This window comes from Coleofasciculus sp. FACHB-542, from assembly GCF_014695825.1.
Taxonomy (GTDB): Bacteria; Cyanobacteriota; Cyanobacteriia; order Cyanobacteriales; family FACHB-T130; genus FACHB-T130.
In genome coordinates this window covers 57,672-173,014 of sequence record NZ_JACJPB010000042.1, presented here as the reverse complement: position 1 = coordinate 173,014, position 115,343 = coordinate 57,672, and the positions used below count along the sequence as shown (strand labels likewise).

Annotated in this window: 102 protein-coding genes, 1 tRNA gene and 1 other RNA gene (2 of these 104 cut by a window edge); 49 read left to right on the top strand and 55 right to left on the bottom strand. The window is 47.7% G+C overall.

From position 1 onward, the window contains the following. The 3 genes from H6F52_RS16490 to cobJ all read left to right on the top strand — a co-directional run. Positions 1 to 962, top strand: partial view of an NAD(P)H-quinone oxidoreductase subunit N gene (locus H6F52_RS16490; RefSeq protein WP_190536102.1) — the 3' portion only. The gene continues 655 nt to the left of window position 1, outside the view; the window shows 962 of its 1,617 coding nt (coding positions 656-1,617); its start codon lies off the left edge, out of view; its stop codon occupies positions 960 to 962. Between the two features lie 273 nt (positions 963 to 1,235). Then, complete coding sequence (locus H6F52_RS16485) at positions 1,236 to 2,549, top strand: C1 family peptidase (protein WP_190536101.1); 1,314 nt, start codon at positions 1,236 to 1,238, stop codon at positions 2,547 to 2,549. 89 nt (positions 2,550 to 2,638) lie between these two features. Next, positions 2,639 to 4,591 (top strand): precorrin-3B C(17)-methyltransferase, encoded by a 1,953-nt coding sequence (cobJ, locus tag H6F52_RS16480; protein ID WP_190536100.1) that lies wholly within the window; start codon positions 2,639 to 2,641, stop codon positions 4,589 to 4,591. Position 4,592: 1 nt separating this feature from the next. Here cobJ and H6F52_RS16475 read toward each other — a convergent pair whose 3' ends face one another. Beyond that, positions 4,593 to 4,943 carry a phage holin family protein gene (locus H6F52_RS16475; protein ID WP_190412944.1) on the bottom strand — a complete coding sequence of 117 codons (351 nt, stop codon included), beginning with the start codon at positions 4,941 to 4,943 and terminating at the stop codon, positions 4,593 to 4,595. A gap of 121 nt (positions 4,944 to 5,064) precedes the next feature. Here H6F52_RS16475 and H6F52_RS16470 point away from each other — a divergent pair, with 121 nt between their 5' ends. From H6F52_RS16470 to H6F52_RS16440, 7 genes are all read left to right on the top strand, one after another. After that, positions 5,065 to 5,556, top strand: a complete 492-nt coding sequence (locus tag H6F52_RS16470; RefSeq protein ID WP_190412943.1) for a pentapeptide repeat-containing protein — start codon at positions 5,065 to 5,067, stop codon at positions 5,554 to 5,556. Then, positions 5,553 to 6,725 carry a 5-(carboxyamino)imidazole ribonucleotide synthase gene (locus H6F52_RS16465; RefSeq protein WP_190536099.1) on the top strand — a complete coding sequence of 391 codons (1,173 nt, stop codon included), beginning with the start codon at positions 5,553 to 5,555 and terminating at the stop codon, positions 6,723 to 6,725. The genes H6F52_RS16470 and H6F52_RS16465 overlap by 4 nt, the downstream gene beginning before the upstream one ends. A 207-nt stretch (positions 6,726 to 6,932) precedes the next feature. After that, a non-coding RNA gene (gene ssrS, locus H6F52_RS16460) (6S RNA) lies at positions 6,933 to 7,114 on the top strand. Positions 7,115 to 7,310: 196 nt separating this feature from the next. Next, complete coding sequence (locus H6F52_RS16455) at positions 7,311 to 8,579, top strand: pitrilysin family protein (RefSeq protein WP_190536098.1); 1,269 nt, start codon at positions 7,311 to 7,313, stop codon at positions 8,577 to 8,579. Between the two features lie 112 nt (positions 8,580 to 8,691). Next, entirely contained in the window at positions 8,692 to 9,972 is a 1,281-nt protein-coding gene (locus H6F52_RS16450) for a pitrilysin family protein (RefSeq protein WP_190536097.1), read from the top strand. A 150-nt stretch (positions 9,973 to 10,122) separates the two neighbouring features. Next, positions 10,123 to 10,944 (top strand): peptidoglycan-binding domain-containing protein, encoded by an 822-nt coding sequence (locus tag H6F52_RS16445; RefSeq protein WP_190536096.1) that lies wholly within the window; start codon positions 10,123 to 10,125, stop codon positions 10,942 to 10,944. A gap of 866 nt (positions 10,945 to 11,810) precedes the next feature. Continuing rightward, complete coding sequence (locus H6F52_RS16440; RefSeq protein WP_190536095.1) at positions 11,811 to 12,833, top strand: hypothetical protein; 1,023 nt, start codon at positions 11,811 to 11,813, stop codon at positions 12,831 to 12,833. 580 nt (positions 12,834 to 13,413) lie between these two features. On the opposite strand, the gene H6F52_RS16435 is transcribed toward H6F52_RS16440, so the two are convergent. The 4 genes from H6F52_RS16435 to H6F52_RS16420 form a co-directional block, all read right to left on the bottom strand. Next, positions 13,414 to 14,034, bottom strand: a complete 621-nt coding sequence (locus tag H6F52_RS16435; protein WP_190536094.1) for a YqiA/YcfP family alpha/beta fold hydrolase — start codon at positions 14,032 to 14,034, stop codon at positions 13,414 to 13,416. Positions 14,035 to 14,067: 33 nt separating this feature from the next. Further along, positions 14,068 to 14,580 carry a Spy/CpxP family protein refolding chaperone gene (locus H6F52_RS16430; RefSeq protein ID WP_190414573.1) on the bottom strand — a complete coding sequence of 171 codons (513 nt, stop codon included), beginning with the start codon at positions 14,578 to 14,580 and terminating at the stop codon, positions 14,068 to 14,070. Positions 14,581 to 14,709: 129 nt separating this feature from the next. Beyond that, entirely contained in the window at positions 14,710 to 15,069 is a 360-nt protein-coding gene (locus H6F52_RS16425; protein WP_190536093.1) for a hypothetical protein, read from the bottom strand. Continuing rightward, positions 15,066 to 15,647: a sigma-70 family RNA polymerase sigma factor gene (locus H6F52_RS16420; protein ID WP_190536119.1), complete on the bottom strand. Its 582-nt coding sequence runs from the start codon at positions 15,645 to 15,647 to the stop codon at positions 15,066 to 15,068. Before H6F52_RS16420 ends, H6F52_RS16425 begins: the two co-directional genes overlap by 4 nt. 228 nt (positions 15,648 to 15,875) lie before the next feature. On the opposite strand from H6F52_RS16420, the gene H6F52_RS16415 reads away from it, so the two are divergent. Then, entirely contained in the window at positions 15,876 to 17,870 is a 1,995-nt protein-coding gene (locus H6F52_RS16415) for a WD40 repeat domain-containing protein (RefSeq protein ID WP_190536092.1), read from the top strand. A 95-nt stretch (positions 17,871 to 17,965) separates the two neighbouring features. Here H6F52_RS16415 and gor read toward each other — a convergent pair whose 3' ends face one another. Beyond that, the gene (gene gor, locus H6F52_RS16410) at positions 17,966 to 19,366 is read right to left on the bottom strand and encodes a glutathione-disulfide reductase (RefSeq protein ID WP_190536091.1); all 1,401 of its coding nucleotides are present in this window, start codon (positions 19,364 to 19,366) and stop codon (positions 17,966 to 17,968) included. Between the two features lie 121 nt (positions 19,367 to 19,487). Here gor and cysC point away from each other — a divergent pair, with 121 nt between their 5' ends. Next, a complete protein-coding gene (gene cysC / locus H6F52_RS16405; protein ID WP_190414576.1) occupies positions 19,488 to 20,021 on the top strand; it encodes an adenylyl-sulfate kinase in 534 nt (177 codons plus the stop codon). A gap of 197 nt (positions 20,022 to 20,218) precedes the next feature. On the opposite strand, the gene H6F52_RS16400 is transcribed toward cysC, so the two are convergent. The 3 genes from H6F52_RS16400 to H6F52_RS16390 all read right to left on the bottom strand — a co-directional run bounded on the left by H6F52_RS16400 (position 20,219) and on the right by H6F52_RS16390 (position 21,635). After that, positions 20,219 to 20,929, bottom strand: coding sequence for a DivIVA domain-containing protein (locus H6F52_RS16400; protein ID WP_242033968.1), 711 nt, complete (start codon positions 20,927 to 20,929; stop codon positions 20,219 to 20,221). After that, a complete protein-coding gene (gene coaD, locus H6F52_RS16395; protein WP_190536090.1) occupies positions 20,839 to 21,390 on the bottom strand; it encodes a pantetheine-phosphate adenylyltransferase in 552 nt (183 codons plus the stop codon). The genes H6F52_RS16400 and coaD overlap by 91 nt, the downstream gene beginning before the upstream one ends. A 101-nt stretch (positions 21,391 to 21,491) precedes the next feature. Then, positions 21,492 to 21,635, bottom strand: coding sequence for a hypothetical protein (locus tag H6F52_RS16390; RefSeq protein ID WP_190536089.1), 144 nt, complete (start codon positions 21,633 to 21,635; stop codon positions 21,492 to 21,494). Between the two features lie 41 nt (positions 21,636 to 21,676). Here H6F52_RS16390 and H6F52_RS16385 point away from each other — a divergent pair, with 41 nt between their 5' ends. Together H6F52_RS16385 and H6F52_RS16380 are read left to right on the top strand one after the other, a co-directional pair. Continuing rightward, entirely contained in the window at positions 21,677 to 22,633 is a 957-nt protein-coding gene (locus H6F52_RS16385) for a type II secretion system F family protein (protein WP_190536088.1), read from the top strand. 110 nt (positions 22,634 to 22,743) lie between these two features. Continuing rightward, positions 22,744 to 23,559 (top strand): pentapeptide repeat-containing protein, encoded by an 816-nt coding sequence (locus tag H6F52_RS16380; RefSeq protein ID WP_190536087.1) that lies wholly within the window; start codon positions 22,744 to 22,746, stop codon positions 23,557 to 23,559. Between the two features lie 214 nt (positions 23,560 to 23,773). On the opposite strand, the gene H6F52_RS16375 is transcribed toward H6F52_RS16380, so the two are convergent. The 3 genes from H6F52_RS16375 to H6F52_RS16365 all read right to left on the bottom strand — a co-directional run bounded on the left by H6F52_RS16375 (position 23,774) and on the right by H6F52_RS16365 (position 25,935). Continuing rightward, positions 23,774 to 24,127, bottom strand: a complete 354-nt coding sequence (locus H6F52_RS16375; RefSeq protein WP_190435216.1) for a phenylpyruvate tautomerase MIF-related protein — start codon at positions 24,125 to 24,127, stop codon at positions 23,774 to 23,776. Between the two features lie 116 nt (positions 24,128 to 24,243). Beyond that, positions 24,244 to 24,726, bottom strand: coding sequence for a flavin reductase family protein (locus H6F52_RS16370; protein ID WP_190414581.1), 483 nt, complete (start codon positions 24,724 to 24,726; stop codon positions 24,244 to 24,246). Between the two features lie 372 nt (positions 24,727 to 25,098). Beyond that, on the bottom strand, positions 25,099 to 25,935 hold the full coding sequence (locus H6F52_RS16365) for a dienelactone hydrolase family protein (RefSeq protein ID WP_190536118.1): 837 nt from the start codon (positions 25,933 to 25,935) through the stop codon (positions 25,099 to 25,101). 363 nt (positions 25,936 to 26,298) lie between these two features. On the opposite strand from H6F52_RS16365, the gene H6F52_RS16360 reads away from it, so the two are divergent. After that, positions 26,299 to 28,635, top strand: coding sequence for a glycoside hydrolase family 31 protein (locus H6F52_RS16360; protein WP_190536117.1), 2,337 nt, complete (start codon positions 26,299 to 26,301; stop codon positions 28,633 to 28,635). A 692-nt stretch (positions 28,636 to 29,327) separates the two neighbouring features. Next, positions 29,328 to 29,510: a replication restart DNA helicase PriA gene (locus tag H6F52_RS16355; protein ID WP_190414604.1), complete on the top strand. Its 183-nt coding sequence runs from the start codon at positions 29,328 to 29,330 to the stop codon at positions 29,508 to 29,510. 31 nt (positions 29,511 to 29,541) lie between these two features. Here H6F52_RS16355 and rlmN read toward each other — a convergent pair whose 3' ends face one another. Further along, entirely contained in the window at positions 29,542 to 30,669 is a 1,128-nt protein-coding gene (gene rlmN, locus H6F52_RS16350) for a 23S rRNA (adenine(2503)-C(2))-methyltransferase RlmN (protein WP_190414583.1), read from the bottom strand. Between the two features lie 28 nt (positions 30,670 to 30,697). Then, on the bottom strand, positions 30,698 to 33,607 hold the full coding sequence (locus H6F52_RS16345; RefSeq protein ID WP_190536086.1) for an ATP-binding protein: 2,910 nt from the start codon (positions 33,605 to 33,607) through the stop codon (positions 30,698 to 30,700). 402 nt (positions 33,608 to 34,009) lie between these two features. On the opposite strand from H6F52_RS16345, the gene lgt reads away from it, so the two are divergent. The 3 genes from lgt to H6F52_RS16330 all read left to right on the top strand — a co-directional run bounded on the left by lgt (position 34,010) and on the right by H6F52_RS16330 (position 36,913). Continuing rightward, entirely contained in the window at positions 34,010 to 34,894 is an 885-nt protein-coding gene (gene lgt / locus H6F52_RS16340) for a prolipoprotein diacylglyceryl transferase (RefSeq protein WP_190536085.1), read from the top strand. Positions 34,895 to 35,280: 386 nt separating this feature from the next. Continuing rightward, on the top strand, positions 35,281 to 36,135 hold the full coding sequence (gene cobM / locus H6F52_RS16335; RefSeq protein ID WP_242033967.1) for a precorrin-4 C(11)-methyltransferase: 855 nt from the start codon (positions 35,281 to 35,283) through the stop codon (positions 36,133 to 36,135). 166 nt (positions 36,136 to 36,301) lie between these two features. Beyond that, positions 36,302 to 36,913: a hypothetical protein gene (locus H6F52_RS16330; protein ID WP_190536084.1), complete on the top strand. Its 612-nt coding sequence runs from the start codon at positions 36,302 to 36,304 to the stop codon at positions 36,911 to 36,913. A 13-nt stretch (positions 36,914 to 36,926) separates the two neighbouring features. On the opposite strand, the gene H6F52_RS16325 is transcribed toward H6F52_RS16330, so the two are convergent. Continuing rightward, the gene (locus H6F52_RS16325; protein WP_190536083.1) at positions 36,927 to 37,934 is read right to left on the bottom strand and encodes a zinc-dependent alcohol dehydrogenase family protein; all 1,008 of its coding nucleotides are present in this window, start codon (positions 37,932 to 37,934) and stop codon (positions 36,927 to 36,929) included. Positions 37,935 to 38,120: 186 nt separating this feature from the next. Between H6F52_RS16325 and H6F52_RS16320 the strand changes: the two genes are divergently transcribed. Then, entirely contained in the window at positions 38,121 to 39,473 is a 1,353-nt protein-coding gene (locus H6F52_RS16320; protein ID WP_190536082.1) for an efflux RND transporter periplasmic adaptor subunit, read from the top strand. A gap of 78 nt (positions 39,474 to 39,551) precedes the next feature. Further along, the gene (locus H6F52_RS16315; RefSeq protein WP_190536081.1) at positions 39,552 to 42,734 is read left to right on the top strand and encodes an efflux RND transporter permease subunit; all 3,183 of its coding nucleotides are present in this window, start codon (positions 39,552 to 39,554) and stop codon (positions 42,732 to 42,734) included. Positions 42,735 to 42,929: 195 nt separating this feature from the next. Here the strand turns inward: H6F52_RS16315 and H6F52_RS16310 are convergent, their stop codons facing one another. Together H6F52_RS16310 and H6F52_RS16305 are read right to left on the bottom strand one after the other, a co-directional pair. Then, on the bottom strand, positions 42,930 to 44,642 hold the full coding sequence (locus H6F52_RS16310; RefSeq protein ID WP_190536080.1) for a DUF262 domain-containing protein: 1,713 nt from the start codon (positions 44,640 to 44,642) through the stop codon (positions 42,930 to 42,932). Positions 44,643 to 44,903: 261 nt separating this feature from the next. Next, the gene (locus tag H6F52_RS16305) at positions 44,904 to 45,143 is read right to left on the bottom strand and encodes a helix-turn-helix transcriptional regulator (RefSeq protein ID WP_190414591.1); all 240 of its coding nucleotides are present in this window, start codon (positions 45,141 to 45,143) and stop codon (positions 44,904 to 44,906) included. Positions 45,144 to 45,420: 277 nt separating this feature from the next. Between H6F52_RS16305 and H6F52_RS16300 the strand changes: the two genes are divergently transcribed. Together H6F52_RS16300 and H6F52_RS16295 are read left to right on the top strand one after the other, a co-directional pair. Next, positions 45,421 to 45,630 (top strand): hypothetical protein, encoded by a 210-nt coding sequence (locus H6F52_RS16300; RefSeq protein WP_190536079.1) that lies wholly within the window; start codon positions 45,421 to 45,423, stop codon positions 45,628 to 45,630. 2 nt (positions 45,631 to 45,632) lie between these two features. Continuing rightward, positions 45,633 to 46,010 (top strand): hypothetical protein, encoded by a 378-nt coding sequence (locus H6F52_RS16295; RefSeq protein WP_199300591.1) that lies wholly within the window; start codon positions 45,633 to 45,635, stop codon positions 46,008 to 46,010. Positions 46,011 to 46,082: 72 nt separating this feature from the next. Here H6F52_RS16295 and H6F52_RS16290 read toward each other — a convergent pair whose 3' ends face one another. Beyond that, positions 46,083 to 47,765 (bottom strand): GspE/PulE family protein, encoded by a 1,683-nt coding sequence (locus H6F52_RS16290; RefSeq protein WP_190536078.1) that lies wholly within the window; start codon positions 47,763 to 47,765, stop codon positions 46,083 to 46,085. A 292-nt stretch (positions 47,766 to 48,057) separates the two neighbouring features. On the opposite strand from H6F52_RS16290, the gene H6F52_RS16285 reads away from it, so the two are divergent. Next, a complete protein-coding gene (locus tag H6F52_RS16285; RefSeq protein WP_347276221.1) occupies positions 48,058 to 48,549 on the top strand; it encodes a Uma2 family endonuclease in 492 nt (163 codons plus the stop codon). A gap of 75 nt (positions 48,550 to 48,624) precedes the next feature. Here the strand turns inward: H6F52_RS16285 and H6F52_RS16280 are convergent, their stop codons facing one another. Then, complete coding sequence (locus H6F52_RS16280; RefSeq protein ID WP_190536076.1) at positions 48,625 to 49,962, bottom strand: dihydrolipoamide acetyltransferase family protein; 1,338 nt, start codon at positions 49,960 to 49,962, stop codon at positions 48,625 to 48,627. Positions 49,963 to 50,160: 198 nt separating this feature from the next. Here H6F52_RS16280 and H6F52_RS16275 point away from each other — a divergent pair, with 198 nt between their 5' ends. Next, positions 50,161 to 50,676, top strand: coding sequence for a hypothetical protein (locus tag H6F52_RS16275; protein ID WP_190527695.1), 516 nt, complete (start codon positions 50,161 to 50,163; stop codon positions 50,674 to 50,676). 74 nt (positions 50,677 to 50,750) lie between these two features. Here H6F52_RS16275 and H6F52_RS16270 read toward each other — a convergent pair whose 3' ends face one another. From H6F52_RS16270 to recQ, 9 genes are all read right to left on the bottom strand, one after another. Next, the gene (locus H6F52_RS16270) at positions 50,751 to 51,200 is read right to left on the bottom strand and encodes a YlqD family protein (RefSeq protein ID WP_190414598.1); all 450 of its coding nucleotides are present in this window, start codon (positions 51,198 to 51,200) and stop codon (positions 50,751 to 50,753) included. A gap of 137 nt (positions 51,201 to 51,337) precedes the next feature. After that, a complete protein-coding gene (locus H6F52_RS16265; protein ID WP_199300590.1) occupies positions 51,338 to 53,317 on the bottom strand; it encodes a long-chain fatty acid--CoA ligase in 1,980 nt (659 codons plus the stop codon). 378 nt (positions 53,318 to 53,695) lie between these two features. Beyond that, the gene (locus H6F52_RS16260; protein ID WP_190536075.1) at positions 53,696 to 53,953 is read right to left on the bottom strand and encodes a hypothetical protein; all 258 of its coding nucleotides are present in this window, start codon (positions 53,951 to 53,953) and stop codon (positions 53,696 to 53,698) included. Further along, on the bottom strand, positions 53,931 to 54,152 hold the full coding sequence (locus tag H6F52_RS16255) for a hypothetical protein (protein ID WP_190441495.1): 222 nt from the start codon (positions 54,150 to 54,152) through the stop codon (positions 53,931 to 53,933). The genes H6F52_RS16260 and H6F52_RS16255 overlap by 23 nt, the downstream gene beginning before the upstream one ends. Before the next feature lie 274 nt (positions 54,153 to 54,426). After that, positions 54,427 to 54,951, bottom strand: a complete 525-nt coding sequence (locus H6F52_RS16250) for a hypothetical protein (protein WP_190536074.1) — start codon at positions 54,949 to 54,951, stop codon at positions 54,427 to 54,429. Positions 54,952 to 55,328: 377 nt separating this feature from the next. Continuing rightward, positions 55,329 to 55,511 (bottom strand): hypothetical protein, encoded by a 183-nt coding sequence (locus H6F52_RS16245; protein ID WP_190536073.1) that lies wholly within the window; start codon positions 55,509 to 55,511, stop codon positions 55,329 to 55,331. Positions 55,512 to 55,586: 75 nt separating this feature from the next. After that, positions 55,587 to 56,399 carry a hypothetical protein gene (locus tag H6F52_RS16240; RefSeq protein WP_190536072.1) on the bottom strand — a complete coding sequence of 271 codons (813 nt, stop codon included), beginning with the start codon at positions 56,397 to 56,399 and terminating at the stop codon, positions 55,587 to 55,589. Positions 56,400 to 56,589: 190 nt separating this feature from the next. After that, the gene (locus tag H6F52_RS16235; protein WP_190536071.1) at positions 56,590 to 56,730 is read right to left on the bottom strand and encodes a hypothetical protein; all 141 of its coding nucleotides are present in this window, start codon (positions 56,728 to 56,730) and stop codon (positions 56,590 to 56,592) included. 242 nt (positions 56,731 to 56,972) lie between these two features. After that, on the bottom strand, positions 56,973 to 59,126 hold the full coding sequence (gene recQ, locus H6F52_RS16230) for a DNA helicase RecQ (protein WP_190536070.1): 2,154 nt from the start codon (positions 59,124 to 59,126) through the stop codon (positions 56,973 to 56,975). Positions 59,127 to 59,326: 200 nt separating this feature from the next. Here recQ and H6F52_RS16225 point away from each other — a divergent pair, with 200 nt between their 5' ends. The 3 genes from H6F52_RS16225 (at position 59,327) to H6F52_RS16215 (ending at position 60,724) form a co-directional block, all read left to right on the top strand. Beyond that, positions 59,327 to 59,611, top strand: coding sequence for a DUF427 domain-containing protein (locus tag H6F52_RS16225; RefSeq protein WP_190429832.1), 285 nt, complete (start codon positions 59,327 to 59,329; stop codon positions 59,609 to 59,611). Positions 59,612 to 59,765: 154 nt separating this feature from the next. Further along, the gene (locus H6F52_RS16220; protein ID WP_190536069.1) at positions 59,766 to 60,548 is read left to right on the top strand and encodes an SDR family NAD(P)-dependent oxidoreductase; all 783 of its coding nucleotides are present in this window, start codon (positions 59,766 to 59,768) and stop codon (positions 60,546 to 60,548) included. A 94-nt stretch (positions 60,549 to 60,642) separates the two neighbouring features. After that, positions 60,643 to 60,724: transfer RNA gene (locus tag H6F52_RS16215), tRNA-Leu, on the top strand. Between the two features lie 143 nt (positions 60,725 to 60,867). Here H6F52_RS16215 and H6F52_RS16210 read toward each other — a convergent pair. The 3 genes from H6F52_RS16210 to hetZ all read right to left on the bottom strand — a co-directional run bounded on the left by H6F52_RS16210 (position 60,868) and on the right by hetZ (position 65,396). Continuing rightward, positions 60,868 to 63,168 (bottom strand): DUF3488 and DUF4129 domain-containing transglutaminase family protein, encoded by a 2,301-nt coding sequence (locus H6F52_RS16210; RefSeq protein ID WP_199300589.1) that lies wholly within the window; start codon positions 63,166 to 63,168, stop codon positions 60,868 to 60,870. Between the two features lie 73 nt (positions 63,169 to 63,241). Beyond that, positions 63,242 to 64,261, bottom strand: a complete 1,020-nt coding sequence (locus H6F52_RS16205; RefSeq protein ID WP_190536068.1) for a hypothetical protein — start codon at positions 64,259 to 64,261, stop codon at positions 63,242 to 63,244. Further along, entirely contained in the window at positions 64,254 to 65,396 is a 1,143-nt protein-coding gene (gene hetZ, locus H6F52_RS16200) for a heterocyst differentiation protein HetZ (protein ID WP_190410286.1), read from the bottom strand. The genes H6F52_RS16205 and hetZ overlap by 8 nt, the downstream gene beginning before the upstream one ends. 98 nt (positions 65,397 to 65,494) lie before the next feature. Between hetZ and H6F52_RS16195 the strand changes: the two genes are divergently transcribed. Further along, complete coding sequence (locus H6F52_RS16195; RefSeq protein ID WP_190536067.1) at positions 65,495 to 65,980, top strand: hypothetical protein; 486 nt, start codon at positions 65,495 to 65,497, stop codon at positions 65,978 to 65,980. A gap of 132 nt (positions 65,981 to 66,112) precedes the next feature. Here the strand turns inward: H6F52_RS16195 and H6F52_RS16190 are convergent, their stop codons facing one another. From H6F52_RS16190 to H6F52_RS16175, 4 genes are all read right to left on the bottom strand, one after another. Then, positions 66,113 to 66,538 carry a hypothetical protein gene (locus tag H6F52_RS16190; protein WP_190429611.1) on the bottom strand — a complete coding sequence of 142 codons (426 nt, stop codon included), beginning with the start codon at positions 66,536 to 66,538 and terminating at the stop codon, positions 66,113 to 66,115. A 26-nt stretch (positions 66,539 to 66,564) separates the two neighbouring features. Then, the gene (locus H6F52_RS16185) at positions 66,565 to 66,873 is read right to left on the bottom strand and encodes a hypothetical protein (protein ID WP_190410289.1); all 309 of its coding nucleotides are present in this window, start codon (positions 66,871 to 66,873) and stop codon (positions 66,565 to 66,567) included. Positions 66,874 to 67,072: 199 nt separating this feature from the next. Next, positions 67,073 to 69,082, bottom strand: a complete 2,010-nt coding sequence (locus tag H6F52_RS16180) for an FHA domain-containing protein (RefSeq protein ID WP_199300587.1) — start codon at positions 69,080 to 69,082, stop codon at positions 67,073 to 67,075. A gap of 6 nt (positions 69,083 to 69,088) precedes the next feature. Then, positions 69,089 to 69,640: an FHA domain-containing protein gene (locus H6F52_RS16175; protein ID WP_190410290.1), complete on the bottom strand. Its 552-nt coding sequence runs from the start codon at positions 69,638 to 69,640 to the stop codon at positions 69,089 to 69,091. 585 nt (positions 69,641 to 70,225) lie between these two features. Here H6F52_RS16175 and H6F52_RS16170 point away from each other — a divergent pair. Continuing rightward, the gene (locus H6F52_RS16170; RefSeq protein ID WP_190536066.1) at positions 70,226 to 70,846 is read left to right on the top strand and encodes a serine acetyltransferase; all 621 of its coding nucleotides are present in this window, start codon (positions 70,226 to 70,228) and stop codon (positions 70,844 to 70,846) included. Between the two features lie 98 nt (positions 70,847 to 70,944). On the opposite strand, the gene nfi is transcribed toward H6F52_RS16170, so the two are convergent. Then, positions 70,945 to 71,607 carry a deoxyribonuclease V gene (nfi, locus tag H6F52_RS16165; protein WP_190410292.1) on the bottom strand — a complete coding sequence of 221 codons (663 nt, stop codon included), beginning with the start codon at positions 71,605 to 71,607 and terminating at the stop codon, positions 70,945 to 70,947. Beyond that, entirely contained in the window at positions 71,604 to 72,584 is a 981-nt protein-coding gene (locus tag H6F52_RS16160; protein WP_242033966.1) for a glycosyltransferase, read from the bottom strand. The genes nfi and H6F52_RS16160 overlap by 4 nt, the downstream gene beginning before the upstream one ends. A gap of 490 nt (positions 72,585 to 73,074) precedes the next feature. Here H6F52_RS16160 and H6F52_RS16155 point away from each other — a divergent pair, with 490 nt between their 5' ends. Both H6F52_RS16155 and H6F52_RS16150 read left to right on the top strand, forming a co-directional pair. Continuing rightward, positions 73,075 to 73,869 carry a glycoside hydrolase family 16 protein gene (locus H6F52_RS16155; protein WP_190410294.1) on the top strand — a complete coding sequence of 265 codons (795 nt, stop codon included), beginning with the start codon at positions 73,075 to 73,077 and terminating at the stop codon, positions 73,867 to 73,869. Between the two features lie 314 nt (positions 73,870 to 74,183). Then, positions 74,184 to 74,627 (top strand): hypothetical protein, encoded by a 444-nt coding sequence (locus H6F52_RS16150; protein ID WP_190536064.1) that lies wholly within the window; start codon positions 74,184 to 74,186, stop codon positions 74,625 to 74,627. 2 nt (positions 74,628 to 74,629) lie between these two features. Here H6F52_RS16150 and ispD read toward each other — a convergent pair whose 3' ends face one another. Beyond that, entirely contained in the window at positions 74,630 to 75,316 is a 687-nt protein-coding gene (gene ispD / locus H6F52_RS16145; RefSeq protein WP_190435307.1) for a 2-C-methyl-D-erythritol 4-phosphate cytidylyltransferase, read from the bottom strand. Between the two features lie 95 nt (positions 75,317 to 75,411). Here ispD and H6F52_RS16140 point away from each other — a divergent pair, with 95 nt between their 5' ends. Both H6F52_RS16140 and H6F52_RS16135 read left to right on the top strand, forming a co-directional pair. Beyond that, the gene (locus H6F52_RS16140; protein WP_190410297.1) at positions 75,412 to 76,371 is read left to right on the top strand and encodes a glycosyltransferase family 9 protein; all 960 of its coding nucleotides are present in this window, start codon (positions 75,412 to 75,414) and stop codon (positions 76,369 to 76,371) included. Positions 76,372 to 76,462: 91 nt separating this feature from the next. After that, complete coding sequence (locus tag H6F52_RS16135) at positions 76,463 to 77,056, top strand: HAD family hydrolase (protein ID WP_190536063.1); 594 nt, start codon at positions 76,463 to 76,465, stop codon at positions 77,054 to 77,056. 21 nt (positions 77,057 to 77,077) lie between these two features. Here H6F52_RS16135 and H6F52_RS16130 read toward each other — a convergent pair whose 3' ends face one another. After that, positions 77,078 to 77,983, bottom strand: a complete 906-nt coding sequence (locus tag H6F52_RS16130) for an ABC transporter permease subunit (protein ID WP_190536062.1) — start codon at positions 77,981 to 77,983, stop codon at positions 77,078 to 77,080. Between the two features lie 196 nt (positions 77,984 to 78,179). Between H6F52_RS16130 and H6F52_RS16125 the strand changes: the two genes are divergently transcribed. Both H6F52_RS16125 and H6F52_RS16120 read left to right on the top strand, forming a co-directional pair. After that, positions 78,180 to 80,720: a PAS domain-containing protein gene (locus H6F52_RS16125; RefSeq protein ID WP_190536061.1), complete on the top strand. Its 2,541-nt coding sequence runs from the start codon at positions 78,180 to 78,182 to the stop codon at positions 80,718 to 80,720. A gap of 397 nt (positions 80,721 to 81,117) precedes the next feature. Beyond that, positions 81,118 to 83,787, top strand: coding sequence for an EAL domain-containing protein (locus H6F52_RS16120; protein WP_190536060.1), 2,670 nt, complete (start codon positions 81,118 to 81,120; stop codon positions 83,785 to 83,787). Positions 83,788 to 83,889: 102 nt separating this feature from the next. On the opposite strand, the gene murQ is transcribed toward H6F52_RS16120, so the two are convergent. The 9 genes from murQ to yidD all read right to left on the bottom strand — a co-directional run bounded on the left by murQ (position 83,890) and on the right by yidD (position 91,996). Next, complete coding sequence (gene murQ / locus H6F52_RS16115) at positions 83,890 to 84,819, bottom strand: N-acetylmuramic acid 6-phosphate etherase (protein WP_190410302.1); 930 nt, start codon at positions 84,817 to 84,819, stop codon at positions 83,890 to 83,892. Between the two features lie 84 nt (positions 84,820 to 84,903). Beyond that, a complete protein-coding gene (locus H6F52_RS16110) occupies positions 84,904 to 85,296 on the bottom strand; it encodes a DUF3110 domain-containing protein (protein ID WP_190410303.1) in 393 nt (130 codons plus the stop codon). A 228-nt stretch (positions 85,297 to 85,524) separates the two neighbouring features. Further along, positions 85,525 to 86,232 (bottom strand): M15 family metallopeptidase, encoded by a 708-nt coding sequence (locus H6F52_RS16105; RefSeq protein WP_190536059.1) that lies wholly within the window; start codon positions 86,230 to 86,232, stop codon positions 85,525 to 85,527. Between the two features lie 344 nt (positions 86,233 to 86,576). Then, positions 86,577 to 86,912, bottom strand: coding sequence for a DUF6176 family protein (locus H6F52_RS16100; protein ID WP_190536058.1), 336 nt, complete (start codon positions 86,910 to 86,912; stop codon positions 86,577 to 86,579). Positions 86,913 to 86,947: 35 nt separating this feature from the next. Further along, a complete protein-coding gene (locus tag H6F52_RS16095) occupies positions 86,948 to 87,193 on the bottom strand; it encodes a hypothetical protein (RefSeq protein WP_190435322.1) in 246 nt (81 codons plus the stop codon). A gap of 353 nt (positions 87,194 to 87,546) precedes the next feature. Then, positions 87,547 to 88,065 carry a GNAT family N-acetyltransferase gene (locus H6F52_RS16090; RefSeq protein ID WP_190536057.1) on the bottom strand — a complete coding sequence of 173 codons (519 nt, stop codon included), beginning with the start codon at positions 88,063 to 88,065 and terminating at the stop codon, positions 87,547 to 87,549. A 147-nt stretch (positions 88,066 to 88,212) separates the two neighbouring features. Further along, positions 88,213 to 89,448 (bottom strand): serine hydrolase domain-containing protein, encoded by a 1,236-nt coding sequence (locus H6F52_RS16085; RefSeq protein WP_190536056.1) that lies wholly within the window; start codon positions 89,446 to 89,448, stop codon positions 88,213 to 88,215. Between the two features lie 178 nt (positions 89,449 to 89,626). After that, positions 89,627 to 91,750 carry an ATP-binding protein gene (locus H6F52_RS16080; protein WP_190536055.1) on the bottom strand — a complete coding sequence of 708 codons (2,124 nt, stop codon included), beginning with the start codon at positions 91,748 to 91,750 and terminating at the stop codon, positions 89,627 to 89,629. Continuing rightward, positions 91,751 to 91,996: a membrane protein insertion efficiency factor YidD gene (gene yidD / locus H6F52_RS16075; RefSeq protein ID WP_190536054.1), complete on the bottom strand. Its 246-nt coding sequence runs from the start codon at positions 91,994 to 91,996 to the stop codon at positions 91,751 to 91,753. Positions 91,997 to 92,053: 57 nt separating this feature from the next. Here yidD and H6F52_RS16070 point away from each other — a divergent pair, with 57 nt between their 5' ends. After that, a complete protein-coding gene (locus H6F52_RS16070) occupies positions 92,054 to 92,761 on the top strand; it encodes a diacylglycerol/polyprenol kinase family protein (protein WP_190536053.1) in 708 nt (235 codons plus the stop codon). Between the two features lie 149 nt (positions 92,762 to 92,910). Continuing rightward, positions 92,911 to 93,603 carry a hypothetical protein gene (locus H6F52_RS16065; RefSeq protein WP_190410312.1) on the top strand — a complete coding sequence of 231 codons (693 nt, stop codon included), beginning with the start codon at positions 92,911 to 92,913 and terminating at the stop codon, positions 93,601 to 93,603. Between the two features lie 61 nt (positions 93,604 to 93,664). Here H6F52_RS16065 and H6F52_RS26165 read toward each other — a convergent pair whose 3' ends face one another. Continuing rightward, positions 93,665 to 93,799, bottom strand: a complete 135-nt coding sequence (locus tag H6F52_RS26165; RefSeq protein ID WP_277877453.1) for a hypothetical protein — start codon at positions 93,797 to 93,799, stop codon at positions 93,665 to 93,667. 301 nt (positions 93,800 to 94,100) lie between these two features. Further along, positions 94,101 to 94,253 (bottom strand): hypothetical protein, encoded by a 153-nt coding sequence (locus H6F52_RS16060; RefSeq protein ID WP_190536052.1) that lies wholly within the window; start codon positions 94,251 to 94,253, stop codon positions 94,101 to 94,103. A gap of 489 nt (positions 94,254 to 94,742) precedes the next feature. Here H6F52_RS16060 and H6F52_RS16055 point away from each other — a divergent pair, with 489 nt between their 5' ends. The 5 genes from H6F52_RS16055 (at position 94,743) to H6F52_RS16035 (ending at position 99,763) form a co-directional block, all read left to right on the top strand. Beyond that, positions 94,743 to 96,152 (top strand): nicotinate phosphoribosyltransferase, encoded by a 1,410-nt coding sequence (locus tag H6F52_RS16055; protein WP_190536112.1) that lies wholly within the window; start codon positions 94,743 to 94,745, stop codon positions 96,150 to 96,152. A gap of 95 nt (positions 96,153 to 96,247) precedes the next feature. Continuing rightward, on the top strand, positions 96,248 to 96,835 hold the full coding sequence (locus tag H6F52_RS16050; RefSeq protein WP_190437826.1) for a nicotinate-nucleotide adenylyltransferase: 588 nt from the start codon (positions 96,248 to 96,250) through the stop codon (positions 96,833 to 96,835). Next, positions 96,808 to 97,554, top strand: coding sequence for an NUDIX domain-containing protein (locus tag H6F52_RS16045; protein ID WP_190437823.1), 747 nt, complete (start codon positions 96,808 to 96,810; stop codon positions 97,552 to 97,554). Before H6F52_RS16050 ends, H6F52_RS16045 begins: the two co-directional genes overlap by 28 nt. Positions 97,555 to 97,717: 163 nt before the next feature. After that, entirely contained in the window at positions 97,718 to 98,014 is a 297-nt protein-coding gene (locus tag H6F52_RS16040; protein ID WP_190536051.1) for an isochorismate lyase, read from the top strand. A 57-nt stretch (positions 98,015 to 98,071) separates the two neighbouring features. Next, positions 98,072 to 99,763, top strand: coding sequence for an NAD+ synthase (locus H6F52_RS16035; RefSeq protein WP_190536050.1), 1,692 nt, complete (start codon positions 98,072 to 98,074; stop codon positions 99,761 to 99,763). Positions 99,764 to 99,802: 39 nt separating this feature from the next. On the opposite strand, the gene H6F52_RS16030 is transcribed toward H6F52_RS16035, so the two are convergent. After that, positions 99,803 to 101,029: a WG repeat-containing protein gene (locus tag H6F52_RS16030; RefSeq protein WP_190536049.1), complete on the bottom strand. Its 1,227-nt coding sequence runs from the start codon at positions 101,027 to 101,029 to the stop codon at positions 99,803 to 99,805. 259 nt (positions 101,030 to 101,288) lie between these two features. On the opposite strand from H6F52_RS16030, the gene H6F52_RS16025 reads away from it, so the two are divergent. Together H6F52_RS16025 and H6F52_RS16020 are read left to right on the top strand one after the other, a co-directional pair. Next, positions 101,289 to 102,815, top strand: a complete 1,527-nt coding sequence (locus tag H6F52_RS16025; protein ID WP_190430633.1) for a site-2 protease family protein — start codon at positions 101,289 to 101,291, stop codon at positions 102,813 to 102,815. 244 nt (positions 102,816 to 103,059) lie between these two features. Next, positions 103,060 to 103,272 (top strand): hypothetical protein, encoded by a 213-nt coding sequence (locus tag H6F52_RS16020; protein WP_190410320.1) that lies wholly within the window; start codon positions 103,060 to 103,062, stop codon positions 103,270 to 103,272. A 218-nt stretch (positions 103,273 to 103,490) separates the two neighbouring features. On the opposite strand, the gene H6F52_RS16015 is transcribed toward H6F52_RS16020, so the two are convergent. Further along, complete coding sequence (locus tag H6F52_RS16015) at positions 103,491 to 104,630, bottom strand: GDSL-type esterase/lipase family protein (protein ID WP_190536048.1); 1,140 nt, start codon at positions 104,628 to 104,630, stop codon at positions 103,491 to 103,493. A 1-nt stretch (position 104,631) separates the two neighbouring features. Between H6F52_RS16015 and H6F52_RS26160 the strand changes: the two genes are divergently transcribed. Then, complete coding sequence (locus H6F52_RS26160) at positions 104,632 to 104,763, top strand: hypothetical protein (protein WP_277877454.1); 132 nt, start codon at positions 104,632 to 104,634, stop codon at positions 104,761 to 104,763. Between the two features lie 146 nt (positions 104,764 to 104,909). Here H6F52_RS26160 and H6F52_RS16010 read toward each other — a convergent pair whose 3' ends face one another. Continuing rightward, positions 104,910 to 106,097, bottom strand: a complete 1,188-nt coding sequence (locus tag H6F52_RS16010; protein WP_190536047.1) for an acyl-CoA dehydrogenase family protein — start codon at positions 106,095 to 106,097, stop codon at positions 104,910 to 104,912. 316 nt (positions 106,098 to 106,413) lie between these two features. Beyond that, on the bottom strand, positions 106,414 to 107,487 hold the full coding sequence (locus H6F52_RS16005) for a class I SAM-dependent methyltransferase (protein WP_190536046.1): 1,074 nt from the start codon (positions 107,485 to 107,487) through the stop codon (positions 106,414 to 106,416). 710 nt (positions 107,488 to 108,197) lie between these two features. Between H6F52_RS16005 and H6F52_RS16000 the strand changes: the two genes are divergently transcribed. After that, the gene (locus H6F52_RS16000; protein ID WP_190536045.1) at positions 108,198 to 108,719 is read left to right on the top strand and encodes a hypothetical protein; all 522 of its coding nucleotides are present in this window, start codon (positions 108,198 to 108,200) and stop codon (positions 108,717 to 108,719) included. A 438-nt stretch (positions 108,720 to 109,157) separates the two neighbouring features. After that, positions 109,158 to 109,610 carry an FxLYD domain-containing protein gene (locus H6F52_RS15995; protein WP_190410326.1) on the top strand — a complete coding sequence of 151 codons (453 nt, stop codon included), beginning with the start codon at positions 109,158 to 109,160 and terminating at the stop codon, positions 109,608 to 109,610. Between the two features lie 664 nt (positions 109,611 to 110,274). Here H6F52_RS15995 and H6F52_RS15990 read toward each other — a convergent pair. Beyond that, positions 110,275 to 110,451: a hypothetical protein gene (locus H6F52_RS15990; RefSeq protein WP_190536044.1), complete on the bottom strand. Its 177-nt coding sequence runs from the start codon at positions 110,449 to 110,451 to the stop codon at positions 110,275 to 110,277. Here H6F52_RS15990 and H6F52_RS15985 point away from each other — a divergent pair. After that, positions 110,450 to 115,343: the 5' portion of an AAA family ATPase gene (locus H6F52_RS15985; protein ID WP_190536043.1), read on the top strand. The gene runs 2,591 nt beyond the window's last position; only the first 4,894 of its 7,485 coding nucleotides appear in the window; its start codon is at positions 110,450 to 110,452; the stop codon falls past the right edge of the window. The genes H6F52_RS15990 and H6F52_RS15985 overlap by 2 nt on opposite strands.

The following is a 115,343-nucleotide window of genomic DNA, read 5'->3' as shown; positions in this document are numbered from 1 at the left end:
CGATCGCCGGGATTGGCTTCAAAATTGCCGCCGTTCCCTTCCACCAATGGACACCCGACGTTTACGAAGGTTCGCCAACACCTGTTGTAGCCTTCCTCTCCGTCGGTTCAAAAGCCGCTGGATTTGCCCTCGCCATCCGCCTAATGGTGACAGCTTTCCCCCTCGTCACTCAAGAGTGGCATTTTGTCTTCACCGCCCTCGCAGTCTTGAGCATGATACTGGGTAACGTCGTTGCTCTTACCCAAACCAGCATGAAACGTCTGCTGGCTTACTCTTCCATTGCCCAAGCTGGATTCGTCATGATCGGTTTGATTACCGGCACCGAAGAAGGTTATGCCAGCATGGTGTTTTATATGCTGGTTTACCTGTTCATGAACTTGGGAGGCTTCGCCTGCGTGATTCTGTTCACCCTGCGAACGGGTACGGATCAAATTAGCGAATACGCGGGGCTGTATCAAAAAGACCCGCTTCTGACCTTGTGCTTGAGTATTTGTCTGCTGTCCTTGGGAGGGATTCCGCCCTTGGCTGGCTTCTTCGGAAAAATCTACCTGTTCTGGGCAGGTTGGCAGGCGGGTGTTTACGGCTTAGTCTTACTAGGGTTGCTCACGAGCGTCGTCTCGATTTACTACTACATCCGTGTCGTCAAGATGATGGTGGTAAAAGAACCTCAAGAAATGTCTGACGCCGTGAAGAATTATCCAGAAATTCGCTGGAATATATCGGGAATGCGTCCTTTGCAAGTGACTTTAGTGGTGTCGTTAGTGGTGACATCCTTGGCAGGGATTTTGTCTAACCCGTTGTTTACCCTGGCGAATAATTCAATTATCCGCACGCCAATGCTGCAAGCATCGGTGCATAACACAGTAGCGACGCAAGACCTTGCTCCCTTAGAATCTATGCTTCCTGCGGCTGACTCGGTTAGTCAAATTCAACCTCAGATTGATTTCAGCGCCAAGATTTAACATCCTGGCGTCAAGGTTAGGACAAGGGATAAGCAGGACTCCTCTCGCCTAAAAAACGTAAAAAGTCCTTTCTTAGGAAAACCCGGCTTCTTGAAGAAGCCGGGTTTCGACTATTTGGGCGAAATGTAGCGTGTATTTCGGCTTTCGAGCGATCGCATCCACTGGCGCTTCCCATCCCTGGACGCTCATCAGGCGGACAGTTAGAATGAGCGCATAAATCTATCCCTAGATAGATGAGCAGATAAAACGATAGCTGACCCAAGAGGTTGTTTTATGTCGAATCTTCGCTATTCGCCCAAACTTGCTTACGTCCAGCATTCGACCGGCAAAAAGTTGAAATTAGGCGGCTATCGACCCGACACAAAGGATGCGAACGATAAGAAATACTCGGCGCATCGATTTCAAGCCGAAAAGCTGCCGCCAAGAGTCGATTTGCGTCACTACCTGACTCCGGTAGAAGATCAGGGGGACGTAGGAAGTTGCACGGGGAATGCGATGGCGGGAGCTTACGAGTACCTGGCAATGCGCCAACTCGGTACCGCCGGGGATGTAAGCCGGTTGTTTATTTATTACAATGCGCGATCGCTCGCCGGAGAAATCGATGAAGACGCCGGGGCAACACTTCGCAATTGCATTCAGGTGTTGCGAAAGATGGGCGCTTGTTCTGAGTTAACCTGGCCCTATCATCCAGAGCGGTTGTTTCACCGTCCCCACGACCAAGCTTATGAGGAAGCAACCCAATTCTTGATCGACGATGCTGAGCGAATTGACGTGGATTTGTACGCCATGAAGCATTGTCTAGCCGAGGGTTATCCGTTTGCCTTTGGGTTACAGCTTTTCGATTCGTTCATGAGGGAGGGAAATAAGGGGATTCCTATGCCTAACCCGGAGCGAGAGGAGTCTCAAGGCGGTCACGCGATGTTGTGCGTCGGCTACTCGGACAAGGATCGGGTGTTTGTGGTTCGCAATTCTTGGGGCACAAATTGGGGAGACAAGGGATACTGTTACATTCCCTACGACTACATGACCAATCCCGAATATTGCGATGACTGCTGGACGATTCGCAGCGTCACTGACCTCGACTATAGCCGAGGCGTTTGGAGCGATGATGACGCCTCCTTTTTGGATGAGATTATCCCGCTGATTGGCGATGCTCTCGATATTTCAGACGGTGACATCGGCAGTGACGAGGAAGAGTACGAAGAAGCCGTCGCCGAAGACGAAGAATATGTCGAAGAGGAAGATGAAGAATACGTCGAAGACGAAGAAGACATAGAAGCTGTCGCCGAAGACGAAGAATACGTCGAAGATGAAGAATACGTCGAAGACGAAGAGGATATAGAAGCCGTCGCCGAAGACGAAGACGAAGAATCTGAAGGCGAGGAATACGACGAAGATGAAGAAGCTGTAGAGGAAGACGAAGAATACGTCGAAGATGAAGAGGATATAGAAGCCGTCGCCGAAGACGAAGACGAAGAATACGAAGACGAGGAATACGGCGAAGACGAAGAAGCTGTAGAGGAATACGGTGAAGATGTCGAGGAGCTAGACGAAGAGTACGACTCAGAAACCCTCGAAGAAGAGTAAAATCCGGAGAGCGAGTAGTGCCATAGCCCTTTGGACATACGCTTTGCGATCGCGCAAAATAATCGTCACAAAACAACTCAAGACAATCGATGGTATTACTGTTAGGTGATTTTCAACCATTAGCCGCGATCGCGACTACTCCCACGGGTGCCCAAAAACTACAGCCGCTTTGTCAATCCACGGGTGCTACTCTTTGGGTTCCAGAGTCTCTAAGCGATGTTGTAGAGACAAGGGCGATCGCATCAGCCAAAGTTTATCGCGGTTCCCTCAAAGACCACCTAGCGACCTTGTGGAATACACATCGGGGCTTTGTTTTCTGCTTGGCATCTGGAGCCGTGGTGCGTTTGATTGCACCCTTATTGCAAGATAAATCCAGCGATCCAGCCGTGGTCGTGGTGGATGAAAATAGCCAGTTTGTGATTAGTCTATGTAGCGGTCATCAGGGAGGGGCGGATCGGTTGGCACAAGCGATCGCGCTTACGATTGGGGCAACACCAGTCTTGACGGGTGCCTCCGCTGGGTTAGGACTACCCGCAGTGGATATGCTGGGCGTTCCCTTTGGCTGGAACCGAGGCGAGGGAGACTGGACGGGCGTGAGTGCAGCGATGGCGAGAGGGGAACGGGTACAAGTCATTCAGGAAGCGGGTTCTCCTTTATGGCAAGGTCATCTTCCTGAAAATAATCCATTCGATTTTGGGTTTCCAGAATATCTCGCCAGTCAATCAGAGATGGTTGAATCTAACCAGGAACCGGATAATCTAAACGCATCCCAGGCTAGGATTTGGATTAGCCCCACCCAGCGACGATTCTCCTCAGAATCAAAGCTGCCGAAAGTTCAGTGGCATCCTAGAGTCTTGTGGGTGGGAATCGGCTGCGAACGAGGAACCTCGAAAGCGTTGATAGAAACAGCGATTGGGCAGGTGTTTGAGAAAAATCACCTAGCCCAAGAAGCGATCGCAGGGATTGCCACCATCGATATTAAAGCCGATGAAGTTGGGTTAGTGGAATTATGCCGCGATCGCCATTTGCCTTTGCGAACTTTCCCGGCTGATATTCTGCGTTCTGTTAGTGTCCCCACGCCCTCAGCGGTTGTGGAAGCAGAAGTCGGAACGCCTAGTGTTGCTGAAGCAGCAGCGATTCATGCGGCTTCTGTAGGGGCAGAAGGCATTGCTCCGCTGAAAGTGGTAAAACAAGTTTTCAAATTAGAAGGGCAACCAGGGGCGGTAACGGTCGCGATCGCTCAATCCGAACAAGAATATACGGGTCGCACGGGCTGTTTATTGCTGGTTGGTACGGGACCGGGAAAATTAGACCAAATGACTCCAGCGGCTCAAACTGCTGTATCCGGCGCTGACGCCATCATTGGTTACTCTCTGTATATCGATCTGATTTCTCCTTTGCTGCGTCCCGGACAGATTGTAGAAGCGTTACCGATTACCCAAGAACGTCAACGGGCAGAACGAGCAATAGAATTAGCGAATTGGGGATTAACTGTAGCAGTTGTTTCTTCTGGAGATTGCGGCATCTACGGCATGGCTGGGTTAGTCATGGAAGAACTCCAAGTCAAAGGCTGGGATGGCAAAACGCCAGGAGTGCAGGTGTTTCCGGGAATTACCGCCCTACAAGCTGCTGCCTCGCGAGTGGGTGCGCCTTTGATGCACGACTTCTGTGCGATTAGTTTGAGCGACTTGCTGACCCCCTGGGAGGTGATTGAAAAGCGCCTGACAGCCGCCGCCCAAGCAGATTTTGTGACCGCACTTTATAATCCGCGATCGCAAACTCGCACCCAACAAATCGCGATCGCCCAAACTATCTTTCTGCAATATCGCGATCGCCACACGCCGGTAGCGATCGTGAAATCAGCTTATCGAGAAGACGAACAAATTACTCTGATTACACTTGAGAAATTACTCGATACTCCGATTGATATGCTGACAACGGTACTCATTGGCAATAGCAGCACTCGCACTCACGCTGATTGGATGATTACCCCCCGCGGCTACTTGGGTTTTGACGCCGGTTTTGACGCCAAAATCCGTTAATTTATTCGGCTTCTCTGTTGAACAAAAAGTTTAGCCCACTAGCCACTAGACTCAGAACAATTGAACCTATCAAAGCCTGCCCGAAACCAGCGATACTAAAACCGGGAGTAATCGCCCCAGCAATCAAAATTGTGATGGCGTTAATCACAAACAGAAACAACCCTAGGGTCACGAGCGTCAGCGGCAATGTCAAAATTACCAAAAGGGGTTTGACAATTGCATTCACTAAGCCCAAAACAATCGCAGCAACCAGCGCAGCCAGAAAATTTGTGACTGTAAAGCCGGGGACAATGTATGCAGTAATCATTAGCGCGATCGCTGTAAGTAGCCAAGTCACTAAAAAGTATGGCATAAGCTTTCCTTAAACCTCGCTTACTCACAATTTTAAGGGTCTGGTTCACATCCTGAAGGATTTCAGAATACACTAACTTGAAAGATAGCCAACTCTATAGCGTGTTTTGAAGCGCTTTTCTATGACCTTTCGGCAACTCGCTGCGTTCCTACTAACAATCGTTCTTTTCATCTGGGCATTCCCAGCCCAAGCAGGATACTACCCGCCTCCCTTGTCCTATAGCAATGCCGAACTGAAAGCCAAGGATTTCTCCGGTCAAATTTTGCAAGTGGCTGAGTTTTCCAACGCCAACATGGAACTCGCTAACTTTGAGGGTGCGGACTTAAAAGGGGCGATTTTTAGTGCATCGGTGATGACGAATGCCAATTTACACGGCGCAGATTTAACCAATGCAATGGTCGATCAGGTAAAACTCAACGGCGCAGATTTAAGCGATGCCGTTTTGGTAGAAAGTATCCTATTGCGTACTATATTTGACGGTGTAAATATCGCTGGTGCGGACTTCACCGATGCAATTTTAGATGGGGCGCAAATAAAAGAACTCTGTATTAAAGCATCTGGTGTAAATTCTAAAACTGGTATCGCAACTCGTGAGTCTTTGGGGTGTCGATGAAGCGTGTAGGAGTAATTGGGGGCGGACAGCTAGCCTGGATGATGGCAGGCGCAGCGGAGGCGTTAGGGATTGAATTGGTGGTACAGACGCCCAATCAAAGCGATCCAGCAGTTGCGATCGCATCTTCCACCATTTTTGCCCCCATTGATGATGCTGCCGCTACAGCCGAGTTAGCATCTCGCTGCGATGTCATTACTTTTGAAAACGAATTTATTAACCTGAACGCTTTAGATTCTCTTGTCCAGAAAGGCGTCTGCTTTCGCCCTAGGCTGGAAGTATTAGCGCCGCTGTTAGATAAATACGATCAGCGCTGCTATTTAGAAGATATCGGCTTGCCAACTCCCAGTTTTATGACGCTTGAGGGAGAAGTTGGGAATCATGAAGTAAATCTTCCCAAATCCTTCACTCACCCCTTGAACCTCAAAGACCTGGATTTTCCCGTCGTTCTAAAAGCCCGACGCGGCGGCTACGATGGTCAAGGCACCTTCATTATTAAAGATAGTCACGCCTTAGAGTCAACTTGGCAGCGACTGAAATATGCGCCAGTGTTGTTAGAAGAATTTGTGCCTTTTGAGCGAGAATTAGCGATTATTGCCGCTCGTTCAGCCGCAGGTGAGGTGGTGACTTACCCAGTCGTAGAAACACAGCAGGTCGATCAAGTGTGTCGGCGCGTTTTGGTGCCAGCGGCAATTACGCCAACGGTGGAACAAGAGGTAAAAGCGATCGCACATAAGCTTCTCGATAGCCTGCAAGCGGTTGGCGTCTTTGGCATTGAGCTATTTTTAACCGCATCGGGGAAAGTGTTGGTGAATGAAATTGCTCCCCGCACTCACAACTCCGGACACTTTACCCTTGATGCCTGCGAAACGTCCCAATTTGAACAGCAACTTAGAGCCGTCAGCGGTCTCCCTTTAGGCAATCCCGATCTCAAAAGTGCGGGTGCTGTCATGGTGAATTTACTCGGTTACGAGCATTCTCAGAGCGATTATCTTGCCAAACGGCAACAGCTAGCTCAGTTGTCTCACACTCACGTCCACTGGTACGGCAAAACCGAATCTCGTCCCGGTCGAAAACTCGGTCACGTCACCGTTTTGCTAGAAACAGCCGACCGTTCTGAGGCAGAAGCAATCGCTCAAACCATTGAATCTATCTGGTATTCAGAGGAATGAGGGAAGAGGACTGAGGACTGAAGACTGAGGACTGAGGGCTGAAGAGTTAGGAGTTAGCACTGAGGACTGAGGACTGAGGGCTGAGGAGTTAGGAGTTAGGAGTTAGAGGTTGGGAGGTAGGGGTTAGGAGTGAACACAGGAGGGGGGAACTAAATGAGATTCTTCTACTCCCCCACGGCCTAGCTCCTTTGCTATAATAATTTTTAGGTTAGGCTGCGGCGTTGGTGACTGCCAATAACGTTTTTTGATCTTGCCTTGTTCTAACGGGAACCAAAAAGCTTTGACAGCAGTAGACCGGGCAAGTACCCGGAAACTTTAAGTCAGACATTAGGTGCCCACCTGGTTTATCCAGGTCATAAACTGAGGTAAAACGGCGTTGCGGTGAACCTCATAGAATTAAAATCCCCTTGTCCAAGAGATAAGGGGATTTTTGTATCTTACTTGGCTGAAAGTTTTAAATTTTGATTGTATTTCTTAAATAATGGATGCAAAGCTGCCAACTTTGGATCGACAAATGATAATTATTTAGCGTTAGGCGCTAGGATAATTGAATTCGTATCTAACTACAGTTAGAAAATAAAAAGTTTGTTGCAACTCTTAAATACTACTTCAAAATTTCCAGCTGAGGTATTCAAGCTGGACAACGGCTTAACAGTGATTTATCAACACATCCCAGCGACACCAGTGGTTGTGGTAGATGTTTGGGTGCGGGCGGGAGCGATCGCTGAGACAGAAGAGTGGTCGGGAATGGCTCACTTTCTGGAACACATGATTTTCAAAGGTACCGACCGACTGCCGCCCGGTGTATTTGACCAAGTGATTGAAAATACCGGCGGCATGACGAACGCGGCGACCAGCCACGACTACGCCCATTTCTTTATTGTTACAGCCGCTCAGTATTTAGAAAATACCTTGCCTGCTCTGGCAGACATTCTCTTAAACGCGGCGATCCCAGAAGAAGAATTTATTCGGGAACGCGATGTAGTTTTGGAGGAAATCCGCCAGAGTTATGACGATCCTGATTTTATTGGATTCCAAGCACTGACAGAAAGTATTTACCAACGCCATCCTTACGGGCGTCCCATCTTAGGAACAGAAGCCCATCTGATGGAGCGATCGCCCTTAGAGATGCGTCGCTTCCATCGCTCCCACTACCAGCCGGAAAACATGACCGTCGTCATTGTTGGGGGAGTTGAGAAAGAACCTGCACTAGAACTGGTAAATCGCTCGTTCCAGCACTTCGCCCCGCCCCTGTATTGTCCCCTGGCTGAAGCCGAAGCCGAACCTCCAATGATAGAAATTCGGCGTCAGGAAATCCACTTACCTAGGCTAGAACAAGCTCGTCTGATGATGGCATGGGTGGGGCCGGGTGTAGAGCAGTTGCGAAATGCCTACGGCTTAGACTTGATCTCGGTACTGTTGGCAGAAGGGCGGTCTTCCCGACTGATCAGGAACTTGCGAGAACAGCAGCAATTAGTCCAGAACATTAGTAGTAGTTTCTCCCTACAACGGGATTCCAGTTTGTTTACAATTAGTGCCTGCCTCGCTCCAGAGAATCTCGATCGAGTAGAGGCAATCATTGGCGATGCGATTTCCGAGTTGCAAAACGCTCCCGTTTCAGAGGGAGAACTTTCTCGCTGTAAACGCCTGCTGTCGAATGACTATGCTTTTTCTACAGAAGCACCTAGCCAACTAGCGGGTTTGTATGGGTATTACAACACCATTGCAGCGGCTGAAGTCGCCACGACTTACCCCGAAAAAATACAGTCTTTTGAGAACACAGAACTTCAGCAGCTGGCGCAGCAGTATCTCTCCCCGTACCGCTATGCGGTCACAATCCTCAAACCTTGTTAGCTTGAGGAGAGGAGTGATGAGTCATTCGTCAATTAGTGAGTCGTAAGTTGTTCCTACCACTCACGATCGATGACTCATCGCCGACGATCAATGACTAAGGACTCTACAACGAATGACTCAAAGTGTGACGCGATCGCTCGCCAACCCAACTATCCACCGCAGTGTTTTGGACAACGGCATCGTATTAATTACGGTGGAAAATCCAGCGGCTGATATTATTGCTGGTCGAATTTTTGCACGGGTTGGAGGTCGGTGGGAGCCACGAGAAAAAGCTGGACTTTCTCACCTGCTATCCACGGTACTCACCAAAGGAACCGATCGCCTTTCTTCCCTAGAAATTGCCGAGCAAGTAGAGTCAGTGGGAGCCAGTCTCGGTGCTGATGCGGCTGCGGATTATTTCTTGCTGAGTCTCAAAACAGTATCCGCAGATTTTCCGGAGATGTTGCAACTGGCAGGGGAATTATTGCGATCGCCTAGCTTTCCAGAAGCCGAGGTGGAACTGGAACGGCGTCTCGCTTTGCAGGATATTCGCTCCCAGCAGGAACAGCCGTTCACCATCGCCTTCGACCAGCTGCGGCAAGCCATGTACCAGAATCATCCCTACGGATTCTCCAGCCTGGGAACCGAAGCCACTGTCTCTGGTTTAAGCCGCGCCGACCTCCAGCACTACCATCAGACGTATTTCCGTCCCGATAACCTAGTTATCAGTATTGCCGGTCGCCTGACTCCTCAAGACGCCACTGATTTGGTTAATCAAGTGTTTGGAGATTGGCAGAGTGGAACCACCCCTCTACCTACCCTCAGTCTGCCCCAAATCACCCCTGAACCCATTTCTTGCGCTACCCCACAAGATACGCAGCAATCCATCGTGATGCTGGGCTACGTCGCGCCATCCGTGCAAGAAACCGACTACGCCTGCCTGAAACTGCTCAATACTTACTTGGGCAACGGTCTTTCTAGCCGCTTGTTTGTGGAACTGCGCGAGAAGCGGGGATTGGCTTACGATGTCTCAGCTTTTTATCCGACTCGGCTAGAAACCTCTCAGTTTGTGGTATATATGGGCACGGCACCGGAAAACACCGCGATCGCCTATGAAGGCTTGCGAACTGAAGTGGAACGCCTTTGCACCACTCAACTGAGCGATCGGGAGCTACAAGCTGCCAAAAACAAGCTGCTTGGTCAATACGCTCTCGGCAAACAAACTAATGCTCAGCTGGCTCAAGTTTTCGGCTGGTACGAAATTTTGGGTCTGGGAATTGAGTTTGATACCGAGTTTCAAGAAAAAGTTACCAGCGTCACTCCAGAGTTCATCCAAAAAGTGGCTTCCCGGTATTTCACCGAACCTTATGTCTCTCTCGTTGGCCCAGCCGAAAAATTAGACATTAAAAATTAAAAAAGGAAAAAAGTAAAAAGACAAAGTAAAAATGAAAGATTTTTTCTTGAACCTTTTCGCTTTTTCCAATCGCGTTGTAAAGTCAAGAGGAAAAAGCGATGAAAAAAACATCCTTTTGCCTTTTTGTAAACTCAAGAGGAAAAAGTAAAAATGAAAAAAAACATTCTTTTGCCTTTTGCCTTTTTACTTTTACCTTTTATGGCGATCCCCAGTGATGCCAAAGAAATCGCGCAAACATTTCCATCCGCAACCGTTACTCGGCAAACGTTACGACCTGGTAGCCAAGGGACTGAAGTAGCGGAACTCCAGGCAGCTCTTAAACTATTGGGTTACTATAATGGCGACGTAAATGGCGTGTACGGGGAAAATACCGCGATCGCAGTTTCCCGTTTTCAGCAAGCCGCTGGTTTAGCACCGGATGGAATCGTGGGTGCAGAAACCTGGAAGCGTTTATTTCCAGTCGCCCCACCATCGGAATCTACAGCAGCCGCGACGCCACTAGTTATCCCGTCTCCTTCAGCTTCAACAATTTCTACCACCGGGGCAGCATCTTTTCCCGTCCCAACTACGACAAACACCGCTGCCAATCCCAGACCCGCGGCAACTTCCCGTCCCAGTGTGAATGTTCCAGCCTCCAACAGTCCGGCAACGACTGCCAGAACCCCCAACCGTCCGGCAATCGCTGCCAGAACCACCGCTAACCGTTCCACAACCGCTGCTCCTAGCTCTCAGACACGGACGAACCCGCAGCAGCCCAGACAGCTCGATTTTCCAGTTCTGAGGCTGGGAACGCAAGGCCCAGCCGTTACCAGTTTGCAACAGCGCCTGCGAACCCTTGGCTTTTTCAAAGGAACGGTGAATGGTGTCTTTGATGCAACGACTCAAACTGCGGTAAAAGCTGCTCAACAAAGATTTAAGCTAGACGCCGACGGTGTAGTGGGTCCAGCGACTTGGAACGTTTTGCTGCGTTAATTAAATAGCAATTATAAAAAAATAAAATGACACAAATCCGTTTTCTTGATGAAAACGGTTTTTTTAAGCTTTTTTGAACAACTGCGTGCTGTTTTCACGGACTTCTTCCTTTCGATTTTTCGATCTCAATCCTTGGATGGAGGAGACAATCCATTCTCAGATAGAGAGATTCAGGCAAGACTAACGGATATCGTATTGCTTATAAGGACAAGACAGCTGAGTATTAACTTCCTTAGCTTGTAGTTGCCAATCAATCTAAAAAAAATCAGGGTCTTCTCGGTTTCCTGATTGACACAAAGAGTTCGATCAACACTCATGTACAACCACCCTAAAACCGATAACAATCAAAGGCCTAAATCGGTCTATCAGGGTAGAGGCAATTCTGAACGGGTTTCCTACCAGAATGAGTACCTTAAAGGTCGCAATTCTGAACGTCGTTTTCAGGAACAGAGCTATCTCGTTGATGAGAATACCAATGCCTTGACTAATTTGCTGATGAATCTTGCTTTCACATCGATTGTAAGTTTCCTCGTTGGAACTCTGTTCTTCGTTGCTCAGCGAAATGAATCTTCTCTACCCTCTGTGCCTGTTCCCAATGACAGTCCCTCTCAAAGCATCGAGAAAAAGACAACCATCTTTGAAAGAACTGTAGATAAATATTCAGGAAATTCAGGAACTCGTTCCAGCACCTCAATAACAAGCAGGACAGGGGACATTGAAAACAATGTTTCTAACTCTGCGCGAGGTAGGCTCCTAACCTTGCTAGCTAGGCTTGGTTGAGACAGCGTTGCTCAAATCTACTGACCATAAACAGTTTTAAACATCCTTTTCTGCCTTTAAACCATTCAGGAGTTGTAGTAATACTCATGTCTAACCTACAAAATCGCAACAACGATAACCGTGAAGTTCCCCAGAACCCAAATCAGCCGGTTTCTCCCCATAATCCGGTTGGCCCAACTAACACGGTTCACGGGAATGGCACTGTAGACCCAGGCAAAGTGACCTCCTATCGAGATGGTTATGTCCACGGTCGCGTTTCCGAGCGCCGCGTCAACGAGGAAGGACAAGAAATCCGCGATAATAATAATGCCGCCAGAGGCTTGTTGATAGGGATTGCCCTCACCTCTCTGCTAGGGTTGACCCTCGGTGCCCTCTACTTCCTCAACCAACGAAATCAGCAGGTAGAAGAGTACACTGCGCCTGCGCCTGTGGTGGTTCCCGTACCTTCCCCTTCACCTTCAGCTTCTGTTGCACCGAACTCAACTGCACCAGATACGTCTTCATCGGGCGCTTCTCAACAGCCTACACAAGAGAGAATTATCGAAAGAACCACAGTTGAGAAGGCTCCTACGGTGATTCAGGTTCCTCAGACACAAAACGCACCGCCTGCTCAAAGAGCGCCAAATGTAAACATTACAGTTCCTCCGAGTTCCGGGCAACAACCGACTCGAAATCAGACAAATATTAACGTAACGCCTTCTCAACCGTCGAACTCAACTCGAACGAATACTTCTGGGACTACTCAATCAAGTCCTAGTACAACTCTAACCGCGCCTTCAGTGCGTCAGAACTCAACTCGAACGAATACTTCTGGCACCACCACAGGCACCCAAAATCCAACTGGCACCACACCGAATAGCGGTGCTACCACCAATGGAACCACCGGCACCACATCGGGGAGCAGTTCGACCACCAATGGAACCACCGGCACCACACCGAATAGCGGTGCTACCACCAACGGAACCACCGGCACTACACCGGGAAGCAGTTCGACAACTGGTGGAACCACCGGCACCACACCGGGAAGCAGTTCGACCACCAACGGAACCACCGGCACCACACCGGGAAGCAGTTCGACAACTGGTGGGTCAAGCAGTACAGGTCAATAACGACTAAAACTTTGCAATCTAGCCCCCTCCTAATATTGGAGGGGGCTTTGTTATCGGTGTATCGCAAATCTTTCATTTTTGAACTAGCATTTTTAAAGATTTCGACACATAAAGGGATATGAATTTAATTTAACGAACGAGTGAGGTTGGAGAATCAAGTGCTAATTTAAATATAGGCACAACGAAGTAAGAACCTTCGACACCAAGTTTTCGGATTCGAGCCTGTGTCTCCCGCTCTTATCCAACGCAACACCGAATCTCGGTTGTATTTCTCTAATAAATGTAGCGATCGCGCTGAAGTTCATTCGCTTCTTTTTGATTTGAACTGTTAAGTTGCGGATCTAGATCATTGCCTGAATCGGCGTAGGGAATGCAAGATAGTTAGAAAAGGTTTGTTGCGAATTAAGTCCACCCTAGTAGAGTTAGTTTTTGGTTTCGTCAACTTTCCTAGAATTTTTCCTCTTTCGTTTGAGTAACCTGACCATTTATAGCTCGTTCACGAACCCGCCGGTATCTTAGGCGGGTTTTAGTTTTTTATATGGCAGCGGAACGCCTAAAGGGGCGGCGAAACAAACAGGTATTAATAGCAGAACGCTTCGATCAATTCCCAAATTTCAGGTAAGACGTTTCCTAAACTGTGATCGTCCTCTAGTTCGATGAATTTAACCCAAGGGCGTGAGGCGGCGTAGTTGCGGCTAGCAGCAATCGGAATCACTTCATCGTGACGCCCATGCAGAAGCAGAGTAGGAATGGGGCGCTGTAGCTGTTCGTCTTGATATTGGGCGGCGTCGGTGACGAACTGGTAATGCAGAGGAAGCGATCGCTTCTCGCCATAGTGATATACCGGCAAATATTGCTCTGTCTGCCACTGTTGCAGCTGTTCTTCCCCCAGTCGGAGCAACCAGTGAGTCAGAAACTCAAAAGCGGGAGCTAGCAACACTAACCGCTGAACCTGCGGGTATTTTTCTCCCACCCAAGCCGCTGTTAAACCCCCCAAGCTGGAGCCAATGACAGTAACAGGCATTGAGTTTGGGGGAAATTCAGCGGCGACTTGCTTTATTTGCCGAGTTATTGTCAGATGGGAAAAATCGCCTTGGTTGAGATCGGGGATTTTCAGGGAAGATAAGCGATCGCGCAGATAGATCGCCTTCGTTGACTGGGGACTAGAGGCAAATCCATGCAGATAAAGATAATCAAGCATTCAATTGGGCAGTAGTTTCCGGCGTATCAACCGCTAAAAATTTCGCTCCAGCGAACCTGGAAATCCTTGTCCTCTATTTTTCCCCGCCCGTTGCCCCTTTTGTTGTCGTCGCTGTTGCATCAGTTGGACAAACTTGGCGCGTTGCTCTGGAGTCATAACTTCTCGCATTTCTAACATACTTTCAAACCGCAACTTTTGTAGCTGCTGCTGCAACTCTTCAACTTGCTGATTTTTAGAGCGAATTTGGCTGGCGGAAGCTGTACTATTCATCAGTGTCGCTAGCTCTTGCCGAGCTTGACGTAGAGTTTGCTGGCGCGGCGCTATCTGGGTTCTATACTTCTGCCGAATCGCCTGCATTTGCTGCATTTGCTGTGGGGTAAGATTGAGTTGCTGAAGGAGTCCATCCTTGTTGCCTCTTTGAGGACGGGCACCCGGCGAATTTTGGGCAATTGTTTGAGAAGATTGGGGATTCGGATCGGCAAGAGCAACCGCACTCCCTATAGATAGTATGAGAACCGCTAACAGAGAAATACGATTTAGGGACATGAAAACAATCTCCGTCGTTAGTAGTAATTAGTAATTAGTAATTCGTTAAGACGCAATTAGCCATTCTTGATGAGGTAGTCGCAATGAGCTGATTAAAGATAACTGACCATTACCGATTCCCTAAAAAAGCTAATTTTCTGAGAGCAACCAATCAGCTTCTGCATCTTGGCTGCTCGACGACGCGGGCGTTTCACCCGCGACAACACTATCCCAGTTCGTCGCCAGAAATGCTTCCAGTTCGGCGGTGTTTGTGGATGCAGTCGATGCAGTGTTAGGCACTAGCACGCGATATCCTGCCCAGGTAACTAGCAGACTAGCAACAAGGGCAGAGGGTAAAATCCACCTCTGTCGCCATTGCGGCTGTGGCGGCGCAGAGGCTACGGCTTGCATAATCTGGCTCTCTAAATCGGGTGCAGATGGGGGAACATGACCCCGGTGTTGGCGCAGAAACTCTACCAGGGGTTTGTCATCATCGGGGAACTGAGTCATAGGTGGACTCCTTGCTTCTGGAGAAATTGCCTCATGGAGGTTCTAGCATGAAAGAGCCGCGATTTTACTGTGCCAACTGGAATCGACAAGATATTTGCAATCTCTTTTTGCGGAACGTCCTCTAAGTCGTGCAGAACCAGTACAGCGCGATGCTCGAAACTTAGCTGTTGCAGTCCGCGCTGCACTAAATCTTCATAATGTAGATGCATCAGATCGGGAGATGCTTGCTGACTTGGGAAGGCATTGGTAGCGCTTTGCTGTAAAGACGCAAAATTTCGGGTTTCTACAGCAAATTGCCGCCGCCGATCGGAAGCGACATTCCAGCTAATGCGATAAAGCCAAGTCGAAAAATGGGCGGTTTCCCGCAATTTTGGTAATCCCTTCCAAGCGCGTAAGAATACTTCTTGCACCAAATCATCTAAGCATGAGGTACCGCAGAGTTGGTAAAGAGTCGATCTGACGCGCTGCTGATGGCGCTGGTAGAGTTGCCGAAAGCTCTGCTTGTTGCCTTCTTGACACCGCTTTACCAGGTAAGCATCGGTATCGAGATCGGGTTTTTCTTTGGGTTGATCGCCCATTAGCGCATTGATTGGTACAGCTGACACCGATTGGCTCTCTCTTACCACTGTTGGATTTCTAATGCTTTAGACTGGGCATTTGGGGAAAAGGTTCAACGGCAAGCAGCGCATCTATCCCACAATCTTCTCAACCAGTGACTCCCACCTAGGGCTGGGCTACACTTGAGCAAATCAAGCTAAATAAGCCGGATTTAACGATAACTAGAAATTTTCTCAGATTTAAATTTTATGCCATTCAATATTGTTGGTGCTGTCGTCGGGTTTGTTGCTAGCGCTGCTGGTAGAATTGCTTCAACATTTTTTAAAAATGTTGTCGATGAGACATCTACCCTTCCTACTAAAGTTCAGGAAGTTAGATTAGATCAGCGATCGCGTCAGGCAGAAATTGACTACTATCGGCGCAGAGAGGTAAGAGAGCAGAAGTTACTAGAACTTCAAGACCTCCGCTTGAAAGCAGACCTTCAGATTGAATCGGCAAGCGCTGAACGAGATGAACGTACTCTTAAGCTTAGAGAACGAGAACTGCAACTTAAGGCAGAGGAATTGGCAGACAAGCGTCAGATGAGTTCTTTGTATCTAGAACTGATGCGGGAGAAGACTGCAAAAGAAATTGAACTCAAGCAAAAGGAAATTCAAGCTATTTTCGATCAGCAAAAATGGCCTGGAGTTTTGAGTCGTGATGAAGTAGAACGAATTTTTGGGGACGAGCAAAAGAAACCTCGATTACTGATGTTGGTTCCACCACCAGATATCAGCGATGATTTTCCGCTATCATTCCGCGACAGCCTCAAAAAAGAGGTTCGCAATCAATTAAAAGGATTTCTGGAACGTCATTATTCCCTAGAGGACGAATTCTGCCCTGTTGAGTTTTATGGTAAGTATTTTGAACGTTCTATTTTTGATGCAGAAGTCAAACAGTTGGAAACCATTTTGGCTGCTGTCCCAACGGCAATTATTTACAGCGACATTACCGATCATGAAGTTTACTTTAATGTTCGGTTCTGGGGACTGCAAGACACAGTTTCCTTGTCGTTTGAGCCTTGGAACTGGGAAGATGCAAAAAAGCAACTACAGGAAGCCGGAAATGATGAGATTCAAAGTCTTCGCATCATTCGGCAGACAATTGTCACCCTTCACAAGCTATTAGCAACATTTTTAGCAGATTGGTACTACCTCAACATCGACCCAAATTATGAACCTCAGCTATTTAATTTAGACTCAGAGATTCCGAACGCCTGGTCAAAAACAATTACTGATAAGCTTAAGCTGACTCAGCAACAGTATCAAAAAGCCTATAATACTGACTTAAAATTGCTGGCAGATTGGGAAACTAGCAAAACTAAGCCCTGGCAATGTGTAGATACTCTCTCTGGGCATTCAAATCATGTTTATGCTGTCGCTATTAGCGCTGATGGTCAAATTGCTAGTGGCAGTGCAGACAACACCATCAAAATTTGGGATTTGACTACTGGAGATTCTATTTGCACCTTCACCGGCCATTCAGGTAGTGTTTCTTCACTTGCTTTTAGCCCTGATGGGCAAACTCTCGCTAGTGGTAGTGCCGATAATACGATTAAACTGTGGTATTCACGTACAGGGGTAACATTTACTGGACATTCAGACGAGCTTCATTCTATTGCTTTTAGCCCCAATGGGAAAATTGTCGCTAGCGGCAGTAAGGACAAAACTATCAAAGTATGGGATTTTAACACTGGTAAGGAAATTTGTACTCTTACGGGTCATGAAGAGCGTGTTTCTTCTATTATATTTAGTGCCAATGGACAAAACTTAATTAGTGGAAGTAGCGACAAAACTATCAAAATATGGGATTTAAGCACTGGAAAAGCAATCCGAACCCTTACTGAACATTTAAATTATGTTTGGTCAGTCGCCATAAGTCCTGATGGCAAGACTTTGGCTAGTGGCAGTGCGGACACCACCATCAAAATTTGGAGTTTTCCCAGTGGCAGCCTACTCCACACATTCTCTGACCATACAAGCATAAGCATTGTTCGCAGTATTGCCTTCAGTCCTGATGGGCAAATTCTTGCTAGTGTCGGTAACGACAAAACAATTAAATTATGGCATCTGGGGACAAGAGAATTGATTCATACACTTTCGGGACATTTAGAAAGTATTGGGTCAGTTGTCTTTAGTCCTGATGGTAAAACAATTGTCAGTGGTAGCAATGACAAAACTATCAAGATTTGGCAGTATGATTGAGGCGGTAGGTTAGATAAGAGAAAATATCGCTCATCTCAACAAGTCAAATGCAGACATTTGTAGGGGCAATTGATAATATTGCCCCTAGCCGTAATTTATCGCAGAGTGACGAACTCTTCGGCGGTGGAAGGATGAATGCCAACGGTGGCGTCGAAGTCTTTTTTGGTGGCTCCCATATTGACTGCGATCGCGATTCCTTGAATCACCTCAGCTGAATACTCGCCTACCATGTGAGCGCCCAGCACGCGATCAGTATTTTTGTCAATGACTAACTTGACCATGACTTTCTCATCCGCGCCGGTGAGACTGTGGAACAGAGGACGGAATCGGGCGCGATAAATTTGCACGTTGTCATCGCCCAACTTTTTCCGCGCATCGGCTTCGCTGATTCCCACCGTAGCGGCTTCTGGCTGAGTGAATACGGCGGAAGCAACATTTTCGTGATTAAACACCCGGCGGTTATTGCCAAACTCAGTATCGGCAAAAGCGCGACCTTCGCCAATGGCGACAGGCGTTAAATTGATCCGGTTGGTGCAATCGCCTACAGCGAAAATATTCGGCTGGTTGGTGCGGCTGTACTCATCGACTTCGATGGCACAGTTGACGCTGTACCCGTGCAACCTGGGTAAATCTTCGTCTTCACAATTAACAACCTTAACGCCCGCATTCTCCAAACCAAGTTTTCCTAACAAAGGTGCGCGACCAATGGCGACTAGAACTTGGTCTGCGGTGAGGGTTGTATCCGCGTCTTTGCCTTTTTCGGTAAAGGCGACCTTTAGACCCTCTGGGGTTTGCTCAATGCCTTTCCCGGTAACATTGGTGATAATGTTGATGCCGTGATGGGACATGGCATCTTGAATGCTAGTACGAATATCGTCATCAAAACCTTTGAGAATGCGATCGCCTCGAAGCAACAAACTGACTTTCGATCCCAGTCCGTGCATGATACAGGCGAATTCCACGGCAATATAGCCAGCGCCAATAATGACAATGTGCTTCGGCTGTTCCTTGAGGAGAAATATCTCGCGGGAAGTGATGGTGTGTTCCATCCCTGGTAAATTCGGCTTGATGGCTTCCCCACCGACGGCGATTAAAATCTTGTCAGCCGTGACTTTGCGCCCATCCACTTCCACCGTATGCGGATCTAATAAAGTGGCGCGGCTCTTGATTAACTCCACCCCAGCTTTTTCCAAAAACCCAATATGCAACTGGCTGAGACGGTGGACTTCCTTATCGACAGTCGTTATCAGATGTTCCCAGTTTAAACTTCTCTCGCCCACAGTCCAGCCATAGCCTGCGGCATCCTCAAACAAATGGGAAAATTTGGAGGCGTAAACCATCAATTTTTTGGGAATACAGCCCCGAATGACGCAGGTACCACCCACTAAATCGCCTTCTGCGATCGCTACCTTTGCTCCGTAGCTAGCCGCACGTTTGGAAGCCGCCAATCCTCCCGAACCCGCCCCAATGACAAACAAATCGTAATCAAATGCCATGACTGGAAGTCCTCTCTTTCTTCATTTAGTTTAAAAGATGTAACGATGATGCTCCTGCTTTCCCATTTTCCGCAGATCGCTTAAAGTCGGATGAGAATACCGTCAGTTTTAGCGAAGAACAATGGATCGAGAGCATCGTGGTGTCACCGTGTGGTTTACAGGTTTAAGCGGTGCGGGAAAAACCACCATTAGCCAGGAAGTGGCGCAAGAATTGCAGAAACGTGGATACAAGGTGGAAATCCTCGACGGAGACGTGGTGCGCCAAAATCTGACCAAAGGTTTGGGGTTTAGTAAAGAAGACCGGGATGAGAATATCCGGCGCATTGGTTTTGTGGCTCACCTCCTGACTCGGAACGGTGTGGTCGTACTGATTTCGGCAATTTCGCCTTATCGGGAAATTCGAGAAGAAGTGCGATCGCGTATTGGAGATTTTGTCGAGGTTTATGTGAATGCACCGTTAGCGGTTTGCGAACAGCGAGATGTGAAGGGGTTGTATAAGAAAGCGCGGTCTGGGGAAATCAAAAACTTCACTGGGATTGATGACCCCTATGAATCGCCCCTGCATCCTCAAATCGAATGCCACACAGACCAAGAAACGATAGAGGAAAGCACAGAAAAAGTTTTGAGAAAGCTGGAAGAACTGGGCTACCTCTAGTAAGGATAAACCGCAATTAAGCGGAACCCCTCCCCGCCCTCACCTGCGGCTCCGGCTCCGGCTCCGGCTCCCCTCTCCGCTTGCGGGGAGGGGCTGGGGGTGGGGTTCTTTTATTATGGATAATTACACAAATCTAATAGGAAGGTTTGAGAGCTAAAGCACAAAAGTATCGTGGATGGGCACCACCCACCCAACACCTACTTCTTCTTATCTGCGCCTCTACCTCTTTCTCCCTCTACTTCTCTAACTGTAGGGGTTCGCGACGGCGGTGGAGGCGGAGCGTCATTTTGTAACTGTTGCCGACCGTTGCGGATGACCTTGAGCATATCGTTGAGCTGCTGCTCGATATTCGTGAGAACTTGGTCGGCGTAGTCATCCGCTCCGTTTTGAATGTCCTCGCATTCTTGGATAGCAAGCGATCGCATCTGCTCTAGCTCTTGTTGTGCTTGTAGGCGCATCCGTTCTAGTTCTGCGATCGTTTGTTCTTGGATGGCGTCGCACTCCTGCTGCACCGCCTGCCGGATCGCTTGCGCTTCCCGTTCTGCTTGCCGAATCAAGCCCATTTCATCCAATATCTGATCGGCTCGGCGTTCTGCTGTCTCAATAATCTGCTGTGCATAATCCTCCGCTTGCAGGAGAATTTCTTCCTTCTGCCGAACAATTTCTTCGGCTTCCTGAAAAGCTGGTGGCAGATTGATCCGCACCAAATCCAGCTGATCGAGTAACGGATTCTCATCGACTAAGCGCAGGCTAGTCAAGGGAATGCGCGTACTATCGAGAATCATTTCTTCGATGCGGTCGAGTTCCCGCTGAATATCTACACTTCCCGATCCACTGTCGGGTAATTCACCTTCGGGGAAGCGTCCACTACTATCGGGTTCGAGGCGGGAAGAGTCTTGGCGTAACATCGGTAGATATCTAAGGCGACGTGCTGGGGAACAAGATGATCGACAGAGCCGCCGAATCTGGCAATCTCTTTCACTAAGCTACTACTTAAGAAACTGTACTCGTTAGAGGTTGCTAGAAAAACCGTCTCAATCCGGTCGTCCAGAGTTTTATTTGTATGAGCCATCTGTAGCTCGTGTTCAAAGTCAGAAAGCACCCGCAAACCGCGCAGCAGCACGCCCGCTTCTCGGATTCTGGCATAGTTGACTGTCAAACCGTCAAAACTGTCAACTTCTACATTCGGCAGCGATCGCGTCGATAGACGAATCTGCTCGATGCGCTCCTGTACTGTAAACAGGGGGGTTTTGTTGGGGTTCCGCAACACCGCAACAATCACCCCATCAAAAAGCCGACAACCGCGCTTAATGATGTCGAGGTGCCCCAGAGTAATTGGATCGAAGCTGCCAGGATAGATTGCAATCACGGAAGAGGTGTGTGAGCTAGCTTAAGGAAATTGTACTCATACAGTACCCCTAAAACTACGAATTGTTAAAAGTCTCCGGTTTTGGCGAGAAGCACCGACCACTAAACGAGAGCGATCGCAACCAGATTAGGATTCATCAGCGTCAGCAGCCTCTTTTCACGGCATACACGAGCCAGCAATCGCCCTCTGCTGCGATCGCTGAGAGTCTCTAGATTAATCCAACCAGCGCCATTCTTAACTTTCAAGAGGTTCTCTCTAAAAATCAGCAAAAGCTAAAATCCGATTAGTGAATCTACACATTAAGTTGAAAAACCAGGAAAAGGCTCAATTTTTTCAGCAGTTCGCCACTTTGCTGAATTCTGGCATTTCAGTACAGCAAAGCTTAAATTTGGTGAATCGCGATCGTAATTCTCCCTTCGGGCGCTATCTGCAAACCGTCAGTGCAGCGGTGGATTCTGGGCAAGATTTGGCTTCAGCTTTGACACCAGACGCTCGATATTTTGATGGCTGGACGATTAGCCTAATTCGGTTAGCAGAATACAGCGGATCGCTAGCAGAGACTTTTGGGAGATTGGCAACGGCGGCGGAAGCCAAAGCCAAACGCGAACGCCTGTATCGTTCGGTGGGAATCGCCGCGATCGCGCTGATTTGGAGTCTGCTGGTACTCGCCGCCGCACTTTTCAAGCGAAATCCTCAAAAGCTTACCCATCCTGGTTTCTGGCTGTGCAGCTTTGGATTGGCAGTGCTTTTGGTTGGAGTAACTGTGCTGAATTCTCGCTTTCCCGGACGCGGTTTACAGCGGTTGGCGGCGCAACTTCCCGGTTTGGATAAAGTCATGCAAGCGCGATCGCTCCTTTACTTTACCGAGTTGTCCTTGCCTTTAAGTTGCGGGGTGCCAATTCTCGCCGCACTGGAATTGTTGCGCGATCGCATCCCCGATCCTCAGATGGCAACCCACGTAGCAAAAGCTGCTCGGCAAATTCGTCTCGGTAGAAGCCTCACCGAGAGTCTGCAAACTAAGTTACCGCCACTTGCAATCCAATATATTCGCAGTGGCGAAGAAACTGGCAATCTAGATGCGGCGCTGCGAAAATTGGAGCAATATTACGAAAGCGACTTAGAGAAACGTTTGAGGCAGTTGGAGGGAATCTTGCGTCCTTTGAGTCTATTAGCGATTGGAGGTTTAGTGCTTTTAGTCGCAATTCGAGCAATTAATTCGCTGATAAACTCTCTGCCAGGATAATCTTTATGCGTGATGAAATAGAGGGATTAAAAAACCGGCTTATAAGTTTGGTAGTTTTTTTTGCTTTGATAGTATTGATAGTTTGCTATGTTTCATTGAATAGCGAGGTTTTGAAAAATCCGGTTATACCAACCATTATTGAAGTTTTAAAAGTTGTTGCAACAACTTTTGGAGGAGCCGCAATCCTCTTTAACGTTTTCTATGCGGCGAAGCGAGCAAAAGCGATGGATGATAGCGCGATCGCTGCCAATAAGAGCGCTGAAGCAGCTCTATATAACGCTAAGGCTGCCCTAAAAAATGCAAAAGCAGCACAAGATAAGCAAATCACAGAACGCTTTACTAAAGCTATTGAACTTCTTGATTCTGAGAAGATTTCTAGCCGTTTAGGTGGAATTTACGCCCTAAAACGAATTGCTGAGGATTCCAAAAAAGACCACTGGACAATTATGGAAGTGTTGACTGCTTTTGTGCGAGAGAAGGCTCCTTTGAAGAAAGAAGAGATACAGCAGGAGCAATCACCAAAAATTCCTACGGATATTCAAGCAGCACTTACAGTTATCGGACGGCGCAACGTGAAAAGAGATCCAAACAATCAGAGACTTAATTTACAAAATACAAACCTTGGGGGAGCAGACCTGCGAGAAGCCGATTTGCAAAGAGCAAAGCTCAGTGGAACCAAGTTGCAAAGTGTAGACCTTGGTGAAGCCAACTTGCAAGGAGCAAGCCTCTATAAAGCCAACCTCTTAGGAGCTATTCTTGATGATGCCAAGCTGCATGGTGCCACCTTCAGGCAAGTCCAAAACCTTGAACAAGCGCAAATTGAAACAGCATTGGGAGATAGCGCAACTGTATTGCCGAACAATCTGGAAAAACCTGCACATTGGACGCAAGCTGGGGGAGAGATAAATGCGATCGCCCCAATATAGTGTTTGTCATTTGAATCAAATACAGAACCTAACCCCCTACCCTAAAAGGCAATCAGAAAAACCCCTCTCCTTGTAGGAGAGGGGTTGGGGAGAGGTCAAAATGTATTGCACCCAATTACAAACCCCAATATTTCCAATTTCTTAGCCCACGCAGGCGGGCTTTATTTGTGTAGCCCCAGCCTTCAAGGTGCGGGCATTATCAAGTAGGATTTAATCAACCAAATGTTGACCCATCCCAACCCCACATTGAACCCTTTGCATCAGCAAACTCAATGTAAATTCGGTTTGTAGATACACCAAGTTTCTCATTAATTTGCTGGCAAAAATCTTGGCTCATTGCCTTTGTTTGCGACGGACTCATGCTACCGACACTTTTAATTTCGACGTAACAGACGGGATCGAGAGTCCCCCCAAATGTCATCGCTACACTCGGCTCAAAAGCCGTCATCACATAAGATTCCGGTTTGCCTGTATGCTTCGCTAATTTAGCAGAAAGACTTTTCAGCAGACCCTCAACAGCACCCCGATCGGGAGAATCAACAGAAGTTTGAACTTTGATTAGCGGCATAATCTTTTACTCTAATTCCTTTCAAAAGGCATTAGGTAATGGGTAATCGTTATTAGTCATTCGTTATTAGTCCTTTGCTACTAACCAATTACCAATTACCGATTACCAATTACCAATTACCCACCATATTGCCAAGGAGTATTTTCGAGTAAAAGCGGTTTACCCTCGCGGTGGACGCCAGCAGCGATCGCTTCCCCGACATAAACAGTATGATCGCCGTGTTCCACAGCACCGACAACCTTACACTCCACATAACCGAGGGAGTCGGAGATGATGGGACAGCCGGTTTCTTGTCCTAGATAAAATTCCACCTCTTCAAATTTATTCCCGACGCGGCGCTGCGGCTTGAAGAATTTTTCCGCTAAGTCTTGCTGTCCCTCATCCAGGAAACTAAGCGCAAAAACGCCACTGGCTTTGATCATGGCGTGGGATTTAGAATCCTGCTTAACGCAATTCACAACCAGCGGTGGCTTAAACGAGCCTTGCATCACCCAGCTGGATGTGAAGCCGTTAACTTCTTCGCCATCTTTGACACCGCAGATATAGAGTCCGTGAGGAATCTTACGCAGAATAGTTTTTTTGGCTTGTTCGTCTAGCAAAGTTTTACCTGACAGCTACTGATACATCGCTTAGTTTATCAATGTCTTGGGAAGAAACATCAATCTGGAGATAGTTCCGTAGGGGCATGACATTGCACATGAGTATCAAATTAAGATTTGGCGGTTGAAACCGCAGCTATACAGACAAAACCTGCCTTCACAGGTTCAAAGACTTCACGCTTGGCGGTTGAAACCGCAGCTATACAGACAAAACCTGCCTAGCCTTCGGAACGCTTCGCTAACGCAGGTTTAAAGCTTCTGATTTTTTCTTAGTCCGCGCAAGGCGGACTTCGTTTGTATAGCCGCGATTTCCAATCGCTAGGGCTTAAGTAGACTTAAAAGCAACCGAATCGCAAAATGAGCGATCGCTTCTTAAGCAACCCCGTACTTCTTAAACCAAGCTTGCAGGCGTTTCCAGCCGTCTTCTGCTTCCTCTTTGCGGTAGCTGGGGCGGTAGTCGGCAAAAAAGCCGTGGGGAGTGTCCGGATAAAGGATAATTTCCGAAGCATTGTCTGCTGCTTTCAGTGCCTCCTGCATCTTCTCGACAGTTTCGTTCGGAATGCCGGTATCGCTGCCGCCATAGAGTCCCAGTACGGGCGCTTTCAGCTCATCAACTAGGTCGAGAGGATATTTGGGAATGAGGGGCAAAGACTCGCCTACTAGGCGTCCGTACCAGGCAACGCCAGCATTTAGCGTGGGATTGTGAGCCGCATACAGCCAAACGATTCGCCCACCCCAGCAAAAGCCTGTAATTCCCAGTTTATCGGTGTTTCCCTTACTGGACTTGGCTGCCCAAGCAACCGTTGCATCCAAATCTGACATAACTTGAGCATCGGGGACTTTAGAAACTACTTTGGTGATAATTTCTTGAATATCGCTCATCCGGGAAACATCGCCTTGACGCGCATAGAGTTCCGGCGCGATCGCTAAATAACCCAGTTTCGCAAAGCGACGACAGATATCTTGCAAATGTTCGTGGACGCCAAAGATTTCCTGCACAACTAGCACCACGGGGAAATTCTTACCCCTTGCAGGCATCGCCCGATAAGCGGGGATGGCTCCATCTTCTACGGGTATCTTCACTTCACCTGCCACCAAGCCTTTCTTATCGGTCGTGATGACTTGGGCAGAAATGGGGCGAACTGCTAGGGCAAACCCTGCCGCCAGCGTAGAGGCCATGATAAATTCGCGGCGCGTGAATTTCATCAGCAGTTTTCTCCAAAAATCTAGATTGTGCATCAGTTGGGCGCGAATAACCACTCCCTACTGATGGCTAAACACCGAAACCACGCTAACAAAGTTCACATAAAATCCGCTGTCATAGTGGGGAATTTGCTTGCTATCTCCCAAAGAGTCATCCTCCTTAAATGGATGCTGACACCGTTGTTATACGGACTTCTTCCACCCCAGCATCACCGAAGCAAAACCTTCCCCCTGGAAGAAGCCGCAGCCGATCAACTGTTACAAGCTGGATCGAGGCGAGTAAAAGCATTTTGCTCATTAGCGATCGCTAGCGGTAGAGGCAATTTATCAATCGCTTCTACTCAAATTCACAGTTTACCGGGAGGGGTGATGCCGCAATATTTTGGAAAACTGCCTACAACAGGGACATCTTGGTCAACAATTGGAACGCTAAAAACCATAGAACGCCACGATCGAGGAATCTACGGCGATTGTGAGAATTCGCGCCTTGCGATTAGCATCCTGGCACCGAACTTAGTCCGAGTCCGCTGGGCACCCAGTGGCGAATTGATGCCGCGTCGTTCGTGGGCAGTGACGTTGGATGATGCAGAATGGTCAATCGTCTCCTTCCAAGTTCGGGAAACTGACGCAGCGGTAGAAATTGAAACCGAGCAAATGCGGGTGTACATTCACCGCCAAGGGTGTCGGATCGAGTGTTTTGATAAAACCGGGCGACCTTTCGCGCATGATACCGGAATGGGAATGGCTGGACGCATGGGCGCGATCGCTGCCTGGAAACGCATCGAAGCTGATGAACATTTCTACGGTTTTGGCGAACGCACCAAGCTACTCGATAAACTCAGCGAAGTCCAAACAAACTGGACAGTTGACGCCCTGGATTACAGTTCATTTACCGATGAAATGTACCAGGCGATTCCATTTTTCATAGCGCTACGTCCAGAACTCGCCTACGGTATCTTCTTTAACACTACTTTTTGGAGCCAGTTCGATATTGGTGCAGAACAACCGGGCGTCTATCGGATGGAAACGCGGGGCGATGAGCTGGATTATTACATCATTTATGGCCCGGAACCGGCGCAAATTCTTAGCACCTACACGCAGCTAACAGGTCGGATGCAACTTCCACCGAAATGGTCCCTTGGTTATCACCAATGCCGTTGGAGTTACGAATCTGAAGAGGTGGTGCGAGAACTTGCCCAGGAATTCCGCAACCGTCGCATCCCTTGCGATGTGATTCATCTCGATATCGACTACATGAAGGGCTACCGGGTGTTTACCTGGAGTCCCAAACGGTTCCCCGATCCTGCCCAATTGGTCAATGACTTGGCGCAGGATGGCTTCAAGACGGTGACAATTATCGATCCAGGCGTCAAGTACGAGCCGGAAGCCGATTACCACGTCTTCGACCAAGGGATAGAAAATGACTATTTTATCCGTAAGACAGAGGGTGAGCTATTCCACGGCTACGTTTGGCCCGACAAAGCAGTATTTCCCGATTTTCTGCGTCCGGAAGTGCGCCAGTGGTGGGGCGACTTGCACAAAAGCCTAACTGAAGTCGGCGTTGCGGGTATCTGGAACGATATGAACGAACCGGCGATAGACGATCGCCCGTTTGGAGATCCGGGGAATAAAATATCCTTTCCCTTAGATGCCCCCCAAGGTTCGCCGGAAGAACGCACTACCCATACCGAAACTCACAACCTGTATGGGCAATCAATGGCTCAATCGGCTTGCGAAGGGCTGAAGCGGCTGCGTTCTACAGAGCGATCGTTTGTGCTGACACGCTCCGGTTTTGCCGGAATTCAGCGTTGGTCGTCGGTGTGGATGGGCGATAATCAATCGCTGTGGGAGTATCTGGAAATGTCCCTGCCGATGCTCTGCAATATGGGACTATCCGGTGTGGCGTTTGTCGGTTCCGATATTGGCGGTTTTGCTGGCAACGCCACGGCGGAATTATTTGCTCGGTGGATGCAAGTGGGAATGCTTTACCCGTTGATGCGCGGTCACTCGGCAATGAGTACGGCAAGACACGAACCTTGGGTTTTTGGCGATCGCGTCGAAGCTATCTGCCGCGAATATATTAATCTCCGCTACCAGCTATTGCCCTATATCTACACGCTTTTTTGGGAAGCTGCAACTACTGGCGCACTGATTTTACGTCCCTTACTCTATCATTTCCCCAACGACCCGAAAACCTATAAACTCTACGACCAAGTATTGCTCGGTTCTTCCCTCATGGCTGCACCCATCTATCGACCAGGGGTAGAATACCGTGCCGTGTATCTTCCCGAAGGCACTTGGTACGACTGGTGGACAGGAGAACGTTACGAAGGCGCGACGCATATCTTAGCTCATGCACCGTTAGAGCGAATGCCGCTATATGTGCGTGCGGGAGCGATTATCCCCATGCAGCCGGTGATGCAATACATGGATGAGCGTCCCCTTGACGAACTGACTCTCCGCATCTGGCCTGGAGAGGGCAAGTTTAGGCTCTATGAAGATGATGGGCATACGTTTGAATATCAAACGGGTGCCTTTGCAACCACAACCTACCGCGTTGATTCCCAAGGGCAACAAACGAGGGTTGAAATTGCCGCCCGTGAAGGCAATTGGACGCCACCCAGCCGCGAAACTATCGTGCAGCTAGTGGGCGTTGGCGAACAGCGTTTCGTTGACGATAGTACGGCGCGTCAACTGACTTTTTAAATTGGCTTGATAGAACCTCACCCCCAGACCCTCGACCTTCACGGAGAGGGGAGCCGGAGTGAGGAGGTGCTTCTAATGGGAGGCGCGATTAACCGGATTTAATCTCAATCCTTAACGGTCAGCGATTTGCTCTTGAGGGTGAATCGCTTTTTTTGGCATCCTTTACGTTCCATCAGAGCGATCGCTGATGCCCCTATCTGCAATCTTCTCGCTCAACCCTATTTTGTAAAAAAGAAATATCTCTATAGACAGATGCCAGAATTTTATTAAACCTTAAATCCACATAAAGTTTAACCAGAGAATTTTATTTTAGCTGTAAATTTAATTCTGATAGATGTTGAGAACTTCTATAAATTATTACTAAAGAACTGCCCAACTTTACAAAATCAACACGTCAGAAATGTCTAAACGATGTTAAATGCCTGTGCAAACCTCCCGCATTTGCATAAGTTCACAATGGGGATCAAAGCTAGATAGACTCATATTCCTAAAGAATGATTCATATAAATCATTCAATTGATTATGGATAATTATCAAAAAGGTTGCCATAATAGTCTAGAAAGGTAAATTGATTTTTCACTCATTGCATGTAGCTAAATTGTTACTTTAGCTACACTTTTACCGGATGGTATCGGGGTCAAATCTAGCAATTCTCTTGTTTTAAAAAACTTACTGACATGAAAACTTTAACAATGCAGCTCGTCCAAGCAATTCGCTGTCCTAACTGTGGCAGTCCGGGTGAACGGCATTATATTTCTAGCAGCCAGCTAACGCGGACACAATGCCGTACTTGTGACTACTTGATGGTGACTTGTTCTCGAACCGGGAGAGTAATCGAAGCATACGCACCCGGTCTTGATGCAAGTCGTCTGTAGAAGCAATCCTCAAAGAATTGCTTTTACTGAATTATTTAGAAGCTCGAAGTTGTCCGCAAGCAGCATTGGCTTCTAAACCACGAGAGTAGCGAACGCTAACAGCAATATGCTGTTTTTTCAGAGCTGCTACAAAAGCTTGAATCCGAGTAGAATCCGGACGCTGATAGTCAGCATCGTGGATAGGATTGTAGGGAATTAAATTGACGTGAGTTTGGAATCCCCGCAGGCGGGATGCAAGTTCATTCGCGTGTTGGGGAAGATCGTTCACACCCGCAAGCAGGACGTATTCAAATGTCAATCTGCGACCTGTTAATTGAACATATTCCCGACATTCTGCTAACAAATCTTCCAGGGGATATCGCTGAGCCGTAGGGATAAGTTTTTCCCGAAGTGCCTGATTGGGTGCGTGGAGGCTAACTGCAAGGGTGATTTGCAAGTGATGTTGCGCTAAATCGAGGATGCGATCGCGTACTCCCACGGTGGAGAGTGTCATCGAACGCTGTCCGATTCCCACATCTTTATTTAGTATCTCTAGCGCTCCCAGAACATTTACCGTATTCAGTAAAGGTTCGCCCATCCCCATAAATACAATATGGCTGACTCGTCGCTTGAAGTCTTCCTGAACCGTTAACACCTGATCGACGATTTCATGACGTGCGAGATTGCGGGTAAAACCACCCTTCCCAGTAGCGCAGAAGTCGCAAGCCATCGGACAACCCACTTGTGAAGACACGCACACCGTGAGGCGCTTTTCTGTGGGAATACCGACTGTTTCGATAATTTGACCATCTGCCAACCGTAGCAGATACTTCACCGTGTCATCTGGAGCAACAGAACGATGATGTATCGTAGAGCGTCCAATCGGGACATCTGCTACTTGGTCGCGCCACTGCTTAGAAAATACAGTAATTTCAGAAAGCGATCGCGCTCCTTTTTCATAAATCCACTGATGCAGTTGCTGTCCCCGGTAAGCCGGTTGTCCTTGAGCAAGCACCCATTGGGTTAATTCAGCTAAATTTGCCCCTAAAAGGGGAGGAATCGTTCTGGCTGGGTTTTTATTCGTTACCCCCTGTTTAGCAACGGGAGCAGTTTCATCAAACTGATTTTGATGCTGACTGTCTGTAGAAGACTGAACCTGAGAGCGGGACGTAGCAGACATAAATAATCAAAAGTTTTCGCTAGGATCTCTATCCTAGAACCTCTCGATCGACGCTGGGGTTCACTTTATAAGTTTGCCCGATCGGAATCTCAATTTGAAACTCTGCACCTTCCCCAGGTCGAGATAGACACTTCATCTTTCCGCCATGCTTTTCTACAACAATTTGATAGCTAATCGATAAACCCAGTCCAGTGCCTTGACCGACTGGTTTTGTTGTAAAGAACGGGTCAAACAGTTGCCCTAGGACACTTGCACTCATCCCCGGCCCATTATCTTTAATCCCGATTCTCACCCAATTCTTGTCTAAAAGTTGGGTAGAAATTGTTAAAGTGCTGGGTTTCTTTTTAATTTCTTCTGAGCTTCGCGCTTTATCTTGCTCCTGCAAAGCATCAATCGAATTATTCAAGATATTCATAAATACCTGATTCATTTGTCCGGCATAACATTCCACCAGCGGCAAGTTGCCATATTGCTTGATAACCTGAATAGCCGGAAACTCTGGTTTATGCTTGAGGCGATTGTGCAAAATCACGAGGGTACTATCGATTCCCTCATGAATGTTGACAGGTTTCATCTCGGCTTCATCTAACCGAGAAAAGTTACGCAAAGTCAGAACAATCTCCCGAATGCGGTTTGCCCCTACTTTCATCGAAGACAAAGTTTTCGGCAAATCCTCAATTAGAAAATCAAGATCGATCTCTTCAACCAAGCCTTGAATGTTGGGGTCAGTGTAGGAATAACCCTGCTGGTAAAAGTTAACTAAACCGAGAAGATCCTGAGTGTAGTTACCCACATGGGTCAGATTTCCGTAGATGAAGTTGACAGGGTTATTAATCTCATGGGCAACACCCGCAACGAGTTGACCGAGGCTAGACATTTTCTCAGTTTGAATTAGTTGAGCTTGGGTTTGCCGCAGGTCTCGCAGAGTTTTTTCTAGAGCGATCGCTTGCTTTCTAGCAGTCTCTTCCGATTGCTGCAATGTTTCTTCTGAGAGCTTGCGCTCCGTGATGTCGCGTAGGATGACAATATATTCTTGAAGTTGGCGATTTGAGCGGTGGGAAAGCGTCACCTCGATCGTGCGTAAGCTTGTTTCATCCTGCCGGAATGTCTGTTCGCTGCGACTTTGCCAAATCTCAGGCGACCCAGCTAACCCAGGGAGGAAATCGTTGAGGCGACGCCCAATCAGCTGATGAGCGTCCATCTCGAAAAGGGCAACAGCGGCTGGGTTGGCTTGACGAATCGCGCCGCTCTCATCCAAAACGAGAATGGTATCCGGAACCGTGTCTAGGGCAGTGATAAAAAGATTTTCCGCGTGTTCCCGTGCTTCAGCGATCGCAGCCACTTGAGGCAAGCTAGTCCAGCAGGCAACTGCGATCGCTACAAAAGCGAGCGTCATCAGCAAAATGACTAAAAGATTGTTACTGGCATTCCCAGAAATCTGCCCAATCCCGTTCCGAAGCACCCAGGCGATCGCCGTCGCACTACAAACCAATAGAATCAGGACGATCACCTGAAAGGCAACAAAATCTTTGGCCTGAAAGCTTTTCACCCGGTAACGCTCAATCCACCAGGCTGGGTGGAAAGGCTCAAATGCGATCCGACGAATCGCTGCATCACAAGCCAAAACAGCGATCGGAGACAGCAGCCCAACTAGCACATCTTGCCAGCTCCAACTTAAACCCCCCACTACCAGAACAACCGCCTCGACAGCAAAGAAGCCCAGCGACCACCAAGACCAGCGTACTTCGGGTTTACCTCTGTGCAACCACAGTCCCAGATGAATTGACATCATGGCGACCAGATAGCCAGTACCCGTTACTACCACAATCCGAGAAATGTCTCCCCAAACCAGATAGATCAAGCTGGTGCAAAGGGAAAATATCAGGGCAGGTTGCAGAACGCCTTGTCGGGAGACGGTAGCGAAGACAGGGGAAAGGTGCCCGTCTAGGGCAAGCTGGTACAGAATGCGGGGAGCATTAGAAACCGCAGTCGCGCAAGCCAGAAGACAGCTCGAGACAATCAGGAGGGTCACGATTAAGGAAGCTGACTCACCCCAGAATGGCTTTGCTGCTGCGAACAAGTTCAAAAACGTGTCTTCGCCCAAGTCTGGTACAGTTGCCAAGCGCATGAGTACCCAAGAACCGCCGAGAACAACCGGCGGAATTAGCCAAGCTGACAAGTTGAGAAATCGCAGCGTTTCTCCAGGGCGTCGGCTGTCGGCGACAAATGCGGAGGCTGTCTCGCAGGCGTAGGCAATGTAGATTGCGAAAAAAGACCACTTTGCCCAATCCACAAAGTTTAAGGTTGACCAGCTGCTAGGAAAAAAGCCGGGACTCGCGGGCGAGAAGGCTAACCATCCTAGACCTTGAAGACAAAACACCAATAAGAATCCGACTGCTGGAAGAATGAAAAACGTGTGCAAGATAGCTAAAGCTCTCGTACCGCTGAGCGCCACAATATAAGCAATCAGCGTGAATCCAACTTTCAGAGCCGTTTCCGGACAATCAATCCCTAAAGGTTCTAGATTAGTCTTGATGAGATTCGTGAGGATAATTGGGTTGATTGGCAGATATCCTGCCCAGCCGATGAAGTACGCGATCGCCGCATAACGAGCTAGACCGGGATAGTTTTTGAGTAACTTAGTCGTGTAATTTGGAGTTCCTCCCGATATTTCAGGCCAGTGTTCTCCTAAGCGTTTCACTTGCAGATTCAGCAGCATCCCCACAATCGCTGCGGGCAACCACACAAAGATGGCAGATGATCCTAATGCTGCATGAATTAGCGGGGCTGTGCCAATCCAGGCTAGATGACCTGTGAACCCAAAACCCCAAGTTTCTAAGGCACTCAGGCTGCGCGGCAGGTGCATAGATGAACGCTGATTTAGGCGCAGATTACGATTTTCAACGATAAGATTTTGAGTAATTCGGTCTTCAGTCATCTCTGTTCGATCTCAGCGTGATGGTTCCGCGAGTGCTGCCATCACGGTCGTATATAAGTACAGTTGCAATATCAATATCTATCTATCGGATCGGTACTCGCTACCGCTATTTGTCTTAATCTTGCTGCTTGCGATCGTGAAACTTGTTTATCTGCACAATTTGACAGTTTTCGCAAGGGTCAGCAGTAATTTGATTGATTGAATGTTGATTGCCCTTGGAAAGGGGTGTCAGCGTGTCCAGATTTCCACGGAACTGAGACCAGGGGACTGAGAATTAGCTAGAGGCGTGTGAGCGATCGCGATCTAGCTGCTGCTATGCAAGACTTGAATCAAGCATTCGATAAACTATGAAGTGCTAGCAGCGAGTCTTGTCCGGGCTACGCTGGAACTCAATCAAAGCCGATGCTTCTTGATATTTCCTCTCTGCCTTTGGCATTTGAATTTACCTCTCCAGGCCCAATCCTCATTGAGCTGGGACCGTTCACCATTCGCTGGTACGGTCTATTAATTGCCTCAGCCGTATTAATTGGCGTCACCCTTTCTCGATATCTGGCGTCCCGCCGTCACATCAACCCAGATATACCGGGCGATTTCGCACTTTGGCTAGTTGTAGCGGCGATTCCCAGTGCCCGACTCTACTATGTTTTATTTGAGTGGGAACAATACGCCCAAAGACCGGGTGACATCATTGCCATCTGGAAAGGAGGCATTGCCATTCATGGGGCGATCATCGGTGGCACTTTGGCAGCTTTGATTTTTGCCCGAATCCAAAAAATCTCTTTTTGGCAACTTGCCGATTTAGTCGCGCCCTCTGTCATTTTGGGTCAAGCCATCGGGCGTTGGGGCAATTTCTTCAATTCTGAAGCCTTCGGGGCACCCACAAATTTGCCTTGGAAACTCTTGATTCCGGTCGAGAACCGTCCGCCCGATTACCAAAATTTTGCCTACTTCCATCCCACCTTTCTCTATGAATCTCTTTGGAATTTAATGGTTTTTGGGTTGCTGATGACCTTGTTTTTTCGGGATTTGAAGAGACCACGTCTCAAGGCAGGCACGCTGTTTTTGGTTTACATGGTGGCTTATAGCGCCGGTCGCGTTTGGATTGAGGGGTTACGCACCGATAGCTTGATGCTGGGGCCGTTGCGAATGGCACAAGCAATCAGTTTACTGGGAATGGCGCTGGGATTGGCGGGTCTGGCTTGGGTTTATTTGTTGCGTCGTTCTCTGCCAGATGTCGTGTCAGCTTCTAGTGATAACAATGCTACCAGCGAGAACACCCAACGATGAATCCTCCCATTTCACGGGGGCGAGATTAAACCTCAGATGCCTCAACCGTCTTTATAATCGGGCTTTGAGAGTTGAAGTGTCGCGTTAATCAAGTGAATTGGTAGAAAAAGCCAGGTTTCAGGAGAAATTATTCCCAAAAAAATCCCAAAAAAAATGCTCTAGAGTTTGACTCTAGAGCAAAACCAGGGTGCATCTACCATTCCTTAATTACCGGGGAAGTGGAACGAATCCGGAAAGTGTCCGTAATCAATTTAATTTTTTTGACTCGGTAGGCGCAGATAGGTACCGCTGTACGGGAATCAGAAGCAATCTGCAATTTTGACAAAATTGCAGAACGATCAACAGATGACTGATAAGTTACACACTCTAGAAGAGGTTTGTCTGAATTGGCGACTAAATTTATTGGCGAATCATTGTCTCCCCTGGCACCAGCCGTTTACATTGTCGGTGCAGGGCCGGGAGATCCAGATTTATTGACGGTTAAGGCGCAGAAACTACTCGCGGTTGCGGATGTAATCTTATTTGCCGATTCTCTGGTGCCGGTGCAAATTTTGCAGGGGGTGCGTGCGGATGCGGAAATTATTCGCACCGGGAATAAAACCCTCGAAGAAATTCTGCCAGTGATGATTGAACGAGTGCGATCGCATAAATCTGTGATCCGCCTCCACTCTGGCGACCCCAGCCTCTACGGTGCTGTCTTTGAGCAAATGCAAGCCTTGGCAGAGGCTGACATTCCTTTTGAAATTGTCCCCGGCATCAGTGCTTTCCAGGCAGCCGCCGCCAAGCTCAAAGTTGAGCTAACGGTGCCAGGACTGGTGCAGACGATTATCCTCACCCGAATTAGCGGACGCGCTTCAGCGGTGCCGGAACGAGAAGAATTAGCCTCCCTAGCAGCGCATCAGGCAAGTTTATGCCTTTATCTAGCGGCGCGTCACGTCGAAGACGCGCAAGCGAAACTGATGCAGCACTACCCCGCCGATACACCTGTAGCGATTTGCTTTCGAGTCGGTTGGCCTGATGAGAAAATCTTCCTGGTTCCTTTGGATCAAATGGCAACTGTGACGCAGCAGGAAAATTTGATTCGGACGACGCTTTATGTGATTAGTCCCGCCTTGGGGACGGTGGAAAATACGCCAGAGTCTTTGGCGACAGCGAAACGTCGTTCGCGTCTGTACGATCCTGAACATACTCATCTGTTTCGCCAGAAATCCGCGAACCTCTCCCCCAACTCCTCCTTATAAGGGTAAGTTTTGAATATTTAACGCTCCCAAATCGTCAAAAACCTACACCTGTAGGGAAGAAGTTTCCCGGTGCAAAATGTAAGGTGAGAAAAGTCTGATTGGTAACAGCACCCAATGCAGATGAAGCGTTAATAACCAGATAATAATCGAGGCAATTTTGTAAACTATGCTTTCGCAAATCGTGCGCCCAATGGTTCGCACTCAAATCCGGTTACTCGCTAGCTGTCAGGCAACTCGTTCCACACTGATTGGGACGATTGCCCAGTGGCTGGGCTTTCTCGGTGTACGTGCCCAAGTCACGCACCTCAACGCCGGTTCAGACCAAAAAATTAGCATTTCGCTGACGGTAGACCAACCAGAAGGGTGCGACAAACAAGACTGGCAGCAAATTGTCAGCAACCTTAACCAAGAAACTGTCGATACCGACCCAGAAGAACATTCCCAGCCTCAGCTAACGCCCCAGCAACAAAGTAAGCTACAGCGGTTGCTGGCTTATTTGATTCAGGCGGCGGAACCGGAAGTCAGAATCAGCTGGGAGGTTTGGTCTCGTCAGCTTCAGGCACTCGGTTTAGAAGAACCCATGCTGCTCGGTGTCAGATCGGCATTGAAAGTGCCCCAGTCGCTTGAGCAATTGATGGAAGGACTCGATCCAGACATCGCAGCGATCGCACTTCCCAAAGCGGTCAGCATTGCCTTGCTAGATCGCCGGGTCAATGCCTCGGAAGACAAGGCTTTGACAGCACTTTTGCAGCTAATGAAGCCACGCAATGAGGGTTGATCGCTGGTTAGTTTTATTCACCCTCGATCAGCAAGGCGATTTTACCTGTAATCGATCCGGCTTCCAACAGTTGGTGGGCAGCGGCGGCGGCTTCTAAGGGGAAAGTTTTAGCCAGGTGAATTTTCAGCGAACCTTCATCAATCCAGGTTGCACACTGTTCTAAAATTTCTGCGTGATGCTGTTGAGCTTCCAGGAGTCCTTGCAATGCAGGCGTTAGCATCAATTCAAAGCTAATCCGGAGATTGCGCGATCGCGCAACCTTCCAATTAGAGTAAGCGGGGTCTGGCTCCAAAATCGTCACTAAATCGCTATAAACCCGCACGGCGGGGAACGTTTTATAGAAGGTTTCCCCGCCCACCGTATCAAAGGCTAAGTCTACGCCCTCTCCTCCAGTCCAATCTAGAACCGCCTGCACAAAGTCAGTTTGCTGATAAAAAATTACCTCATCGGCACCTAATTCGCGGACAAAATCAGCCTTGTCCTGAGAACTAACCGTAGTACAAACTTCCGCACCTTTTAGCTTAGCTAGTTGAATGGCGACGTGACCGACACCGCCAGCACCCGCGTGAATCAGCACCCGTTCCTTGGGTTCTAGCCGCCCTCGTTCAAATAGGGCTTCCCAAGCGGTAATCAGAACCAGAGGGGCAGCAGCGGCTTCCGCAAAGCTTATAGAGGTGGGTTTCTTGGCGACAAATCGCTCATCAACAACCGCCATTTGAGCATAATTTCCCAGCTTTGCCCCCAATCCACCCGCACAGAAATACACTTCGTCGCCAACCTTAAACCGCTGGACGCCAGAACCGACTGCTTCCACGACTCCCGCCCCATCACAGCCTAAAATAGCGGGCATTTGGTCTGGGTAGAAGGTGCCCCGCTGCCGCAACTTGGTGTCAATCGGGTTGATTCCCGCCGCCCGAAGACGGACAAGGATTTCTGTGTCTTGTTCAATCGTCGGGTTTGGGACTTCCTGAAGTTGCAAGACTTCCGGTGCGCCAGATGCTGTCATCAAAACTGCTTTCATCAGGTCGTTCTTGTTGCTAAGCCAAGGGTCTTTTATTGAGAACTCTACCGCAAGTCTGGGTTCCTAGCGTCACATTGCGATCGCATCTTTTTCCGGAAATTTTGCATCATAGTTAAAGTAGCCCTTGCAACATTTCTTTGCAAAAGGTTGCCGCCAGTAAGGTGAAAGCGTGGAGGGAGCGCGGTGATGGACGAAGCCCCAAAAAAGATAGAAGTTAATGAATTAGATGAAACCTGGGACGGTGACGAAGAATCCTCCGACAACGGGTGGAAGCAGAGCGATCGCAAAAAAAGAGGTCTGTCTGGTTGGAAGGGTGTGGCGCTTGGCGTAGGGATAGGCATCGCCCTCACCGCAGGCGGAATGAAACTGCTTTCACAGCCTAAGACTGCGAAGAAGCCAGATGCCACGCAACAGGCAGCACCACCCAGCCAAAGTGTCACCGCAACTGTCGCCCAATCCGCCGAAGTTGCCCGCACTCTGACAACCAGCGGCACAGTAGAAGCCCGCGAACTCATCCCCGTTTTGTCCCAGACAACCGGCTTACAAATCCAGAGAGTTTTGGTGGACGAGGGACAAACGGTGGAAGCCGGACAGGTAATGGCAGTTCTGGATAATTCCGTCCTACAAGCGCAACTCGATCGGGGAAAGGCACAGCTAGAATCGAGCCAAGCTGCTGTCCGGCAAAGACAAGCTGCTTTAGCGCAAAGCCGAGCCACCCTTGCAGAAGCCCAACGGAACCTCCAGCGTTATCAGCAACTGGCTCAGGCAGGCGCGATTAGTCGTCAAGAGCTAGATGCTCGCGCCACCACTGCCGCAACCGCTAGAGAAGAGGTTCGCCTTGCCCAAGCGAATATCAATAGTGCCGAAGCCGAGGTCAGGAGCAGTGCGGCAAATCTGCAACAACTGCAAACTCAGCTAGGGCAAACCCAGGTTCGCGCTCCGGCTAGCGGCATTGTTACCAGACCAAAAGTAGATGATGAAATTCAGCAAATAGCCCGGATTGGGGATGTCACTTCTGGCAGTAAACCGCTCTTTTCGATCATCCGCAACGGACAACTGGAACTAGAGGCACAACTTCCCGCCATCCAACTGCCGCAAGTAAAAATTGGGGCACCCGCCACGATCACCTCAGATAACGATAGCCGCATTCGCTTGCAGGGGCGAGTCAGAGAAATCGCGCCCCTGGTGAACGCGCAAAGGCGTGAAGCAACCGTCACGATTGACCTGCCCCAACCTTCGGGCGGGGAAAGCTTGTCTTTACGACCGGGGATGTTTGCCCGTGCCGCAATTACGACTACTACCACGACCGGGGTAACGGTACCTGCCAAGGCGATACTCCCTCAGCCAGATGGGAGTGCCATTGTATTCCTGCTATCGGGTGAAGACACGGTTCAAGCTCGGAAGGTAGAACTAGGAGAAGTGGCGAGTGGTGACAGCAGGGAGATTAAGAGCGGGTTAAAACCAGGCGATCGCGTCGTCGTTGCCGGTGCCGGGTATCTCAAAGAAGGCGACAAAGTTCGAGTCATCAATAGTCAATAGCCAATGGCTAATCGCGAAGGATAATCAGCGATTAGCCACGAGCAATCAGCAATCTTTTAATCTTTTAATTCGCCTTTTATGAATATTTCCGGCTGGTCAATTCGCAAACCCGTTCCTACCCTGGTCTTATTTTTGTTTTTGACCGTGGTCGGATGGTTTTCCTTTACAGGTTTGGGCATTGATATCAACCCAAATATCGATCTACCAACGGTTTCTATTACCGTCACCCAGGCGGGGGCGGGACCAGCGGAACTGGAATCTCAGGTGACGAAACCGATTGAAGATGCTGTAGCGGGTCTGGGAAATATAGACCAATTAAATTCAACAGTTAACGACGGCGTCTCTACCACCGTCGTTAATTTTGTATTGGGGACAGATAGCGATCGCGCGACGAATGATGTCCGCAATGCGGTCGCCCAAATTCGCCAAAGTTTACCCGCAGACATCAACGAACCGATCGTGCAACGGCTAGAGTTCTCCGGTGGGCCGATTATGAACTACGCCGTCATTTCTAAGCAAAAATCGGTAGAAGAATTAAGTAATCTGGTTGACGAAACGATTAGCCGCGCCCTGCTGTCGGTAGAGGGAGTCGCTCAAATCAAGCGGGTTGGCGGTGTTGACCGCGAAATTCGCGTCAATCTCGATCCCGATCGTCTGAAAGCTCTAGGCATTACAGCGACTCAAGTCAACGACCAAATTCGCGCCCTCAACGTCAATTTACCCGGCGGACGAGCGGAGTTAGGCGGGAGCGAACAAAGCATTCGCACCTTAGGCAGTGCGCCGAATGTCCAGGCGTTGCAAAACTATGAGATTATCCTTCCGGGCGGGGGTTCGGTGCCCTTATCCGCTTTGGGAGAAATCCGCGATGGCTCTTCCGACCCCCGGCAGGCGGCACTGCTGAATAATCAACCCGTGGTGTCTTTTTCCGTCTTGCGTAGCACTGGCAGCACTCTGGTGACGGTGGAAGAAGGGGTACGCCAGAAAGTAGAAGAACTGCAAAAAACCCTGGGGACGGATGTCCAGCTAAAACTCATCTTTACTCGCGCTGACTTTATCCGCGAATCCTACGATGGCACCATTGATGACTTGATCCAAGCGTCTCTGCTGGCAGTGCTGACGATTCTAATCTTTTTGCGGAACTGGCGTGCCACGTTGATTACTGCCGTGGCACTGCCGTTATCCATGCTGCCTACCTTTGCCGTGCAGTATTTGCTGGGTTACACCCTCAACAACATGACTTTGCTGGCATTGGCGCTGGCGGTGGGGAACTTGGTAGATGATGCCGTTGTTGAAATTGAGAATATGGATCGCCACATGGATATGGGCAAAACGCCCTTCCAAGCGGCTTTAGATTCTTCAGCGGAGGTGGGTTTGGCAGTGCTGGCGAGCGCGGCGACGATTATCGCGGTGTTTTTGCCAGTTGCGTTTATGGGTGGAATTCCGGGGCAGTTTTTCCAGCCGTTTGGGGTGACGGTTGCTGTCTCGACAATCTTCTCTACTCTGGTGGCGCGGACGATTACCCCGATGATGGGCGCTTATTTGCTCAAACCGAAGAAGACTTCACCCGCCAATCACGCACCCGGAAATGGGAACGGGAACGGCGCTAACAGCCGGAAAAAAAATCGATTTCAACCGTATCGCTTTGTGCTGAAGTGGGCTTTGCGGCATCGCCTGACAACGATGGCGATCGCTCTGGCATTTTTCCTGGGCAGTTTGGCGCTAGTCCCGTTTATTCCTAAAGGTTTATTTGATAACGGGGACATTGGTTTCTCGGAAGTTGCCGTGCAACTCCCTCCCGGTTCGACGCTGGAAGATACTAAAAAAGTTGTACAGCAGACAACTCGGTTAATTCAGCAAAGCCCAGCCGTTGACAGTGTCTTGGCAACGACAGAAGTTAATACTGCCAATCTTTTTGTCAACCTGAAACCGAAGGAACAACGAGAGGATCTTCCTCAGAAGGAGTTTGAGAAACAAATGCGCCAAGCGTTCTCCCAAGTACCGGGAGCGCGGATTAGTTTCCAAAGTCAGGGAGCCGGTGGAGCGGGCAAGGATTTATCAATTGTCCTCAAAAGTGAAAATCCGGAAGCTTTGAACTTGGCAGCGGATGCTCTGGAAAAGCAGATGAGAAGCGTGCCCGGTTTAGTGGAAGCAACCTCTACTGCCAGTTTGGTGAAACCAGAAATTCTGATTATTCCGGATGCAGCACGAGCGGCGGATTTGGGAGTGACGGTGCAAGCGATCGCGCGTACTGCATCCCTTGCCACCATTGGCGACAATGAAGCGAATCTGGCTAAGTTTAACCTCCCCGATCGGCAAATTCCGATTCGAGTGCAGATAAATCCCGATGCACGGCAGGATATCGACACCCTCAAAAATCTTCAGGTGCCCACTCAAAACGGCAATCTGGTTCCCTTACTGTCGGTGGCAGATATCCGCTTTGGCAGCGGTCCGGCGCAAATCGATCGGTTTAATCGCGCTCGTCAGGTGTCGGTACAAGCGAACTTGCAGGGCGTTGCGCTGGGAGATGCGGTGCAAGCGGTGCAGCAGCTACCTGCCCTCAAAAATCTTCCCGCCGGGGTCACGCAGGAATCCGCTGGAGATGCCGAGATTATGCAGGAGATTTTCGGTCGTTTTGGTTCGGCAATTGGACTGGCAATTATGTGTATCTATGCCATCCTGGTGCTGCTATACAACAATTTCCTCCATCCCCTGACAATCATGGTGGCGTTGCCTCTTTCTTTAGGCGGCGCACTGTTGGGCTTAATGATTGCCCAAGAAGCGTTGGGGTTATATGCGCTAATTGGGATTGTCTTGCTGATGGGGATTGTGACGAAAAACTCCATCTTGCTGGTGGACTATACCTTGATTAACCAGGAGGAAGGGAAGTCGCAATATCAGGCGCTAATCGCCGCTGGGATGGATCGTCTGCGACCGATTTTGATGACTTCTCTAGCTACGATTGCGGGTACGATTCCCCTTGCATTGGGTATTGGTGCGGGGGCTGAAGTCCGCGCTCCGATGGGAATTGCCCTGATGGGCGGCTTCACGACTTCCACTCTGCTAACGCTGGTGGTGGTGCCAGTACTATTTACCTATGTGGACAACTTGCAGCGCTGGCTTGTGCAACTGCCGAAGCGCGGATTTGGCAGAAAACGGGGGCACAAAAATGGGGAGGTACGTAAAACAAAATCAGAGGGAAAGCGATCGCTTCCCACTACTCCCAACCCAGAACAAGATAAATTCCCAGTTGGTAAAAAGTAGTAAGAGTGCATTTCACAAATAAAACCCCGTAGGTTTATACTTACGGGGTTTTATTTTATAGAAGCGATCGCGCTGTTGTGTAGTAGATGATAAGGGCAAGGGGTGAGTGCCCTGTGATGCTTGAGGCTAGATTGAGCGAGCGCTATTTAAATGGGGTGATTATCTAGAAGATAAGGCTTACGATGAGGATTCTTCCTATCGAGGCCAAACCTTAACTGCAATATTAGCTAAGTATTCAGCGCGGCATCGAATTGCCTCGGCGTTCCATGTTTCTACATTTTTAAAGTATTGATTGTCTAAAGTTAGAGCGCTTTTCTGGAGGTATTCTAATTTTTTACTAAAGGGTGAGTTAGACATTTCTGAGTTATAAGAAGGAGGAGTCAAAGTCAGATTTCCTAATGTGTGAAGCCAGTTTTTAGATATTTCCTCCGCATTGACTCCTAGCAATGCTTTCCATGCAGGGGTCAATTTCTGAGGCATTATGTGTTCAAGAGTAAGATCCTCTGTTTTCACTTGAAACTTAGTCAACGGTTCTTGCAAGCTTGCTAACAAAAACTTCACCCTGCTGTCCTTTACATTCACAGAGTTTTCAATAATGCTCTTGCGAAACGAATTATCATCAGGCCAAACTTGACCCTTGTTATTAGTATCGAAACTAGCTAATTCCTCGCGTAATGCAATTACAAAATTACTAGATTTTTTCTCTTCTAATCGCTTGTTGACATCTTTATATAAATTTGTAAAAATTTTGTTCATCAATTGAACAGACAAATCCCCAAACAGCCGACGTACAAAGTAGGACTCTACATAACCCAGAGCTTGTTCAAACTGCTGCAAAGAGAGTGTTTTATTTTCATAGTCTCTATAAAGGTTGAGCAGGAGAGGATGACAATTTCTAAAATTTAATTCTTTTAATCTTTCAAATGCCCGCCGTAACCCAGAATTTTTTTCATTATTTTCAGGAAAAGAAATTCGTATATAATACGTAGCAAGTTGAGCAAATTCTTTGATAACCGACAAAACCTCATGTTCGGATTTTTGATCTAGCCGTGACTTTAGTTCCTGGTAAATCTTATTTTCGCTTGTGGCTACTCCTTCTCTACGTAAGTAACACCAAAAGGCTCTAGTGAGTTCTTTTAAGTATTTTTCCTCTCCTGCATTCTTTTTAAACTCATCTTGTAGGGGCAGCCATATTTTTTTGTAAACTATTTCCTTTTGGTTTTTATCAGTAAGCCGCATAAAAAAGTAGTTACGTATTAAATCCGCCTGAGTTAAGGGTTCTCCTCTGTGATTTAAGCTTTCAAATATAATGTATGGATTGTCTCGGTCATCCAACGTAATGCTGACCAGCGTTATATTCTCCAAAACCACATTTTTTAATTTTGTAATGTCAATAGAGACAGTATCTTCTTCTGAATTGCTATTCTTCATTCGCTCCCAGAAGAACTTATAGGCTTCAGATATTATACTTTTATCTCCATTCATTTGCCCCTCAATAACTTGCTTATAAACCTCTTGATCTGCTTGCGTAGGTAAAATTTTATAGCGGGCTTCACCTTTCTTAAATCTATTAATTAAATACAGTTCATGTAGTTCCGCTGCGGAGTCAGAGTCATGTTTTTTCAAGTGATCCCGCAACGCAGCCAATAGTATAGATAGGGTAGTGAGGCGTTGCTGCCCGTCAATAAGATCAAATGGAGAAACCCCATCAGGAGTCCCAGGTACTGACTGAGTGACAATAGGCCCCAAGAAGTGGTAATCTTCCGCCTCGTTATATACTTCCAGCAGGTCTTCCCAAAGAGCATCCCATTGCTTTTTAGACCATGAATAAGGCCTTTGAAACAGCGGAATTTGGAACTGCTTACTCCCTTCAAGCAAGATACGGACACTGGTTTCCGATGCCTTCACTTCTAAAAACCTCGCTAAATCTCCTCTATCAACGTTAGCGTATTCACAAAGAAACTTATAGGAATTTATTCCCAGTTTCCTATAAAACTCTGCCTGTTCATATTTGCTGGAGCGCGTCTATCAAGTAGTACTTATAGTACTTACTAAAATTAACCAAACCAAAAATTGGTATTGAGAGATCGTTTACTACCTGGTGTTGAGCGATGAAATCCACACCTCAAAAATGCGATCGCATCTCCACACCAAAATTGCGATCGCGCCTCACTGCGATCGCAATGAGCCAAACTCATCTGGCAGTTCTTCTAGCGTCCATTTCAGCAGACGGCAAAGCGCTTTCATTTCACGGGGGGTGAGCTTTGGTTCATACATACCTGTCTCCCAATTGCTAATTGTTTGGTCAGTCTTACCCAGAGCCAGTGCAATGTCTCTTTGAGTTAAGCCTAATTCCTCTCTCCGCTGCCTTAAAGGAGACTCTCGCTCTTGCTGTCGTTCTTCTGTCATACTTTCCAAACAAGCTTATCCAAGCAGACTTGACAAAATAATTACAAGCGTGTTTGGATAAGTAAGGGACTATAAATGAGCAGGTAACTTAAAAAGCTACCATCTAGCTAAATTGCCGTCCGACTTTCTTTGATGCCTGCCCTGACTTTAGTTTCTTACATAACTGTCACGCGATCGCATGATCGCTATCTTTGGCTGGGTTTGTTAGCGACAGCCTTGTAAATATTTATTCAAAACCCATAACTAAGTAACTCGCAGCTATGACTGGGAGAGTCTTATGACGTATTACTCCAAGCTATATCCGTGGTGCATCGTGCGATCGCTTCCGAATATGCGATCTCTAATTATCGCCCGTTTTCGTCGTCGCAGCGATGCCGAAGCGCATTTGCAAATCCTCAAAGCGAATACCCCAAACGTTCCCTACTCCATCATTTTCGACACAACCCCAGAAACCAGCGGCTCAATAGTTAAACCTGGAGTGAATTGATTATGACAACGTTGTTTCGCCGGATTCAACCGCCAAAGACATTTCGACTCACTGTTGCACTCTTGGCGAAATACCTGAAAATACCAGAATCCTTCATTGTGCGATTCGAGTGTTGGCAAAATGTACTTTTTGTACATCGCACAGATCGTGGCGGACAATTTGTGAGTTATCGTCAATTGCGACTCTGGTGGGATGCTATCGCGCTTTTATTTCAAACGTGCCACACCCCTAGCGCACTGCAACAACTCGGACTTCAGATTAAAGAAGACAGCCAGAAATTCTCCGACTACTACCAAGAGATGATGGAAGACCTCCGCCAACTTTGGGTAAAACGCCGAGACTATCTGGGCAGCTTACCAGGAAAGGAAAGCGCCGCATAAAGTCAGGAAAATAGTACCTTTGGGGAAGCGCGAGAGCGAAGCTTATGCAGCCTTACCGCAAGAGCGCGATCGCTATCCCACACCCAACGGCGTAAACTGTTCCGTGCGGCTTCCAGCCAGAGACTTGCGGCGGGAGAAGGCGCTGCGGGGTAGCACGCGCAACACTTCCTCAACCGTTGTGATCCCATTTGTTACCTTTTCTGCGGCTGCCATCCCGAAAGAGAAAAAGTTGATTTCCCGTAGGTAGCGATTCAGCTGCGTCATCGTGCCGTCATAGATAATTTCGCGAACTGTATCATCGATATCCAGCAACTCAACAATTGCCTCTCGCCCCAGATAACCAGAATTGAAACACTTGGCGCAGCCCTTACCCTTTCGCCAAGTGGTTGAATTTGCTTGACTTGGTTCCAAACTCAGTACCTGCAAATCCTTCTCCGTTGGCTTATAGGGTGCCGCACAGTGAGGACAGACTCGGCGCACCAAGCGCTGAGCCACAATTCCCAACAGAGCATCACTAATTAAGCCGGGATCTGGGCCAATATCTTTGATTCTGGGAATCGCACCGGGAGCATCATTGGTGTGCAGCGTAGTAAAAACTAAGTGACCTGTCAGCGCCGCCCGAACTGCGGTTTCTGCGGTTTCGTGGTCGCGGATTTCTCCCACCATGATGATATCCGGGTCTTGGCGCAAAATTGATCTCAAGCCTGCCGCAAAGGTCATCCCCGCTGCTTCATTGACCTGGGTTTGGGTGATGCGGGGCAAAATGTACTCCACCGGATCTTCTACCGTCACCACATTGACGTGTTCCCTGGCGACGGATTGCAGACTGGTGTACAGCGTACTGGTTTTACCGCTTCCTGTCGGGCCGGTGAGGATAATCATCCCTTGGGGCTGTTCCAACCAGGTTTTGTAAGTTTCGAGAGTTGTGGGAGTAAATCCCAAGTTTTGGATTTTAGAAAAAGGGTTTTTGCGCGGTAGTAAGCGAATCACCGCTTTTTCCCCACCCACGCAGGGAAGGGTACTGACGCGCATATCCATTCCCAGTTCTAATTCTTCGCCGGAAGCATATTTTTCCCCAATCCGTCCATCTTGGGGGCGGCGGCTTTCGGCGATGTCGATTTCAGACATGACTTTCAGGGCGACGATGACCTTGCGGCTGACATCGACTGGCAGAGTGGTAATGTCCCGTAACACGCCATCAATGCGATAGCGGACTCTTAAGCCTTCTGGCGCGGGTTCCATGTGGATATCGCTGGCGCGGTTCCGCAATGCCCCGGAAATCAGGGTTTTGAGCCGTCCAATCTGGTCAACTGCTTTGGAGAGGTATAGCTCAGTCGTTTCACTAATATTTTCTTGCTCTTGCTCGCCCGTGAGGGGATTCACTAAGGGAGTCGAGGAAATACGTTTGGGGTCTAGGTTTTGGGTGTGATACCAGGTGCGATAGCTCTTGTCGGCAATCGGGATAATTTTGATGTCGGTAAAGGTGCGATCGCTCAATTCTCTAATCGCCTCTAGAGAAAGAGCCATCGGACTTCCCAGGTAGTAACAGTTTCGCCACAGCAGCAGGGGAACTACCGGAGGTAAAAACTTTCGATCCGGAAATTCTCGAAAAAATCGGTAACTGACCTCTCGATCCAACAGAGCTAAGTGGAGCGTTCCTTGCTCGTCTACCAGGAGTTTTAGCGCTTCTTCACAGTTAATTTCACGATTTTTCAGCCGTTGCCAAGCGGATGAAGCAGGAGGGGAGGTTTGCATTCTTGTTTCCAGCGAAAAATCAACAGCTGGGGGTTGAGACTACACCAGCCTAACTTAGGCGATCGCTCTGTGACATCAGAAGTGTACGTAAAACGGAGTCTAAGGCGAAGCGATCGCTCTGTAATGGAGGGAATGCGATCGCGAAAGCTCCAAACTTTGCCCTACGCAATTTTTTGCTTGCCTAGAGTGGGAAAAGAAATCGCTAAGTAATAATAAAGGCAAGTGTTGTAAAAGCGAGTAGATAGCAATGGTAACTTCTACTATCTCAAAGGAATACTCACTAGAAGATTGGATGCAAAATCCCCCTGATAACACAGAATGGGTGGATGGGAAATTAGTAGAGAAAAACGGAATTACATTAACTCATGGTCGAATTCAAGCTGGACTCTCTGCTTACTGGGAAAATTACAGGCGTTCTAGCACTCAAGGGGGAAGCGTCTATATTTCACCTCCCTGTCGCACTAATAAGCAAGGACGTTCTCCTGAGGTTGCTTATTTAACACCAGAACTAATTAACCAGTTTGGAGAACCTGCTGTATTTCCCAAGAGTTTCCCGCTAATTGCTGAAATTGTTTCGCCTACGAATATTGCTGAAGATGTAATTGCTAAATCACAGGAATATTTACAGTCTGGTGGGGAGGAAGTTTGGCTAGTTTTTCCTGATAATCTTTGGATTATTGTAGTTACTCAAAATCAGCGACTTGTATTTATTTCTGGAGAGGTTGCTAGCACTCAAGTTGTGCTACAAGGGTTCAGCGTGGCAGTTGATGAATTATTGGGGTGAGGTGTGGATTATTTAATTTTTAAAAGTCAAAAAGTAAAAAGGGTGGGCACTGCCCACCCTTTTTAGAAGGTTGAATTAGAGGGTTAAAGATTGGGCATTGGTTTCAATCAATTTTGCCAAATCTTGCAGGAAAGCAGCGGCATCAGCACCGTAGATAATCCGGTGGTCGGCGGTAAGATTTACCTGCATCTGTCGGCGCACGCCCATCATCCCGTCTTCCGTGGCGACGACTTGAGGACGGGACGCTCCAATTGCTAAGATAGCCCCGGTTCCCGGCGGCAAGATGGCATCAAACTTGTCTACCCCATACATTCCCAAATTCGAGAGGGTAAATGTGCCAGAACTGTATTCTGCGGGTTGCAGTTGCTTGCTTCTGGAGCGTTCGACTAAATCTTTCCAAGTGCGAGATAAAGAGTAAATATCCTGTTGGTCGGCATTTTGCAGAACCGGGGTAATTAAGCCGCCGCCATCCATTGCCACAGCTACGGCAACGTTAATCGCACTGTGATACTGAATTCCTTGGTCTGAGAAGCTGGCATTCACCAAAGGATGTTTTTGTAAGGTTACGGCGACTGCTTTGGCAAGTAGCCCGGTCATGGTGACACCCTTGGATTTAATCTGCTTGTAGAGCTTATCTAGATTATCCGTGGTGATGGTGTAACCGACGCGGAAGGTAGGCACTTGCAGACTGGCTACCATATTCCGCACCACGGCGTTTTGCAGCGTGTTGAGGGGGACGACGCTACCGGGAACGGCAACGGCGGGTACAGGAGCTGCGGCGGCGGGTTTAACGGCGGGTGCAGGTGACGCGGGTGCGACGGGTGCTACTGGAGGCGGAGCCACGGGCGTCATTGTCGGTGTAGCAGTTGTACCGACGGGTTGTTTACCCTTATTCGCCAATGCTTCCACATCTTCTGCGACAATCCGACCGTGGGGGCCACTGCCTTGCAAGGTACTCAAATCGACGCCCAGCTCTTTGGCTAACTTCCGGGCACGGGGGGAGACAATGCTGCGTCCATTGCGACGGGCAGCGGCTGGTGTCGTTTCTACAGGGACTGGGGCTGCGGTGGCTGGGGCTGCGGTAGGTTGGGCAGGAGCGGGAGCGGATTCGTTTACCGATGGCGTTGCGGGGGCAGAACCAGGAGCCTGTTGCTTGGCTGTTTCGATTTCGGCTTCGGTTTCGGCGACGAGCGCGATCGCAGCCCCGACCGGAGCTGCTTCACCGGCAGGTACGATAATGGTGGCGAGATATCCTTCGTAGAAGGACTCCACGTCCATATCAGCTTTGTCCGACTCGACAACCACCACGGTTTCGCCTTTTTCCACTTTGTCGCCGGGAGATTTGACCCAGGAGACAATTTTGCCTTCGGTCATGGTGGAACTAAGGGCGGGCATGAAAACTTCGTGAATCATGGGGTGTCTTCCGAATCGACAGTCTATATAAACAAGATTAAAGCCAGATTGAATTGTATCTTGACCGATGGTCATTACAACTATCCGACTCTACAACAGTCTATTGAGTTTGTATCCTTCAACGCCGAATTCTCCGGACGTTGGTGCTGCTGAATAGAATTGGATAGAGAAAACTAATTCAAACTCTCTATTATAACGATGTCTGGCAAGTTTAAATCCCTCGTGGTGTTAGTCGGTATGGCACTGGGCTTGAGTGCTTGCAGCATCAGCAACAGCACTCAATCAACTCCCACGCCTGCCAGCAGTCCAAGTGTTGAGCCATCCTCCCAACAGGTAAGCCAAAATGCACCTGTAGCAGAAGCTGAGCGAACTAAGTATAAACCGATACCGCTACAAGAGATTAAGTCCGCTAACTCTTTGAAGGGAACTGACCCCAAAGCGATCGCAATTGCTCACTTCGGTCAAACTGAATCCGAGGGGGGGACGCGGGAAGTTACGCTTGAGTATCCGCAACAAAATCTAGCGGTTGTAACGATTACCCAAACCGGCGTTGCAGATGATTCTGTCGGTGCTATCAGGCATCGCGTTGAATTGGTGCCGACCTCCCCATCAGCTCAAACACCCAAGGAATGGAAATTGGCATGGGCTGGTTCCCAAGTCAAGTGTCATGTGGGGCGAGGTCATCAAGATTGGTCAACTCAAAATTGTCAGTAGATGCCCCAATATTGGCAAATGGCGAATGGCAATCTCCGAATTACCCATTCGCCATTCGCCATTAACCATTCGCATTAAATTTCCCCGCGAATTTCTTCTACAATTCCATCGCGCAGGAGAATTTCTACCTGCATTTTTTGAATCAGATTATCTCCCGGCTCTACTTTAAAGAAGCCTTCAATCTGACCGTGATTCACTTCGTCGTTGAGTTCTATCAGCTGCACTTGTTGCAACTGTTGCAGAAGTTGATTTTTCTGCTCAAGCAGTTCGCTTTTCTTTTGATTAACCTGGATTTGGATATTGTCAATTTGTTGCATCACTTGAGGGCCAGGGGGTTGCAGATTCTGCTTTTGAATTTCTGAGATTGCCCGCTGTCCTTGCATTTCAAGCTGTTGCAACTGAGAGTCAAGCTGGTTAATTTGCGCCTGGAGTTGCTGCTGTGCTTCCTCTTTCCAACGAGGAGTAACAACGGCTTTAATCGTAACGGGTCGCTTCAGCAGCAGGTGTGATTGAGAAACATCCATATCCGTTTTGCTTGGAAAAATTAAAGAGTAAAGGTTTGTAGGAAAGGCGCTCAGGGTGAGGGCTAAAGGATGAAGGCGGTGTGTGTAGTTCGCACTACACTTCATCCTTCAGGCTTTTTTCCAACTTTCCGACCAAATCAGGCAAACATCCCGTCGATCATATCGCGGTAGCGTTCCATTACGACAGGTCTGCGGATTTTCAACGTCTGGGTCATCATGCCATTTTCAATGGAGAACGGCTCCAGAATCAGCTTAAAGAGACTTATCCGGTCATCTGGGCGATAACCAGGACGATTTTGCACCTCCCGGTTTAATTCTTTCTTGAATAATTCTTGAACAATCTTACTATTCAGGTCAATTTCTTGAGTGGATGCAGTCGGGATATTGCTAGCTGAGGAAGTTTGTTCTGGGAGACGCAAGTGCAGATTGTTGTCTGCTGCCCACTTTTGCAAAGCTTCCAGATTGGGGACAATTAAAGCACCTAGCGATCGCTCATCTTGACCCACCAACACAATTTGGTCAATATAAGAACTCCGCAGACAGGCATCTTCAATCGGCTGGGGTTCGATGTTTTCGCCGTTGGTTAAAACTATCGTATCCTTCGCCCGACCTGTCAGCACTAAGTCATTCGCCTCTGTTAGCCAACCCAAATCGCCGCTATCAAACCAACCTTCAGAGTCAATTGCCTTGGCAGTTGCTTGGGGATTTTGATAATATCCCTGCATCACTTGCGGCCCTCGTGCTAAAACCAGACCGCGACTCCCAGCCGGAAGGGGTTTGCGGGTTTCGGGGTCAACTATTTTAATTTCCGTCCCTGGCAGAAATCGCCCAGATGAACCCCGCAAATTGCACCAAGACTGACGAGCCGTTAAGACGGGGGATGTTTCTGTAAGACCATAGCCCACCAGCACCTCAAGTCCAATAATTTCAAAGAAGTTTTCTAGGTGCATTGCCAGAGAGCCGCCGCCACTGATGACGTACTTTAATTTGCCGCCAGTGGCTTCTCGGATTTTTCCATACACTAATTTTTCGGCAAGCGCATGGATAGGAGCCAAGGTAAGCATTTGGCTTCCAGCTAATAGCCGTTCTTGCATGGAGGGAGGTTGGGGTTGTAAGCGCAAGTTGTGCCAAGTACGGCGAGCTTCAATGTAGCGCTGACTAATGCTTAGCAGATTTTTAACCAGTTTCTGCTTGTTTGCAGGCTGTTCGCGGAACTGCTTCTGGACGCCTTCGTAGATAGATTCCCACAGTCGGGGAACAGCGATTAAATAGTGGGGTTGGAATTCTTTAAAGTCTTTTTTGATGTGGCGAATGCTCGTGTAAATCTGGGTGCAACCGTGGGAGAGGAAAAAGTATTCGCCAGTGCGCCCGAAGCTGTGCCAAGTGGGGAGAATCGTCAGGACAGGTTCGCCTGGTTGCGGCTGAACGATGGTTCCCAAGTTGGTAATCTGGTGGAGCAGGTTGCCATGCGTCAGCATCACGCCTTTGGGCTTGCCGGTCGTACCAGAAGTATAAATCAGCGTCGCCAGCATTTCTCGGTTTTGCTTCACCGGCTGCAAGGATTGATTTTCCCCTGCTGCCATGACTCCAGAGAAATTCAGCACTTTTAAGGTGGATTCTTCGGGTGGTTCTTCATCGGAGAGCAAAACGACTAGCTGAATCGGGAGGTCGTTGAGGCGTTCCCTGAGTTTTTTCAGCGTCTTCAGGTCTTCCACCACTAAGGTAGTGCTGCCGCTATCTGCCAGTATAAATAGTAACTCTTCCCGCTCTGCCTGAGAGCTACGCACGATATCAACTGCCCCAGCGGTCATCGCCCCTTGGTCGGCAATAAACCAGCGCGGACTATTATCGGCAATCAGGGCGAGGCGAGATTCTGGCTGGACTCCTAATGCCTGCAACCCAGCGGCAAATTGTTGAATTTGCTGAGCTAGTTCGGTGTAATTTATGACTACTTCTGGTTGAGCGTGGGGGTCGTGGAGGGCAATGGTATTACCAAAGTGCGATCGCGCCAGCGGCCAGATCGCGGGTAGAGATTCCACCGAACTGTAATCTACCATGCGGCTAAGGTTAGCACGGTCTCGCTCGCTGAGTTGGAAGGAAGTAGGGGCTTTCGACATATCTTTATTAATCGATGCAATCGTTAATCAGCTCTTTTTCCAAAATACTCCTCTGTTGCTTCAATAACAGGTTTTAGGGACAGAATTGATTGTGTCTATGCCATCTATGCAGAGCGATCGCATTTAATTATTTGTAATAATTGATACTTGACTATTGCTAGTTGACAGTATATTCTTAAAGAATGGGAATCTGTGCGCCCAAAAAAAACTGAAAGAGGCACACCCATAAATTTTTTAAAAGGCAATACCTCAATATAATGAGGCGGTTGTACTTACTCTCTATTAGATACGAGAAGCGATCGCATCTAATATACGGCTTAGCGAAAGAATGCGATCGCTAATGATGTCTGATTGTGTTGATATTAGTTGCGGCGCGACTCAACTCAGCAAAGCATCATAATCTTGGTGAGAGCCAATCCAGAACCAGTAATAATCGTCACCCTTTTTTAAAGCTAATGCTCGGTAGCCGTCGGTAATCCGAGCCGACCAAAGATTCTTACCCACTTTCTTGAAATGTAAAGATGGATGCGATGGATTCTCTTGCCAAAGTTGATAGGCTTTTTGAGCTTGCTGTTTCATTTCTAAAGACAGCGCTGCATAGGCTTTCCAAAACTCAGGTGTTGTGGAGGATTTCATCAAGATCCCTCACATTATTTGCTGCAATGTCTGCTTCTGCTTTAGCAATGAGGCTATTTAATTTGCCTGATATCAAATCTTCCTCGATTTGCCGATCCCACTTTTCATCCAAATAGGTTTGAAGCCATGTTGCTAATTTACGAACATCACCTTCTGGAAGCTGTTTGATTGCTGCTTCGATTTCTAACAAGGTAGTCATAGAGAAAAATCCGTGGTAAATACCTTTATATTATTATGCGATCGCCCCAGTGATACTCTACTAGCTATGAGAAGCAATCGCATCTTTACACAGGTTAGGAAAAGAATGCGATCGCTCAATATGTGATATCTCTGGCTACATCCCTATTTGGTTCAAAGGGTATTTCTTAGCCATTGTCTAGCAGGATTTTCCTTTCAAGGTCAGAAAGTATCGCTCAACTAAATTGCTTTATTACTATCCCTAATTAATCTTTAAACCAGTTATCTAGTGCAGCCTACTCTTCTACCTCTAAATCTACCAAAGGTGGCATATAAGTCATAGATTTTTCAGGCATAAATCCAATAGATTTTATCAGTACATCTTCTATTTTTTGAACGGAGCGATAAAAATATAGCAGTACCTCGTCACTATAAAATAGTGCTTGGAACTTATCGTAATTCCGACCAGTAATATTAAAATCTTTGATAATCCCTGCTTTGAATAGTCGTTGAGCTGGTTTTTGCAATGGATTATTATCAAGAGTTGCTTTGTCTGGAAAGGGGCCATCAAATTCAATAAACAAATCGCGACCATGAGCAAATAAATTACGTAGCGATGCTAGTGCATCTAAATCCTCGTATAAATCTTTTCCAGTTATTTCTTTCAAGCTTTGTGAAAATACTTTGCTATACAACTCAAAAAGTTTATTCAGAGGTGCATTCTCAGTATCCTTTGCGACTAATGATACAATCTGTAAGACAGAGTCGATGACAGGCTTAAGCTCACAATGATGAATTTGACCTCCATCATTAAACTGCATTGGAGGTACTGCTTCCCATCGCACCATATAGCGTATTGAGTTAATTCGTACCTTGATGATTGAGGACAGGAGGCTCTCAATATGACCACAAATCGTTAGGTAAAAAAACTGGGCAAACCCCCGCCTTTCGTAATCTGTTAATTCATTTCGTGACTTCCACGCTACAGCGAGGTAAGCCTTGCTAAAGATACTGGTTGAAATCTTAACTCGTGATGACATGGTCTTTAAAGGTCTATCAGCTTTCCTAGCTAAGTATGAAAAGTGCGATCGCCCTTCACACAAATGTATTACAAAATGTAGCATAAACTGACTGTTATGACAAAATTTAGGAGTCAGGAGGCTTTTAGGTTCGACCTCCTAACTCCTTCAGTTGATACCTAAAATCCCAAACCACAGACGCTAAATGGCTGCGATGTCTCTTTAAGCGATGCTTGACCATCCGCCAACTGATGTAACCGATCGCGCCATCCTTCGGCTTTACAGTAATTGTCTTTTTGCACTTGCTTGAAGTGCAACTGCACACCCCAAACATCGCCCGTCAAGCGTTTTTCTTGCTTCATCTTGTCAAGGAAATCGACGGATTTGGGGCGTGACAGATTACCTTCTGTTATAGCGATCGCGTTGTCATTACCTTTTTAAATTTGCGCTGCCTGAAACGCTTCTATCTTTTCCTTTCCTCCAGGAATGTCAGAGCCGACGACATAAAAATCTTGTGGATAGATCCAGTGGGTGCCTAGAGGGCCATGAATTTGAATTCCGGTCATGACGGCGTAGTTAAACACAGAGCGATCGAGAATATTTAAGAGGGCTTCGACATCGTCGGAAATAATTTTAGATGCCAACTTTGTAATTTCTATCAAATCGGGCTTGTCGCCATAAGTAAGGGCTGAAAGAATTTTCTGCCGGATAATTGTTTGTTCAATATCCTGCATATCCATTTCTAGTTTCAGATGACCAGATGCCAATTCTTTGACGACTGTTTCTAATGCTCCACAAGCATGGGAAACTTTTTGAACACCATCTCGATAAACCTTACCAATATCACCATGTCTAGAAATAGCGATATGGGGCATCGCATAGAAGGTAAAACGACGGATACCATCAACGATAGGGGTATGGTCAGTCGCAGCGGCTAACCCCGTTTTCCCCATCATGACGAACCCGGCTAAGCTGCAACAATTAAAAGTTTTCCCCCAGTATCGAATTACTTCAATGAATAGGGGTTCGGCGACTTCATCCCGACAAATTGCTATCATTCCCATCGTGTTTTCGTCACAAAAACCGTAGGAACTCAAGCTTTGGAAAGTCTTTCTCATGTACTTGCTCATGGGAAGTGCCCCTGGAAAGTGAGTTTGCAGCGTTTCATGAAATGCTGGAAACACATTAGGGTCATATCCATTGAGCGTTTGGGGGATCGTTTCGCCAAGCTGATTGACGTGATGGGTCATCTCTTAACTTCTCCTAAAGAGCTTGCGAAATCCGTCATTGAGTAGCTTAAACTTAACTTCACACCCGTCCTTGAGGATTCAGGCAATATTATTGGTTTTAACACTAGATGAGTGAAAAAGCTCCTGCCCTGCCGTTTAAAAGGTTGGCGAAGCCTCCTGACTCCCTTAGCTAAAGCGTTCACCACAAATTTTAGACGCTCAACGGTTGCATCGCCTTTTTAACCGATGCTTGACTATCAGACGAATGCTGCACCCGATTGAGCCAGCGTTCAGCTTGATAGTAGTTGCCTTTTTGTACCTGTTTGATAGCTTGATTGAAGTGCAACTGCACGCCCTAAACATTCTTAGGGAAGCGCTTTTCTTGCTTCATCTTGTCGAAGAACCCAACAGGCTTCAGGGAGGAACAGACTACCTTGTGTTATGGCGACACCAATATCCTTTAGACACATTTCCCCCATTGCACCATACGCCAAAAGTAGTATTTTTTGCTTGCTAACCACTTCAGGAAACGAGAGGTAAGCCCTTACCTTGCGTACCTTTGCGCTAACCTTTGCGTACCTTTGCGTTAAAAAATTAACCTTTGTTCTCTCGTTTCCACAGCCCTCGTACCAGTCGAATCTCATCAAAAGTATAGATTTCCCCTAGAGAATCTCGAATCTTTGAGAGTGAAGTAGCACCCACCTCTTGAATTGCTTTTAAAATGGGTTCTTGACGTTCTAGGGGCACTAATGAGTTTAAATCCACAGGCTGATTCATCGAAATCAGTTCCGCTAGATGATCTAAAATAGTGCCTGTCCGCAAGTTACGTTTTAGAGCAATTTCTTCAATGCTCAAACCTTGCCTATACAAATCCAGCGTAGCTAACTGGGTGTATGTAGGGTGGTTTTTTTGAGGAATTGCCGCAACAGAAGTGGACTTTAAAATTCCTTGTTCTTTACAATAAGTTCGGATTTCAGCAACAAATCGCTCACCATATTGAGCTAATTTATAATCTCCAACACCGGAAATTTTGCCAAATTCGGGTAAGCTTTGAGGTTGCATCTGAGCCATCAGCTTTAGGGTAGAATCCGCAAAGACGACGTAGGGAGGCACGGATTGCTCATCAGCGAGTTGTTTGCGAAGCTGGCGCAATTGTTCATAGAGCATTTCTACTTCTACTGCCATTTGCGGTGATTCATCAATTGCAGTAACAATCGGAACAGCAATCTGCACCTCACGCTGACGCCGTAAGATTTCCCAGCTTAAAGTATTGAGCCTCAAGACGGAATAACCGTCAGTGGTTTGATCGACAAGTCCTTGATGTAAAAGCGATCGCCCTAACATCTTCCAATCTTCTACACTTTTATCAGTTCCGATGCCGTAGGTAGAAAGTTCCTGATGTCCATTCTGATAAATCTTCTGATTTTTTGAGCCGCGCAGCACATCGATAATGTAATTCATCCCGTATCTTTCTTTGCATCTAGCGACACAAGAAAGAAATTTCTGCGCTTCAATTGTCCAATCTTGCACGGGTTTAGGAAAACGGCAGTTGTCGCAGTTGCCGCAATTTCCTGCAAAACGTTCGCCAAAATAACCCAATTGAATTGTGCGGCGACAGTCTGTTCCTTCCGCATAATCAATTACCTGTCGCAATTGTTGACGGGCAATCCTTTGCTCTTGCGGGTCAGTTTTTTGGTCAATAATATACTCAATCGTCTTCAAATCGCCGTAGCCAAAAAAGACTGTACAACGCGCAGGTTCTCCATCTCTTCCTGCCCTTCCAGCTTCTTGATAGTAACTTTCTAAATTGCGCGGCAAGTCATAATGAATGACAAAGCGCACATCTGGCTTATTAATTCCCATGCCAAAGGCAATCGTTGCTACCATTATTCGCACGTCATCTCGAATAAAGCGAGTTTGATTGGAAGTCCGTTCTTCATCATCTAGCCCTGCATGATACGGTAGCGCTGAAATGCCATCTTTTTGTAATCGAAAAGCAATTTCATCTACACGGCGACGACTGAGGCAATAAATAATCCCGGAACCTTCAGTTGTGCGAATTTGCTTTAAGAGTTGGGAGTAAGCTTGTTTTTCTTTTGGCTGAACTTCGTAGTAAAGATTGGGGCGATTAAAACTGGCAATGTGAATACTGGGTTGCCTGAGCGCCAGCTGTTGGATAATATCTTGACGGACGCGATCGGTAGCGGTGGCGGTAAGGGCTAAAAAGGGCACATTCGGATAGCGTTGGCGTAATTGTCGCAATTGCCGATATTCTGGGCGAAAATCATGTCCCCACTCAGAAACGCAGTGCGCTTCATCAATGGCAATCGAGTGAATTCCAATTTGGTGTTGCACCAAATCTAAAAAGGGCAAAAATTTTTCTCCCAAAAGTCTTTCTGGGGCAACGTAGAGTAGTTTGATGCGGCGATTGAGGATATCTTGTTCGCGCGATCGCACTTGTCCCCAACTGAGACTACTATTGAGAAACGTCGCGCCAATGCCGTTATCCCGCAACGCTTCTACTTGATCTTGCATCAAGGCAATCAACGGCGACACTACCACGGTTAAGCCGGATTTCAGTAGAGCTGGTAGCTGAAAGCACAAAGATTTTCCTCCACCTGTAGGCATAACAACCAGCAAATCCTGGTTTTGTAGCGCTTCTTCAATAATCTGACGTTGCCCTAGGCGAAAGCTGTCGTAGCCAAAAAAATGTTTGAGTGCCTGTTCGAGAGAAGGAAACTGGGGCATCTTCCGAAGGATGAAGGATGTTAGCAAAGCGGCGCATCCGCGCAGGATCAAAAGGATGAATGAAGAAATTCCGAATTCTCCGCAAGGGAGTTTCAGAGTGTTGTGGGCATCCAAAACTGCTGCCCGAAATTGGTTGCGCTAACGAGAGCCTGCTTTACGAATCATAATGATACTTGGAAAGTCTATTAGTAAATTAACCCATGCCGAAAGCAATCTGGAATGGTACGGTTTTAGCAGAAAGCGATCGCACCGAAGTCGTGGAAGGCAACCACTACTTCCCCGCTGATGCTATCAACCAGCAATATTTCAAAGATAGCGACACTCACACCAGCTGTCCTTGGAAGGGCAAAGCCAGCTATTACTCCATCGAAGTCGATGGGCAAGTCAACAAAGATGCAGCTTGGTACTATCCCCAAGCCAAGGACGCCGCCAAGAACATTGAAGGGTACATTGCCTTCTGGAAAGGCGTCAAAGTCGAAGCATAAGCCAGTGGAGGCACGGCATTGCCGTGCCCCCAAGCCTGGAAGGAATTACCTATCACTTTGCACGATTCCAAACTACGTCTTCCAGAAGACGGATGTAGTGTCCCTTCCTTTGTTCAACCATCAATAGGAAACAGGTCAAAGTAGAGGAGGGGCAATGCAACTTGGTGACAAAGTAGCACTGATTACAGGTGCGGGTTCGGGCATCGGCAAAGCAGCAGCAGTGCTATTGGCGAAGGAAGGTGCAAAAATCGCAGCCTTAGGACGTACTGAAGACGAACTCAACGAAGTCGTTGCCCAAATCCAACAAGCCGGTGGAGAAGCCATCCCAGTACTCGCTGACATCTCCGAAACAGAGGAGATGCAACAAGCGGTGCAACAAATAATAAATCAATGGGGACGCCTTGACATTGTATTTGCGAATGCTGGAATTAACGGCGTCTGGGCACCCATAGAAGAGTTAGAGCCAGAAGAATGGGACAAAACGATTAAAGTCAATCTGAGAGGCACCTTCCTCACTGTTAAATATGCCGTGCCTTATCTCAAGAAACAAGGCGGTTCTGTCATCATCACCTCCTCGGTTAATGGCACGCGGATGTTCAGCAACAGCGGTGCGACAGCCTATTCCTGCACTAAAGCGGCTCAAGTCGCATTCACCAAAATGGTGGCGCTAGAACTAGCCAAACACCGCATCCGAGTCAATGTGATTTGTCCGGGTGCGATAGAAACCAATATTGACCAAAGCACTGAACGACGGAGCTTGGAACAAGCTCGTGAACCCGTGGAGTATCCGGCAGGAAAAATCCCGCTAACGGATGGTAAACCCGGCTCCTCTGAACAAGTTGCCAACCTGGTGCTATTTTTAGCCTCAGACGCCTCCAGCCTGATTAGCGGGACGGAAATGTGGATTGATGGTGCCGAATCCTTACTGGCTGGCTAAAACATCCCAATCCTCCTTGATCGGGAGGGCAAGAACAAATCTCATAAAATGCTGATATTGGCGATAGTTTCTGCTATGATTGTAAACGCCATGAGCGGATGTGGCGGAATTGGCAGACGCGCTAGATTTAGGTTCTAGTTTCGCAAGAAGTGAAGGTTCAAGTCCTTTCATCCGCATGAGTGACGATAAATAACTCCGTAACTAACCGAGGCTTTTAGCTTCGGTTTTGTTTTGAGTGGGTTGCGTAGGACGGAGTCCGAGGCGAAGCCATCGCGATTTCCCCATGCAGCACCAAATCGCGATCGCAACCCGAAAAATATTATGGAGTCTTCAGCTTTAAATCTTGGCGCTGCTGCCAACGCTTCTTCAACTGAGATTTTTTCAACTCTCGCAGCCGCAGCCGCAACTGATTCACATTGGGATTCTGTTTACCATAGCGCCAACTGACATAAGCTTGGGTAATCTCGTCAATTGCCTTAGCAGATTCCGGTGGTTGGTGTTGATACGCCAGATAAGCATACTCCAACGGCGTCTGGGCTGGATGTTTGGCATATCCCTGAGTGCGTAAATTTGCCAACATTTCCTGGTAAAGACTTTCCATTGGAGGCAGCTTCGCTAACCAGCGACGGTACAGCCATACACGCACGCCATTCCAACCCAGCCAGCCCAAGAAACCCAGGCAAATGGCTAAGATGAGACCGGCGAACAAGCCCACCCAACCTCTGGATAACAGCGCCCACAGCCAGATAATTCCCCCAATCAGCCAGGTAGTAATTGCACCGAACACGTTATTCAGCCAACTGGTGAGTGGCGAAGGCAACCAACCGGCAACCCACTTCCAGAATTGGCGCAGCACGCTAAACGTTTGGTCTTCTTCAATTGAAGGGGGAATGAGTGGATGCGTGGGAATCGGATCGAAAGCAAACCAACCGTTACTCGGAAAATATACCTCCGTCATCAGATAGGCATCGGTGTTGCGGACGATGTATAAGCCCGTGAAGGGATTGAACTCGCCAGGGGAAAAGCCCCCCACCAGTCGCGCCGGGATGCCAATCGAACGCAACATGATCGTGAGGACGCTGGAAAAGTGGTCTGGATAGCCGCCTTTGTACTTGAAAAGAAATGCTTCTACTAAGTCTTCGTTTTCATCCAAAAATGGCAAGCTATTGGGATCGGGTGGAATTGTGTAGTTTTGTTTGAGATATTGAGCCAAGTAGAGGGCTTTTTCGTAAGGCGAGGTGATGGGTTTTCTCGACTTCGCTAAGATTTCTCCCGTTAGCTGCCGCACTTTGTCAGCAATTTGCGGAGGAACTTGCAGATAGTAATTTCGGATGGGTTTGGAATAGTTAGTGGACGCCTGCCCCAAGCGAGTGCGATCGCGGTAAGGGACTTCTGAAACTACCGTGTAGGTGAGTCCCTCCTGCAACAGTGCAGGCGATCGCACGCTGCCTTCTGTATCCAGTGCCACTCTCGGCGTGGGGTAGTAGAGTTCCTTGGGAAACGCCAGGGCTGGCAGCAGATTCGCCATCTCAGACACCACTGTATAGGTCTGAATCACCTCCCTGGTTTTCCCAGTAATGAACTGTCTGGGGATAAAAAATCGGTATGACCAAGGTGGACGCTCTACCGTCTGCGTTTGATTGTCGCGGGAAATCTCCCACCCTTGACCCGTGTAGCGGTCGAACCCCAGCACCCGCCAAAATCCCTCTGACTGGGAGCGTACCCGCATTAACACCTTGGGCTTCATCCCTCCCCGTAGGTTCTGGTTAATCTTGCTGTTAAAGCCGTAGTAAAAGGTATCATCTACATTGCCAGGGCCAGTGTCTTGGTTTGACCCGCCACCAGAACCTCCCTTGCCTTGTTTACCAGGGTTGACAATGCCACGGTTATTGCTGGGAAAATCCTTTTGGGCGAGATTACTGGGGGCACTGACGGGAAATGTCTGTAGCTGATAGCTAGGAAATCGAGGCATCAGGGCAAAAATGGTCAGCCCCAGTCCCACGATCGCTAAAAAATTGATACTGAAAAATTTCCAATTAAAAATTGGGGAATTCCCCTTTTTTAATTTTTCATTTTTCATTTTTAAGTGTTCCAAACCGAGCCGCGAACGGTAATCTAGCACCAATACCGGCAGCCCGATGCCTAAGAACAATAGCAGTATGGGTGCAAAAGCGAACGTCTGGCTCACCGTCCCAGCAACACCCAACAAAATCAGCCCGATCACCATCGAATAGCCCAAGTCCTTGCGACGAGGTAGATCGAAGCTGTGTAGCACTTGCAGATGAATTAACAACTCTGCCAGCACCAGCCGGGTATCGTTCAGTTGCCCGAACAGATTTCTCAAGAAAACTGCCAGTGCCACTAACATTCCAATCGCCAGTAAGAACTTCACTGGCACATTGCGATCGCGTCGTCGATACCAACTCCACGTCGCCCCGGCAATGCTGAGCGGCACAGCCCACAAGCTAATCTGCGTCTCGGCTGCCACATCCGTCGCAATGATTCCTACCACCACGAGCGCCTGCACCAGCACCCGCAACAGAATGGATTCTTCCGTTTCGGGCATCGGCATCGCCGCTAGCCGCTGCCTAAACTGATTAAAAACTGGTAGACGCCGCATACTGGTGATTGGTCAATCGCTAATTGCTCATTGCTAATTGTTCTATCACAGTTAGCCATTCGCCATTCGCCATTTAGTTACCGACCGCGATCGCAAAAATCAGCGGTTGCCGATCCAGTTCCTGAAACTGAATTTCCAGAGGATAAGTCTGGTTGGGTTCCAAATCAAAGGATTCTACACTCAAATAGCCCGGATAAGTGCGCTGTGCCGTTGCCGAGCCTTGCGGGGTTCGTAAGGTTAACCTACCGCCGCGAGGCAAGCGCGTCTCAATCCGGCATCTGGGAACCCGCCCCTCTAACTGATATTCCGCCCTGAGAGTCATCAGTCCAACTGTCGTCTGCCACTGCCGCTCTACCGGCTGCCGATCCGGCGATACAGGCAGCGTCAGCGCGTTGATGATTTCTCTAGCCGCCAATAAGGACAGCGCCATTTGTTGGCTGTCTGTTGCCTCTTCATAACGATTTGTAAACAGTTGCTGCTCTTGAGGAGAACGGGTCGGATAGAGCAGCACCAATCCTGCTAACTGGTTCAGTGCCTGGGGTTGCCCTGGAAATAAGGCACTGGCAGCACGCACCATTTTTGCTCCCTGTTGCAGCGGCGACTGCATCGCCTCCTGGCAAGAGTTTAGCAGTTGTGTTAAAACCGTTTCGGGTAGGGTGACTGGCAGACTAAAGTTAGAAAGCTGCGGTGTCCATAGGGGAACCCAGCTGTTTGCTTGGCTGTCTGAATAGTCAGGTTCATAATTACGAATTTCCGTCTCCCAGGGAAACAGGGGCGGATTTCGTTCAATTTCTGTTTGTAGTTTGCGCTTCAAAAGCGCATGGAAACGATTTTGCACAGTCGGTATTTCTCCTCCCAAGTTGAGTGGTTGACAGCCTTGGGTCGCTTCACCGAAGTGGTCGGTCACTACGCTCAAGTCTTCTGAATCCAGTGGGTCTAACGCATCCAATTCCAGCTCTGCCGCCACCAAGTCGTCTGTAGGAGCAGGCGGCTCTTGGGGTGGTGGCGCTGCTAGAGGATCGCCATCCTCTAGCAGACTTGCCAGAAAGCGGTTTTCGATCGCTTCGGAATTGTTGTCTAGGTCACTATTCATCTTGAGATGCACTTGCTCCGGATACTGAACGATTGCGAATTTCCCAGGCAATCTCTAGCAGCTTGAACCACCGCTTCTCAACCTGGGAGACCGTACAACCCAAAGTTTGAGCGATCGCTGCATTTGGGAATCCCTGTTGCTTTAATCGTAGTAATTCCGCCTGCTCTTGGCTCAGCATTCCTTGAAATGTTTGCCACTGTTGCGGCGTCAAACCCAAATTCCGTTCTAAATCCGCTTCCAACCACTGATGCACCAGTTCCCATCGCTGGGAAAGAGCAAATCGAATCAAATGATATTTGAAGCGTTGCTGCAAATAATCCCTTTGGCGCGGCGTCAAACCTAAAATTGCTTCAATTTCCCCGGCGGATAAATCTTTCAGACGCAAAGTAAAATAATCGGCGCATTCAGTTTGCTGGCGCTCTTTCAGATAAGCCAGCAACTCCTTAATCACCGTCTGGCGCAGACTTTTTTCAAGAGGTTCGGATTCGTGAGCAACCATCGCCTCCCGCACCTGCTGCACCGTCGCTTCATTCCAAACCGAGTCGGAATCAGTGGCAGATCCCTCTGCCGCCTGCTCCATATCTACGGAAGTTTCCGGGGGTTGTTGTTGCGAAAAAGTTTGCGCCCGCAGGATGATTAATTGCTGAGTGCGATGACCGGGCAAAGGAATGCGCCGCTTGCCGTAGCGCTCAGCAAAAGCCATATACTCTGCCAGTTCTAACAAAGTATGAGGACGATATGCCGGTCCCATTCCGCTTTCTCGTCGAAATGCATTTAAGGACTCAGCATAAAATCCCTGTAAGAAATCTTCTATCAGAGTTAACCGCGCCTGGTAGCTCGTAGGCACCTGCGACGGTGTAATGTAGCGATAGATAATCGCACTCAGGGTGCTGTGTAATTCCACCCGTCCCCGGTGTGCCCCCATTTGGTAATAATGAAGACATTGCTTCAGGCGGAGACGAGCCAGTGTTATTGCCCAGGTTTCGATGTCTCCTGAGTCCTGGATTCGCTTACTCTCAGTGCAAATCCGACCGACTTCGCTAGCTATCCGCGCCGCAACCTCACGACAGTTCTGCTCCGAAGCCTTGGATGACTGTCGGAGTTCGTTAAATAGTAGTTGAAAGATTGCGTCCACCACTCCCTGGTAGATTTCCCCACAATGGCTAATTATTGTCAAGACCCTAGCATACCCAACTACGACACGTTAACGGCAGAAGACCCCATATAGTCCTTATGAACTTAGACCAACAAATTCAAGCTCTGATTGACAAAGCGTCCCTCTATCGCATCCCACCTAAGTGGATTACGGAAATTGCACCCGTTCTCGTAGACTATGCGACTGAGCTGCAACATTCCGAGTATTACATTCTCCAAAGTCAGGAAGATGGTTGGCTGTTGACGACCCTTAGCAATCGCGCCCAAGTCAATCTCGAAAAAAATGTGATACACGCCTTTTCAACTTTAGAAGACGCCAACCTTTTCTCTTCCGTGCCAGATCCGGAAATTATTGCCTTGCCAGAACCTGTAACTCACATTTTGTTTGAAATGGTTGGCAGAGATATTGTTGATAGCACGATTTTCTTTGAAACTCCCGGTAATCGTACCACCGGGGCTGAAATTTTTCGGGAAAATTTGCTGAACCGGATTAAAGAACACCGGCAACAACACTGGCCTTCCTTCAACTCTAATCCCAGAAATTTGCCCCCCGATATCGCTTGAGTCATGGGCTTTTTGTAGGGTGGTGTTGTCCGCCCTACGAATCATTATGATTCTTTGAGCGTGTAACGCCGAATAAACCCTGCTAATTTTTAGATTTTTTAATAAACCGGATTCAATCCGCTGCAACGTTCGTCAGATTAACTGACCCCCGTGGAAACGCCAACGCGGAAATAAAATTCGCATGATGGTATGCGACGCCAGATAGACGCTCAGCCACACGAGACTGTAGTGCAGCACAAACCATTGCAACGGCAGATCCCGTCCTACACCCGGTAAGCTAAATATTTTCACCAGCAACCCGATAAAAACTGCTTCCCAAATACCGGCAAGCAACTGTAAAGCTCCAGGCCAATCTCGATCCCAACGGAATTTCTGGATATAGTCATATAGGAGATCCCAGCCGAGTCCAAAGACCGCAACATACCCTAGTATCCAGAAAAAAAGCGAGTCGGCACCGGGACCAATGACGCCCAAAGCAAAGGGCAACGTTACCAACGTGCCCAGTGTTGCTAGTAGAAATAATCGGGTTTGCCAACGACCGAAAAGTGTCGGAGTCATGGTAAATTTTTAATCCACTTACCGCATCAGTTTTCAAGCTTCAGTTCGGGCAGTCCGGACGTTTCTTTCTTGCGTAAATGACCTTCATAGACTGTTCCGACTTCTAGCTTAGATGGGCATTTCACCCACACAGAATTTCCAACAATTGGCAACCCTGTCGTTTCAGACATGACATTTGCTTCTTCGGGGTCGGAAATACAGCCAAAACCCATGTAGTCAGCGATTTCCTTCATCGTTAAATCTTCTAGAAGGTAGCTGCTGCTCATCTCGGCTTCTTTACACTTGAACAGCCTGACTTCAGGTAAAACTTCGTTAAAAATTTTGAGTTTTCGCACTTTATGGCCTCCATTCCGATAAGTGCAATGGACTCGCATATTTTTGGCTCGCTCAGGGCTATGACGGCAGTTATTGATGGAGTCAACTTTCTTTCAGTATCTATCTATATTTTCTGCTTGCCCGCTTCTAGATGAATCAGCAATATTGCTGAAATCTACTCTGACAATCCGTTGAGTACCCAGAGCAAGTTTAGTAAATTTACGGTGCTTGGTTCGCGACCCATTTTATCCATTGCCCAAAAGAACTTAAAAAGTTCAATCGATGGATTCCAGGGGCACGAGCTGCCGACAGACTATCAACTGCACAAAGTGCTGCATATTGCAACCCTAAGAAGCTATCAACAGCGGCGTAAGGCCCACCGAGGGTCATGGCACCAGCAGCATACATCCGACCCTGCGGCGATCGCATTTCGACAAGTTCAAAATTGTTGGCAACAGCTATCCGCCCATTTTCATGGAGGGGGAGTTTGTAATGGGTGACAAGGTCGTTCAGGAGGGGATTCGCTTTGACTTTGGCATCGAGTCCGGTGGCGTCAATGATAAAGTCAGCTTCGAGGCGAATTTGTCCTTTTAATCCCTTTTCTTGAATATAGGTAACGGTGCGCTCAATTCCTGACGAGTGAGGGTTGCGTTCGACTCGTTCCACTTCCCCAAAGGTAATTTGATACCAGCCTTGACGGATGCCTTCTTCAACCATGCGTCGCCAATCCTGACGGTCAGCTGTGGTGGTGCCGCCCCAATCTGCGAGTAGGCGCTTTCGCTGTTCGGGTGCTGCTTTTTCAAGCATTATCCGCAATTCACCGCCCCAAGTGGCTTTAGGCCAGTTAAAGGGTTGAAATTCGTAGTGATTTTCAACAGACCGTTGCGATCGCCCAAACTTGTTGCCTTGGGGTTTCGGCGATCGCATCAAGTGTAGCAGCGAGATATTTGGATTTTTTGCCCTGGCTTCATAAATTCGCTGTACGATCCGCGAAGCGACAATCCCCCGCCCCCGAATCATCACAGTACCGCCAAATTTCTCTAAATGCTCGTAGACGTGGTTATGTTCTTCGTAGGCATTGACGACGGACTTAAAATCATTGGTTTTTTCCCGGTAAGCTTGCAAATCCGGGAGAAACTGAATCGCCGCGTAGCCGGTGGCGAGTTGGACATTGCGGGCAATTAAGAAAGCATGGTCGCGCTGGTTGGCACTGGTACGAGAATAAGCGATCGCATATCGTCCATCCTCAGTTTTCCGAATCGAACGGACGCTGGCGTAACGAAACATCTGTTCCCAACCAATCCGTTTTGCTTCCCTATCAAGGGCGTCAAAGACATTACCCGCACGAGGGGTATAAGTTTGGGCAAAAGCCGGTTCGGCAAATACCTGCCACAAATACCCGAATGCTGTTCCTATGCTTCCCTTGAGCAAATCGTGCCCAGCTTCTCGCAGGGCATAGCTAGGCCAACCCCAAATATTATCGGGGCAAGAATCTGAATTTGACCGCAGGCGTTCGTACAGAGGAATTTGCGAATTCATGCACAGCCGCTTGTAACGAGCATACGGTTGGGGTTCCATTCCCAAAGCCACAATCTGACTGCTTTTCACCCCGTAAATTCTTAATAAATCTACCCAGACAAAGCTGCCCAAACCGCCCCCAACAGCGGCATAGTCCACTTCATCCACCCGCAATCCAGTGGCATGAAGGTCTTGCACGACGACTTGCTGCGCCTGAAAAGCCGGTGGAGGAAACGCTGCCGTTCCCCCTGGTTGCGCGGGGGAAGCAAGCGGAGGCAGGGGTGCCGGATGACTAATCCTGGGGTCAGGGAGATCTGTGTCTGGGTGGAAGAAAATCTGGGAATTTCCAGACGGGGGCGATGCAGGTGGATTGGCAGCGAAGGTAACGCTGATGTAATAAGGGCCAATTTGCAACGAGTCGCCATTCCCCAGAACACTGCGCGTCTGACGTTGTCCATTAATCAAGGTGCCGTTGCTGCTGTTTTGGTCAATAACCACCAACCCGCCAGCGTCCATATCAATCAGGGCGTGGAAGCGGGAAACCTCAAGACTATTGAGGGTTAATCGGGAGACGCGATGCCCATTCATTTCCCCTGGCATCTGATTAAATTCCCGTCCCAGTGCGATTGGAACTGCCAGCGTCGGTTCTTTCCGTTCTCCCGTTCCTGGATCGTCCCAGCTGAGGCGAAGGCGCATGGGTGCTGGATTCATGGTTGATTAGTTGCTGCTAGGAGTGACTAAAACGCTCAATGCTGCTGCTAGGGATGTGCCACACCACGGACACCCCAAATTCATTAAGTTATACGGTGAAACGCGATGGCAACTGGAACATTCCAAACCATAGGTTACAGCCGCTGGGTTAGGGGCGGTGGGGGCTGGTTTGCCTGCTGCGGGTGATGGCGGTGACAACAAAACCGTCGGAGGAACGCCCACCACTGCCAAGGAAACCTTTGTCACCTGGATTTCTATCTGTCCTAAACAGATCGTGCTACCCTGACTCAGAAGCACTTCGCCTTGGATGAGGGTGTGACCATCCACTAGCGGCGGATTACTTTCTCGCAGGTTCCGCAAGTAAAAGCTTTGCTGCTGTGGGTTAAAAAATATTTCGACGTGCAGCCCAGATACCGTGGGATCTGTCAAAACGATATCGCATCGAGCTGGGTCACGACCGATCCGGATAGTACCGGGATGTTTAGCGATTTGTCGATCGTGAATTGTTTGGGTTTGTCCCCGACCGGCTTCTTGCCACTCTAAAGTTAATTCATTCATATTGCTTAGCCTTTATATATTGTTTCTTTCTATAAACTGCTTCAAGTCTTAATGTCCTGATTTCTAACATGACCTGGAAGAAAAATCTGAAATTGTGTAGGAAGTTTAAAAAAACGAAAATCTACGGGAAATGACGATGAGCCGCTATCTTTGCTCAACTTTACTTCAGGAGAAGGCGTTACTTATGGGCAAACTTTGTCTATGTTCCCGATGTCGTTCTCGTATAATTCGTTTAACTTTGGGCATTCATGGTGGCACCAACCACCTCGCTTGCACAGTTTAATAATTTTGTCAACGGAAGCAAAATATAAAATTATAGCTGGCGTTGATACCAATTAGCGATCGCTTGCTCTTTTAGCTGCAAGATTGGGAAACTGAAAACGGCAACTCCTGCCCTGTTGATGATTTCTGACTCCTCACCGCCTAGATTAAACCTAAAAAAAGTAGTTGCATTGTTGATAATATGACTGCAATCTAGTTGGGGTCATATTATCCCCGGATTGGAAACACCTCTTAATAAACTATGGTATGTCGTAAAAACCTTTGCTATGATTTACGCTAACTAAGATTTCGTCTCTAACACCCATGAAAGATTTTTTTAGAAAAACTTTATACAACCTAGGAATAATTTTGGTTTCTCCTTTGTTAATTCCTTTCTTTTTAACCAGTGAAAAAGAAATTATTGAGGCAGATGTAAAGCGTTGGGTGAACGTATTTGGCTGGAAAGGCGAATCAAATTTAGGAAATTTACTTTCTTTGCTGGATCGTCAAAAAGAATTTAGGAACTTGTATTATCATCGATTATTTAAAGGAACCTTATCCGCCAGGATATTTATGTATTTATTCAGTTATTTTTATAAATCTTGTCCTTACCTTTTTATCGATACATCTTCTACTTTTGGTCCTGGACTGTTTATCCAGCATGGCTTCAGCACAATCATTATGGCAGACATGGGCGAAAATTGCTGGATTAATCAACAGGTGACAATTGGTTATAGAGATAAAACCAGTCGTCCAAAAATCGGGGATAATGTCCGCATTACTGCCGGTGCTAAAGTAATTGGCGGAGTAACGATAGGGAACAATGTTACGGTTGGAGCTAACGCAGTTGTCGTTAAAAATGTTCCTGATAACTGTGTGGTCGTCGGCGTTCCCGCTTATATTGTGAAGAAGAATGGCATCAAAGTAAAAGAAGAATTGGTTTAAGTTAGGAATTGAATTTAAGGCTTATATTGAGACACTCTATGAAGCGATCGCCCTTGGCAACCAATCTGTACGGCGATCGCATCCCTCTCAAGCTTGCATTATCGATTTGACGCCAATTTATCAGCAATGCGAGTTGTCTCTGGTAAGCGATATTTCGTAGTGCAACGCATCACATAATCAATCGCCGTTTCTAGACTTACCCGATGTCCGCTAGAAACATAAACGGGTTTTACACCCGTGCGCGTCCGCAATACTGCACCAATGATTTCGCGGCGATACCGCAACGGTTGCCATGCGCCTTTTTCAACTGGCAACTCATCATGCTTACCAACGAGCAAAGATTTGGCAACGCCAATCGTGGGAAGGTCGATTAGAACTCCGAGATGGGAGGCGATGCCAAATCGGCGGGGATGGGCGATCCCCTGACCATCACAGAGGATTAAGTCAGGCGTGATGCTGACTTTTTCTAAGGCGTCTAGCACGGCTGGAATTTCTCGGAAGGAGAGGAATCCGGGAATGTAGGGAAACGTAGTGGGACGGAAGGCGATCGCTTGCTCTTGTAACTGTAAATCTGGAAAACTCAGAACAGCAACGGCTGCTCTGCTAATGGTACCTGACTCCTCAAAACCCATATCGACCCCGGCGACATACTGCACCGATTCCAACTGGTCTGAAGTAATCACTTCTTTGCTCAGTTGTTGCTGAATAGCGATCGCTTCCTCAGCCGTATCAGGCCATGCGTGGCGTTGGTGGATTTTCATGGATTTACTTCCACATCCTGGGGTTTTTCCAGCCGCTCAATTACTTTGGCTGCTTCTGGAAGCCTAGCTTCATTTTGCCCTGCGGCTCTCGCGCGGACATTGATCAAATTAATCGGAGTCCTTAACAAGTCTACAAGCGCGGCTTTCCCCGCGATCGCTTTCACACCTGTCACCGGCACTTCCTTGACCAACCACCGACTCAATCGGTATAGATATTCCTTTGCACTCAGGTTTGCTGTCAGCTTGACACCATGCAGTTCGTGCAAGTATCGATTTGAGCGACCATAGCGACGCAATTGACTTTGAAGTTCCTGGAACGTGGAGCGGTGACGGTGGCGGACAATAGCAGTTGGGGCAAAATGCAATTGCCAGTCACTTTCGCGTTGGATGCGCCAACAGATGTCAGCATCGCCGCCAGTGGTTAGATAAGGGCGAAACAAACCTACCTGTTCCAAAGCTTTCCGACGAATTGCTAAGTTAGCCGTCTGACCATAAGGACAGAACGGATTTGCTAAAGAATGTTTTTGAGACAAAACATTTTCTCGGTCAGCGTACTGTTCTAACAGGGTGTTCCCTGGCAATGCCATAATTTCACCGACGACGATGCCAATCGTTGGATTGGCAAACGGCTCAATCAGGTCTGCCAACCACTGCGGTTGAGGACGACAATCGGCGTCGGTAAAAGCAAAAATTTCAGCCGTTGATGCCCGAATTCCGGCGTTTCGAGCCGCGTAAGAGCTTTGGATTTGGTTTTCCGCAATCGGGCGAATGGTTAAGCCGTCAGCGGCGGCTGAGGCGGCGGCTGACTGGAGAAGGGTGGCAGTGCGATCGCTACTATTATTATCGACCAGCAAATATTCGACAGACTCAGCGGGGTAAGTTTGCGATCGCAAGCAGTCGATTAAGTCTGGCAAGTCCGCCTCACCATTGTAGATAGGGACAATTACGGAAACCCTGGGCAGAAAGGGCTGTGTCATAGGGTGGGAATTCATATTTACCTGAAATCACCATAGCAAGCCTGCGAACGCCAAAGCAGGGTGCTGTATAACCGTTTCTGAGTCGTGTTTAGTTATTAACATGGCTGCGTTGCCATTAAAAAGAATGTCATTTCCACTGAAATTTAGCAGCTATGAAATTTAATTTGGGTCTTTATCTTGCTGATTTTCTTAGCTAGATACTCTAGCTGCTCTCTGGGGCTGCTTCAACCAACAAATTATTGAGCGATTAATCGAAGTATTTCTACTTAATTTGTTTAAGTATTACTACATTTCTATCAAGTATTTACGGAAGCTTCCTGAGAGTGAAATCTAGTTACTACTCGTAAACAACAATATATTCCTTGACAGTTAGCATTACCCAGACAAGCAGGCGGTTCCTGATAGTGTCCGGTGCGATCGCAACAAGTCAGAAGAGTAAATAGGCTGATCCCCTGCAAGGAACAGCCATGAACAATTCGTTACGATCGAAATGAAAAGAATTCTTGTGTTTTTGTTCCTGTTTGTGCTACCGCTCGTGCCAATATTGAGCCTGAGCCAAACAGGTTCTGCAATCACTGCCACGACCGGAAGCGCTCCAAATATTCCGGGTTGGACTCTTACCTTCGCAGATGAGTTCAACTCAACTTCTCTCGATAAAGCGAATTACGTTCGATACTGGGGTAAACCGAGTACAGCAGGAGCAGTTTCCTGGTGGAATGGAAACTCAGCACTGATTGTACAAAACGGACTCTTGCGCCTCAAGATTGCCAAGGAAACCATCACTAAGGATGGAGTCACGTTTCCTTATACCGCAGGCGGGTTTACCCAACTTACGGCTCAAACCTACGGACGTTGGGTAGTTCGGGCGCGTTTTCAAAAGGGAGAAGGTACCCAAGGTTACATTTCGCTGTGGCGACAGGACTTTAAATGGCCTCCGGAAATCGACTTTGCTGAACTTAGGGGAAACATCCCTAACGAAAATATTTTTACCCAGCACTATTTGCTGGATGGTAAAAAGAAGTCAGAAGTTTCCAAGCTGTACGAAACTAACTACACCGACGACTTTCACGAATACACTGTAATTTGGGAACCCGGACGCTTGACATGGCTCGTCGATGGCGTGCAAAAGTTTACCACCACGCAAAAGTTTGATGCTTTTCCAATGGTTCTGGCGGTGGGCAATCTCGTGGGTAGCTGCAACAGCTTTGCGGGATGTCCTCTCACCACCACCCCATTTCCGACTTACTTGGATGTTGACTATATCCGCATCTATAAAAAGGCTTAATAGATGTTTTCTCGTCAATCCAATTCACTTTTTGGGTTCAATAAAAACGCCTGACAACTAAAGTCGCGACTACACAAACGAATACCATTTGGGTTGTGAGGCGCTACATTTTTGATTCCCCTAACCCCCCAATTTATTGGGGGGTTAAGAAGTCCATCGATTGCAAACAAGAAACAACAACGATCTTAAGCTCTCGTGAAAAACTAATCCAAATCGCGGATGTGTAGGCTGGGGAGCCACCTCCGGGCGCGGGGTGCGTGGCGATTGAGTTGCGCGTTACCCAGCACTAGGGCAGTTTACCCTGCTACTCTCCCTTGAAAGCTCAAGCCTTACGGCACGAACACACCTACGTTTACGCTCTACCCGACCTCCGATTGTGCAAGGGTTTCAGCGGTTTAGACGTGGTTGAAACCGCCGACTTAAAAATGGTACAAGATACGGAGATATTTACTTTGGCTTCCTCCGCAAGACGGAGTGGACTGTTCAGTATCACAAGTTACATTAATTTACAAGACAGGTTAAAAAAAATTTGTGAAGGGGGACGAATGCAAGCTGTGGCTGACAGAGAACAGAAAAAAGTAAAAAATACGATTATTCATTGGCGCAATATTGACTTTCAGACGGTTAAGCAAAGAATTAATCAAATTACTAAGCAGCTGGAAGAAGTTCAAAAGAAATATGAACCCAGCAGTCAATTGAACTCCGATGCTCAAGAAAGCGCTCAGTGCGATCGCGCACCAGAGTCACGCCGTTATTAATATCATCCTGTTGGTAAGCGATCGCGCAGGATAAACTCTGCTACGCTCAAATCCACCGGCGTAGTCACCTTCAGATTCGTCTCTTCTCCCTGGACAATCCGGACTTTCAAATTGCACTTTTCAAATAAAGCCGCATCGTCGGTAACTTCCCAATTTTGGCGTCGGGCTTCCGTATGACACTGTTGCAACAAATCAACTTTAAAACCTTGGGGCGTTTGAGCCGCCCATAGATGCTGTCGATCGGGTGTACTTTCAATGAACCCAGCCGCATCCACGACTTTAATCGTATCTTTCACCGGCACCGCTGCAATTAAGCCGGGACAATTCATCAGTTCCTCAGCACACCGATCCAGTAATTGGGGCGTCGCCAGACACCGAGCGCCATCATGAATTAAGACGTGGTGGGCGGATGGGAGCGCCTGCAAGCCGTTGTAGACCGACTCTTGACGGGTTGACCCACCAACGATCAATTGCACGGGCTTAGTGAGGGAGAGGTCAGCGAGAATCTCCTTGAAGTCAGAAAAGTCATCTGGATGAGCAATTAAACCGATCCAACTGATGTGACGGGAAGCTTCAACCGCCTGGAGAGTCCAGTGAATCAAGGGTTTACCGAGCAACGTCAAAAGGAGTTTATTTCGCTCGCTCCCCATCCGACGCCCCATCCCTGCTGCTGGAATCAATAAATGCACACGCTTCCTCTTTTGCTGACCGCTTTGTTAATCCTTGTTGCGCTAAGTATATCTTCCCCTAAAATGAAGCTGATAAGTAACCTCAATCAACAGTAATGCGAATACTTGCCCTTGTCCCCGGCGGGATTGGCGACCAAATTCTGTTCTTCCCTACCCTGGATGACCTGAAGCGGTATTACCCGGAAGCTCAGATTGATGTCATTGTAGAACCCAGGGCAAAGGGTGCCTACCGGGTTTGCAAGTCGGTTAATGAAATCCTCACCTATGACTTCAAAGACCGTACCGGACCAGCAGACTGGGGAAATTTACTGGGTATAATCCGCGATCGCGAGTATGATATCGCCCTATCTCTGGGGCGCAGGTGGAGTGTAGGGCTGCTGCTGTGGCTGACCGGCATTCCCACTCGAATTAGCTATAACGGGCCAGGAAACTGGTTTCTCACCAACCCAGTTCCGCTAAAAACCGAGCAGTATGCCGCTGATATGTATCACGATTTGCTGCAAGGTTTAGGAATAAATTCTCCTTGTCCACCGCTGGCGGTCAATGTACCTAAACCAGATATTGAGTGGGCAGAAAAAGAACAAAAACAACTGGGTGTTCAGGAAACTGGCTACATTCTGATTCATGGCGGTTCTAGCGCCTTGGCTCAGGCGAAAGGGATTGATAAAATCTATCCGGTCAAGAAATGGCAGCAGATTATTCAAGAAACTCAACAGCGACAGCCTGATTTACCGATTGTCCTCCTCAAAGGGCCTGAGGATAAGGCGTTTGTTAGCGAATTGATGCAGTCCTCGCCTAACTTAAAGGTGACTTCGCCTGGAGATATCGGGAAGTTGGCGGCAATGATTGCTGGTGCCAACTTGATGCTGTGTACGGATAGTGCGCCCATGCACTTAGCCGTCGCCGTTGGGACTTACACGATTGCACTGTTTGGCCCGACAGAAGCGAAAAAATTGCTACCGAGTAGCGATCGCGTTCGCGGTTTGCAATCCCCTAGTCGCTCGATAGCCGACATTCCCCCAGCAGACGTTCTCCAGCAAATCTGGGGCGGTTAAATCCTGAAAAATTAAAAATTAAAAATGCAAAACAAAATTTTTAATTTTTAATTTTCCCGCCCCTCCAAACTATTCTCTGTTGATTCAATTCATGTCTAAAACTGCCAAACCAGCAGTATTTCTTGACCGGGATGGCGTCCTCAATGTCGAAGCCGGTTATATCCATCAAGTTGAGGATTTACACCTGATACCGGGGGTGGCTCAGGCGGTACGGCTGCTCAACGACCGGCAGATGTTTTGCTGTCTCGTCTCCAATCAATCTGGCCCCGCACGAGGCTACTATCCGGCTAGTCATGTGGATGCTCTGCATCTGCGCCTCTGCCACCTCTTGCAAGCTGAAGCAGGGGCGCGTTTAGATGCTTTGTATTACTGCCCTTATCTCAGTCCCCCGGAAGGAGGGACAAATCCAGAATTCAGCCGCTGGAGTAGCTGGCGCAAGCCGAATACGGGAATGCTGGTGGCGGCTGCTTGGGAACACGATCTGGAGCTGGCGCGCAGTTTTATGGTGGGTGACAAAGCCACCGATATCGACATGGCGCACAATGCCGGTTGTACCGGGATTTTAGTGCAGACTGGATTTGGCGATCGCGTTTTGGGTGGCGAGTATCAACACCACACTCGCCCGGATTTCATCGCAGCGGATTTAGTCGCGGCGGTTGAGTGGATTTGCCAGCAGAACGATTAAAAATTATTTTTAATTTTATTTCTAATTTTTAATTGAGTTTGATAGCTTTAAATTCAAGATTGATAGCCCTAGGATTGCCAAAAACAACACCAATCCAATTGTGCAAGCATAACTCATCTCTAAATTTTGGAAAGCTTGCTCATAGAGATAATAAACAATCGTTTTAGAACTGTTTCGCGGCCCTCCTTGGGTCATAATATAAACCTCTTCAAATACTTTCGTGGCAGAAATCGCAGAAATCACCGCCACTAGCACTAAATAAGGTTTCATCAATGGGATCGTAATGTCCCAATGCTTAGCAATCCCGTCCGATCCATCAATTGCCGCCGCTTCATAGACATCTGCTGGAATTGATTGCAAGCCAGCTAAATAAATCACCATGTAGTAGCCTAATCCCTTCCAAACCGTCACCACCATGACGCTAAAAAGGGCAAAGCGCGGGCTAGTCAGCCAGGGGACGCCATTTTGGAGAAATGGGATAATTTTTGTGTTTACTAACACCTGATTCAAGAGACCATTTTCTGCATAAAGCCAATTCCAAGCAATCCCAGCCACCACCATTGAAATGACTACAGGTGTGTAATAAGCTGCCCGAAGCCAGCTAATTCCACGTAGTTTTTGGTTAACCAGAATCGCTAGTCCTAGCGATGCCACAACTAAAATCGGCACGACACAAATCAGGTAAAGCAGAGTATTCCACAGCGTCTGCCAAAACACCGTATCGGTCCACAAACGCCGAAAATTCTTAAAACCCACCCATTCTGGCGGTTGCCCGATGAGAGTGTATTCCGTAAAAGAAAGGTAAAACGCTTGTAAGGCAGGCCAGAAAACGGTTAGTCCCAAAAGCAACAAAGCAGGCAGCAAAAACAGATAAGGCGTTAATCTTTGTTTAGCGAAAATTCCATCTTTTGGCATCCAATGCTGCATATTAAAAAACTATTAGCAATTAGTAATTAGAAATCCTTCAATTAGCGATTCGAGTGTAGTCTATTTTACTGTTGTTGGAAACTTCAGGGTAGTTTAATATACACTAACCATCCTGAAAGGAGCAGCAATTCGCTGCCTCGCCGCAGCTGACAAGCTTTCTCCCAGCTTTACATTATTTCTGTAGGAGACGCCGAGAGTGGAGCGGTTAGAACCAGTTGATCTCGTTGATCTCAAGGAAAACATCAGGGGACTGGGAACACCGTTTGAAATGACTTATACGTTGCAGACAGAAGATGCATTACAAGAGTGCCCTGTTTCAACGGGACAATCCCTATCCGGAGTTCGTCCCCTTTCAACCCTGATGAGTAACTTACCTGGCATGGCCTACCGTTGCCGCAACGACCAGAGCTGGACAATGGAAGCGGTCAGCGAGGACTGCTATCAGCTCACTGGTTACTCTCCGTTTGAACTCATTGGCAACCGAGAAATTTGCTATGCCCAACTGATTCATCCCGACGACCGAGAGCAGGTGTGGAACGCCATACAAGCCGCCGTGCAAGAATATAGACCCTTCCAGCTTGTCTACCGCATCATCACAGCGGCGGGAGAAGAGAAATTTGTCTGGGAACAGGGTTGTGGAGTTTTCTCCCAATCGGGAGAACTGCTGGCGCTGGAGGGCTTGATCATGATTTCAATCCCTAATCGGGATTTAGACCCCCGCCCCGCTAACACTCTACACCCCTTTGCGAATACGTCTATTGACGTATCCGAGCGCCAGCGGGCTGAAGAAGAAATTAAACTGTTGCAAATCCTAACCCAGGCAATTAGTGCTGCGCCTGATTTTCATACGGCACTTTCAGTCGCGCTACGTCAAGTGTGTGAAACGACCGGCTGGAATTTTGGTGAAGCTTGGATACCCAGCTCTGACGGCACTGTTTTAGAATGCAGTCCCGCCTGGTACAGCAGCACTTTAGAGTTACAGGTTGAAAGGTTGAAACTGGAAAATTTAAATCAACCAGCTAACTTTCAACAGGCTAACCTGCAATCCAACACTAAGCTGCAATCAGAACTTCCCCTAACCCTAAGTGAGTTTCGGCAACAGAGCGAAATGTTGAAGTTTTCACCGGGAATTGGGCTACCGGGACGAGTTTGGTTATCCAAGCAGCCAGAGTGGATTCCCGATGCTTCGATTGAGCCGCCCCCATTTTTTATCCGGACTCAGTTCGCCAGAAATTGCGGACTCAAAGCTGGATTTGCCGTGCCGATTCTCTCTAAAGATCGGGTAGTGGCAGTTCTCACTTTCTTCCTGTTTGAATCTCGCCAGAAGGACAAGCGACTGGTTGAGCTGGTGTCAGCAGTAGCAGCGCATCTGGGAACCGTGATGCAGCAAAAACAAGCGGAAGCTGCCCTGAGGGAAAGCCAGCGCCGTCTTGCAAGTTTGATTGACTCGTTGCCAGGGATTGTGTTTTCTTGTGGAAATGACCCAGCGTGGTCGATGACTTACATTAGTGAAGGTTGCTTTAAGCTGACTGGGTATCACAGTGAAGAATTGATTGGCGATCGCGCGGTGTCTTATGATTCCATTACTCATCCTGAGGATTTACCCAAGGTTTTAGAGGCGATCGCTACGGGCATCACGCTTCTGAAACCTTATGTTGTGGAATATCGCATTCTTACCAAATCAGGTGTAGAAAAATGGGTTTGGGAAAAAGGCGCGGCGGTTTGTGACAGCGCCGGTAAAGTTCTCGGACTTGAAGGCTTCATCACCGATATTACCGAGCGCAAGCGGACAGAAGAGGCTCTGCAACAAGCAGAAGCAAAGTATCGCAGTATCTTTGAGAATGCAATTGAAGGGATTTTCCAGACAACGCCCGACGGACAGTATATTAGTGCCAATCCCGCTCTGGCACGCATTTATGGATATGAGTCTCCGACAGAACTGATGGCACGTCTGACGGATATTAAGCAGCAACTATACGTTGATCCGAACCGGCGTGCTGAGTTTACGCGCCTGTTGCAAGAACACGATGCCGTTTCAGAGTTTGAGTCCGCGGTTTCCCGCCAAGATGGCAGCATCATTTGGATTTCGGAAAATGCCCGTGCGGTGCGCGATTGTGAAGGTAAGCTGCTTTACTACGAAGGCACGGTGGAAGATATTACCGAGCGCAAACGGGCAAAGGAGCATCTGCGGGAACGGGCGTTTTATGATATCTTGACGGGCTTGCCCAACCGAGCTTTGTTCATGGAGCGCCTCAGTCAAGCGGTGGAGCGAGCCAAACAGTGTCAAGATTTTCAGTTTGCGCTGCTGTTTGTAGATTTGGATGGCTTCAAAAAAGTGAACGACAGTTTGGGGCATCTGGTTGGGGATAAATTATTGGTGGCGTTAGCGGAGCGGCTGCTTCGCTGCGTCGCTCGCCGTCTCGAAACCTGCGTGCGTGCTGAAGACATCGTCGCTCGTTTGGGGGGAGATGAATTTACCCTGCTTTTGGAAGCTATTGACGACCTGAGTCACGCCACCAGCATCGCCGAACGAATCAACCGAGAACTGATACCGCCTTTCTATCTCGACGGACACGAAGTTTTTACTGCCGCAAGTATTGGCATTGTTCTCAGCAGCGGCTACGATCGACCTGAAGACCTCCTGCGCGATGCCGATACAGCCTTGTATCGTGCCAAAGCGCTAGGAAAGGGACGGTATGAGGTGTTTGACCAAACGATGCACTCAAGTGCCCGGTGAAAGGAAATGATTCCCGGTCTTCCTTTCTCCAGCGGAGGGGGGTGGGGGGATAGAGATGGTTCCCAATCAATTTTTATAATTGAGATGCTGCTGTTGCAGTTGAGCGCAATTACAAATTTGGGTATCCATTTAACAAAACCTTTTAGAAAATTTTGGATGGTAGATTTCGGATTGAGGTTGAATTCGCAAGGGAACAAAGGCGATCGCGTACAGCCTTTTGGGCATGAAAACGGGCATGAAAACAGCGAAGCGAGGCGTTAGCCTAGCGCTGAAAGAGTCAGTTCGCGTCTCTACCAAATTGAGAGTTGGAAAAAATTAAACCTAGCAGCATTAAGCAAAATTGTTATAAACGGTCGCATCAAGGCTGTTGCGACTCCTTTGGGAAAACAGCAGATGTATGAACTGGCAATTCCCTGAAAAGTCCAAAATTCAAAGTTTAAAAGTAGAAGAAAAAGAAAAAGAAAAAAAATCCTTTATTGCTAATTTTGCTTTTTTCTTTTTTCCTTCTTTAATCGTTGCAAGTGGTTTGGTGCTAGGGATTTGGCAACCACTGGAACAGCTTGCTTATCGGGGTTTATTCCGCCTCCGGGGAACGATGCCTTGGGATGAGCGGGTGGTGTTGATTGACATTGATGATGCCAGTTTAACGGAACTAGGTCGTTTTCCTTGGCCTCGCAAGCAATACACCCAGTTGCTGAATCAACTATCCGCAGCAGAGCCAAGTGTGGTGGTATTGGACGTGCTGATGCCCGAAAGTAGCCCGGAAGATGCACAGATGGCGGCGGTGATGGAAAAAGTGGGTCAGGTGGTGTTGGCGCAGGGGTGGGATCTCAGAAAGACCCCTTTGCCTCCAACTCCAGAATTGAGTAAAAGCGCGATCGCAATCGGACATATTGCCAACCACAAGGATAGCGATGGTTTAACTCGCCAAGTTGTACCGCAACTTGAAGGCGTGCCTCTTTTAAGCATCGCGGCTTCCCAGGTTTATTCACTGGTGAAAGAGCCGGTAAAACTCCCACCGATGAATCAACCGCTGCTCGTGAACTGGCCCGGTGAGGTGCTTCAGGCACCGCACTATTCCTTTGTTTCAGTCCTTCAGGGGAAAGTGCCTGCCTCGGCATTCAAGGGAAAAATTGTGATGGTGGGCGTCACAGCCGCCGCTCTCGATCCTCTAAACACTCCGTTTGAAGGTCATCCACCCGCGAGTGGAATTCACCTGCACGCTACCGTTCTGAATAATCTCTTGCAACAAAACTTTCTGAAAACCCCAGACCCCAAGTGGCTGCTAGTTTTCCTGTTGTTGGGCGGGCCAATGCTTGGCTTCACTCTCAACCGCTATCGGGCGAGACACCAGCTGATTGCAGTCGTTAGTCTTTGTAGCGGCTGGGTCATTGTCAGTGTAGTGCTTTTGCGGGTGGGTTACTTGATGCCGGTCGTGTCACCCGTGGGATTATTTTGTTTAACGGCAGCGAGCTTGAGCATCCAAGAGCGTCTGCGAATGAAAGCGCAGCTTCAACACATTGAGCAACAGCAGCAACAACGGCAACTTTATGACTCGCTGACGGGTTTGCCCAATCGAACCTTATTTATGGAGCGGTTGGAGGTTGCCCTAGAACGTACCTATCAGTTTGAAAATTATCTATTTGCGGTGCTGTTTGTGGATCTCGACCGATTTAAGGTGATTAACGACAGCTTGGGGCATACGGTCGGAGATAAACTACTCGTCGCGATCGCGCATCGGCTTTGTACCCTGATGCGCCCCAGAGATACGGTGGCACGTCTTGGCGGAGACGAGTTCACGATCCTGCTTGAGGAGATTCAGCAATTAAGTGATGCGACCCGCGTTGCCGAGTCAATCCACGAAGCCCTCGCATCCCCTTTTTACCTTGATGGACATGAAGTATTCGCCGCCGCGAGTATTGGCATTGCCCTGAGCCGGAGAGTCGGAGAGCCGGAGAATCGGACAGTGGGACAGGATGGTAAGACAATTCCCTTCCTCACGCCTTCAACCCTTCCTTCACCCAACACTCAAAAGGGGCAAGAACCCGGACTTAACCCGGAGTGGGACTTGCTGCGCGATGCCGACATTGCCCTATCTCAGGCAAAAATCATGGGGAAAGGGCGTTATGCAGTGTTCCACACGACTTTACATGCACGCGCGATCGCACTTTTACAATTAGAAACCGACCTGCGTCTGGCAATTGGGGCTTTATCTAAGGAAGGTTTTGAGTTCTCCGTTTTGAGTTCTCCTTTACAAGATGAAAATTCAAAACTCAAAACTCCAAACTTAAAACTTTTACCTAACTCTGAGTTTCGGGTTTACTACCAGCCTATTATCTCCCTCTCAACCGGCAAAATTACTGCCTTTGAGGCACTCGTGCGCTGGCAGCATCCCAAGAGAGGGTTAGTTTCCCCGCTTGAGTTTATTCCCGTTGCAGAAGAAACTGGGCTGATGGCGCAACTGGATTGGTGGGTATTGCGCGAAGCCTGCTGCCAGATGCGGGCTTGGCAAGAAAGATTCGTTCAGAATAGTGAACCCTCAACATCCAACTATGAACAATTAACAATTGGCGTAAATCTTTCTGCGATGCAGTTTGCCCAATCTGACATGGTTCAGCAGATCGATCGAATTGTTCGGGAGACTGGTTTGGAAACTCGCAGTTTAAAGCTAGAGATTACTGAAACTTGCTTGCTAGAAGATGCCGATGCCGTAACCGCTATGCTTGAGCAGCTCAGAGCCTTGGGAGTGAAAGTGGGAATTGACGACTTTGGCACCGGCTATTCTTCCTTGGGGCGTCTGCATTGCCTACCAATTGATACCTTGAAAATTGACCGCTCCTTTATTAGCGGCATGGGGGATGAGGAAAATCGCTGGGAAATTGTCCAGACAATTATGACGCTGGCTCACAATTTGGGGATGGATGTGGTTGCCGAAGGTATCGAAACCGCAGAGCAGATGCTTCAGCTCAAGCGGCTGCAATGTGAATACGGACAGGGATACTTTTTTTCTAAGCCGGTAGATGCACCGGCAGCTGAGGAGTTATTGGCAGCACAGCCCCAGTGGTGATAAAAATCAAAAATTGCCTCAAATCGGCAAGGCAATATCAGCCGTTGAAACTGGGAAAAATTTGAGAGTTGAAATAGAATTCCAACATCTCAAATCTCAAATTTAGGGAGAGTCGCTGGGGTGGTTGTAGCTGGAAACAGCTGCTCTGAGATTACCTTTGTGTTCTGCAAGGAGGCGATCGCCTTCTTGCTTCTCCAAACCCGTCCAATGCATCAACAACGCTAACTTGACAGAACGCCCACTTTGCTCCAGCAAATATCCAGCGTCTTCTCGATTTAAATCCGTGAGGTCTTGCAGCATTCGCAGGGCGCGATCGTGCAATTTTTTATTAGTAACGGCGACATCTACCATGCGATTGCCGTAGACTTTGCCCAGCTTCACCATCACGCCGGTGGAGAGGATATTTAAAGCCATTTTAGTGACGGTTCCGGATTTCAGTCGCGTCGAGCCTGCCACTACTTCTGGCCCTACGATTAGGCGAATATCTAAATCTGCATCGATGGTAACTTGTTCGGCTGGGACACAGGCAATCAAAATCGTGGTTGCACCCCGCTGACGTGCCGCTTGGATTGCACCGTGGACAAAAGGTGTTGTTCCCCCGGCGGTGATGCCGACAACGACATCGAGATGGGTAATCTGCCGAGTTGCGATCGCAGATGCCCCGTCTTCATCTTTGTCTTCTAAATCTTCTGAGCTGCGGATTAACGCCCCCGCACCCCCGGCGATAATCCCTTGTACCAGTTCTGGCGGCGTACAAAAGGTGGGCGGACACTCGGCTGCATCCAAGACGCCCAAACGCCCGCTCGTGCCAGCTCCCACATAAAACAGGCGTCCTCCATGACGTAACGCCTCAGCCGTCTTATCGATTGCTTCAGCGAGCTGAGTTCTGGCGATTGCGATCGCTGCTAGCGTCTGAGCATCTTCCTGATTGAACAAATCTACCAATTCCAGAGAACTCATCTGGTCTAGATTCTGGCTATTGGGATTAACCTGTTCTGTTAAAAGATGTCCCCGCTCCTCCAGATTCTTCATCCTCGATCCTTCATTTTTTTTATCGTTCATCCTGCCAAGAAAGCGCCGCTATGGGTTACGCGATCGCTAACATCCTCGATCCTTTCATAACAGTCCTTCTAATTGACGGCGAATTCTGTCTAGATCGGAAACTTCCGCTTGCGGAGCATCTGGTTTCCAGTCTGTTTCCTCCAGATTCGTTTCTGGCGGAACCAGAAAAAGACGTTCCGCATCTCCTTCGGGAACAAATCCCTCCGGAATTAGCTTGCACTCGTAACCTGCACCCTCGCAAAATGCCTCGACTTCCTCTGCATCGATGGCTTCAACACTGGGACTGAGAAAATCTTGTGCTTCTAGCAGCATTGCATAGCGAGTCGCATCGTCTTCTGATTCAAACATGAGTATCCAGTTGCGATCGCCAATCTGAATCGAGTGAATCCCCTCGTTGTCAGTCCGAGGATTAAATATTAAAACGAATACGCGCCTAGATGTAGTCATCGTTTTTTATCCATTCTTAACTTAGGATATCTAACTGGCTTCCCTGATATCACGTCTAGTTGCTCTTCCTTTGCTAGCTAGCGATGCGGAGCAATAAAGACAGAGGGAAAGAGAAATTCAAGAGAGAAGATTCAAATGAAATTGCGAGGAAATCAGCAAAAAAGCTAAATTACCCCCAACCAATAGATGTTAAGACATTTCAGATCGCCATAGATATCCTTTCCTAGCTCAAGCAACTCTACCGTAACGGGCAGTCACAGGATGATGGGGATTTTCTTGATTGCATAACCACGCCCACATCTGATCGCCCAAGCAGAAATGCCACCACTCGTTGGGATGACGGCGAAACCCAGCTTGGAGCATGACATCATTTAATAGCTGCCGGTGAAAATGATACTGCTGTTCGACTGCCTGGGTGCTATTGGCATAATAATCGGGATGCGATCGCGCTGATATTTCATCAATTTCTCCCCCCATATCTATCGTCTTGCCAGTATTGTCTACTAGGGTGATATCTACCGCCGCCCCCGTACTGTGAGGCGGCGGCGTTGCTGAATCGAGGCTGGGGGGTGCCCAAAATTGATAAACTGTCTCCCAGATTGCTTGACGCTGAGCTTCTGTTAACTCAACTATGTTTAACCCTTGAGCCTGAACCACTTCAGCAAAGGTGTAATCTACCATAAATTGCTGGACTTCCACGGGTCGATAGGCATCAAAGAGATCGATCCGCCAACCGGGATTCGTGACAGCCAATTGGTGTTGGGCGGCAATTAGGGATTCGAGGACACCCTGACGGAGATAATAAGGTGAGCGATCGCCATAAGTCGCACCCAATTTTTCATAAGGATGGGGAGAGACAACCGCAAATTGTTCCAAAGGAATGGCAGTGAGCGGCTCACCACACTCTACAATTACAATCTGCTGATAAGGTTTCATATTCCGCTCTTTCAGACTGACCTTATTTTGCCGTCTGGCGTGAAATATTCAAAATATGCAGTATTTTTATCAGTAGTTTTAGACAAGTTTAATCGACGCTTCAAAATAACGAGATAAAAAGATTTAAAAGCTAAATATCTATATCAAACTTAGAAAATAATTATTAATAAAAAATTAACAGTGCTAGAATCCACAATAACAATCTTAATTCATCCCTTAAAATCTTCTTTCTTTTCTTTCTTCGCGCCCTAAGCGCTAACGCGCAGGCTACGCCAACGCGACTTCGCGGTTCATCAAAAAATTGCTGTATCTAGCGTAATCTTGATAGTTGATTTCCGCAATACCTAAACTTCTGTCATCCCCTCTAAGTCGATGACTAATTCTAGGGGCTGGATGTCTCCCCATGTTTCGCTAATGAATTTCTGAGTAGCCAAGGCGAGTGGAGAGCTAGATTCATGGAATGTTTCGCTAGCTTTGCTTAAATCTTTTGCCTTTTGATACAAAATTAAATAGTCCCCATCTTGGCTGCGTTCGAGAAAGATAGATTCTATAATAACTCCTTCGTTCCTCAGCAATTCCCGCACTTCATCCAATTGATTGTTCAAGTTCTTGATCCAACCAATTACAGGGAGGGTCAATCCTGGCTTAATCCGAATTTTTAAGCATTGGGTTTCCGCCATTAACTTGCCCTTTATGGATGGATAAAATTGAAAAATTACCGAATTGCGTATTGCGTGTTAGGTTGCTTATTCGTTTTACAGAAAGTTTGCTGTAACCCTCTTAATTCCCGCGATTCTTGCTTCACCTGACCAGACATTGCAGCTGTCTGTAAAGCCATGAAAGCGTTGAAGTCTTCCAGACCATACTTAGTTCTTAAAAGCTGTCGCAGTTGATTTTCTGCTGCAATGGTTAAATAACCTGTTGCCAGAGCCTGTTGTACAAGGTCGCGGATCAGAGACATATTCACCCCTCAAAAATTTTTATATTAACAATATGACCCGGAAAACTAAGTAGCTATCAGTTCGCGCCAGCCAGAAAAATTCAGTGTTTTCAAGCGTTCTTTTAATAAACTTGGGCGATCGCAGCTTTATGTATTTCTGGTTTTGCGAATGCTAATAGCAATGAATTATTAGCCGTTAGCGATTCAGAAATGGCTGGCTGTTCAACCGGCTTTTAGATGGGTCATCCTGTTAATCTGCCACACTAGGTAGGAAACTTTTACTCCCCGAAAGGCTATAGAAGTTTCCTACCTAGTGTAAAAGAAGCGGTTCTAGTAAACCTCATCCTATGGACTCACCCGATCGGGTGATTTTCTCAATCGCTGCATGGTTCGTGCGTTTTGGTCAGCGGTAGCACGTAACGCCAATACCGAAGACCAAACATAGGTGGGAGTTCGATGTCCTGCTGAAATCCCATTCGCTCATACATTTTTCTGGCAACCGTCATCAACTCGCTCGTATGCACTCCAATTTCGCAGGCACCGTCTGCTTTTGCACGCTGAATACACTCCTGGGTAAGCAGTCGTCCGGCTCCCTTTCCGCGATGGGAAGGGGATACTGCCAGCAAGCGAATGGATGCCCACTGGGGCGGAAACAGCCTGCCGTCAGACTTACCAGGAGCAAAGTACGCCACTGTCCCGACGAGGTGACAATCCTCCTGTGCCACGATTAACTGAGCTACCTCGGCTCTCTTTGCGACTTGGGACAAATTCCCCTGCATCACCTCCCAGCCACCGGGCGCTAGGGCGCGTGCGTACTCCTGGTAAGCTGCAACCGAGATTTGCTCGATTTGGGTGAAATCCTGTGACAGGGCGTTCCGAATCGCGATCGCCATATTTTATGTTTGCCTGTCTGATTTGAACTCTACGAAGTTTTCTTGGTTGCACTGATTCGGCGCTGGCGCGGAGCTAAGAACCCAGCACTGAGTATCATCAATCCTGCTAGGATGCTGGGTTTAGGTACGAAAGTGCGATCGCCTTGCTTACGGTTTCCCCAGCACTAACTCTAGAGTGGCATTGCGGATAGAGGTAAAATACTGTCCGACTTCTTGGTTTGACAAAGACACTACGGTAAGCCCTCGATTAGGTAAGTACCACAGCGCAGCAGCAGTCCCGATGCCACTCCCGCTGATTCGCCATGCTTTTCCCCAAGGGGTGTCGTTAGACCAAATCCCCAACCCATATCCGAAACCGCTTCCCAAGTCGATAAAGGTAAGCATTTCCTTGAGGGTGCGAGGTTTCAACAATTTACCCCGGAAAAGTTTATCGCCAAAGCGAATCAGGTCTTGCGTATTGGAAACCATTGTGCCAGCAGCCCATGCTACTGACATATTTACAGATGTAAGATCCTCATCAATTCCATCCTGAGGGTAGATATCCCAATATGCATGAACGATTCCCCCCGGAACGCTATCGGTTCTAGCAGTAAAAAAGGTATTTTTCAGCCCTAAGGGTTTAATAATTCGATTTTCTATTTGGCTAGCTAGGCTGGAATTTGTCGCCTTTTCAACGATCATCCCTAGCAAGATAAAACCAGTGTTGGGATAGACCCACTTCCCAATCGTTGGTTGTCGTCCGTAAATGTAGGAAACAAGCTCCTCTGGCTTCCAGTCTCTGTATGGATTCTGAAGGATATCCTGCCAAATCGCGCTGTCGTCGGCTAAGTAATCGTAGATGCCGCTGGTGCCGTTCAAGAGTTGGCGAATTGTATTTTTGTTACTGTTCGGAATATTTTTGGCAATTGAAGGAAGCCATTTGTCTAAAGTATCGTCTAATTTGAGCTTTCCTTCATCCACCAGTTGCAGCACAACGGTTGCCGTAAATGTCTTCGTGGCGCTCCCGATGCGGAATTGATCCTGTGGACCCACAGAGGTTCCCGTTGCCAGGTCAGCTACACCACTAGACCCAAACCATTGTCCCTCGTCGCGGCTGGCGATCGCTAAAGTTGCACCAGCTACTCCTCCTTTACCTGGAACTCCCGCTGCCAAGCGGGTTTTGTCCAGTGTTACTTGGAGTTGGCGAGCGAGTTTGTCAGATACAGTGTTTGTCGGTGAGTTGCTGTGTTTTTGAGCCGTTAGCAATGAAATAAGATTCGAGCTGCCTGCCTTTGGTGCTGTCGTGCTTGACACTGCTTTACTAGCAATAGCGGTGCTGCCTGAGATACCAAGAACCACGGTTGCGGCAACAGCGACTGATGCAGCTATTTGAGAAAAGTACATATTCGCCATTCCTTGTCAAGTACAATTTTTGCTTGGGTTAGTTTTAGTTTGGCGAAAGAAAGCTATACAATTCCAGATCGAAACTCGATCGAAAAGCGATCAATTTCTAATGGCTAACGGCTAATAGTCACTCTTGTATTAGCCATTGGCTTGTCTTCAAAAAGCGACATGCTTGATATTAGTTTTCCAGTCGGTCGATTTCTTGATGCCACAAAATCTCTGTGACTCGCACAATTCCTGCTTTCAAATGACGGCGAAAGGTGCCGATAGATATATCTAATATTTCTGCGGCTCGTTCCTGCGATGGAGCGGGGTGCAGGTAGGCGCGATCCAAAGCGCGATAAAATTTGGCTTCGTGGGGCGATCGCTGTAACGATTCAACCGCTTCTTGCAACAGCGCTTGTAAGGCGGCAATTCGTTCTGCTGCACGAGTATTGGTGCCTGCACGTTCGATAACCAGATGCGATCGCGCTAAAGGATTATGTAATAGTGCCTCCGGTCGCACGAAATCCCGCAAAGCTTGATGCACCGCAGAGGCAAATTCAGATTGGCTTAAAGGGGAATTGGGAAGTGGTAATGAGGAATGGGGGATTGGTATTCCCTTCCCTTGCCTTATCTCCCCCTCTCCTGGTGGAGCGATCGCGATCGCCCAAGCTGGCAGTTCCAACAAATCATTGAATACGGGAGAAACTCGATAATTGTGCGCGGATACACCATAACGCCGTCCACCCACTTCAAAAGATGTTTCTGGCAGCAACGGCATATTGGCTGCCGTACAAAACAATTCCCAGAAATCCGGTTGAGCGATCGCTGTAAAAATAAAAGCTAAGCCGGGAGTCGTGACGCAATGCCGAAAAATTTTGATAAAGATGAGGCTTTGAATTTGGGAAACAGCTTGATAAGTATCAGCAGCCATCCAAAAGCGGCAGAACGTAGCCTTCTCACCAAGTTGTAATGCTCCCTGCTGCTGGATATAATTCCACACCGCCTGAGTAGCGGGGTCAACTTGTAAATCTTCTAAACTAGCTTCATCCAAAGCCAGCATCATCATAAAGCCTAGAGGAGTTCCCTCCTCCGACTGGCGAAACACCAACACTCCTTGAGGCTGTCGCGCCAACCAATGTGCCAAAAGCTGGGCAGAAGCTTCCCCCTCATGAGTCGCCACCATCTCCATCAGCACCGAGCGATCGCTCTCGCGCAGAGTGTCGGTCAGCAAGTTGTTGTCTTGCCATATAAAAAATTGTCGTACTTGCGGACTTTTGAAAACATAATCAAATAGGGCGCGTTCTAGTTCCGAACCCTGAGTTTGCAGGATACGTTTGCAGTAATAACCACGGGCACGACCGAACAGTTCGGCATAGCGTTCGGGATTTCGCCAGCGCAAGTCAGCGGAAATTGCTTCCCGTGCTAAGTCGTGGGGAAAGATACCTTGTAATCTCGATTCTATAAACGAAAGTCCTCGCAGCCAGTTGAACAACTCGTAAGCATCGGGAATCGCGAGAGTTTCACACAGCAGTGCTTCGGTAGTTAAACGCACTAAAGCACAAACTTCTAATGCTGCCCGATGCAACGGACTGGGGACTTCTTGCACAAATTGTTCTAATAAAGTTTTCACCACATCTGGTGCGGCTTCTGGTCGAAAATGAATATTGCCGTGCTGGGCAAAAACATCTGCAACTAGAGATATTGCCAGAGGATGACCGCGAGTAAAGTTTAAGACAGAGGAATGCTGTTCGACAGGAATCTGACGTTTGGTCAGATACGTCCGACTTTCTTCTGGATTCAGGTTATCTAAGGATATTAAACGCATCAACGCCTGCCACCCCGGATCGGCACGCCAAGCAGATGACGGGGGTTGACGACCCGCGAGAACGACGAGGGCATTTTCCGGCAACTGGGGTAAGAAAAATTCCCGCAGCCAGTCTTCTAGTGGCGTTAAGGTTTCGTAGGTATCGATCAGAATGACACAGTGACCGGGTTGGGAAGCAAACCACTCCCAAAGCTGGTTTTGATGCTCCAGACCGATAACCATCTGGAGGGCGCTGAAAAAAGAGTCGGGTGAAGGTTCGACATTACGGGTATCCAGGTAGACGACTGGTGTTTTCGCTTGTTCGCAGATGTAGGCAAACTCGCGCAGCAAAGTCGTCTTGCCAACACCACCCGAACCATAGATATAGAGGAGATGCCAAGGTAATTGCGCCTCGTCCAGCGCCGACTGAAATAGAGTTTGTTCGCGATCGCGTCCTACAAACCGACTACGACGCAACTCCTCTAGACGATCTGATACCCGCGATGACTTCATTTACTCTTTTGTTTGTTTAACCGCCCCAGAAGCGGCGGGTGGCACCGGATCGTAACCGCCAGGATGGAAGGGATGGCAGCGCAAGATGCGCCGAATCGCCATCCAGCCGCCGCGCCAAGGGCCAAATCTCTCTACCGCCTCTAAAGCATATTTGGAACAAGTCGGCTGAAACCGACACGCTGGGGGAAGAAGGGGAGAAATTAGCACTCGGTATCCCCGAATTAGCCAAATTAGTAATATTTTCATTACTGTGCCCTGGATCTAATAGATTGGTAAGGAGAGCTTTTTTTTATAATTCAATCTTTGCGTAAATCCGTGTTGTGGTTAGAATCAATTCCGGATCTATGGCTCCACATTGGGTTAGTTGGGGCTTGCCTGGGCATTCTTGTGTTACTGGCAGAAGGGCTGCATCGCTACACTTCTACCGAACCGGAAAAGGTGCGGAAGGTGGTTCACATTGGCACGGGCAATGTGATTTTGCTTGCCTGGTGGCTGAACCTTCCCGCTTGGGTGGGGATTACGGCTTCGATTTTCGCGAGTGCAGTGGCTCTTTTGTCATACAAATTCCCGATCCTCCCAGGCATTAACAGCGTTGGGCGCAAGAGCTGGGGGACATTTTGCTATGCCCTCAGTATTGGCATTTTAATCGGTTGGTTCTGGCCTCTAAACCAACCCCAATATGCAGCACTGGGAATTTTGGTGATGACTTGGGGGGATGGCTTAGCTGCTCTCATTGGTCAACGATTTGGTAAGCATCGCTATGAATTTTGGGGCATCCGTAAAAGTTGGGAAGGCTCGCTGACGATGTTCCTGGTTAGCTATGGGGTTAGTAGCTTAATTTTCCTAGGAGTCCAGGGCAATATCTGGCAAACGTGGGTAGTGCCGCTCTTCATTGCTTTCTTTGCTACTCTCTTAGAAGCTTTCTCCTGGTTCGGCATCGACAATCTGACGGTTCCTGTAGGCAGTGCCGCGATCGCTTTTTTCTTGACTCAGATGCTTTTACTTAGCTAACACTTTCGATAACTAGCAAACAGTTAGTTTGGTTGCAATATCCGTAGAATCCCAGATTACAAATTTTCTGCTTCCATTAAGATAGTTGAAGAAGCCTATCTAGGGACATACTCCCGCTTTATTCAATTTATCTCCAAAGATGGATGTCAATGACTTTTTTTAATCCTGCTGAACCGCTTGTCCGTAGCAAACAGGAAGCCCTTGATTTTCAGGATCGTCAGGGGCTTTTACGTATTCACTTGCAAGTTGGAAATAAAACGCTGATTTCGAGCTTTTATTCTCGAATCGATCAGGCGTTTATTGTTTGGGGTTGGATTACCGCTGCAATTTTTATCAATGCTCAGTTTTTACCTGTTAGCTGGTACGTGCAAGCGATGTTTTGGTCAGCACTTACCTTAGTCGGTACGGTGGGGATGGTGGTGTTGACTCACTTTTGGGTGAAAGTAGAACGCCTGCGCTGGCTGCTTTATAGCTGGGTTGCACTGATGTTATTCGGGATGGTGCTAACTGACTTGGGTATTTTTCTGGGTTGGGGGTTGGTGCTGATGAACCTGTGTCAGTTTTGGCTGGGTTTAAGTACCATTGGCTACTTTTTTACGGGGATGGGAATGCGATCGCGTACTTTCCTGATTAACGGGTTCGTTCATCTATTGGGCATTGGGATCTTGCCTTATGTCGGAGGCTGGCAATTTCTCACCACGGGTCTTGTAATGGCGGGGACTTTACTGCTATTGGCAGGAGTGCAGTGGGATATGCGATCGCCCATTGATTATGACGTATTAACCCCCGAACAAAAGCAGTTTAACCAGGAACAACATCAGCTACGTCAAATGAGTATTTAGAACTTTAAATAAGCTCTAACTTTTGTATTAAATTCCATACAATTTTATAGAACGCTTGTCACTATAGAACTAGGCAATATTCGGTGCGTGAATTTTCCTCATCCACCGAATATTGCCCGACCATAGCAGGCGTTTTGCTGTTTGTCCTGCGAATTGCCCCACTTAGGAGAACGGCGTCTAGGCGGCGAGTGGTCATTCATTGCCCATTCTCAGGATATGGGCTAACCAAGCCAGTTGAGCGCCAGTTGAGCGTTAAGTAGTGGTACAGGGTTTTTGTCGTTTCCCCTGCTTTGCAGCCACCAAAGGGATGTTAAACCATCCAACAGAGCAGTCTGAGGTGACTGACACATTAAAAGACGTTCTGGCGGGACTTTTTAGCCATATCAGAAGAATAATTTTTAAAATCATTTCATAAAATTTGGTGGAGAAAGAGCCTCTTCCTCCACCAAATTTCTTATTTTTGACTCCAACAATATAGAAAAAAGCATTTAGGCTGACTACCAATCTTCTTTGCGACGTGCGCTAAACGGTTCTCCTGTAAAGGGCTGCACGCCAGTTACCGGATATGCATCGTCACTCAGTCCAAAGATGCGAGCGATCGCGCCAGAAAAATATTGGATGATATTGTCAAACGTTCGGGTAAGACTCATATCTTTACTCTCCAGATTCCTTTGGGGATTCGATGAAATGTATATTAGCGTTTGATACTTTTATTATGAATCTGGCTCGATAATTTGAGGTAATTTGCAATACTTGTTTGAGTAGGTTTGCAATACTTTGCTTAGACTTGAGTTGGCGGTCAGTTTACTTAAGATTTCTACATACTTTAAAATTTATTTAGATTTTGCACAATTAACCCTAAAAACTGATGGCGAGTGGTTAATCGCTAATGAGTAACGCCGCCCCCTCTCCCTTTTTCACTCTCCTGTGTCCTTCTGACATTAATTGCCCTTTTCTGTAGCTTTTAAGTCAAAATACTATTAAGAATAATGTATATAACCTAAGAATGACCTGAAGATGGCAGTACAGCTCTTTTCAACAGCCCTCTTCTTCAAGCAATCATCAAAATGCCTTGACACTATTATGGTAAATCTTACTATAATTAAAAAGCCCACTCTCTCTGGCTAGGAAGCAAGATGATGAGAACTTCCGTGGACGGACTTGTAAAGCATCCTGCTAACCTGCTTCAGGAGCCGGTTAGGGTAGAAGATCGAGAATTGGCGATCGCTTCTGAAGATTACAGCCTCTTGACCGATTTGTATCAGCTGACAATGGCAGCTTGCTACACCGGCGAAGGTTTAGATCAAACTCGGGCAAGCTTTGAGCTATTTGCGCGGCGTCTACCCGCTGGCTTTGGCTACTTGATTGCGATGGGGTTGGAACAGGCGCTGGACTATCTGGAGAAATTCCGCTTCAGTCCCAGCCAGATAGCGGCTTTGCAGGCGACCGGAATTTTCGATCGGGCACCAGAGCGATTTTGGTCGCTATTGGCAGATGCTCGCTTCACCGGCGATGTTTGGGCAGTTCCAGAGGGAACCGCCGTGTTCGCCAACGAGCCGCTGCTGCGGGTGGAAGCCCCCCTTTGGCAAGCTCAGCTAGTGGAAACCTACCTGCTGAATACAATTAATTATCAAACTTTAGTTGCCACACGAGCGGCGCGGATACGGGATGTCGCGGGGCCGGAAGCGACGCTGCTGGAATTTGGCACCCGACGCGCTTTTAGCCCCCAAGCGTCTCTGTGGGCAGCCAGGGCGGCATTGGCGGCTGGATTGGACGCGACTTCTAATGTACTGGCAGCGATCAAGTTGGGTCAAAAGCCCAGCGGGACGATGGCTCATGCTTTGGTGATGGCGCTGACAGCAACTGCTGGGAGTGAGGGAGAGGCTTTTACCGCCTTCCATCGATATTTTCCAGGTGCGCCGTTGTTGATTGATACCTACGATACAGTTGCCGCTGCCCAAATGCTGGCAGAAAAGCTCGATGCAGGAGAAATGCAATTGTCTGGGGTGCGGCTAGATTCTGGCGATTTGGTAGGGTTATCCAAACAAGTGCGATCGCTCTTACCGGATGTTCCCATCTTTGCCAGTGGCGATTTGGATGAGTGGGAAATTGCCCGATTGCAAGCAGAGGGTGCTTGCATTGATGGTTATGGACTGGGAACTCGATTGGTTACAGGAACCCCAGTTAATGGAGTGTATAAACTGGTTGAAATTGATGGCATTCCTGTAATGAAACAGTCGAATGGCAAGTTAACTTATCCCGGTCGCAAGCAGATTTTTCGCTGCTTTGAGGGCAATTTGATGAAAGGAGATCGATTGGGATTGGTGACGGAAAGTCCGCAGTTTGAGCAGCCTTTGTTGCAGCCGATGTTTAAGCAAGGGGAACGGGTGTTTCTACCAGAATCTTTAACCCAAATTCGAGAACGAACTGCAATTTCGGTAGGGAGTTTACCAGCCGAGACTCGTCAATTGGATTCGCCTGTTTCGCCGTCGGTGGAGGTTTCAGATGCACTGCTGGAGTTGACGCAAAAAACTTGTCGCGCTGCTTAGGGGAGTTGAGAACGAACCGCGTTGGCCGAGCCTGCGCCTTAGCGCTTAGACGCAAAGGACACGAAGAAAGAGCAAGAAGAGGAATTAGGAAGATAATGAGAATTGCTTTGTTTGGTACGAGTGCTGACCCGCCAACTTCTGGGCATCAAGCGATTTTGAAATGGCTGTCGCAACACTATGATTGGGTGGCGGTTTGGGCTTCAAATAATCCGTTTAAATCGCATCAAACGCCGCTAGAACATCGCTCAACAATGCTACGGTTGCTGATTGAGGAAATTCATCCGAGTTGCCACAATATTGGGCTGTATCCGGAATTCAGTAGCCCTAGAACTCTGGAGACGGTGCAGAAGGCTAGGCAATGCTGGGGGATGTCGGCAGATTTTACCGTCGTCATTGGTTCGGATTTAGTAAACCAGATGCCGCGTTGGTATAGAGTTGAAGATTTATTGCAGCAAGTGCATCTACTTGTGGTGCCTAGACCAGGATATGCGATAGATGACTCTGATTTGGAAGCGCTGAGGCAACTAGGGGCGCAGATTGCGATCGCTGACATCAAACCACCGGCGGTTTCTTCCACAGCTTATCGTGAGAATGGCAACAGACAAGCCTTGACGACGACCGTTGAGGATTATATTCACAGAGAACGTTTATACGAATGCGAGGACGCAGCTCGAAAAAGATAGGAGATTCGGTAAAAAAACCGGCATTAGCGGATTTTAAAGTCGGAGTCGATAACGTGATTTTCTCAGTCGATACGGCGCAAAACCGACTATTAGTTTTGTTAGTAATGCGGCAGGACGAACCTTTTTCCGATCGGTGGAGTTTGCCCGGTACTTTAGTGCGGCAAGGGGAATCTTTAGAAGATGCCGCCTATCGGATTTTGGCTGAAAAGATTCGCGTGAAAAATCTGTATTTAGAGCAGTTATACACCTTTGGCGGGCCTGGACGAGATCCGAGGGAATGCGAAGAAAGCTACGCAGTTCGTTATCTGTCGGTCAGTTATTTTGCTTTAGTGCGATTTGAAGAAGCTGAATTAATTGCCGATGGAGTGAGTGGAATTGCCTGGTATCCTTTAGAGCAAGTGCCACAATTAGCCTTTGACCATCATAAAATCTTAGAGTATGGTCATCGGCGTCTGCGAAATAAATTGGAATATAGCCCAGTCGCCTTTGAAGTGTTGCCGGAGTTATTTACTTTGAGTGACTTATATCAGCTTTACACGACCGTTTTAGGTGAAAATTTCTCGGATTATTCTAATTTTCGCGCCCGACTCTTGAAGCTGGGTTTTCTTTACGATACCAAAGTCAAAGTCTCGCGAGGGGCGGGGCGTCCGGCGAGTTTGTATCGATTTGATGCTGAAGCGTTTGCTCCGTTTAAGGATAAACCGTTGGTATTTATTTAAACGCAAAGGTAGCGCTGTCGCGCCGCTTCGCTAACGCAAAGGTTCGCGCAAAAGTTCGCTAAGTTAAAAAAACAATTTAATTTTATCTTCCTTTGCGTTACTCTGCGTTACCCTTTGCGAACCTTTGCGTTAATCATAAAAAATCAGATAAGGAAAGCCAATTATGAAACAAACCAAAGATTGTTCAAATATTGAAGAAATTCGTCAGGAGATTGATGAAATTGACCGCCAAATTATCGCAGCTTTTGGTAAACGATTTGAATATGTAAAAGCGGCGGCAAAGTTTAAAACAAACGAAACTAGTGTAAAAGCCCCGGAAAGGGTTCAGTCGATGTTGCAGCAAAGACGTCTTTGGGCTGAAGAACAAGGTTTAAATCCAGATGTAATTGAAAAGCTATATCAAGATTTGATTAATTATTTTATGAATGAAGAATTAAAACATTGGCAATCTAAATCCTAATTGCTGCGATTGAAAAATTAGTTTAAATAATCAGAACGACGCAGGTGATAACTGAATATGAAAATTGCGATCGCTCAACTCAACCCCACAATTGGCAACCTCACCGGCAATGCCCAACAAATTCTAGAGGCGGCAAGACAGGCAACTCAGCAAGGTGCCCGTTTGTTGCTGACGCCGGAACTCTCTTTGTGCGGCTATCCGCCACGAGATTTGCTGCTGAATCCCGGCTTCGTCGAGTCTATGGCAACGGTGTTGCAGCAGCTAGCAGAGGATTTGCCACCCAATTTAGCGGTGTTGGTGGGTACGGTAGACCCAAATCCGGAGGCGCACGCCGCTGGAGGTAAACCGTTATTTAATAGTATTGCCTGCTTAGAACAGGGCAAAATACAGCAAATTTTTCACAAGCGACTGTTGCCCAGCTACGATGTTTTTGACGAATATCGATATTTTGAACCGGGACTTCAGCCAAATTCTTTTACGCTCGATAATCTCCGCATTGGCGTCACAATCTGCGAAGATTTGTGGAACGATGAGGAATTTTGGGGAAAGCGTAGCTATGCAGTGAATCCGATTGCTGACTTAGCTCAATTGGGTGTAGATTTGGTGGTGAATTTGTCAGCTTCTCCCTACAGTGTTGGCAAGCATCACTTGCGAGAAGCAATGTTGCGTCATAGTACTGTCCGTTACCGCCAACCAAGCATTTATATCAATCAGGTTGGAGGAAATGATGACTTAATTTTTGATGGAAGTAGTTTCGCTTTGAATCACGCCGGGGAAGTAGTGTGTCGTGCCCTTCGTTTTGAGACGGATTTGGTGCTGCTGGAATTTGATGAGGAAAAGCGGGATTTGATCTCCCCTTCACTAACCAAGGATAACGGGGAAGTCGCACCGCTTGCGGCAAGTGAAGACGAGGAAATTTGGGCAGCATTGGTGTTGGGAGTGCGAGACTATGCCCGCAAGTGTGGCTTTTCCAAAGTTACGCTTGGCTTGAGTGGTGGAGTAGATTCGGCGTTGGTAGCAGCGATCGCATCCGCTGCTTTAGGGGCAGAAAATGTATTCGGCGTCCTGATGCCTTCGCCCTACAGTTCCGACCATTCTGTCGAAGATGCGCTGAAATTAGCCCAAAAGCTGGGTATTGCTACTCAAACCCTAGCGATTGGGCAGCTGATGCAGGGTTATGACCAAACTTTAGAACATCTGTTTGCCGGAACGTCTTTTGGGCTTGCGGAAGAGAATATTCAATCGCGGATTCGGGGCAATTTATTAATGGCGATCGCGAACAAGTTTGGCTATCTCCTCCTTTCTACGGGTAACAAGTCAGAAATGGCGGTTGGTTACTGTACGCTTTATGGCGATATGAATGGGGGATTAGCGGTGATTGCTGATGTACCGAAAACTCGCGTTTATTCTCTATGCAATTGGCTGAATCGTAACGGTGAAATTATTCCGACGAATATCCTCACGAAACCGCCAAGTGCCGAACTAAAACCCGGTCAAGTCGATCAAGATTCTCTACCCTCTTATGACATTCTGGATGATATTTTGCAGCGATTAATTCACGAACATCAATCAACTGCTCAAATTATCGAAGCTGGTCACGATCCAGTCGTTGTCAATAAAGTGATGCAATTAGTGGCGCGTGCCGAATTTAAGCGGCGACAAGCACCGCCTGGACTGAAAATTACCGATCGGGCTTTTGGCACCGGCTGGCGAATGCCGATTGCGAGTCGTTGGAGTGCGATCGCATGACGTGGAGTGGATTTTTAGAAACGGCAATGTTGGCTCGTTTTAGCGGCTGATATAGCCCCACTGACTGCCAATTCTTACGGGTGCCAGCCCCTCTTGAAAGGAACCAGCCGCATCAAATTGTGGCTGAATAACTGTTTTGCCAGTCTTGTCCATATATCCATACTTCCCACCAATTTCTACCGCGATTAGCCCTTCGGAAAAACCACCGCGATCGCGTACTTCATTAAACTGCGGCGGAATCACAATTTTTCCGGTTTTGTCCATATAGCCATATTTACCGCCCCTTGAGATGAGTGCCACTCCATCCTCGAAACTGCCTGCATAATGAGACTGCGGCGGGAGAACTAACTTCCCAGTTTTATCGATATAGCCAGTCTTTTTGTCAATCGTTACCGCTGCTAGGTCTTCGTTTGGGTAAAAGGGAGAAGCATACTCAAATTGCGGTTGGATAACCACCTTCCCAGTTTTGTCAATATAACCCCAACGCTGAGGAATTTTACTGCCGATGGCGATGGGTGCTAGCCCTTGGGAAAAACCATCATTTGTCCCATCAAATTGGGGTTTGATGACTAGATTTCCAGTTGTGTCAATAAAGCCTATCTTTAAATTATTATCAAATACCGCTGCCCGCCCTTCTTTAAAGGGATAAGCTTGTTTATACTGCGGTTTAATAACTATCTTGCCCGTCTTGTCAATATAGCCTTCTTGATTGCCAATTCTGACGGATGCCAACCCTTCTGAAAACTTATGAGCAGCGGCAAACTGCGGTTTAATAACCAGATTGCGGTTCGTGTCGATATAGCCCCACTTGCCGCCAATACTGGTTGGCGCAAGTCCTTCTGAAAATTGTAAAACTTGCTCAAATGGTGGATTGATAATGACCATTTTTCCAGTCTTATCAATATAGCCGAACTGATTGCCGATTTTTGCGGCTGCCATCCCTTGTTCAAATTTTTCAGCAAAATCAAACTGCGGCTTAATGACAATATTGCCAGTCTTATCGATATAACCTTTTTTTCCGTTACTCGTGACGACTGCTAGACCTTCTGAGAAGTTTTCAGCAGCCTCAAATTGCGGCTTAATAACGCGATCGCCTGTTTTGTCATTTTGGGGCGCTAAAGACGGTGAAGAAGCTTGAGAGGATTGCTGGGTGGATTTTAGGGAACTGACACAGGCGGTAAGAGGAACGATGCCCAAGGCGATCGCGATTAATCCCAGTCTAATTAACTGACTAAAATTCTTATTTTCTAACTTTTTAAATAGCATAGGGTTATTAGTAGGTAAATATTGGCGTTAATCTCAACCAAATTTATTTGACATTTATTTGGCATTCAAGAAATTTAAGCTGGGTTCAGCTCGCTCGAATATTGCACTGTATTTAGGGTGGTGTGGAGATGGCTGGATGAATCTCTCGCAGAGATTGAAATCATTTCCCGACCGAGAGCCAAGAGTAACCTTGAATCCTTATCAGAAATTGAAATACAGTAGACTGGTTGGCTATAGCTGCTACGGCTCCTCATCAAAAATGTTTACTGGATCGGAAACTACGGCGACAGTTTTAATTGTGCTGGTGGCTTTAGGCATCCTGGGTTGGGGCTTCTACCGTGCCAAGTCATTCGGCAAACTCGGCATCTTAGCTTGGTTGCAGTCAGTGGTGTTGATGTCTCCCTGGCTGTTGTTTTTTGGATTGTTCGCGGCGGGGATTTATCTCAACCTGGTGAGCATCTTGTTTATGTTGATAGCCTCCGCTGGGTTGTACATCTTCATCGGAAATAAACTGCGAGCAGCCGGTCAGGATGCCATACTGCGGGAGCGGGTCTTGAAAATGGTGCAAGAATCCAACCCGATAGAAGATACTGCTGAGGAAAATGGGGGAGAGACAGCGGCGGCAACGCCAAAAGAGGCGAAAAATGCCGTCTCCCAAGAAGTAGTTCCCATTCCGGATGAAGACTTGAAAAACATCCAAGGAATTTTTGGCATCGATACCTTCTTTGCCACCGAAAGCATTCCTTATCAGGAAGGAGCCATCTTCAAGGGAAATCTGCGGGGAGAACCTGCGGCGGTTCATTCCCGCTTGTCTGCGAGTTTGCACGAGAGATTGGGCGATCGCTATCGGCTATTTTTAGTAGAAAATCCGGAAGAGAAGCCGGTGGTGATTGTTCTCCCCAGCACCAACGATCCGAAACCGGCAACCTTACCTCAGAACATCTTGGCAGGCGTCCTCGTCGTGGCGACCATTGCCGCTAGCTTAGAGACGGCGGGAATTTTCCTCGGCTTTGATTTCTTCAGCAACCCAAGCCGCTTTGGAGAAGTTCTGCCCATCAGTGCCGGAATCTGGGTGATTTTAGTGACTCACGAACTCGGTCACTGGTTCCTAGCTCGTCGTCACAATATTCGCCTAAGTTTTCCTTTTTTCATCCCATCCGCACAGATTGGCTCGTTTGGGGCGATTACTCGGTTTGAATCGCTATTACCCAATCGCACGGTGCTGTTTGATATCGCTTTAGCTGGCCCTGCTGCTGGTGGCATTGTCTCTCTATTGATGCTAATCGTCGGCTTAATTCTTTCCCACGAAGGCAGTCTATTTAAGGTGCCATCGGAGTTCTTCCAAGGGTCAATTTTGGTGGGCACTCTAGCACGGGTTGTCCTTGGTTCTAGTCTTCAGCAAACCCTGGTTGATGTCCACCCGCTGACGATTATCGGTTGGCTGGGTTTGGTGGTAACAGCGTTCAACTTGATGCCAGCGGGAATGCTCGATGGGGGTCGAATTGTCCAGGCAATCTACGGACGCCAAATCGCTCGACGCGCTACCGTTGCCACGTTAGTTTTGCTAGGAATTGTCTCTCTAGTAAATCCGACGAATCCTTTGCTGCTGTACTGGGCGATTGTAATTCTGTTCTTGCAACGGGGTCTAGAACGCCCTAGCTTGAATGAGATTTCCGAACCCGATGATGCGCGAGCGGCTTTGGGACTGTTGGCTCTGTTTTTAACAGTGGCAACTCTCCTCCCTCTCACTCCAGGCTTAGCGGGACGCTTGGGCATTGGGGGATAGGCATTGGGAATGAGCGAATGGGGAATTGGGAATTGGGAATGGGGGAATATTCTCTCCTCACCTATTCCCTGTCTCCCACTCAGTCCTATCTGGAGGAATGCAAAGAAGTTTAAACAGTCCTAGAGGGGATTTAACATTTCTTAAAGAATTTCCCTAAAAACGATTAAACTTCATTGCAAAATTAGAAGAGACTAGGAACGGTGTGATAACTTCGTTAAGGTTGACAAACGGCTGAGAGATAACGATGGAGAACACAATAAACGTGCCTTTACAGCAATCCTCAACTCCTTCATTTCGTGAAGATTTTAGTGAGTACGTGGCGCATCTACAGCTTCACATGGCGTTACAAGCGCGCAACCTAGTTCCCACTCTCACCAAGGCTGTTGATAGCCGCGAGCAGCTATTACAGCAAACTCAGGCGGATATTGAAAAGCTGATTTCTCGTCAAGGCATCTAATTCGGCTAATTTTGATTGATTGGCTGATAAATTGATAGCCGCGCAATTATTTCTAACAATTTTTTGAAACTCCACTGAACTTAGTTTGACAATCAGAGCTTTATCGCTCTGATTTTTTTATGGATTGAATTGCTAAGTAGAGGCATGGCAGGCATGATAGGTATGCCTTTAGGGGCGTGTTTGTGCCATACCCCTACAAAACGTAAATTTTTTACCAGTTAATTTAATCCAGATAGATCAGAGAGACGCGATCGCTTTACTGAGTTGTCAGCACGCACATTATTCCGATTGAGTGCAATTACCGATTCTGCCTGTTGGAGTGCTGATTGCCAAACTTCATATCCTCGACCGCTCAAATGCAGCCCATCCGTCGTTAAGTCCAGACGCAAATTTCCTTCGACATCGCTAAAGCGAGAGTGAATATCTAGATAGCCTGCACCCTGCTGTTGAGCAAGGATAGCAAGTTGTTGGTTAAGGTTACGAATTCGGCGGTTAGGAATGGTGTTGATCCGGGTGGGAAGAATGGATTGCACGATGACTGAGCTGCGAGGATGCTCTTGTCGTAAGCGGCGAACAATTTGGCGAAGATTATCGAGAATTGTTTCATCCGTTGCACCTTGGCGCAAATCGTTGATGCCAGCTAAAACGTAAATAACATCGGGACGAGTTTGGGAAAAAGCAGACAATCTTTTCAAGATGCCACGGGAATTATCCCCAGAAATTCCCTGATTCAGCCACAAACTCCCCCCAGGAAGACGTTCTTGGGGAAACCACAATGAGAGAGAATCTCCCACTAATACGGAAAGACGGTTGGAACCTTGACCTTGAGAAACTGCTCTCGCTTCCTTTGCCAGTAGGCGTTTCCACTGTTCATAGCTAGGTTTTTGTAAAGCCAGTGCTTTAGTACCTGCTTGGTTCGCCCAGTATGACTGAAAGCTATCAACAGGTAGACGAGTATAAATCTTGCCTGCTTTCAGAGCAGCTAATCTTTGGTAAAAAAGTTGACTGCCAGATGCCGGTTTTGTCGTTGCTGTATCCGGTTTCAGCTTCGCTTGTACGGAGGGTTTCAGTTCTATCGCGGCTTGAGCTGCTGTCGGTGCTAAAGCTGTAGTAATAGTTAGTGTGTCAGTCCCCTGGAAAGGATTAGTCTGCGAAATCAACTGCTGGCTAAATTCCGGAGAGGTGATTTCAATGGTCGGGACGATTTTCTGAGCCACCAGTGGCTCAAAGGTACTCGACTCACTGGAATGCCATAACGCTAACAGGTTGTCAGGCTGTGGAGGTAGCACGGGCGGGGGCGGGGCGGCTATTTGCCCGCCGCTTAACAAACTTACCGCCAACAGATAAGGATCGCCCATTGTGTCTCTACTCCTTCACTTGTGCCTTCCTTTCCCTTTGACAGGGATTATTGGTTGGAGTCAGGAATTTTTAGGAGAAGCGATCGCTTTCTGTTGGCAAGACGCAGGAGCGATCGCTTTTAAACTCCTCTAAAGTGACGTCATACACGAGTCATTTGTCAAGCGCATTCAAAAATAAGCCAAAAAAATAAGTCAAAAGTCGATTTATGCGCCCTAGGAATCGACTTTTGACCATCTACTTGCAAGCAAGCCAGACTGGGGAATGCGATCGCATTCCGGTTAGGAATACTGCGATATCATTGGCAGTTCCTGATTGAGAACCCAATTGCCAATATCCCGTAGCTTGTAGTCCACTGGGTCATGCAGGGTAAACGTCCGCAAATCGCGCCAGTAGCGGTCAAAGCCGTATTTCGCAGCAGTCGAACGAGCGCCCATGACTTCAAAGATGCGGGTGGTGATATCCAAGCCAACTTTAGTGGTAAAAGCTTTAGCAGTATAAACAGCGATCGCAACTTCACCTCGTTCCTCCTGAGTGAGCGCCTGTCCCTTTTCCCATGCCGTCTGTACCTGCTGCGCTGCCTGACGGCAGAGCGCGATCGCTGCCTTTAGCTCAGTCCATAGCTCACCATAGTGCTGCAAAATGTAGGGATCTTTCGATGCCCGATCGACGCCTGAGGTCATCCAGGGTCGAGTCATCGTCGTCGTGTAATCCTTTGCAGCTTCCAAGGCTCCCTCCGCAATTCCTAGATAGACATGGGTTTTCGCCAACTGATTCACAACGAACAGGAGGGTAGAAAAGGCACCCTCTGGAGATGGAGGTGGGCCGAGAATTTCATCCGGGTTCACGAGGACGTTGTGGAAGGTGAAACTACCGCTAGCGGTGCAGCGTTGTCCCATATTGTCCCAGTCGTTGTTGTAGACAATGCCTTCTCGATCCTTGGGAAGGATAAAGGCAATCGGATGATCGACCCCGTCTTGCACGGCGGCGAATACACGAATATCCGCTGCTGCCACTCCGGTGCCAAAGCTCTTAGTTCCATTTACCCGGAAGCGATCGCCTTCTGGCTCAATTTTGAGGCGAGTGTCCCGCGTGTTAAATGCATTTCCCCAAAACAAGTGATGTTGGGCAGTAGCTCGATAGTAGCGTTCTGCTTGAGCGGGGGTGCCGCTCACCTGACCCACCACTGATAAGATTAGCTGATTGCAGTAGAGTTGCCCCGTAGAACCATCTGCTTTAGCAATTTCCTGAAGAACCTTGTAAGCTTCTACCCAGGTTGCGCCAATACCGCCATATTCTCGCGGTACAACCAGAGGTAACAGTCCTGCTTCTCGGAGTCGTCGTACTTCTTCATGGGGGATACCTGCTTGGCGATCGCGCTCAACGGCACTCGCTGCCAATTCTTGGGAGAGAGCAGACGCGATCGCTGCATAATCTTTCAATTCGATGCGGTTTAGTAATGTAGTCATGGTTTTTTCTCCTTTTTACTTGTCTTTTGTAGTAGATAATTTCTGAACTGGTTGCGAGGCTTGATTTAAAACAACCAGTGAAGAGAACTGTTTCGTAGTTAGCAATAGCGAGTCACTGCTACCGGGTTTTTGGTAACGCCAAGCAAATGCACAGAGTTTGCACATAGGATTTTCTAGCTTTCAATGGTTTTCAGAATTGAAGGTTGGTGTTACATATTTTTTTAGCGATTCACTTTCTTGCCGCTACATTTGTGATTTTTTCTGTATCCCCCCAATTGATGGCAGGGATTTAATCCAGACAATTCGTAAAACGGGTTTAATTCTTCCGCACAATGTAGTAATTGTTTTGAAAATCATGAGCGAGTTGCTTGATTTCCACGCTAGTGAAACCGGCATCTTCCAGCATTTCCAATGCTTTCTCCTGACCCCACATGGCACCAAGCCCCATGCCTCCTGCGGCAAGCGATACAGTCATACAGTGCATACAAGAAATGGTGTAAAGTAACGGCCCTGCCGGATGATCGAGATTGCCATCAACATAACCGGAGGCACGAATATCCTGCATCAAATAAATGCCATCCGGACGCAGTGCTTGGGCAATTCCTCGCAACACTAGATCGGGCTGAGCTTGGTCGTGAATGGCGTCAAAGGTAGCAATGAAATCGTAGTTTTCAACTTCATCCAGGGTGGCAGCATCTTTTACTTGAAAGCGGATATTTGCAAGATTGAGGCGTTGGACTTCGGTTTGCGCGATCGCGATCGCTTCTTCTGAGAAGTCGTAGCCTGTAAACCGACTATTCGGAAATTCCTTCGCCATTTTGGTGATAGCACGACCGCTACCACACCCCACATCCAGCACCTTAATTCCCGCCTTAAGTGCCTCAATCAGTCCGGGAATTAAGGGCAAAATGTGGTCATTCAGCGCCGCAACGACCGTTTGACCGCTATCTTCCGCCATCACTTGATGAAAACGCTTGAAAGCAGAATAGGGAACCCCACCACCCTTGTAAAAGCAGTCGATGATTTGCTCCTCAACACTTCCTAACAAAGGGATGTATTGGGAAAATGCCGCAATGTTGTCAGGACTGGAAGCCCGCGTTAAGAATGCGGCGTGTTCTAGAGGCAAATCGTAGGTATTCTTAGCTGGATTGTATTCCACAAAGCCACCCGTAACCATTGCTCCCAACCATTCGCGCACGTACCGCTCATTCAACCCCGCTGCGTCTGCAATCTGTTGGCTTGTAGAAGGCGGTAGTTCAGCCATCCTGTCAAATAGCCCAGTTCTGTGACCGATAGACGTTATCAGAGCGATCGCGCCACTGTTGAGAATGTTAAGCATCCGTTCGGCAAATGCTTCTGCTTTGGTTTGGTCTAGGGTAAGTGTTGTCATAAAATCCTCGTCATGATTTTCAAGTTTGAATGTGTTATTCAGAGTGCGATCGCAAAAACTTAGATTTCTGTTGCACTCTTAAGCGGAGTTAGAGGAGCTGATAGGTAGCATTCTGAAGAGAAATAGATATCAGAAAAACGGAGGGTATTCGCAGGAATTCAACCCAAGCTGTGTGTCCCTTCAGGATTTATTCGGTATCCTCTATGAATGTTTTTTGATATATGAACAAGCTATCAAGGCAAGCGTTCCGATAGCGTTCTGGAAGCGTTCGCTCCCCCAAAACCTTACCCTAGGCTATGTATGCATATAACCACTGTGAAATTGATGCGATCGCGTACAGCCCTTTGGGTATGAAAACAGCGTCAGCGTAGCGAAGGCTAACACTACTAGGTAGTTGTTCGTTCGTCGTTCCTGATAACTGATTGCGGCTCGTATACACTGCTTGAGACGGTTAATACAAGACCGGAAAAATAGACTTATGCTGTTGCTTGCTGCACAATCCTAGAAAAATTTATATAGAATTTGCGAGTTACCAAAAAGATTGTTATCGGGTATCTTCGCTTTAACACGAGCGCCAGTGATTTGAGTCACAAAAATGTAAGTTTCCGATCGCATTTAATTGAACGCTTCGCGAACGCTGCTTTGAATAACTTGGTATTTAGGTGAAGCAATTCACTAATTAACAACGCAAATACCAAGGAGCAACTTCTATGATGTCCAACATAAAACGTGTAAAAGTAGCGATCGCATTTTCTGCCACTCTATTATCCACTGCTGCCATTCCCACCGCAGCATTAGCTGGAGATAATAAAGTCTACGCTGGAAGTATGTGTCAGCCTGAGACTTCCGCTTCTAATCAGCAATTTAGTCGTGCAGCTGGACAGTTTTCAGTTCAAGGTACCACATCCATTAACCTACATTGTCCTGTTGTTCGGGACATTACATCAGGGACTGAAAATGGCAGCGCAGGGCCTCTTGCTTTTGTGCATGTATTCAGCAGAAACGCTCAGTCTACAACCCTACAGTGCGAGCTGCGGGCTAACCAGCCGAACTCTCTAAGTTTTCAATTCCAGAAATTAACAATCGCACTTAGCGGTGGTGCTACAGGTACTCCGAAGAAGCATGTGTTCAACTTCACGGGACCTGTAGCTCAAACTGCTAACGGAGCTTATGAGGTTGTTTGCTCACTACCACCAGGTACGGGAGTTGCAAGTTACTCCATTGCTGAGTAACTGGGTACATTTGCGAGTCGATTTCCAATGCTCTAATACCATTCTGTTTTTTGCTTGCAACATATAGACTTCTTAGCCCCCCAATTTATTGAGGGGCTGGGGAGATCCTTAATGTATCGCCACACAATCTAAATGGTATGGCTAGCAAACTGGTTGATTAAGGTATTGGAATTTTCTCAGCTACTCTAGCCTAGAGATTACTTTTTATTCCCTCTTTATGGCTACGGTTTAAACGCCGGACGATCCAATACTTGGTATTTGTAAAAAATGCCCAATACTCAAACTAAAAAGTTAGAACTTTGCCTTAAATACTGCCTTAAATTAAATTCGTGTTCATAGCTTAAATCTCTTGAATTTGAAACGAGTTGAAATTTGGTTGGTTATTTCAGCCTTTTCAGGCTAATAAATTTTCATTACTTATTGCCAGCTATTATCACCATGCAAAAACCAATTTATCTAACAACCTTCCTTTGGATTGCTTCAATTTTGTTCGGCAACTATCACCCCTCAAGCAATTCATGGATTCCAATTTTTCAAGCTGTGAGGGCGTCAGCTTCTGAGATTGATATGCCCTTTTGCTATATGCAGACATCGGATGGCAGAACTTTAGACCTCACCCAACTATGCGGTGAGAAACCTCAAGTCATCATCGCAGACCAAACATCTGATGGGGATATTCTGACGGGTCGCATCATCAACGAAACCCAAAAAACAGTTCATTCGATTGAAGTCACCTATAACGTTGTTGGATTAGATGGCAAGGTGATTAAAAGTAGTTCTGTCAATGCAGAACCCTCCACGCTAAATCCAGGACAAAGCGGCTCTTTCAAAGTTCACACGATTATCGGTGATGGCAAATTGAGAGCGACATCTGTTAATTGGAAAGAGTAACAAGAATGGTGGTGGGCAAATGAAACCACGCAGTTATTTAGCCTCAGCGATTGATTGGGTTGAAAACAACAATGCAGGCAAAACTCAGAAATCAGAAAATTTCTGATAGGTTGGCTCTAAAAGTAGTCAATAAGCAAGGGATAGTAAAACTAAATGGTCTGGACGCAGATATCAGCGATCGCTTTTTCGGGTATTCTCTGAATCCAAGACTTTACTTCTACTGATTCCGTTGTTGCTGTGGTGCAACTGTTACTAAGAGGGCAGTCCAGTTGCACTTTCTTCCCTAAGCCATCAAAGAGTTAAGCGATCGCATAAGCACCACCAATATCAGAAGACTCTCTAGGAGGTAGGGTAAACCTACGGAATGGAGGGTCTTATCGTTATCTCCTAGTGGTTGTCTAAATGGGGATGACTGTTATTGTGCATTCTGTAGCTCAGAACTAGGAAAATCTCTCGTAGTCAGTACTTAAGCTTGTCGCAGATAGCGTCAGGAGGCTGGTCTTGTCAAGAGAGCCGAAATGATGACTAAATACTTACAGGAGAATGGTCAGTAGTTTGTCAGCTTTCAAGCATCGAATTTTTCAATTTTTTATGCCATCTTGGGGTAATTACAGATGAGCTAACCGATAGGTCGGCGCTAGGCTAACGCCTCGCTTCGCTGTTTTCATGCCCAAAGGGCTGTACGCGATCGCAGCAGGATTCCATCTGCATATTGCCAAGCCTGGAGAATCGGAAAACTGGTTGAAGCGATTGCTACTCTAGTTAAATCTAGCAGATGAGTCTGAAGCACCATTGGCCTCTGACTATTCTGACGAAGCACGGCTATAGGATCTGTTGACATGACCTTGAAGTTACCCGGATTTACGATTGTCACTTTGCTCAAAGAAGGGATAAAAGCCGTCCTATACCGTGGAATCAGAGTTGAAGATCGGCGTCCGGTGATTATTAAAGGGCTACGTCCAGAGTGCTGTACGCCCAATAATATTGAGCAACTCAGACATGAGTATGCGATCGCCCAACGGTTGAACACCCCCGGAGCAGTTAAAGCCTACGCCTTAGAAGTGCATTGGGGCATTCCTTATCTGATTTTGGAGGATTTTGGCGGGCGATCGCTCGATCGGCTTCTAGACTACTTTCGGGAGCCGATTCCGTTTTTAAAAATTGCCATTCAAATCAGCAATGCGATCGCCCAAATTCATAGCCATAGCATTGTCCATAAAAATATTAAGCCGCAGAACATTCTCATTAATCTGGAAACGCATCAGGTCAAAATCGCTGACTTCGGGATTGCTGCTTTTATCCCCTACGAACAGCAAATGGTCAGCAGTTCCAGCCAGATTGCAGGCAGTTTGGCTTATCTGTCGCCAGAGCAAACTGGGCGAATGAATCGCGGGATTGACCATCGCAGCGATTTATATTCCTTGGGAGTCACCTTCTATGAAATGCTGACCCGTCAGCTACCGTTTCAGGGCAAAGACCCTTTAGAGTGGGTGCATTGTCATATTGCCCAATCGCCGCCACCACTCACAAAGGTAAGACCGGAGATTGGGCGATCGCTATCTGACATCATCATGAAACTGCTCTCAAAGGTTGCAGAAGATCGCTACCAGAGTGCTTTGGGTTTGCAGTTCGATCTGGAACGATGCCTAAAACAGTTGGAGACAATTGGACAAATTCAATCTTTCCCTTTAGGCGAACAAGATATCTCAGAGCGGTTTCAAATTCCCCAAAAATTGTATGGGCGAGAGCGAGAAATTGCACAGCTTTTACAAGCATTTGAGCGAGTCGTTAGACAAGGTACGCCAGAACTTATATTCGTCGCTGGATATGCTGGGATTGGTAAATCTTCTCTCGTGAACGAGATCCAAAAACCCATCGTGAGAGAACGTGGGATTTTTATCTCTGGTAAGTTCGATCAGTACAAACGAGATATTCCTTATTCCACCCTTGTTCAAGCTTTTCAGACCCTCGTTCGGCAAATTTTGACGGAACCTGAAGATAAACTTGCCACTTGGAGAAAGCGAATCCAAGCCGCATTCGGGAACAATGGCAGACTGATTACCGATGTGATTCCAGAAGTTGAACTCATCGTCGGCGAACAACCTCCTGTACCAGACTTGGGACCCGCTGAATCCCAAAATCGATTCAATCTGGTGTTTCAAAACTTTATCAGTATCTTTGCTCAAAAAGAGCATCCATTGGCTGTCTTTTTGGATGATATGCAGTGGGCAGATAGCGCCACTTTGAATTTGATTCAAACCATCGTCACGGGATCAAGTCTCCAGCATCTTTGCTTTATTCTGGCTTTTCGAGATAACGAGGTCGATCTGCTCCATCCCTTCAGTTTGATGATGGAGCAGATTCGTCAGGGTGGGGCAAAAATAACCGAAATTGTTCTCACTCCTCTCAACCTTACTTATGTGAATCAGCTCATTGCTGAAACCCTACATGGTGAGCCGGGACGGTCAGAATCTCTTGCCAAATTAATCGTCCAGAAAACCGATGGCAATCCTTTTTTTGTCAACGAGTTTCTCAAAACGCTGTACCAAGAAAATCTGCTGACGTTCGATCGCAACCATCGCGTCTGGCAATGGGATCAAGCCCAAATTGAAGCCCAAGGCATTACGGATAATATTGTCAATCTGATGATTGGGCGGATGCAAAAACTGCCGCCCGAAACTCAACAGTTGCTCAAGTTAGCTTCCTGTATCGGGAATCGTTTTGATTTAGAAGTTTTAGCAATCGTCGGTGAAATATCTCCTCAGCAAACAGCCAACACACTTTTGGAAGCGGTTCTGAGAGGATTCATCATCCCAACAGAGGCAACTGAAAGCATTGAGAAAAGCTATCGCTTTTACCACGATCGCATTCAACAAGCTGCCTATGCCTTGATCGATGATGAACAAAAGCAAGCGGTTCACCTCACGATTGGGCGACTTTTACTTAAAAGTTTCAATTCTGCTCAACTGGAAGAACAGATTTTTGATTTAGTGAATCAACTTAATCTAGCTGTTGGTTTGATTACTGAGCGGACAGAAAAAGACGAATTAATTCGCCTAAATCTAATTGCTGCTAAGAAGGCAAAAGCCTCCACTGCGTACACACCTGCGAAAAGAATGCTTGCTGTCGCTGCAAATCTTTTAAATGAAGATTCTTGGTTTGACCATTATGAACAAACATTTACTCTAGTTAAAGAACGAGCTGAATGCGAATTTTTAACGGGTAATTTAGAGGAGGCGGAAGAGCTATTTAAGCTTCTATTTATCAAAGCCAAATCTTATATAGACAAAGCGAATATTTATATACTTCAGCTCAGACTTTATCAAGTTGCAGGTAGGTATGAGGAGGCGCTAGCACTCGGATTAGAAGCTTTAAAAATTTTTGGGGTGACTTTCCCCGATTCAGAGGAGCAAGTGCAGGTTGCGATCGCTATCGAAAAAAGCCAGGTATTGGCAAATTTAGGTGACAGACAAGTCTCCGATCTACTCAACGCCCCAACGCTCCAAGATCCAAATTTTAAGACACTCATCGGTCTGCTGACAACTGTAGGGCCGCCTGCTTATCTCGGCAGACCAAGTATTTTTCCGCTAGTTGTACTCAAGGCAGTCAATTATTCCCTGAAGTATGGTAATACGGAAGATTCCTGTTTTGCTTATAGTATGTATGCGATGTTGTTGGTTTCTATATTCCGTGATATTCCGACAGGCTACGCATTTTCCGAGATGACGATTCAACTGAATGAGAAGTTGAATGACTCAAAACTCAGAGGAACGGTTCTACACATTCATGGCAGTCATATCAACGTTTGGCGGAACCATATTTCTACCGATATTCCATTTTTAGAGCGAGGATTTATCGGTTGTGTGGAAGCAGGTGATGTGACGATGGCTAACTACAACGGCTATCAAGGCTCTTGGCAGATTATTCAGGTAGGAAGTCCACTTCCCGAAACATATAATTTAATTCAAAAGTACGTTAACTTTGCCCAGCAATCTAAGCATGAAGCTGCCTATCAGACGATTAGATTGCAGCAGCAGTTTCTCCTAAATTTACGCGGACTCACCTACCACAAGCTGACCCTAAGTGATGATAGTTTCGATGAATCGCACGCCTTTTCCATCCTTACGGATGCAGGCTTCGTCAGTGGAATTATCTTTTATCACATCATAAAATTAATTTTGTTTTTCACCTACGAACAGTATGAGGAGGCGCTGAATTCTGCCTTACAAGTGTCCGTGTTTCCAGTTACAACCCTGGCATTACCAATCGAAACCGATTATGTTCTGTATCACTCGCTGACCTTGGCGACTCTTTATCCAACTGCATCTTGTGAAGAGCAGGAAGGGTTTTTAGAAACCTTGGAAATGCATCAGCGCCAATTGCAGGATTGGGCGAGCCACTGCCCTGCTAACTTCTTACACAAGTCTCAATTAGTGGCGGCGGAGATAGCTCGAATTGAGGGTCGGGACATGGAAGCAATGCGCCTGTATGAGCAATCAATTCGCTGTGCCCGCGAGCAGAAATTTGTGCATTATGAAGCCTTGGCGTATGAGTTAGCAGCTAAGTTTTACTTAGATCGGGAGTTTGAAGCGATCGCTAAAACCTATCTGCAAGAAGCCAGGAATGCCTATCGGCGCTGGGAGGCGCTCGGCAAGGTCAAGCAGCTTGAGCAGCTCTATCCGACCTTATTGCCGCAACCGTTGCCGCAACAGCCCCCTGCCTCCAACGAAACGTTTTTAAGCACGGGGGAGCAACTTGACTTTCTATCGGTTGTTAAGGCGTCTCAAACTATTTCTAGCGAAATTGTCTTCTCTCGACTTTTGAAGACATTGATGCAGATTGCGCTTGAGCAAGCAGGAGCCGAACTGGGCTATTTGCTGCTTTTTCACGAGCAGAATCTAGTGATAGAAGTCGAAGCGAAAATAAATTCCCAAGCAGAAAAACTTAATGTTTTTCGACCTGAATTGGCGGGTGAAATTGCATTGCCTCAGTCAGTGCTGAATTATGTGCAGCGAACTCAATCAACTGTGATTTTGCCCGATGCCACAGAGCAGAATCTATTTTCGGAAGACGAGTATGTGATTCAAAAGCAACCGAAGTCTGTACTTTGCTTACCGCTTGCCCGTCAGTCAAAATTGCTGGGAATTTTATATTTAGAAAACAACTTTATCCCAGGCGCTTTTACACACGACAAGCTTTCCGTGCTGGAAATTTTAGCAGCTCAAATTGCCATTTCCCTGGAGAATGCTCGTCTCTATCAAGGGTTAGCACAAAGTCAAGAACAACTTAACCTAGCGTTGAAATCTGCTCAAATCGGTGTTTGGAGTTGGGATATTCTCAACGATCGGTTTGACTGGGATGAGCAGGTTTATCAACTATTTGGAGTCACTCCTGCAACGTTTGTTGCCACCTCAGAAGCCGTGTTGGCTCGTCTGCACCCAGAGGATCGGGAATCGCTCGCCCAATCTTTGAGCCGAGCGATTCACGAAGGCGTGGAACACGATCTGGAATATCGAATTATCCGGGATGACGGCAGCATTCGCTACGCTGCTTGCCGGGGAAGAGCCTTTTTCAACGAAGCGGGCACAGCGACTCGCATGAGTGGTGTTGTAATTGACATCACGGAGCGCAAACAAACTGAAGAATCTCTGCTGATTTCTAAGGCTGCTTTGGAGCAAATGCCCGATGCTGTTGTGTTAACCGATCTGGAGGGAAATATTCAACGTTGGCTGG

Coding starts and splice junctions, on each gene's coding strand:
- H6F52_RS16040 (WP_190536051.1), top strand. CDS start 97,718: ATGAAACAAACCAAAGATTGTTCAAATATTGAAGAAATTCGTCAGGAG.
- H6F52_RS16260 (WP_190536075.1), bottom strand. CDS start 53,953: ATGAAATCCTCCACAACACCTGAGTTTTGGAAAGCCTATGCAGCGCTG.
- H6F52_RS16400 (WP_242033968.1), bottom strand. CDS start 20,929: ATGTTACGCCAAGACTCTTCCCGCCTCGAACCCGATAGTAGTGGACGC.
- H6F52_RS16065 (WP_190410312.1), top strand. CDS start 92,911: ATGACTTTTTTTAATCCTGCTGAACCGCTTGTCCGTAGCAAACAGGAA.
- H6F52_RS16320 (WP_190536082.1), top strand. CDS start 38,121: ATGGACGAAGCCCCAAAAAAGATAGAAGTTAATGAATTAGATGAAACC.
- H6F52_RS16030 (WP_190536049.1), bottom strand. CDS start 101,029: ATGCTATTTAAAAAGTTAGAAAATAAGAATTTTAGTCAGTTAATTAGA.
- H6F52_RS16130 (WP_190536062.1), bottom strand. CDS start 77,983: ATGCAGCATTGGATGCCAAAAGATGGAATTTTCGCTAAACAAAGATTA.
- H6F52_RS16100 (WP_190536058.1), bottom strand. CDS start 86,912: ATGGCGGAAACCCAATGCTTAAAAATTCGGATTAAGCCAGGATTGACC.
- H6F52_RS16015 (WP_190536048.1), bottom strand. CDS start 104,630: ATGGGCGATCCTTATCTGTTGGCGGTAAGTTTGTTAAGCGGCGGGCAA.
- H6F52_RS16140 (WP_190410297.1), top strand. CDS start 75,412: ATGCGAATACTTGCCCTTGTCCCCGGCGGGATTGGCGACCAAATTCTG.
- H6F52_RS16255 (WP_190441495.1), bottom strand. CDS start 54,152: ATGACTACCTTGTTAGAAATCGAAGCAGCAATCAAACAGCTTCCAGAA.
- H6F52_RS16155 (WP_190410294.1), top strand. CDS start 73,075: ATGAAAAGAATTCTTGTGTTTTTGTTCCTGTTTGTGCTACCGCTCGTG.
- H6F52_RS15990 (WP_190536044.1), bottom strand. CDS start 110,451: ATGTCAACAGATCCTATAGCCGTGCTTCGTCAGAATAGTCAGAGGCCA.
- H6F52_RS16240 (WP_190536072.1), bottom strand. CDS start 56,399: ATGACCCATCACGTCAATCAGCTTGGCGAAACGATCCCCCAAACGCTC.
- H6F52_RS16420 (WP_190536119.1), bottom strand. CDS start 15,647: ATGGGCGATCAACCCAAAGAAAAACCCGATCTCGATACCGATGCTTAC.
- H6F52_RS15995 (WP_190410326.1), top strand. CDS start 109,158: ATGCAAAAACCAATTTATCTAACAACCTTCCTTTGGATTGCTTCAATT.
- nfi (WP_190410292.1), bottom strand. CDS start 71,607: ATGAAAATCCACCAACGCCACGCATGGCCTGATACGGCTGAGGAAGCG.
- H6F52_RS16000 (WP_190536045.1), top strand. CDS start 108,198: ATGATGTCCAACATAAAACGTGTAAAAGTAGCGATCGCATTTTCTGCC.
- H6F52_RS16020 (WP_190410320.1), top strand. CDS start 103,060: ATGGAGAACACAATAAACGTGCCTTTACAGCAATCCTCAACTCCTTCA.
- H6F52_RS16035 (WP_190536050.1), top strand. CDS start 98,072: ATGAAAATTGCGATCGCTCAACTCAACCCCACAATTGGCAACCTCACC.
- H6F52_RS16425 (WP_190536093.1), bottom strand. CDS start 15,069: ATGACTCAGTTCCCCGATGATGACAAACCCCTGGTAGAGTTTCTGCGC.
- H6F52_RS16325 (WP_190536083.1), bottom strand. CDS start 37,934: ATGAAAGCAGTTTTGATGACAGCATCTGGCGCACCGGAAGTCTTGCAA.
- H6F52_RS16210 (WP_199300589.1), bottom strand. CDS start 63,168: ATGCGGCGTCTACCAGTTTTTAATCAGTTTAGGCAGCGGCTAGCGGCG.
- H6F52_RS16160 (WP_242033966.1), bottom strand. CDS start 72,584: ATGACACAGCCCTTTCTGCCCAGGGTTTCCGTAATTGTCCCTATCTAC.
- H6F52_RS16360 (WP_190536117.1), top strand. CDS start 26,299: ATGCCGCAATATTTTGGAAAACTGCCTACAACAGGGACATCTTGGTCA.
- H6F52_RS16270 (WP_190414598.1), bottom strand. CDS start 51,200: ATGGATGTTTCTCAATCACACCTGCTGCTGAAGCGACCCGTTACGATT.
- H6F52_RS16090 (WP_190536057.1), bottom strand. CDS start 88,065: ATGGCGATCGCGATTCGGAACGCCCTGTCACAGGATTTCACCCAAATC.
- H6F52_RS16250 (WP_190536074.1), bottom strand. CDS start 54,951: ATGCAGTTTAATGATGGAGGTCAAATTCATCATTGTGAGCTTAAGCCT.
- yidD (WP_190536054.1), bottom strand. CDS start 91,996: ATGAAAATATTACTAATTTGGCTAATTCGGGGATACCGAGTGCTAATT.
- H6F52_RS16445 (WP_190536096.1), top strand. CDS start 10,123: ATGAAAAAAAACATTCTTTTGCCTTTTGCCTTTTTACTTTTACCTTTT.
- H6F52_RS16060 (WP_190536052.1), bottom strand. CDS start 94,253: ATGAGTCTTACCCGAACGTTTGACAATATCATCCAATATTTTTCTGGC.
- H6F52_RS16010 (WP_190536047.1), bottom strand. CDS start 106,097: ATGACTACATTACTAAACCGCATCGAATTGAAAGATTATGCAGCGATC.
- H6F52_RS16275 (WP_190527695.1), top strand. CDS start 50,161: ATGTCTGGCAAGTTTAAATCCCTCGTGGTGTTAGTCGGTATGGCACTG.
- H6F52_RS16055 (WP_190536112.1), top strand. CDS start 94,743: ATGAGAACTTCCGTGGACGGACTTGTAAAGCATCCTGCTAACCTGCTT.
- H6F52_RS16415 (WP_190536092.1), top strand. CDS start 15,876: ATGCCATTCAATATTGTTGGTGCTGTCGTCGGGTTTGTTGCTAGCGCT.
- rlmN (WP_190414583.1), bottom strand. CDS start 30,669: ATGTCTGCTACGTCCCGCTCTCAGGTTCAGTCTTCTACAGACAGTCAG.
- H6F52_RS16110 (WP_190410303.1), bottom strand. CDS start 85,296: ATGACTACATCTAGGCGCGTATTCGTTTTAATATTTAATCCTCGGACT.
- H6F52_RS16430 (WP_190414573.1), bottom strand. CDS start 14,580: ATGTCCCTAAATCGTATTTCTCTGTTAGCGGTTCTCATACTATCTATA.
- H6F52_RS16440 (WP_190536095.1), top strand. CDS start 11,811: ATGTCTAACCTACAAAATCGCAACAACGATAACCGTGAAGTTCCCCAG.
- H6F52_RS16005 (WP_190536046.1), bottom strand. CDS start 107,487: ATGACAACACTTACCCTAGACCAAACCAAAGCAGAAGCATTTGCCGAA.
- H6F52_RS16375 (WP_190435216.1), bottom strand. CDS start 24,127: ATGCCGCTAATCAAAGTTCAAACTTCTGTTGATTCTCCCGATCGGGGT.
- H6F52_RS16195 (WP_190536067.1), top strand. CDS start 65,495: ATGAACTTAGACCAACAAATTCAAGCTCTGATTGACAAAGCGTCCCTC.
- H6F52_RS16180 (WP_199300587.1), bottom strand. CDS start 69,082: ATGAATCCAGCACCCATGCGCCTTCGCCTCAGCTGGGACGATCCAGGA.
- H6F52_RS16095 (WP_190435322.1), bottom strand. CDS start 87,193: ATGTCTCTGATCCGCGACCTTGTACAACAGGCTCTGGCAACAGGTTAT.
- H6F52_RS16475 (WP_190412944.1), bottom strand. CDS start 4,943: ATGCCATACTTTTTAGTGACTTGGCTACTTACAGCGATCGCGCTAATG.
- H6F52_RS16280 (WP_190536076.1), bottom strand. CDS start 49,962: ATGATTCACGAAGTTTTCATGCCCGCCCTTAGTTCCACCATGACCGAA.
- H6F52_RS16290 (WP_190536078.1), bottom strand. CDS start 47,765: ATGCAAACCTCCCCTCCTGCTTCATCCGCTTGGCAACGGCTGAAAAAT.
- H6F52_RS16245 (WP_190536073.1), bottom strand. CDS start 55,511: ATGAAGCAAGAAAAACGCTTGACGGGCGATGTTTGGGGTGTGCAGTTG.
- H6F52_RS16285 (WP_347276221.1), top strand. CDS start 48,058: ATGCAAAATCCCCCTGATAACACAGAATGGGTGGATGGGAAATTAGTA.
- H6F52_RS16450 (WP_190536097.1), top strand. CDS start 8,692: ATGACTCAAAGTGTGACGCGATCGCTCGCCAACCCAACTATCCACCGC.
- H6F52_RS16105 (WP_190536059.1), bottom strand. CDS start 86,232: ATGAAACCTTATCAGCAGATTGTAATTGTAGAGTGTGGTGAGCCGCTC.
- H6F52_RS16050 (WP_190437826.1), top strand. CDS start 96,248: ATGAGAATTGCTTTGTTTGGTACGAGTGCTGACCCGCCAACTTCTGGG.
- H6F52_RS16265 (WP_199300590.1), bottom strand. CDS start 53,317: ATGTCGAAAGCCCCTACTTCCTTCCAACTCAGCGAGCGAGACCGTGCT.
- H6F52_RS16025 (WP_190430633.1), top strand. CDS start 101,289: ATGTTTACTGGATCGGAAACTACGGCGACAGTTTTAATTGTGCTGGTG.
- H6F52_RS16300 (WP_190536079.1), top strand. CDS start 45,421: ATGACGTATTACTCCAAGCTATATCCGTGGTGCATCGTGCGATCGCTT.
- H6F52_RS16205 (WP_190536068.1), bottom strand. CDS start 64,261: ATGAATAGTGACCTAGACAACAATTCCGAAGCGATCGAAAACCGCTTT.
- H6F52_RS16345 (WP_190536086.1), bottom strand. CDS start 33,607: ATGACTGAAGACCGAATTACTCAAAATCTTATCGTTGAAAATCGTAAT.
- lgt (WP_190536085.1), top strand. CDS start 34,010: ATGCTTCTTGATATTTCCTCTCTGCCTTTGGCATTTGAATTTACCTCT.
- H6F52_RS16190 (WP_190429611.1), bottom strand. CDS start 66,538: ATGACTCCGACACTTTTCGGTCGTTGGCAAACCCGATTATTTCTACTA.
- H6F52_RS16355 (WP_190414604.1), top strand. CDS start 29,328: ATGCAGCTCGTCCAAGCAATTCGCTGTCCTAACTGTGGCAGTCCGGGT.
- H6F52_RS16080 (WP_190536055.1), bottom strand. CDS start 91,750: ATGAAGTCATCGCGGGTATCAGATCGTCTAGAGGAGTTGCGTCGTAGT.
- H6F52_RS16315 (WP_190536081.1), top strand. CDS start 39,552: ATGAATATTTCCGGCTGGTCAATTCGCAAACCCGTTCCTACCCTGGTC.
- H6F52_RS16295 (WP_199300591.1), top strand. CDS start 45,633: ATGACAACGTTGTTTCGCCGGATTCAACCGCCAAAGACATTTCGACTC.
- murQ (WP_190410302.1), bottom strand. CDS start 84,819: ATGAAGAATCTGGAGGAGCGGGGACATCTTTTAACAGAACAGGTTAAT.
- H6F52_RS16435 (WP_190536094.1), bottom strand. CDS start 14,034: ATGCTTGATTATCTTTATCTGCATGGATTTGCCTCTAGTCCCCAGTCA.
- H6F52_RS16120 (WP_190536060.1), top strand. CDS start 81,118: ATGAACTGGCAATTCCCTGAAAAGTCCAAAATTCAAAGTTTAAAAGTA.
- H6F52_RS16305 (WP_190414591.1), bottom strand. CDS start 45,143: ATGACAGAAGAACGACAGCAAGAGCGAGAGTCTCCTTTAAGGCAGCGG.
- cysC (WP_190414576.1), top strand. CDS start 19,488: ATGGATCGAGAGCATCGTGGTGTCACCGTGTGGTTTACAGGTTTAAGC.
- H6F52_RS16220 (WP_190536069.1), top strand. CDS start 59,766: ATGCAACTTGGTGACAAAGTAGCACTGATTACAGGTGCGGGTTCGGGC.
- H6F52_RS16330 (WP_190536084.1), top strand. CDS start 36,302: ATGCTTTCGCAAATCGTGCGCCCAATGGTTCGCACTCAAATCCGGTTA.
- H6F52_RS26165 (WP_277877453.1), bottom strand. CDS start 93,799: ATGACCACTCGCCGCCTAGACGCCGTTCTCCTAAGTGGGGCAATTCGC.
- H6F52_RS16135 (WP_190536063.1), top strand. CDS start 76,463: ATGTCTAAAACTGCCAAACCAGCAGTATTTCTTGACCGGGATGGCGTC.
- H6F52_RS16465 (WP_190536099.1), top strand. CDS start 5,553: ATGAAGCGTGTAGGAGTAATTGGGGGCGGACAGCTAGCCTGGATGATG.
- H6F52_RS16485 (WP_190536101.1), top strand. CDS start 1,236: ATGTCGAATCTTCGCTATTCGCCCAAACTTGCTTACGTCCAGCATTCG.
- cobJ (WP_190536100.1), top strand. CDS start 2,639: ATGGTATTACTGTTAGGTGATTTTCAACCATTAGCCGCGATCGCGACT.
- gor (WP_190536091.1), bottom strand. CDS start 19,366: ATGGCATTTGATTACGATTTGTTTGTCATTGGGGCGGGTTCGGGAGGA.
- recQ (WP_190536070.1), bottom strand. CDS start 59,126: ATGCCCCAGTTTCCTTCTCTCGAACAGGCACTCAAACATTTTTTTGGC.
- H6F52_RS16170 (WP_190536066.1), top strand. CDS start 70,226: ATGAAAGATTTTTTTAGAAAAACTTTATACAACCTAGGAATAATTTTG.
- H6F52_RS16470 (WP_190412943.1), top strand. CDS start 5,065: ATGACCTTTCGGCAACTCGCTGCGTTCCTACTAACAATCGTTCTTTTC.
- H6F52_RS16085 (WP_190536056.1), bottom strand. CDS start 89,448: ATGTACTTTTCTCAAATAGCTGCATCAGTCGCTGTTGCCGCAACCGTG.
- H6F52_RS16225 (WP_190429832.1), top strand. CDS start 59,327: ATGCCGAAAGCAATCTGGAATGGTACGGTTTTAGCAGAAAGCGATCGC.
- H6F52_RS16175 (WP_190410290.1), bottom strand. CDS start 69,640: ATGAATGAATTAACTTTAGAGTGGCAAGAAGCCGGTCGGGGACAAACC.
- H6F52_RS16045 (WP_190437823.1), top strand. CDS start 96,808: ATGCGAGGACGCAGCTCGAAAAAGATAGGAGATTCGGTAAAAAAACCG.